We start from the raw sequence: 114269 nt of genomic DNA on the forward strand, positions 1-114269 counted from the left end.
ATCCGTACGGCTTCCGCCGCCTTGTTGGTCTGCAGGCCGCCGATGATATGCAGCCGCAGGTCGGGCCAGCGGGCGCGCAGGTCCGGAAATTTCGCGGCCGCTTCCTGCACGCGGTTTTCACCGAACAGGCGCTGCCCGGCCTCAAGGGCCGCGATGACGCTGGACTGCGGATGGAACTTGGAAACGGCGACCAGATCCACGCTGGAAGGGTCACGGCCAGCGGCGCGCGCGCTGGCCACGATACGGGTGCGGATGCCCGACAGGGCATCTGCTATGGATGCGGATGTTGACATGGCTCTAGGCTTGGCCTGAATACCTCCCCGGTCAAGTCCCCGGTCCGGCCGTCCATGCGCCACCGTTCTCAGGTCAGGATTACATGAAGTCTCCCTCGTCCCCCGCCTCCCGCCCCACTGGCCGCCGTCCTGCCTCGGGCCGCCCCGACCGGCGGGGGGGCAAGGTCGCCCCGGACCCGACGCGCGATATCGCCTTTGATATTGTCGAAGGCGTGATCGCCCACCGGCGCATGCTCGACACATCGCTGGAACATTCCGTTGCCGCCCGCACGGCGGAACCGCGCGACCGCGCCGCCGCCCACCGTCTGGCCGCGACCGTGCTGCGCCATATGGGCACGGCGAACGAAATTCTGGCCCCCTTCCTCAAGCGTGAACCGCCCGAACCGGTGCGCGTGGTCCTGCTGATAGGGGTAACGCAGCTCCTGTTCCTCGATACGCCGCCGCATGCTGCTGTCGCCACGTCCGTCGCCCTTGCGCGCAGGCGGGGACTGGTGCCTTTCGCCGGGCTGGTGAACGCGGTGCTGCGCCGCGTATCTGCCGGTGGGGCGGAAGCGCTTGAGGGACTGGACCAGCCACGGCTGGATGTGCCCGCATGGCTGTGGCAGTCGTGGGGCAGGATGGCGCGCCCCATTGCCAGCACGCTGGGTCATGAACCCCCGCTTGATCTGACCATCCGTCCCGGCAGCGAAGCGCCGCCGGGTGGCGAGGTCCTGCCCAATGGCAGCGTGCGGTTTCCGGCGGGCGCGGTGAAGGTTGCCGAACTGCCGGGCTTTGCCGAAGGGACATTCTGGGTGCAGGACATGGCGGCGACCCTGCCCGCGCGCCTGCTTGCCGCCAGACCGGGCGAACGGGTCGCCGATCTGTGCGCGGCCCCCGGCGGCAAGACCGCCCAGCTTGCCTGCGCCGGGGCGGAGGTCTTCGCCATCGAACGTGAGGGACGCCGCCTTGAGCGCCTGCGCGCGAATCTGGCCCGGCTGGGGCTGGATGGCGTGCATGTGGTCCACGCGGATGCGGCTGAATGGCGGCCCGATGCGCCGCTGGACGCCATTTTGCTGGATGCACCGTGTTCGGCGACCGGCACCATCCGCCGCCATCCCGATGCAATGTGGATCAAGCGCCCGCGCGACATCGCCACCATGACGCAGGGGCAGGACCGCCTGCTGGCCGCTGCCCGCGACATGCTGCGCCCCGGCGGGCGGCTGGTCTATGCCGTGTGCTCCCTCCAGCCCGAGGAAGGTGAACAGCGCGCCGCCGCGGCAGCCGCCATGGGGCTGGTTCCCGATCCCTTTACGGAGGAGGAACTGGCCTTCCTGCCGCAGGCCCGCACGCCCGAAGGCTGGCTGCGCACCCATCCGGGCATGCTGGGGGAACGCGGCGGGATGGACGGCTTCTTCGCCGCGCGCTTCCGCCGTGCCTGATGCGAGGGGGAGGGGCCTGCGATGAAAGCTTGGCGTCAGTCATGGGTTTCTGTTAAAAAACAGGCATGGCTGCTCTTAAAACTCCCCTCATCGCACCCAGCGTCCTGTCCGCTGATTTTTCCCGCATGGCGGACGAAGTCGCCGCTGTTGAAAAAGCGGGGGCGGACTGGCTGCATCTGGATGTAATGGACGGGCATTTCGTGCCGAACCTGTCCATGGGGCCGCAACTGATCAAGGCGCTGCGCCCCGGATCGAAGCTGCCTTTTGACGTGCATCTGATGATCGCGCCGGTCGATCCGTATATCGAAGCCTTCGCCAGGGCGGGCGCTGACCATATCCACCTGCATGTGGAAGCGGGGCCGCACACGCACCGCTCCCTCCAGCATGTGCGTGACCATGGGGTGAAGCCCGGCGTGGCCATCTGTCCCGCCACCCCGCCCGAAGCGGTGGGGGAAGTGCTGGATCTGGTGGACATGATCCTTGTGATGACGGTCAACCCGGGCTTCGGCGGCCAGAAATTCCTGACCAGCCAGCTACGCAAGATCGAAACCCTGCGCCGCATGGCCGATGCGACGGGCCGTGACATCCGCATCGGCGTGGATGGTGGCATCACGGCCCAGACCGCGCCGCTGGCGGTGGCAGCGGGCGCCGATGTGCTGATCGCGGGCACCTCGGTCTACGGGCAGGATGATTACGCCGCCGCGATAAAGGGCCTGCGTGGCGGAGCGCACAGCCCGGCGTGAGGACATGCCACGCGACGATGCTCCGCGGGGGTAGGTAGGCGATGACGTTGAAGCGTATGACGCGTGGCGCGCGCCTGTCGCTTGCGCGGCTGCCCCTGTTCGGTGGCGGCAGGAACCTGCCTGCGGCCCCTGTTCACAGCATGCGCGACCTGTGGCCGGGCGATCCGGTGGCGGGCGCACAGCTTACGCGCGGCAGCCTGACATGGGCGGGCTATACCCATCCCATCGGGCCGGGGCTGTGGGATTCACCACAGTTCGAACCTGCTTTCCGTGAGGGACTGCTGGGGTTCCGCTGGCTGCGCGACCTGCGCGCGGTGGGCACGGATGCCGCGCGGCTGAAGGCGCGCGCGCTGGTGGATGACTGGCTGCATCATCCCTCCCAGGATCCTGTTGCGCTGGAATGTGGCGTGATTGGCGCGCGGGTGGCGGCGTGGCTGGGGCATTATGATTTCTTTGCCGCTTCCGCCAGTGATTCCTTCCGTCAGCGGCTGATGGCCCGTCTGCTGGTGGAAGGGCGCACCATCGCAGCCATCATGCCGCCCGAACGGCATGGCTGGCAGTCCCTGACCGCCCTTAAGGGATTGCTGGCGGTTGCCGTGGCCATGCCTGAATATACCGGCTTCCTGACCCGCTACCGCCGCTATATCGATGCGGAGGTGGAAAGTCAGATCCTGCCTGATGGCTGGCATATCGAACGTAGTCCGGAAGTGCAGTTGCGCGCGCTGCGGGAACTGGCGGAAATGCGGGCCATGATGCAGGCCGCGCGCCATGCGCTGCCGCATTCCGTGGCCCTTGCGCTGGACCGGATGAGCCCGGTGCTGCGCGCCATGCGCCATGGGGACGGCGGGCTTGCCCTGTTCAATGGCAGCCATGAACGCACCAATGCACTGATTGAAATGGTGCTGTCACAGGCCACGCGGACGCGGGTCGTGGCTCACACCATGCCCGATGGCGGTTTCGTGCGCATGCAGGCGGCCCGTTCGCTGCTGCTGGTCGATGCCGGGATTCCTGCCCCGCCGGGTTACGACCACAATGCCCATGCGGGAACGCTGTCGTTCGAGTTTTCGTGCGCGCGCCAGCGTCTGATCGTCAATTGCGGGGGCGGCGTGCTGCCCGCGTGGAAGGATGCCCTGCGGCAGACGGCAGCCCATTCCGTTGTGGTGGTGGAGGACATGTCATCTTCCGAATTCGCGCCCGATGGCACGGTGGCGCGTAGGCCCCCGCATGTCGGCGTGGAACATGTGGTGGCGGAAGGCGCGCACTGGCTGGACCTGTCGCATGATGGCTATCATGCTTCCGCCGGGGCCACATATTACCGCAGGCTCTATCTCGGTGCGGATGGTGAGGTCCTGCGCGGGGAAGAAACGGTGGAAGGCGAGCGTGAAGTTGCCTTCGTGCTGCGGCTGCACCTGCATCCGTCCGTAACCGCCGTGGATGCGCGTGACGGTTCCATCCTGCTGGGCGCGGGGGAGCAGCACTGGCGCTTCCGTGCGGCGGGCGGCACGGTCGGGATTGAGGAAAGCGTGTATTGCGGCGGGCAGAACCCGCGCGCTTCCCTGCAACTGGTGGTGCGGGTCGATCCCGCCGCCAGGAAGGCGCGGGAGGAAGCGGAGGCCGAAGCAGAAGCCGATACCGCGTCCCCGGCACAGGATGATGATATGGATATGCCCGATGCCAGCAGGCCGGGCATGGTGCGGCAGGTGGTGCGCTGGGCGCTCCAGCGTGAAAAAATCCTGCTGCTGGCATGAAGATCCTTGAAGTCACGAATGTTGACTTCTCCCTGCGGCAGTTTCTCTTTCCCCTGATGGTGGCGCTGCGGCGCGAAGGGCATGACGTGGCTGGCGTGTGCGCCGACGGGCCGCTTGTAAACAGCGTGCGGGCACAGGGGCTGCGGGTGATGCCCGTGCCCATGTCCCGCACTTTCTCGCCTGTGGCGCAATGGCGGGCATGGCGGGCGCTGGTGCGGCTGATCCGGGCTGAAAAACCCGACATGGTGCATGCCCACATGCCCATCAGCGGCCTGCTGGCGCGTTTTGCCGCATGGTGGTGCGGTGTGCCGCGCGTGGCCTATACCGGTCATGGTTTCCTGTTCAACCAGCCCGGCCCATGGCCGCGCAGGGCGCTGGCGCTGGCGCTGGAATGGCTCGTCGGACGGGTGAGCGACATCTACATGACCGTATCGGAAGCGGATGCCCGGCAGGCCCGGCGGCTTGGTATCCACCCCGCTGCAACCGCCACGGGCAACGGGCGCGATCCGGCCCTGTTCCGCCCTGATCCCGACCGCCGTGCCATGCTGCGTCACCAGTTCGGTGTAAGGGAAGGGCAGGTTGTCATCCTCGCCGTTTCAAGGCTGGTGCGGGGGAAAGGATACCCGGAACTGCTGGCGGCCATGACGGATATGCCGGATAACACGGTACTGTGGATTGTGGGGGAACGCCTGCCCAGCGACAGGGGGCCGGATATGACACCCCTTCTGGCGCAGGCCCGGTCAAGGCTGGGTACGCGGCTTGTCTGTCTGGGGTATCGTGATGACGTGGCGGCCATCATGGCGGCGGCTGATATTTTTGTGCTGCCCAGCCATTTTGAAGGTCTGCCGATGAGCGTGATCGAGGCCATGCTGTGTGGTCTGCCGGTGGTGGCCAGCGATATTTCCGGCCCGCGTGAACTGGTGATCCCCGGTGAAACCGGTACGCTCGTGCCCTCGGCCAATGTGCCGCTTCTGGCCACGGCGCTGCGCCAGATGGTGGAAGACGGGGCAATACGCCAGCGCATGGGGCAGGCGGGCAGGGCGCGCGCCCTGACCCGTTATACCGAAGCGGCTGTCATGGCCCGCACGCTGGTCCTGCTGGGCGCGGCCTGAACCGCAGCCTTCGCCCCATAAAGAAGGCTTTGGTGAAGCTTTTTGCAAAAAGCTTCGGCAGATGCCGCCTTTTTGAAAGACGGCACCCAAACTTTTATCTAGCGCGCCGGGGCCTGCTGGCCGCCCTGACCGCCGCCCATGGCCTGAAGCAGGGCCTGCACTTCGGGCTGGTGGGTCTTGATCAGGGTGATGTTATGCGGGTTGAGCGGCGGCATGTCCTTGCTGTCCTGCGGCGGGTGCTGCAGTACGGCCTGCGTCATGCCGAAAGTGGTGATGTTCATGACGAACTCACGCGGGGACATGCGGTTGCGCTGCAGGATCGGCAGGAGCTGCGGCATGGACTGGGTACGCTGGATGGTTTCCTCCAGCGTCATGCTGGGGGTTTCCGGCGGATTGATATGGGCCAGCTTGATCTGCTGGATGACCGGCAGCATGCGCGCGAAAAAATCATCCGGCAGGCGATACTGCGCCACGGTCTGCACGTCGCGCTGGATGGCGGCCTGCTGTTCGGGGGTGAGTTCCTGCTGCTGTGTGGGTTGCTGGGCCATCGCCGGGCGCATGCCGCCGGGCATGTGGGCTACGGCAAGGGCGCACACGGTGGCCAGAAGCGCTTTGCGCACGAAGGAAGAGGTCATGGCTGGTTGCTCCATTCGCCCTGTCTCATCAGGGGTTCGCGGCTGCCATCGTGGTTGATGGCGTCGACATTGATTTTGCTGGACCCGATCATCCAGTCAATATGGATGAAACTGGTATTGGCGCCCTGCTGCGCCAGATGGGCTTCGGTCAGGCTGTCCGCATCGACCATGCATTTGGCATAGGACTGGCCCAGCGCGATATGGCTGGCCGCGTTCTCGTCAAACAGCGTATTGCGGAACAGGATGCCGCTTTGGGAAATGGGGGACGATGCGGGCACCAGCGCCACTTCACCCAGCCTGCGCGCGCCCTCATCGGTATCAAGGATGCGTTCCAGAACGGTCTGACCGCTGCTGGCACGGGCTTCGACAATGCGGCCTTCCTCAAAGCGGACGGCGATATTGTCAATCAGCGTGCCCTGATGGAACAGCGGCTTGGTCGCGCATACCGTCCCGCTGACCTTGCGGGCATGCGGGGTGGTGAACACTTCCTCGGTCGGGATGTTGGGATTGCACACGATTCCGTTCCCGGCGGGTTCGGCGCCGCCTGCCCAGGCGTGGCCATCCGCCAGCCCCACGGTCAGATCCGTGCCCGGTCCGGTGAAATGCAGGGCCGCGAAGCGCCGCTGGTTCAGCCACGTCGTGCGCCGGTTCAGGTAGGCGTTATGGGCCTTCCATTCGGCCACCGGGTCATCCACCGTTACGCGCGATGCCTGAAAGATCGCATCCCACAGGCGGCTGACCGCTTCATCCTGCGGCAGGTCGGGGAAGACCTGCGCTGCCCATGCGGGGGTGGCGAAGGCCACGATGTTCCAGTTGACGGCAAAGCGGGTGATCAGTTCCATGGCCGGGCGACCGGCGCGCGATGCCGCGCGTGACACGCGCGATACCCGTTCGGGGTCCTGATTGGCCAGAAGGACGGGATTGCCGCCCGTGATCGCCATGCGCGCCGCACCCTTGCGATAGGCATTGGCCATGCCTTCGTGCAGCCAGTCGGCTGCGGTATCCAGCGTATCATCGGCGGCGTAATGGAAACGGGCGAGCGTTGCCTCATCATCCGCATAGAACGGTGTCACCAGCGATGCACCCGCCCGGTAGGCATGTTCGGTAATCCGGCGCACCAGCGGCACGGCGTCAAGCGGGGCGGTGATGAGAAGCTGCTGCCCGTGCGCGATGTTCACGCCAGTGCGGACGGCGACCTCGGCCAGGCGGTCCAGAAGCTGTTCATGCCGGGGGGAGAAAGCCATGCGTCATCAAATCCTGTAAATGGCGGGCGATGCCTGCGGAATGCTGTCAGGATAGACGACACGCCCACCGCGCGTAAGATGGTATCCGCAAACCGGGCGGGAGTAAGGCATTAATGAAACGGGCGTTACCGGGTTCCCGCATGCTGTGTACTGTGGGGGATGCGCGTATGGCCCCGCAACGCGTGCTGTGTGCCGGGCGGGCGCTGGTGGTATGGATGGCGGGTGAACGTCCTGCCGTGCTGGATGACCGCTGCCCGCATGGCAATGCCCGCCTGTCCGCCGGTTATGTGCTGGATGGGCGCATTGTCTGCCCGGCCCATATGTGGGGCTTTGCGCCCGATGGCACCGCCCGTGCGCCGGGTGCCGACGTGGCGGCTCCCGTGGCGCAATCTTATGAATGCTGGATCAGCGGCGATCGGATATGGGTGTGTCTGCCCCATCCTGTGCCGCAGCATCCCGCCGCAGCCATTCCTGTATGACGGCCAGCAGATAGGCCTGCTGCCCGTCATCAAGCGGCTGGCCCGCCGGCATGGCGTGCCATTTGGCGACACATCCCCGGCAGCATGTGCCGGTCGCATGCTGGGCGATGAAGACCGGATGCCCGCGCCAGGGCGTCTGCCTGCCATCCTTGTCGGGATGGGCGGGGGCCAGACGGGTCGCAAGGAACCGGGCAGCATGCGTCATGACTTCCGGCAGGCCATGTCTGTCCAGATAGGCGCGTTCCCTTGCGCCCAGATGGAACCGGGCGCGAAAGCGCGAATAGGCCAGTCGTTCCCATAGGGCGGGCGATATGGCGGGCAGGTCCCGTGGCGGGGCGGCCTGTTCCGGTGCCACCGGATCTGGCGGCGCAGGCGCGAACAGGTCGGCCTGCCGCGTTGCTGCCGCATCCCTGCCTGTGCGCCTGCGGGGCATGGCCGTATTACCTCAGGCCGGGCGGACCAGAATGTGCCGCTTGCGCCCCGAGGAGAGCTTGATGGCGCCATCATGCAGGTCAGCAGCGGATACGGCCTGCGCCTCATCCGTCACCACCACATCATTCACGCGCGCGCCGCCACCACGGATCAGGCGGCGGGCTTCCCCGTTGCTGGCGGCGAAACCGGCTTCCACGAACAGGCGGAAGGCGGGCAGTCCTTCGGTCAGCAGGGCGGACGGTATGGTAACCGTGGGCAGGGCAGCGGTCGTGCTGCCTTCCTCAAACGTGCGGCGGGCGGCTTCGGCGGCTTCCTCGGCGGCGGCGCGGCCATGGCACAGGGCCGTGGCTTCGGTGGCGAGGATCTTCTTCGCCTCATTGATTTCGGCCCCGCCAAGGGCGGCAAGGCGGTCACATTCCTCGATCGGCAGGTCGGTGAACAGCTTGAGGAAGCGGCCAACATCCGCATCCTCCACATTGCGCCAGAACTGCCAGTAATCGAATACCGGCAGGCGGTGGGCCGAAAGCCAGACGGCACCCTGCGCCGTCTTGCCCATCTTGGCCCCGGAACTTGTGGTCAGCAGTGGCGTTGTCAGGCCGAAAACCTGTGCGCCATTCATCCTGCGGACAAGATCGATGCCCGACACAATGTTGCCCCACTGGTCCGATCCGCCCATCTGCAGCGTCACACCATGACGGCTGTTCAGTTCCTTGAAATCGTAGGACTGGAGAATGGAATAATTGAATTCCAGAAAGGTCAGGCCCTGTTCACGGTCAAGGCGCGAACGGACCGAGTCGAAGGACAGCATGCGGTTGACGGAAAAATGGATGCCCACATCGCGCAGCAGGTCGATGTAGGACAGCCGGTCCAGCCAGTCGGCATTATTGGTCAGCAGCGGTTCGTTCGGGCCGGTGCCAAGCGGCAGGAACTGGCGCAGGCAGCCTTCCACCCCACGCAGGTTGGTGGCGATGGTTTCCGCCGTCATGAGCTTGCGCGCTTCTTCCCGGAAGGAGGGATCGCCAATCCGCGCCGTGCCGCCACCGGCCAGCGCCACCGGGCGGTGGCCATGGCGGTGCAGCAGGCGCAGCATCATGATCTGGATAAGGCTGCCCACATGCAGGCTGTCCGCCGTGGGGTCGAAACCGATATAGCCCGCTACCGGACCGGCCTGCATGGCGGCGTCCAGCGCCTCCATGTCGGTGCACTGGAATATGAAGCCGCGTGCTTCGGCTTCCCGGAGGAATTCACTCTTGGGCATGATCTGTTCCGCGCTGAGATGTGCATCGCTGGCCGGGCCGCCCCGGCGCGGACCAGCCTCTAGCATGTTCGCCGCACTTCATGGAACAGCCCGCCCCACCGGGTGGGTGAATCAGTCGGCGGCCAGCGCCAGCGCCTTGCGGTTCATGACGGTGCTGACATGGTCTTCCACCGCGTCGGCCACCTGATCGGCATGGTTGGCGAAAACATGGTCCGCACCCTTGAAAATGCGGTAATCCACGGTCACGCCCTTCTGGGTGTTCAGCTTGTCCACCAGCTTGCGCACGGCGGGTTCGGGTACGAGTTCGTCGTTTTCCCCCGCGATCATGAGCCCGCCACAGGGACACGGGGCAAGGAAGCCGAAATCATAATGGTTGGCAGGTGGTGCCACGCTGATCCACCCCGTGATTTCCGGGCGGCGCATGAGAAGCTGCATGCCGACGAACGCCCCGAACGAATACCCCGCGATCCACAGTCCGCTGGCGTTCGGGTTGACCATCTGCATCCAGTCAAGGGCTGCTGCGGCGTCCGAAATCTCGCCGATGCCACCATCATAGCGGCCCTGTGAACGGCCAACCCCGCGTGAGTTGTAGCGCATGACGGAGAAGCCCATCTTCTCGAACGTGCGGTACATCGCGTAGGTGATGCGGTTATTCATGGTCCCGCCGTGCAGCGGATGGGGATGCAGCACCAGCGCAAGCGGCGCGTTGGGCGCGCTTGAATGGTGGTATCGACCTTCCAGACGGCCATCAGGGCCGGCAAACATGACCTCAGGCATAGGTATCCCGCATTTTCGTTTCCCGACGCATTTCAGGCATTGCATCGGGAAGGTTACTGTTACAGCCTGCTGACCGGCGATGCCCCGTCAGGTCGGCAGGCAGAGAATACGCTGTTACCCGTCATTCCCGCGCCGGGGGCGGGATGGTACCCGGTATTCATCCGGCTCTGACTGGGTGGAAACAGAAACTGCCCGGTCTGGAACTGTCAGCCCGGAAGTATACCAACCCACCCGATAATGGGCATTCCACCTACTGTATGAAAGTGCATCTTCGGCAGGCGTGCCCTGCGCGGGGGGCAGATATGGTGCAGGGTTTGTTGGTGTCCCGGCCCGCAGAATGGCTTTTATGCGCCGTCCGGGCGGGGTGTATCGTGCTGGTTCGCTCTCCTTGCCATGCCCGGCAGCCGGGCGGGCGACATTGAGGCAGCGGTATGAAAAGATGTGGCCATCCCCCATAACACGTTGCAATAAATATTATGTTGCGCTGCCTTATAGCGGTGTGGATTCACAAAATGCCAGATAAATCGTAATTCCTGTCGCAAAAGGACTTGGCGCAACCCATATGGCCGGACAGCATGAGTACCCCACGCGATAGCTTTACCTACCTTGACGCGAATGCGTCCGAGCCCATCCGGCCAGAGGCGCTGGCGGCCATGACGCAGGCGGCGCAGGTGGCGGGAAATCCGTCATCCGTGCATCGCGCGGGACGTGGTGCGCGGGCGGAACTCGAAACCGCGCGCGAGGGGCTGGCCGCCCTGTTTGGCGTGCAGGCGGAAAACTGCGTCCTGACATCGGGCGGGACGGAGGCGAACGTGCTGGCGGTTACCGGGCTGGGTGCCGGGCGGCGCGTGCTGGCGGGGGCGACGGAACATGATGCCGTGCGCGCGGCGGGCGTGGCCGGTGTCATTGCGGTGCGCCCGGACGGCGTGCTGGACATGACGGCGCTGGAACGGATGCTTGCCGCGGCGGATGATCCGGCGCTGGTCTGTGTCATGCTGGCCAATAATGAAACGGGCGTCATCAATCCGGTGCGTGAAATCGCTGCGCTGTGTCACGCCCATGGCGCGCTTGTGCATGTTGATGCGGTGCAGGCGGCGGGACGGATCGCATTCACGCTGGACGGGCTGGACGCGGACAGCATCGCGATTTCAGGCCATAAATTTGGCGGTCCCAAAGGCGCGGGCGCGCTGCTGCTGGCGGGCGACCGTTTCCGCAGCGTCCAGCCGCTGCTGGCGGGCGGGGGACAGGAACAGGGGCGGCGCGGCGGTACGCCGGGCCTGCCCGCCATTGCAGGCATGGCTGCCGCAGCCCGCATCGCCTGCGCGGGCATGGCGGCGCAGGCGGACCGGCACCGCATATGGCGTGACCGGATTGATGCCGCTGCCGTAGCCGCAGGGGCTACGATATGCGGGGCAGGCGCGCCGCGCCTTGCCAATACAGGCACGCTGCTGCTGCCCGGATGCAGCGCGCAGACCCAGATCATCGCGCTGGACATGGCGGGATATGGTGTCTCGGCCGGGTCCGCATGCTCGTCGGGCAAGGTGGCGCGATCGCATGTGCTTGAAGCCATGGGCTATGGAGAGGATGCAGGCTGCGCCATCCGTGTCTCCCTGCCATGGTCGATCACGCAGGCCGAAGTCGATGGTTTCATTGCCGCCTATACCGCCATGGCACTGCGGCTGGGCGCGCGGGCAGGGGGCAGGCCATGAACGCGCAGGACCTGATCTATCTGGATTATCAGGCCACGACACCGTGTGATCCGCGTGTGGTGGCTGAAATGCTGCCATGGTTTACCGACAGCTTCGCCAATCCCCACAGTCTGGATCACGTCGCCGGTCGCGCGGCCCATGATGCGGTGGAACAGGCGCGTGGCGAAGTGGCGCAACTGCTGGGTGCCGAAGCGCGTGAAATCGTGTTCACATCCGGCGCGACCGAAGCCAACAACCTCGCCATCAAGGGGGCTGTCCGTCACCTGCTGGAACGTGGCGATCCGCGCAGGCGCGTCATCACGGTGGCGACGGAACATAAATGCGTGCTGGAATCCGTGCGCGACCTTGCCCGCGAAGGGTGCGAGCCGGTGATCCTGCCCGTCAGGCCCGATGGCACGCTGAATCCCGAAGTGCTGGCCCGTGCGCTGGAAGTACCCACGCTGCTGGTCAGCATCATGGCGGCGAATAACGAAACCGGCGTGCTGCACGACCTCGCCGCCCTCGCGCCGCTGGTGCGCGGGGCGGGCGCGCTGCTGCACAGCGATCTGGCGCAGGCGGCGGGCAAGGTGGATGTTGACGTGCGGGCGTGGGATCTCGATCTGGCTTCCGTTTCCGCGCACAAGCTGTACGGGCCGAAAGGGGTGGGCGCGCTGTTCGTGCGCCGCAGGCCGCGCGTGCGGCTGGCCCCGCTGTTTTCTGGCGGGGGACAGGAGCGCGGGCTGCGTTCGGGCACGCTGCCCGCGCCACTGCTGGTCGGATTCGGCGCGGCCTGCCGCATCGCACGGGAAGAAGGCGCGCAGGAACGGGTCAGGATGGCCAGCCTGCGTGACCGGCTGCTGGCGGCGCTGCGGGCCGGGTGTGGGGACGTACATGTGCATGGCACCCTGTCCGGGCGGCTGGCGGGCAACCTGAACCTGCGCTTTTCAGGGGTGCGGGCGGTGGACCTGCTGGCGGCGGTGCCGGCACTGTGCCTGTCCACGGGTTCGGCCTGTTCCTCGGCGGAGGTGGTGCCGTCCTACGTGCTGACGGCGATGGATATGGACGCGGCACAGGCGGCGGAAGGCTTGCGTCTGGCCGTCGGACGCTATACCTCACCCGCCGATGTGGATCGCGCGGCGGAGATCCTGTGCCAAGCTGTGGCACGGTGCCGCGCGACAGGCAGTTCTTCGCCCCGGTAACGGGCGGATGATACAGGCAGGATGGAAAGATGGCGCATATAGTATTCATAGAGCGTGATGGCACCCGCCGCGAAGTCGCGGCCCCGCTGGGTCTGTCGGTACTGGAAATCGCCCATAAGAACGGGGTCGACCTTGAAGGCGCATGCGAAGGCTCGCTGGCCTGCGCGACCTGCCACGTGGTGGTGGACCCGGAATGGGCCACGAAGCTGACCCCGCCGACCGAGGACGAGGAAGACATGCTCGACCTTGCATTCGGTTTGGAAAAGACATCCCGTCTGGGCTGCCAGATCGTGATGACCGAAGCGCTTGATGGACTGGTCGTGCGCCTGCCGCGCACGTCCTGACGGCTGGACAGGCAGGCGCTGGCCCCGGATGGTCACGCCCTGTCGTAAACATGATGTTTGACCTGTGGTGCCCGGGGGCTGATAGTCCTGCGGGCATTGCTGGCATTTAGGGAAAGTGGAACCGAGCCATGCGCATTCTTGTGGCCATGTCTGGCGGGGTGGACAGTTCTGTCGTTGCCGCACGTCTGGTGGACGAGGGGCATGAAGTGATCGGCGCCACGCTCCAGCTTTACGATTCACGCGAAAGCAGCAAGAAGGGCGCGTGCTGTGCCGGACGCGACATTCACGATGCCCGTCGCGTGGCCGACAGGCTGGGTATCCCCCATTACGTGATTGATGCCGAACGCCGTTTCCATGACAGCGTGATCGGCACTTTCGCCGATGCCTATGCGGCGGGGGAAACCCCGGTTCCCTGCGTTGCGTGCAATCAGGGCGTCAAGTTTACCGATCTGCTGGGCATGGCGCGCGACCTTGGCGTGGATGCCATGGCCACCGGGCATTACGTCCGCCGCGTGGAAGGCCCCGACGGGGTTGAGATGCATCGCCCCGTGGACGCCGGGCGCGACCAGTCATGGTTCCTGTTCGCCACCACGCGCGACCAGCTTGATTTCCTGCGCTTTCCGCTGGGTGACATGCCCGACAAGGCCGCCGTGCGCGCGGAAGCTGAACGCTTCGGCCTTGCCGTCGCCGCCAAGCCAGACAGTCAGGACCTGTGTTTTGTTACCGATGGTTCCTATGCCGGGCTTGTTGAAAAACTGCGCCCGGACGTGACCGGGGCCGGTGAGATCGTTGACCAGAGCGGCCATGTGGTCGGCCAGCATGAAGGTGTGACCCGCTACACCGTGGGCCAGAGCAAGCGGCTGGGCAATGCGGCGATGCGCGAAGGCGAACGCCAGATGGTGGTGGGCATCCAGCCTGCGACGCGGCGTGTGGTGATCGGCCCGCGCGCGCAGGCCGTCGCCCGCACGCTCATGCTGCGTGACATGAACTGGCTGGTGACTCTGCCGGGGGCGGAAGGCATGCGGTGCGCGGTGCAGATCCGCGCGCGCGAAGCCGCACGCCCCGCCACCGTGTTTCAGGCCGAAGGCAATGGTGCGCGCGTGGAACTGGACGAAGGTGCGGTTCCCGCCCCCGGTCAGGCCTGCGTGATGTATGACGGCAGCAGGGTTCTGGGCGGTGGTTTCATCCGCCGTCACGAAAGCGAAGGAAAATTGGCATCATGAGCGATGGTATTCTGGTCATAGGCACACGCCGGTATTCGTCCTGGTCGCTGCGGGGCTGGCTTGCGGTGCGTCTGGCCGGGCTGGATGTGCGCGAACAGATGATCCCCCTGGCCGATAATGGGGAGACCGCCGCCATCCGCACCATCTCCCCCAACGGCAAGGTGCCGTATCTGGAGCACAAGGGCATCGCGGTGTGGGAAAGTCTTGCCATATGCGAATACTGCGCCGAACAGGCGCCGGGCCTGTGGCCTGACGATGCCCGTCAGCGTGCCTATGCCCGCAGTATCGCAGCCGAAATGCATGCCGGGTTCCGTGCCGTACGCGCCGCCATGCCGATGAATACCGGCCGCGACGGCACGCCGCTTGCCGCGGGCACCACGCAGGATATCGATGCCGATATTTCGCGCATCGACGCGATCTGGACCGAATCCCGGCTGGATTTTGGCAAGGACGGTCCCTTCCTGTTCGGCAGCACGATGGGCATGGCCGATGCCATGTTCGCGCCTATCGTCTCGCGTTTTCTGTCCTATGGCGTCAATCCGTCGCCGGAATCGCGGGCGTATATGGATGCCGTGCGCGCGCATCCGCTGGTTGATGAATGGTACCAGCTTGCGGCGCAGGAACCCAAGGAATGGCGGCAGCCGCGTTTTGAAGGCATTGCCTGATCCATATCGGGACATGATCCGGCCCGCCGCCATTGTCCTGCCCGCGCGGGAGGGATTCAGCGCGGGCGCGGTCGGGGCCATCGGGGGGCAGGTGGCGGCGCTGGCCGTGCCCGGCGATGTGGTTGTCGGCACGCCGCTAACCGCAGCCTCACTCCTGCCGCGGCATGATTACCGGCCTGTGCGGCCCGGGCTGTGGCCGCCGGGCGGGCGTAGTGTGCGCTACGCTGCCGCGGTAACGCGCGTGGTGCGCGATCTGGGAACGGACGTGATTGAAGTCCATAACCGCCCTGATATCGCCCGCTACATCGCCCGACATTGCCCCCGCCAAAGGGTGCTGCTTGTTTTGCATAACGATCCGCAGGGCATGCGCGGGGCTGATACGCCCGCCCTGCGTGCCGACCTGCTGCGCCGTATGACGGTGGCGTGTGTTTCGGACTGGTTGCGCGGGCGGTTTGTCGATGGCGTGCCAGCGCACCACGCGGCGCGGGTTCTCCTTTCCCCCAATGGCGCGGTATTGCCCGCGACGGTGCCCCCCATGGCGGAGCGCGCGCAATGCGTGCTGTTTGCCGGGCGTGTCGTGGCGGACAAGGGGGCGGACCTGTTTGTTGCCGCCTGCGCTGAATTGCGGCGCTCCCATCCGGGCTGGCGCTTTGACATGATCGGTGCCGACCGTTTCCGCGTGGATGCTCCCGCCACTCCGTTCCTGACTGACCTTGCGCCCCGCGCGGATGCGGCAGGTGTGGAAATGACGGGCTATCGACCCCATGCGGCGGTGCTGTCCGCCATGGAGCAGGCTGCCATAGTGGTCGTGCCCAGCCGCTGGCCCGAACCGTTTGGCCTCACCGCGCTGGAGGCCATGGCCGCAGGCGCCGCGCTGGTTGCAGCCCCCACCGGTGGCCTGCCGGAAGTGGTGGGGGATGGCGGTGTCCTGTGCGCACCCGATCCGCCCGCCGGCCTTGCGCGGGCGATCGCGTCCCTGATGGATGACCTGCCCGCCCGCCAGGCCCTTGCCGTGCGGGGGCGGGCGAGGGCTGCGCGGTTTAGCATCGAACGCGCCGTGGCCCTGCGTCAGGCGGCCCGCCTTGCCGCCCTGCATCATGGGGCTGGATGAAGGGTTTTTGGCTTTTATGCGCTGCCGGGTATGGGACACGCCGCCGCATGGCCCTATATCTGGACAGATCAAGCTACACGCCACCATGGCGCAGAATGAAAGACCGGAGGCCACATGTCCGATACCGTTCAGGCGTCGCCCGATGCCGCAGCCCAGAATGCCCTTGTGCCGGTTACGGTGCTGACGGGATTTCTGGGGGCGGGCAAGACGACGCTGCTCAATCATATCCTGACTGCCCAGCACGGTCGCAAATACGCCGTGGTGGTGAACGAGTTCGGTGAACTCGGCGTGGACAACGACCTCGTGGTCGATGCCGACGAGGAAGTGTTCGAGATGAACAACGGCTGCATCTGCTGCACCGTGCGTGGGGACCTGATCCGTATTCTCGGCAACCTCATGAAACGCCGCGCGAAGTTTGACGGCATCATTGTCGAGACCACCGGCCTTGCCGATCCCGCTCCCGTGGCCCAGACATTTTTCGTGGATGAGGACGTTCGCGGCAAGACCCGTCTGGACGCCGTGGTGACGGTGGTTGATGCCTACAACGTCATCCAGACGCTTGAGGAAAGCCCGGAGGCGGTGAACCAGATCGCCTTTGCCGATGTCATCATCCTCAACAAGACCGACCTTGTGGATGAAGTCGCGCTGGCGACCATCGAATCGCGTATCCGCTCGATCAACGCGGTCGCGCGCCTGCACCGCGCGCAGCGTGGCGATGTGCCCCTGTCCGATGTGCTGGATCAGGGTGGTTTCGACCTGCAGCGCGCGCTTGAACACGCCCCGCATTTCCTTGAGGATACCAGCCACTCCCATGAGGCGGACGTGACCTCCATGTCCTTCGAGGTGGAAGAACCGCTCGACGCCGCGCATTTTCAGGCATGGATCGGTGCGCTGCTGCAGGAAAAGGGCGCGGATATCCTGCGCGCCAAGGGCATCCTGAACTATGCGGGCGAAGACCGTCGCTTCGCCTTCCAGGCCGTGCACATGATGGCCGATGGCGATTTCATCGGCCCGTGGAAAGCAGGTGAGAAGCCTGTCTCCCGCCTTGTGTTCATCGGGCGTAACCTCAACCGTCCGCAGCTTCGTCGCGGTTTTGAAAGCTGCCGTGCGAAATGAGCGGGACCGTGAACGAAACAATGACGCCGTCCCTGCTGGAGCGGCGGGGGGCAACCCGACAGCTTGAAGGTCAGATCACCGGTTGCGCCATCGCGCGCGACAGCGGGCAGGTCGCCTTTGTTACCGGTGAAGGCGACATCATGGTCGCCAGCCGCCCGGACTGGGGCCGTTCGGATGCGTGGGATGTTACGACCGTTCATGACGGCGCGATCCTTGCCATCGCCCCCGATGCCGCCAGCACCGGCTTCCTGACCGGGGGGGACGACAACGCCCTGCGCCGTGTCGCCGCCGATGGCAGCGTGACCGATCTGGTCAAGGGGCGGCGGTGGATCGAACACATCACCACATGGTGCAACGACAAGGGTGGTGTGATCGCGTTCGCATCGGGCAGGCAAGTCGAACTGCGTGACGCCAGCGGGCAGACGACGCTGAAGGTGCTGGAGCATCCCTCCACCGTCAGCGGGATCGTGTTCGATGCGAAGGGCAAGCGGATCGCGGCCTCGCACTATAACGGCGCATCCATGTGGTTCGTGCAGGCGAAGGTGGACACCGTCCGTCCGCTGGAATGGAAGGGCAGTCATATCGGCATCGCCATCCACCCGGCGGGTGAGGCGCTGGTCACGTCCATGCAGGAATCGGAACTGCATGGATGGCGTCTGTCCGATGGGCATAACATGCGCATGAGCGGCTATCCGTCCAAGGTGCAGTCGATGGCCTTTACCCGTAATGGCAAGTGGCTGGTGACAAGCGGGGCGGATACCATCGTGATGTGGCCGTTCTTCGGTGGTGGCCCGATGGGCAAGCCCCCGACCGAGGCAGGCGGCATCCCCGGTGTCATGTGTACCCGCATCGCCTGCCATCCGGTGCATGACATCGTGGCGGCAGGCTTTGCCGATGGTTCGGTGCTGATGGCCGATACGGGCGCGCAGCGTATCCTGCCGGTCTGCCTTGCGGGTGGTGGCGCGGTGTCGGCGCTGGCCTTCAGCCCCGATGGCTGCGCGCTGGCTTTCGGCACGGAAGACGGACGGGCCGGCGTGGTGGACCTGTCCGCCAGATAGGCGGCGGTCACGGCAATGCCGGAAGGAACGGGACAGCGCATGCGCGTGCTTCATGTCATGGCGGCCCAGGGCAATGGCGGGGCGGAACTGTATTCCACCGATGTCATGCTCAGCCTGCAGGCCGCCGGACTGTCGCAGAAGGCGGTCCTGCATCCCCATGCGCCGCGCGTGGCGGAAATGCGGGCGGCGGGGATGGATGTGGAAACAGCGCCGCTGCGCTTTCCCCTCCGCCTCGGCGCGCGTCTGGCGCTGCGGCGGCTGATTGCGCGCATGCGGCCCGATATCATCCATTGCTGGCTGCGCCGCGCAGCGGAAATCGTGCCCACGGGCACAGGCATCCCGGTCATTGGCTGGTTTGGTAATTACAAGGACCTGCGTCCCTTCGCGCATTGCGACTGGTTCGTGGGCTGCACGGCGGACATGGCCCGCTCCATGCGTGAACGGGGGGCACCGGCTGACCGGGTAGCCTATATCCCCACTTTCCCCTCTGTCCGGCCCGAAGCGCCGGTATTGCGTCAGTTGCTGGATACGCCTGCGGATGCGCCGGTACTGCTGGTGCTGTCACGCCTGCATCCCGCCAAGGGGCTTGAAACCCTGCTGGATGCGCTTGCAGCCCTGCCGCGCTGCCATGTCTGGCTGGCGGGGGAAGGCAACCTGCGCGCTGCCCTTATGGCGCAGGCCGAAAGGCTGGGCATTGCCGGTCGGGTTCACTTCCTTGGCTGGCGGTCGGATCGGGGGGCCTTGCTGGCGGCAGCGGATATCTGCGTGCTGCCGTCACGCTATGAACCCTTTGGCACCGTTATCCTTGATGCCTGGTCGGCGGATATCCCGCTGGTGGCCTGTGCCGCCGATGGTCCGCGCGCGCATATACGCGACGGCGAAAATGGCATGCTGGTTCCTATTGATGATGTGGGGGCACTGGCCGGTGCCCTACGCCGCGTGCTGGATGACGCGGCACTGGCGGCCCGGATCGTGTCGGGTGGCCGCCGGGATTACGAGGCGCATTTCACCCCGCAGGCCGTCACCGCGCAGTGGCTGGCGCTGTATGACCGCGTGCTGTCAGCGGGGTGCCGGTAACGGCGGCACCGGCGGCGGTGGGCTTGCGACAGGTGGCTTGGGGGCCGACGCCATGCCATCAAGGAATGCTTCAGCCAGTGCGGAATAGAGCGCCTGCGAACAGATCATGCGCGAAACGCCATAGGCCAGAAAGGATGTGGCCAGCAGCGCCAGCGTGACCTGCTGGTTGTCGCACATTTCCATGACGATGACGGATGCGGTCAGCGGGGACTGCACAACGGCAGAAAAATAGGCCACCGTACCCAGCAGCACCACCGCCCCCGGCGTGGTGTGCGGCAGGAACTGCGCCACCCAGCCGCCAAATCCCGCCCCGATGGCCAGTGACGGCGCAAACAGGCCGCCCGGAATGCCGGAACAGTAGGATATGATGGTGGCGATGAATTTCAGGATGAAGAACGACGCGGGGTAGTGGGTCTTCCCCTCGATGATTTCATGCGCCTGAATATAGCCGGTGCCGTAGGTAATCCCGCCCGATGCGATGCCGATGATGGCCAGAACCAGACCACAGCTTGCGGCGAACGCCACCGGACGCCCCTTGGCGAAGCGACCCAGCCCCCCCGGCAGTCCGCGTGTCGCGCGGATCAGGATGGCGGAAAACACTCCACCCCCAATACCGCCCAGAATGCCGCAGGTCGGCACCGCGATCCAGCTTATGCCCACGGGCACGATCACGTCGGTATGGCCGAAATAGCTGTAATTGCCCACCAGTGCTATGGCGGTCACACCCGACAGGATGACACCCGTGAGCATCGTGCCGCTGGTGCGCTGTTCAAAGGAATGGCTCAGTTCCTCGATGGCGAAGACGATACCCGCCAGCGGGGTGTTGAACGCAGCGGACACGCCGGACGCGCCGCCCGCCAGAATCAGGCCACGGCGCATGCTGACAGTGGACAGGTTCAGCCACCGCCCGCAGGCATGCATGATCGCAGCCCCCACCTGCACGCTTGGCCCTTCACGCCCGATGGAAGCCCCCGCCAGCAGCCCCAGCGAGGTCAGCACGATCTTGCCCGCCGCCACCCGCAGCGCCAGCAGCCGATCGATGATGGCGAAGTTTTCCAGATGCAGGGTCGCAATCGTCTGCGGTATGCCGCTGCCCTGCGCGCCACGGAACCATGTGCGTGTCAGCCATGAGGACAGCGCCAGTCCACCCGGCGTCAGCACCAGCATGATCCACGGATTGATATGGATGATATGCGTGCGCAGCGTGGCCGCCGCGTCCGCCGCCATGGCGAAACCCACGGCCACGAATCCCACCACGACAGCCGCTGCCCAGCAGGCCAGCTTGCGTCGCCACTGTTCGGTGGTGATGCGGGCGGAACGGCGCAGGTGGCGCATGTGCCGCTTGCGTCTTTCGGTCAGGTCGGTGCGCATGAACGGCAATGCACTTTCAGTAACAGCACGGACGGATAAACCGGGTTGGGCAGGCCGGTTGCGGGTGCCGGACCAGTTTTAACGCAGGCCCGGTGGTTATTGCCAGTATTAGTGGCCCCATCATGGCGGGATGGAGACCCCATTCGGGCGGGAGGCTGCCCGTCAGGGCAGGACCAGCACCCCGCTATGCTTGGCCTTGCGTTCGGGTTCGACGTGAATGTTGATCAGCGCATCGCCCAGCCCTTCGCGCAGGCCATCTTCTATCCGGTCGCAGATATGGTGGGCGTTTTCCACGCTCATGGAACCCGGCACGACCAGATGGAATTCGATGAAGGTCATGGCGCCGACAATGCGCGCACGGATGTCGTGGGCTTCCAGCGCGCCAGCGGCGGTATGGGAAATGATGGAGCGGATTTCGCCCAGCGTTTCCGAATTCGGCGCTTCATCCATAAGGCCCGCGATGGAGGTGCGCATCATCTCCCACCCCGTGCGCAGCACATTCACCGCGATCAGTGCCGCCAGCAGCGGGTCCAGCCACAGCCAGCCGGTCAGCGGGATCAGGATGAAGCCCACGATCAGCACGCCGGATGTCGAAACATCCGACAGGACATGATGCCCGCTCGCCACAAGGGCGGGGGAGTGGTGGGCACGGCCCATGCGCAGCAGGAACAGCCCCCACACAAGGTTGAGCAGCCCCGCCCCGCCATTGAGCGAGATGCCCAGCAGGGAATCCTCCGGCCGGTGCATGTGCTGGAATCCGATCCATGCCTCATGCGCGATGGTCACGGCGGTAATGACGACCAGCACGCCTTCCGCCACGGCGGACAGGTATTCGGCCTTGTAATGACCATAGGTGTGGTTGTGATCGGGCGGCAGGCTGGCGACGCGCAGCGCCCATAGCCCGGCCACGGCGGACACCACGTTGATGATTGTCTCGATCGCATCGGAATACAGCGCGATACTGCCGGTGGTGCGCCATGCGGCGTATTTCATGCCCAGCGCGATAAGGCTGACGGCAACGCTGCACCATGCCGCGAGGATCTTGGTATCGGTATTGGCAAACATGCTGGCTGACATACCCCTGCGGTCAGACGGTGTGGGCGCTGGCAAGACTGCACTGGTCGGCATCGTTCAGGGTCTCGATCTGGAAGGTGGGATGCACGATGCCGAAGCGTTCATGCAGTTCGCGCGCGGCCCGGTTCAGCAGGCCGTCGGTCGCCTGACCGTTTTCGGTGGCGGCGCGCACAAGGTGGACGGTCAGCGCCGTCTCGGTGGTGCTGAGTGGCCAGATATGCAGGTCATGCAGGTCGCATACGCCGGGCAGCGTGCGCAGGTAGGTGTCCACCTGCGCGGGATCGATGCCACGCGGCACGCGGTCCAGCGCCATGTCCAGCGAATCGCGCAGCAGCGACCATGTGGCAAGGATGATGGACAGCGACACGACAAGACAGATGACCGGATCAGTCCGCAGCCAGCCGGTCAGCAGGATCAGCCCGCCCCCGGCCACGACCGCAAGCGACATGAGCGCGTCCGATGCCATGTGCATGAACGCGCCGCGCAGGTTGATGTCGTTTTTTCCGCCGCTTGCGAACAGCATCGCGGTCATCCCGTTTACGGCGATGCCGATTCCGGCCACCACCATCACCTCGACACCGGCGACCGGATGCGGATGGATCAGGCGCAGCACCGCTTCCCACATGATGCCGCCGGTCACGACCAGCAGCGCCACGGCATTGCCAAGGGCCGCAAGGATGGAGGACCGGCGCAGCCCGTAAGTGAAATTCGTGCTGGGAGAGCGGCGCGAAAGGATTTCCGCCACCCACGCGGCCCCCAGCGCCAGCACGTCGGACAGGTTGTGCCCCGCATCGGCCAGCAGCGACAGCGCATGGCTGCGCACGCCCCATATGGCTTCGCCCGCTACATAGGCAAGGTTGAGCGTAATCCCCAGCGCGAACGCCCGCCCATAGGACGCGGGCGTATGCACGTGATGGTGGCCAAAGCCCCCGCCATGGCCATGGTCGCACCGGTCATGACCATGATCTCCATGCTCCGCATGACCGGCGTGGCCAGCATGATCGGTATGGTCGTGGTCATGGGAATGGCTGTGTTCGCCATGGTTGTGCTGGCATTCGCCCATGGGGCCGCATCCATTTGTCAGGGAGAACCGGAACTGTCGCCGCCTTCTAGCAGAAGGTTGCGTCGCGTCACCAGCACTTAGCACATTTTGTACGGCCACCCGGCATGATATGGCACCCGTACGGCCCCAACCTGCCATGGAAACGTGACCCGATGATCAGACTGACCCAACTGCGCCTGCCGATCGACCATACACAGGCCGAGCTGAAACAGGCCGCGGCCGCGCGGATGGGCGTGGCGGAGGCGGATATCGGGCAGATCACCGTATTCCGTCGCGGGCATGACGCGCGCAGGCGCGGGCGGATCGTTCTGGTCTACACGCTGGACTGCGCCGTGCGTGACGAAGCCGCCGTTCTGGCCGCCCATGCCGATGCCCGTGACATCATGCCGACGCCGGATACGTCGTACCGTTTTGTCCTGAATGACGGGGCACAGCTTGCCGCCCGCCCCGGCTTCATGCGCCCTGTCGTGATCGGGGCGGGTCCATGCGGGCTTATGGCCGCACTGGTGCTGGCGCAGATGGGGCTGCGGCCACTGGTGCTTGAACGCGGCAAGGCGGTGCGTGAGCGCACGGTCGATACCTTCGCCCTGTGGCGCAAATCCATCCTGACCCCCGAAAGCAACGTGCAGTTTGGCGAAGGGGGGGCGGGCACGTTTTCCGATGGCAAGCTGTACAGTCAGGTCAGCGATCCCCGTCATTACGGGCGCAAGGTGCTGGACGCCTTCGTGCGGGCTGGCGCGCCGGAGGAAATCCTCCACCTTTCGCATCCGCATATCGGCACGTTCCGGCTGGTTTCGATGGTGGAGCATATCCGTGCGGAGATCGGCGCACTGGGCGGGGAATACCGGTTCGGCGCGCATGTCACTGATTTTATTACGGATGATGACGGCGCGGGCGGCCAGCGCCTGACCGCGCTGCGTCTGGCCGATGGGGAGGAGATAGCCGCAAACCACGTCGTGCTGGCCATCGGGCACAGCGCGCGCGACACGTTTACGGCCCTGCATGCGGCAGGGGTGGAGATGGTGGCCAAGCCGTTTTCCATAGGGGTGCGGATCGAACATCCGCAATCGGTCATCAATACCGCCCGTTACGGTCAGCCCGAAACGCCATCCCTGCTGGGAGCCGCCGATTACCGGCTGGTCCACCATGCAACGAACGGGCGGTCGGTCTATTCGTTCTGCATGTGCCCCGGTGGCACGGTCGTCGCCGCCACGTCGGAGGTAGGACAGGTGGTGACTAACGGCATGAGCCAGTATTCCCGCGCCGAACGCAACGCCAATGCGGGCATCGTGGTGGGTGTGACACCCGAACGCGATTATCCGGGCGGTCCGCTGGCGGGCATCGCCTTCCAGCGTGAATGGGAACGTAAGGCGTATGAGGCCGGTGGCGGGCGCTATTTCGCACCCGCGCAGACGGTGGGCGATTTTCTGGATGGCCGGGCATCCACCACGCTGGGTGACGTGGTCCCATCCTACAGGCCCGGCGTGACCCCGTGCGACCTGTCCGCCTGCCTGCCCGATTTCGCGGTTACGGCCATTCGGGAGGCGCTGCCCGCGTTCGAGCGCAAGCTGACCGGCTTTTCCATGCGTGACGCCGTCATGACGGGGGTGGAGACACGCACTTCCTCGCCGCTGCGCATTCCGCGCGGGGCGGATGGACAGGGCGTGAACCTGCGCGGGCTGTTCCCTGCTGGCGAAGGGGCCGGTTATGCGGGCGGCATCCTGTCCGCCGGGATCGATGGCATCCGCATTGCCGAAGCGGTTGCCCTGTCACTGGCCGGTCGTGCGCCGGAAGCGGGTGCGCAGCGTGGCATGACCCACGCGACCGAGGCGCAGTGACGCAACGCCCCATGGGTGAGACAGCGGACTGGGGCCCGCCAGCCCGCTATGCCGGGCTGCACGGTTTCCACCGTTACTGGGGCAAGAAACCGCTGGAGCCATTGCGCGGGCTGGTCGCGCTCCTCAGCCAGCCTGGAGATGTGGTGGCTGATCCGTTCATGGGAACAGGTGCGATCGCGGGGGATGTCGTGCGCGGCGGGCGGCGTTTCGTGGGGGGCGACCTTAACCCGCTGGCGGTACAGCTTGCCCGCTTCCAGCTCGATCCGGGCAGGAAAGGGCATATCCACGCGGCCCTTGACCATCTGGCGCGGGTGACGCGGCCGGAAATAGAACGGACCTACTGCGGCGGGGACGGGCGTATCGCCACCCACCTGCTGTGGAACGGCCCGGAGATCGAGGCGGTATGGCATCGCCCCGCAACCGGGCGCAGGCGGGCGTCGCGCGTGGCACAGGCCCCGGATTACGCCATGATGGCACGCTTCGCCGCCTATTATCCCCATGGCTGGCGGCGGCTGGCGCTGTTCGATAACGGGCGCATCAACGCCAGCGCGGCACTGGACTGGCCGGATCTGTTTACCGGGCGCGCGCTGCATAATATCGACCTGCTGCTGCACGCCATACGGCAGGTGGATGATGCGGCGGTGCGACGCGCGCTTGAACTGACCCTGAGTGCGGGCATCGGCCAGATGTCGCGCATGGTCTGCGCGCTGAAACGCGACGGGCGGGTCGATCCGGGTAGCTGGACCATGGGCTACTGGCGGCCTGCGCGGCATTTTGAATGCAATGTGTGGAACGGCTTCGCCCAGCGTGCCGGTCGCCTGCGCCGGGGACTGGTGGCAGGGGGGGATGCCCGTCCCGTTCCCATGACTGATCTGGGGCATGTCATGAATGGCGGTCCGGCGGCGGTGCTGGCCTGCATGGATGCGGGCGACCTGCTTGCGGCCTTGCCTGCCGGGGGCGTGCAACTGTTCCTGACCGACCCGCCGCATGGGGACCGTGTGCCCTATCTTGAACTGAGCGAGATGTGGAACGCCATGCTGGGGCTGGATGTGGCGATGGCGCGGGAAATCGTGGTGTCCAACGCGCGCGGACGGGACAAGAACACGGCGGTTTATGATCGTGCGCTGGGGGCCGTTCTGGCGGGGTGCGCCACGCGGGTCAGGTCGGGTGGCTTTGTGGTGACGGTGTTCAATTCCGCCCGCCGGGGTGACTGGAGTGGCCTTGGGGCACTCGACAGCCAGCCGGGCATGACGCTGCTGGGTGCCGTGCCGCTTGCCTATTCCGCGGGATCACTGGCGCAGGACATGCGCAGGGGCGCGCTACGGGGGGATTATGTGGTGGTCCATGCCCGCGCGCCGGTTGATGCGGACCGCCATGCGGCGTTACGCGCACTGCCCGGCTGGCGGTCTGATCTGGCGCAGCTTCAGGCCGCCGGATAGGGATTACAGGAAGGAAACCGGGTCGATATCCACGTCAATTCGCGCCCCGCGTTCCGGCCTTACGCGGGAAAGCCATTCACGTACGATCGGCTGCACTGCGATGTTGCGCCGCGCGCGCAGCAGCAGCCGGTGGCGATGGCGCCCCCGCAGGATGGCCAGTGGCGCGGGGGCGGGGCCAAGCACCTGCACGCCGTCAAGCTGCGGGGCGTTCTGGCCCAGCGCACGGGCGGTCATGTCGGCGGCGTCGGGCGTATCGGCGCTGACGATCAGGGCGGCCAGACGGCCATAGGGCGGCCAGAAGCCGGGGCGGCGCTGTTCGGCTTCCTGCTGCATGAAGCTTGCGAAATCGCCCGATACCAGCGCCTGCATGACCGGGTGGTCGGGCACGTAGCTCTGTAACAGCACGCGCCCCGGTGCTTCCGCGCGACCGGCGCGGCCCGCGACCTGATGCAGGAGCTGGACAGTGCGCTCGGATGCCCGCAGGTCGCCACCCCCGAGGCCAAGATCCGCATCGACGATGCCCACAAGGGTCAGATGGGCGAAATGCCAGCCCTTGGCCACGATCTGCGTGCCGATCACCAGATCGACCTCGCGCCGGGATATGCGCTCCACGGCGGCGGCGGTGGCGGCGGGACCGTTCAGCGTATCGCTGGCCATGACCAGTATCCGCGCATCGGGGAAGGTGGCGCGCGCTTCCTCCGTTATCCGCTCCACGCCGGGGCCGATGGGGGTCAGGCTGTCGGTATCGGCGCATTTGGGGCAGGTCTGCGGAATGGGTTCGTCATATCCGCAATGGTGGCAGGTCAGGATATGGCGCGCGCGATGTTCCACCAGCCATGCCGTGCAGTTGGGGCACTGCATGCGGTGGCCACAGGTACGGCACAGCGTAAGCGGTGCATACCCCCGGCGGTTGAGGAACAGCATCGCCTGTTCGCCCCGGCCGATGGCGTCATTGATCGCACCCGTCAGCACCGGTGACAGGAACAGCCCGCGTTCGGGCGGGTCGGCGCGCATGTCCAGCGTCTGCACTTCGGGCATGGTGGCGTTGCCATGCCGCGCGGTCAGGCGCAGGTGGCGGTAGCGACCGGCCCCGACATTGGCAAGGCTTTCAAGGCTGGGGGTTGCGGAGACCAGAATGACGGGTGCCCGGCTCATGCGCGCGCGCACCACCGCCATGTCGCGGGCATGATAGGTGACGCCGTCCTCCTGCTTGAAGGCGGTTTCGTGTTCCTCGTCCACGATGATCAGCCCGAGCTGGTCGAACGGCAGGAACAGCGCCGAGCGTGCCCCCACCACCACGCGGGCCGTGCCATCGGCCACCGCCCGCCATGTCAGGCGGCGCAGGCGCGACCCCAGTTCGGAATGCCATAATGCCGGTTCCGCGCCGAACCGGCGGCCAAAGCGTCCCGTCCACTGGGCCGACAGGGCGATTTCGGGCAGCAGCACCAGCGCCTGCCTGCCCGCGTCCAGACAGGCGGCAATGGCTTCCATGTAGATTTCGGTCTTGCCCGATCCCGTCACCCCTTCCAGCAGGGTGATGGAAAATGCGTCCTCAGTTACCCTGGCGCGCAGTTCGGCGGCGACCTGCGCCTGTTCACCGCCCAGTTGCGGGGGGCAGTGCGCGGGATCGGGTGTGGCGAAGGGTGGTGGCGGGGTGATTTCAACCGCGTTGAGCGCGCCTGCCTGCGCAAGTCCGCGTATGACCGCCGTACTGACCCCGGCCTGCCGGGCAAGATCTCCGGTGGAAAGGGGGGATGCGCTGGCCGCGTCCAGAACCTTCTGGCGCGGGGGCGTAAGCCGCAGGCCGGTCGGCAGCGGGCTGGCCGCAACCCAGCCGCTGGCGGGCCGGGGCGGGGCGGCCAGCGCGTTGGCCCGCAACGCCATGGCCAGAACCATGCCCGGCGGCGACAGGGTGTAGGCTGCAACCCAGTCCACGAACTGGCGTAACTGCGCGGGTAGCGGCGGCAGATCAAGGCGGGCTGCGACGGGCTTGAGGCGGCTGGCGGGCACTTCCTTTTGCGGGGGGGGCATGAATTCCGGCGGCAGGCTGGATGTCGCATCCCATATCACGCCGGTTTCCGTGCGGCGGCCCAGCGGCACGGTTACGATATCACCCGGCCGCGCCGTGGCCAGCGCGGGTGGCACAAGGTAGTCCAGCGGCCCAGCGAAAGGCAGCGTCAGCATGACCCGCACGCGCCCGTCGGCGGGGGGGGGAAGCAGGTCTGTCTGCATGGGATTGCGATGCGGCATGTGTTTTTCTACCGTCAGGCAGCGCCTGTGTCTTGTCTATCCGTCATGTGCGGGCAGTTCCATGCGGACAGTCATGCATGCGTATGGCTGGCATGGATGCCCGGCGCGGTATAAGGCGGGCAGGAACCGGATGAAAAGGGCTGGCGGCATGATGGCGACCGGGGCACGCGATGCCTTTCTGCAGTGGATGGAGACCGAACGCCGTGCCTCCTCCCTTACGCTTACGGCCTATCGTGGCGATCTGGACCGTTTCATTGCGTTCGTGACCGGACATATCGGGGCGGAGCCGGATATGGGGACGCTTGCTGGTCTGTCCCTTGCCGATCTGCGCGCCTGGCTTGCCCATGAACATGCTGCCGCCCTGAGTGGCAGGCGCGCCACCACGCAGGACCGTGCGGCCCGCACGCGCGCGCGGCGGGTCTCGGCGCTGCGGTCATTTTTCCGCTACCTTGCCCGGTATCACGGGGTGGACAATCCTGCTCCGGCCTTGCTGGCCACGCCGCGCACGCGCCGCCCGCTGCCGCGCCCGCTGGCCCGGACGCAGGCGCTCGACGTGCCGGAAGGCGTGTCCGACCTTGCCCATACCCCGATGGCGCAGATACGCGACGGCGCCCTGTTCATGCTGCTTTACGGGTGCGGGCTGCGTATTTCCGAAGCGCTGGGACTGGATATACGCGATCTGGATCAGGCACGCGCGCTGGGCGATGCCACGAAAGGTGATGGCGTGCTGCGCGTGCGCGGCAAGGGCGATCGGGAACGCATGGTTCCCGTCCTGCCCCGGGTAATGGAAGCACTGGAACACTGGCGGGGCGTGCATCCGCTGCCACACGTGGATGCGCCGCTGTTCGTGGGCGTGCGTGGTGGCCGACTTCAGGCCGGAATTGCCCAGCGCGCCATGCGCACATGGCGGCACATGGCGGGGCTGCCCGACCATGCAACGCCCCATGCCTTACGACATTCCTTTGCAACCCACCTTATGGAAGGCGGGGCCGACCTGCGCGTGATACAGGACCTGCTGGGCCATGCCAGCCTGTCCACGACCCAGCGCTATACCCTTGCCGATGAGGCCCGGCTTCTGGATGTCTGGACACGCGCCCATCCGCATGCCACCGATACTCCGCCCGATACTGCACGATGAACAGGATTGCCCATGCCAGAGCGGTTTGCCTACCCTCCGATCGATCCGTACGATCACGGCTGGCTTGATACGGGCGAGGGACACCGCGTCTACTGGGAACTGTGCGGCAATCCCGAAGGGATTCCCGTCGTGTTCCTGCATGGTGGTCCTGGTGGCGGGTGCTCGGCTTTCCAGCGGCGCATGTTCGATCCCCGGCGTTACCGTATCCTGCTGTTCGACCAGCGGGGCTGCGGGCGTTCGACGCCGCATGCGGCGCTGGAAAACAACACCACCTGGCATCTGGTTGCCGATATTGAACGCCTGCGTATCATGACCGGTGCGCAGGAATGGATGGTCTTTGGTGGTTCATGGGGGTCGTCGCTGGCGCTGGCCTACGCGCAGGCGCATCCGCAGCGTGTCAGCGCGCTGGTGCTGCGCGGCATCTTCACCCTGCGCCGGGCGGAACTGCTGTGGTACTATCAGGAAGGGGCATCATGGCTGTTTCCCGATCAGTGGGAACAGTTTGTGGCCCCCATTCCGGCGCAGGAACGCGGGGATATGATGGCCGCCTATAACCGTCGCCTGACGGGTTCGGACGAGAAGGCGCGGATGGAAGCTGCCATTGCGTGGAGCGTGTGGGAAGGGCGCACCATCACCTTGCGCCCTGCCGCGGAAAGTGCCGTGCAGCATGCCGATCCGCGTTACGCGCTGGCCTTCTCCCGCATCGAAAACCATTATTTCGTCAATGCCGGATGGCTGGATGAAGGCCAGTTGATCCGCGACGTTAACAGGATACGGCATATCCCCGCCGTGATCGTGCAGGGGCGGTATGACGTGGCGACCCCCATGCGCACGGCATGGGACCTGCACCGCGTATGGCCCGAGGCGGCATTCCATGTGATCGATACGGCAGGTCATGCCATGACCGAGCCCGGCATCCAGTCCGCCCTGCTCGATGCGACCGATGCCATGGCGGAACGGCTGGGCTAGTGGCGCGCGCGCGTTCGTGCCTGGCGGCCTGCCTGCTGGCCGCCATTGCCATGACCGGCATGGGGCAGGGCAGCAGCCGCGCACAGGATACCGCGCGGCTGTGCAATCATGAACGCGTAGCCCAGGTGCCCCTGCGTGATGATGGCGGCTACCTTTCCATCGTTGTCAGTATCGCGGGCCATGAACTGAGCGCGCTGGTCGATACCGGGTCCGACGGGGGCCTGCTTACGCCCGATATGGTGGGTTATCTGCGCCTGCGGCTTGATCCCGACCATGAAACCATCGTTCACGGTACGGGTGGTGTGGCGCAGGCGACCCCCAATGCCATGGTGCCGGACCTGCGGGTGGGGAATGTGGATTTCGGGCCGCGTTCCGTGCCGGTGGGCGAACTGCCGGGCAAGCCGATGATCCAGCCGCCCGTCGCGGGCCTGCTGGGGGGCGATATCCTGTCGCGTTTCGATCTGGACGTGAACGTGCCCGGCGGCACGCTGACCCTGTGGAATATCCAGCATGCCTCACTGGTATGCGCCCCGCCACCGGCATGGGACGGACCCTATGAAACCCTGCCACTGACCCGGCAGGACAACCGCTTCCTGCTGACGGTGGGGCTGGATGGCAGGCCGGTTACGGCATTGCTGGACAGTGGCGCGCGCTCGCGCATCGTCTCGCCCGAAGTGGCCCATCGTGCCGGTGTCAGCCAGTCCCGGCTGGAACGTGACCCCGGCGGTGTGACCGCAAGCGTGGACGGGCACAGGGATATCTACCACTGGCACCGTTTTGACAGTCTGCAGGTCGGCCATGAACTGGAACGCAATGTCACGCTGACCGTGGCTCCGCTGCGCGAACATCTGGAAATGCTGCTGGGATCGGACTGGTTCGCCACGCACCGCGTGTGGATTTCGTATGCCGTCAATCAGGCCTTTGTCCGTCCCGCGCCCGGGCGGCCGGAGCGACCGTAAGGTCGTCCCGGAAGCAGGTGGGCGCTCAGCCCTTCAGTTTGGCGTTGCAGGTGCTGTAATAGCCGCCGCCGCGCTGGATCCAGCGCAGTCCGCCATTGGCGTTGGCAGCCTTGTTGGCATTGTACTGGTCAAGGCAGGTGTGCATGCGGGCCTTGCCTGCCGATTCCTTGCTGTATTTGGGGGAAATGGCGTCGGGCATCGTCGCCGTGGTCGATGCGGCGGCGGTCGTGGCCGGAGCCGTGGCATGCGGGGCAGGCGTGGTCGCCACGGGTGCCGCAGCCGGTGCGCTTTCCGTTGCGGGGCGGGCAGCGGTTGTTGCTTCCGCCGTGTCGGTGTCACACTGCGCGGCCTTGAATGCCTTGTAGGACTGCCCGTTCAGGGTGCCGGCAGTGCGGGCGGCGGTAAATTTCTGGTGGCATGCCTTGGCGGTTTCACGCGCCTGTGCCGCACCGGTGGACAGGGTGAGCGCCAGCAGCGAAACGGTTGCAATCTTGAAACGGAATGATGTGGCCATGAGCTTGGTCAGTCCTGAAATAATATAGTGGAAATAAGGCGTCAGAGCGCGCTGTCACCCGTTTCGCGCGTGCGGATGCGGATTACGCCTTCAAGCGGGGAAATGAAAATCTTGCCATCCCCGATCTTGCCGGTATGGGCGGCTTCCAGAATGGTTTCCACCGCCTGATCGACCAGTTCGTCCGCAACGGCGACCTCGATCTTGATCTTGGGCAGGAAGCTTACGTGATATTCCGCCCCACGATAGATTTCCGTCTGCCCCTTCTGGCGGCCGAAGCCCTTGACTTCCGATACGGTCAGGCCCTGAATTCCCAGCGGGGTCAGGGCCTCACGCACATCGTCGAGCTTGAAAGGCTTGATGATGGCTGTGACAAGCTTCATCTCACCATGTCTCCATTTCTGCTGTCCGGCCGGGCTGACCGTGTGTGAAGGATAAGGTAACCACCCGTCCTATACCCCGATTGGATGATACATGTCATCCGCCTTCGTATGGCCGATATGGTAAGCGCGCTTGTGCGTTCCCCCGTGTGGGGAGTAAATCCGGTGGGCTTGCCCCGCCCGCAGGGTCCAGAACAGGAAACACGATGACCGCCACCATGACATCCAGCACCACGTCCGACGCCATTGCGGCCGATGTCTGCATCGTGGGGGCCGGGCCTGTCGGTGTCACGCTGGCCTGCCGTCTGGCGCAGGGCGGCATGCGGGTCGCCATCATCGACCGTGCCGAACTGCCGCCCATGGAACATCCCGCCTTTGACGGGCGCGCCTACGCCATCGCCGCCGGTTCGCGCCGCCTGCTGGAACAGGCGGGGGTATGGGCGCGCCTGCCCATGGATTCGTGCGACATCCGCGAAATCCGTGTCACGGACGGGCGGCCGGGTCAGCCGCCCTCGCGCCTGTTTCTGGAATTCGGGCGTGAAGATGCGGACCAGCCCTTCGGCGCGATGATCGAGGCCCGTGCCCTGCGTGTCGCCCTGAATGCGACATTATACGCAACGCCGGGCATACAGGTTTTCGCCCCCGATGAAGCGCGCGTCACCCGCACGGCGGAAGGGGCGGTAATCCGCACCACCAGCGGGCGCGTCATCAATGCCCGCCTTGTCATTGCGGCGGAGGGGCGTCGCAGCCCGCTGCGCGAACAGGCCCGTATTCCCGTCACCCGCCTGCCGTACAATCAGTGCGGTATCGTGTGCGCCGTGGCCCATGAACGCCCGCATGAAGGACGTGCGCTGGAGCATTTCCTGCCCGCCGGTCCCTTCGCGCAGCTTCCCATGGCCCCGACCGCCGAATATCCCAACCTGTCCGCGCTGGTCTGGACCGAAAGCGAGAAAGTGGCCTACCGGCAGGCCGAACTGCCACATGAAGCCTTCACCCATGAAATCCGCCGCCGCATGGGCGATGAGTGGCTGGGAGCCGTGACCCCGGTCGGGCGGCGGTGGGTGTACCCGCTTTCCGCCCAGTACGCGCAGCGTTATGTCGATACGCGGCTGGCGCTGGTGGGGGACGCGGCGCATGGCGTCCATCCCATCGCGGGGCAGGGGCTGAATCTGGGATTTCGCGATGTGATCGCACTGACGGAGGTTCTGGTGGGCGTGCATGGCCGTGGCGGCGATGTGGGCGCGCCGGAGGTGCTGCGCAGCTATCAGGCGCGCACGCGCCCGGCCAATATGCTCATGCTGGCGGCAACCGACGTGCTGGAGCGGCTTTTTGGCAATGACAATCCCGCGCTGCGTCTGGCCCGCGACGTGGGGCTTGCGGCGGTCAATCGCATCACCCCCCTGCGGCGCAGTTTTGCCCGGCACGCGATGGGGCTGTAAACAGGGCGCGCTCTTGCATGTTAACGCGGCCGTCAGGCCGGAACGGATATGTCATGTCAGAAAAGCAGTCTGCCGTCATTCCCGCAAACCCGCGCGTCAGCCGCGTATGGCCACCCACGCTGGGGCATGTTGATCCCGACGTGCTGTGGCAGGAAATCCTGAGCGGCGCCTGCGGCTGCTGCGACCCGCTGGTCAAGGGGCTGGTGGCGACGGGCATCCGCAACCATGCGTCCTTCCGTGGCGCGCTGGCCGCGCTGATCGGACGCAAGCTGGGCGATCGCTCCGTGGCGGATGATGCGCTGGCCGAACTGGTGACGGAAGTATTCGAAGCCGATCCGGACATCGTGCATGCGGCGGCGGCGGATCTGGTGGCCATACGCGAACGCGACCCGGCCACGGCGGATTACGTGACGCCTTTCCTGTTCTTCAAGGGTTATCATGCCGTGCAGAGCCACCGCGTGGCGCACTGGCTGTGGCACAACGACCGCAGTTATCTGGCGCTGCATCTGCAGAGCCGGTGTTCGGAACTGTTTGCGGTGGATATCCACCCCGCTGCCCGGCTGGGGCGGCGCATCCTGCTCGACCATGGCACGGGCATCGTGATCGGGGAAACTTCGGTTCTGGAAGATGATGTCTCCCTGCTGCAGGGCGTGACCCTTGGTGGCACGGGCAAGAATGTGGGCGACCGCCACCCCAAGGTGCGGCGCGGCGTGCTGATCGGGGCCGGGGCAAAGATTCTGGGCAATATCGAAATCGGGGAGGGGGCGAAGGTTGGCGCGGGGTCCATCGTGCTGGAATCCGTGCCGCCCTATACCACCGTGGTCGGAAATCCCGCGCGTATCGTGGGGACCCGGCATTCCGGCCTGCCCGCCTTCACCATGGACCAGATGCTGCCGCCGATTGATTATATTATCTGATGACCGAATTCGTTTTCAGGCCGCATGTCGCTGTTATTGGCGGCGGCCCGGCAGGACTGGCGGCTGCCGAAATACTGTCCGCCCGGGGATGTGCCGTAAGCGTGGTGGAGCAGATGCCCACCATGGGCCGCAAGCTGCTGATGGCGGGCCGTGGCGGGCTTAACCTGACCCATTCCGAAAATGCCGACCTGTTCGCTTCCCGCTATGGTGCCTCGCGGCCCATGATGGAAGCGGCCCTGTCCGCCTTTACGCCACAGGACATGGTGGCGTGGGCCGAAGGGCTGGGCCAGCCCTGTTTTGTCGGCAGTAGCGGGCGTGTATTTCCCCGCGGCATGAAGGCGTCGCCCCTGCTGCGGGCATGGCTTGCCCGACTGGCGGCAAAAGGTGTGCGGCTCCTGACCCGGCATCGGTGGGAAGGCTGGGACGCGGCCGGTCGGCTGAAGGTATCGGGTCCCGGCGGCGAAGTGACCTGGCGGGTGGATGCGACCGTGCTGGCGCTGGGTGGCGCAAGCTGGGCGCGGCTGGGTTCGGACGGTGCCTGGCGCGCGCGATTACAGGCGCTGGGGATTGATGTTACCCCCTTCGCCCCTGCCAATTGCGGGTTTGCCACCCGGTGGAGCGACGCCTTTCGCACGCGTTTTGCGGGCACCCCCCTGCGCGGCATCGGCATCGCGCTCGAAAACGGGGAAACGGTGCGTGGCGAGGCCGTCGTGACGGAAACCGGCATCGAAGGCGGTGCGGTATATGCGCTTTCGGCCGCCATCCGTGACCGTATTGCCCAAAGCGGCAGTGCCCGCGTCAGGCTAGACCTGCGTCCGGCGCTGGGCGTGGGCGAGATTGCAACCCGTCTTGCCCGCGTGCGGGCGCGCGAAAGCCTGTCCAACACATTGCGCAAGGCCCTGCGGCTGTCCCCGGTCGCCATGGCGCTTCTGTATGAGGATCGCAACGGGCCGCCGCCGCGCGATCCCACGTCGCTTGCCCTGCTGGTCAAGGGGGTGCCGGTTGAACTGAGTGCCGCCACGGCGCTGGACCGCGCCATTTCGGTGGCGGGTGGCATCGCGTGGTCGCAACTGGATTCACATTTCATGCTGCGGGCGTTGCCGGGCGTTTTCGCCGCCGGTGAAATGCTGGACTGGGAAGCGCCAACCGGCGGTTATCTGCTTCAGGGCTGCATGGCGACGGGCCGCATGGCGGGCGAAGGGGCATGGGAGTGGTTGCGTGACTCGCAACGCGGGCGGTATCCGTCACCGCCATGAGTGTTGCAATCACGATCGGGGACCGGCGCGGGGCCACCGCCGGAGATGCCCCGGTGACCATGGACCTTGCCGAACTGCTGTCCACACGCCTGCTGGTGCAGGGTAATTCCGGTTCGGGCAAGTCCCACCTGCTGCGCCGCCTGCTGGAACAGTCGGCGCGCATGGTGCAGCAGGCGATCATCGACCCGGAAGGCGATTTCGTCAGCATTGCCGAGCGGTACGGCCATCTGGTCATCGACGCCGCCGAACATACCGAAGCCGCCCTGCAGGCAGCGGGGGAGCGGATGCGCATGCACCGGGCCTCTGTCGTGCTGAATCTGGAGGGCGTGGACGCCGACGTGCAGATGCGCCGTGCAGCGGCCTTTCTGGGTGGGATGTTCGAAGTGCCGCGCGATTACTGGTACCCGGTGCTGGTCGTGGTGGACGAAGCCCAGCTTTTCGCCCCGGCGGCGGCGGGTGAGGTATCGGACGAAGCCCGCCGTGCCTCGCTCGGGGCCATGACCAACCTTATGTGCCGTGGGCGCAAGCGGGGACTGGCGGGCGTGATCGCAACCCAGCGTCTGGCCAAGCTGGCGAAGAACGTGGCGGCGGAAGCGTCGAATTTCCTCATGGGGCGCACGTTTCTCGATATCGACATGATGCGCGCGGCTGACCTGCTGGGGATGGAACGGCGGCAGGCGGAAAGTTTCCGCGATCTTGAACGCGGTTATTTCGTGGCCCTCGGCCCGGCGGTGTGCCGCAGGCCGCTGGCTGTCAGGATCGGCCCGGTCGAGACCGAAAGCCGCTCCGCCGGACCCAGTCTCATGCCATTCGAGCCTGTTGCGGCGGGCGATGAAATCCGCGAGCTGATCCTGACCCCGGTGCCCGAGCGTGAAATGCCGCAGCGGCCTGCGCGTAATTTCAGCCCGCCGCCGGATATCCTGACCCAGCTTGCCGCCCATGCCGAAACTGCGACGGTTGAAACGGAAGAGGACGCGGTAGCAGAAGCCCCGCCCGTGGACGTGGCAGCCCAGCGGCTGCGTTTTATCGAAATCCTGACCGACATACTGCGCGATGAGGATGCGGGCTTCCGCCCCGCCCATGTGCTGTATCAGGATTTTCTGGTCCGCTGCCGGATCGAGGGGATGGGGCGCGATGCGCTGGACATGCCCCGTTTCCGTCGCCTGCTGGCCGTGGCCAAGGCCGGGGTGGACAGCACCACGGCGGAAAGCGAGCAGTGGCGGGACGCCGAACAGATGGCGGCCGCCCTGCCCGATGATGTGCAGGGGATATTCCTGCTGATCGCCCGTGCGGCCCTTCATAACCAGCCCTGCCCGTCGGACAGCGTGATCGCCCGCACCTATGGCACCCATTCGCTTGGTCGCGCCCGGCGTCAGCTTGCCTATCTGGAGGAGCAGAACATGATCGTGCTGCGCCATGACGGGCTGGGCCGCCGCAGCGCCGCCATCATCGGTGCAGGCTGGCAGACCGCTCCGGCCATGCCGGACGGGAGCGAGGGTTAGGGGCCAGCACATATATTTTCGGGACGGGGGAGGTATGCCACCGAAGCCGAAAGTGCAGCGTGATTGCGAAGATGGCTGGCGTCAGGTTCGTCTGAACAGGCACCATCCCGGTTTCAGGGGCGGAGCTTCTGTCGCAGACAATAAAAAACCTGCCTTCTTGCGAAGGCAGGTTTTTTACTTTCAGCCTGCTGGCCGCGCTATCAGCGCTTCCACCAGCCGGTGCGGCGGCGTGGGGCGGGACTTTCGTCCACGTCCACCGGTGCGACCACCGGGGTTTCCGGTGTGGCTTCCGCAGCCGCCGCTTCCGTTGTCTTACGGGTGCGGCGGGCGCGGGTGGCCGTTGCAGTGGTGGTGGTCGCCTTGCGGGTCGTGGTCCGCTTTTTCGGCGCGGGCTTTGCCTCGGCTTCCGGTGTCGCCTTTTCCGCTACGGCTTCCCCTTCCGGTGCGGCTTCAGCCGGTTCCACCTTCTTGCGGCGCGTAGTGCGGCGCGGCTTGGGTGCCTCCTCCGCGGCAGGGGCCTCGGCTGCGGGTTCGGCTGCCGGGGTTGCGGCTTCGACCGGCTCGTCCGCCTTGGCCGTCTTGCGCGTGGTGGCGCGGCGACGGGTGGTTGCCGTGGTGCCGGTCGCGCGGCTTGCCGCCCGCTTGCGTGCGGGTTTGGCCGGGGCCGCTTCCTCGGCTGCCGGTTCTTCCGCCGGTGTGGCCTCGGCCTGCGCCGGTGCCGCTTCTTCCGGCGTCTCGGCTACCTTGCGGCGCGTTGTCGTGCGGCGCGTGGTGGTCGCGGCACGGCGGCGGCGCGGCTTGGGCGCTTCCTCCACCTGTTCGGCTTCCGCAGGGGCGGCTTCCGGCTCAGGCTGCGGTTCGGCTTCCGGTACGGCGGCTTCGGCAGCAGGGGCTGCTTCGGCTTCCACCGGTGTGGTGCCTTCCGCTGGCGTGCGGCTGCGGCGCGTGCGACGGCGGCGGCGCGGCTTGGTGGTTTCTTCCTCAGCAACCGGGGTTGCTTCGGCTTCCACGATCACCACCGGCTCGGCCTGCGGCAGGTCCACCACTTCTTCCACCACGGTTTCCACGGGGGCCGTGGTCTGCTCGATCACATCGAAGATGTCGATGATGGCATCGCCATACGGATCGGCCGGGGTGGGGCCACGATAGGCCGGGGTTGCGGCAGGCGTTTCCTGCGCGGGGACCGGTGCGGCTTCGGCTTCCACGCTCTGGGTCGCCTGTTCGGGCTGCGTGGTCGTGGCTGCGGCGCTGCCACCACGACGGCGACGGCGACGACGGCGGCGACGGTGGTCGGTGCCCGATGCGATATCCTCGTCCTCTTCCGTTGCGCGGGGGGCTTCCGGTGTCACTTCGGCCACGGGCGGTTCGGTCTGGATCTGGATTTCACGCACATGGCTGTTTTCGGCAGGGGCGTGTTCGATGGCGGCGGGCGCTTCGAAGCGGGCCGTCTGCTGGCTTACACGCTCGATCTTGCATTCCTGCGGCTGCAGGCTGGCATCGGGGGCGAAGGCGACATGCATCTTGTGCCGCATTTCGATTTCCGAAAGCCAGGTACGCTTGTTGTTGAGGATATAGAACGCGATTTCCGGCGCGACCTGAACCGAAATCTCGGCGGCCTTGCGCTGCATGCCTTCTTCCTCGATCGCGCGCAGCACGTGCAGTGCCGAGCTTTCGATCCCGCGCACGATGCCGGTGCCCTGACAGTGCGGGCAGGGCATGAACGCGGATTCGGCAATGGAGGGGCGCAGGCGCTGACGCGACATTTCCAGCAGGCCGAAATGCGAGATCTGGCCAACCTGAATGCGGGCGCGGTCGGTGCGCAGGGCGTCCTTCAGCTTGCGCTCGACCATGCCGTTATGCTTGCGGCTTTCCATGTCGATGAAGTCGATGACGATCAGCCCGGCCAGATCGCGCAGGCGAAGCTGGCGGGCGACTTCCTCGGCCGCTTCAAGGTTGGTGCGCAGGGCCGTTTCCTCGATATTGCGCTCACGCGTGGCGCGGCCCGAGTTCACGTCGATCGCCACCAGCGCTTCGGTCTGGTTGATGACCAGATAGCCACCGGACTTGAGCTGCACGGACGGCGACAGCATGGAATCCAGCAGTCCCTCCACCTTGTAGTGGGAGAACAGGCTCTGCTCGTGATCCTGCCACAGGCGGACCTTCTGCGCGTTCTGCGGCATGAGCATGCGCATGAACTCACGCGCGGACTTCCAGCCCGGCTCGCCATCGATCAGGATTTCGCCCACTTCGCGCGTATAGATGTCGCGGATCGCGCGCTTGATGAGGCTGGCTTCCTCATAGATCAGGGCAGGGGCCACAGATTCCAGCGTGTGCTGGCGGATATCGTCCCACAGGCGCAGCAGGTATTCGCAGTCGCGCATGACTTCGGCGCGCGGGCGCTGGGCGCCGGCGGTGCGTACGATCATGGCCATGCCACGGGGAATCTGCAGTTCGGTAATGATGTCACGCAGGCGGCGGCGGTCGGCCACCGACGTGATCTTGCGCGAAACCCCGCCGCCGCGCAGCGAGTTGGGCATCAGCACGCAGTAACGGCCCGCCAGCGAGACATAGGTGGTCAGCGCCGCGCCCTTGTTGCCGCGTTCTTCCTTAACCACCTGCACCAGCAGGACCTGACGGCGGCGGATGACTTCCTGAATCTTGTAGTTGCGCAGGAAGCGCGCGATGCGGCGCTGGGCCTGTGCCTCATCACCGGTGTCGTTCTCGCCGCCAACCGTCTCGGGTTCGTCGCCTTCGGCGTCGGTGGTGGTTTCGCCTTCTTCCGCCGTGGGGGCGGGCGCGTCTTCTTCCTCGTCATCGCGGGCGCGGCGTTCTTCTTCCGCGCGGCGTTCCTCTTCCTGCAGCGCGAGCAGCTTTTCGCGGTCGGCTACGGGGATCTGGTAATAATCGGGGTGAATTTCGCTAAAGGCGAGGAAACCGTGGCGGTTGCCGCCATAATCCACGAACGCGGCCTGAAGGCTGGGTTCCACGCGGATAACCTTGGCAAGATAGATGTTGCCCTTCAGCTGCTTTTTTGATGCAGCCTCGACATCGTAATCTTCAAGGTGGTTACCATCCATCACGACCACGCGGGTTTCTTCCGCGTGTGTCGTGTCGATCAGCATGCGTTTGCTCATAAATAGGCGCACTCCGGTATGTCACGTTCCGGCATCCGGGCTGCGCGCGCGATCCGTGGCGGCAGAGGGGAGCGGGGGAACGGACAGAAACATTAAAAATAATGGGACCGGATTCGGATCGGGCGCTCGCGCGTGGCAGGCGGACGGACAGCGCATGCCCATGGACCACTGGCGGCATGCTGCCGCCCGTGTTCGGGCATGGTGTCATCGTCGGTGCGGAAAAAGCCCGCGTGGTGTCCAATCCATCCTCGGTCATGATCTGGGGAGGGCGCTGCCCGGCCTGATTGCCGGGGTGGGGCCTTCCGTATCGACAGGTCTGTCATCCGGTTTCCTGTCGATCGGGAACACCGGCGCGGCTGCATCAGGTCGTGCGCCGCATAGGCCCCCACGCCGTGGCGTGGCCGGATGTAAGGCCGGTAAGCATCTGCCGCGCATGCATGAGGCATGCCGGATGGAGTCAATCATGCCTTGGGGCATCCAGCCGTTTCGGACATGCCCTGCGGCAGTTCGGACTTGGCGTGGTCCATCACGGCTGGGCAGCATGACGCAATGTTTCCCTTTCCGCAAGGGGGCTGCGCGTTTATCCCGCTGACGGACGGCCCGTATGATGATAATGGAAAGGGATTCGCCCGCAACCGTTTTGCCCGGAACCCCACGCATGACCACAGGCCGGCCCGATGGACAGGACGCGCAGCCGCGCAGGCCGCACGATGACGCCCCGGCGGCAAAGGGGGCCATCATCCAGCCGGGACGGCGCGCGGTGGTGGCCGGTCTGGGCGTTCTGGTGCCCTCCGTCGCCGTGGCGCGGGTGGCGGCCCCCGTGCCTGCGCATGTCCATGCGGCCGCCGCCGCGCACCATGCTACCCACCCCCTGCATGCCCCGGCCATTATTGGGAAAGCTGCCGCCCCGAAGCCGCTGGTGATGCTTGACCCCGGCCATGGCGGGAAGGACCCCGGCGCCATCGGCATTTCCGGCACGTATGAAAAACATGTGGCGGAGGCCGCCGCCAGTGAACTCCAGCGCCAGCTTGAGGCCAGCGGACGCTACCGCGTGGCCATGACCCGGGCCGATGACCGTTTCATCCCGTTGGAAGGGCGGGTGGATATTGCGCATACCCACAAGGCGGCGCTGTTCATTTCCATGCATGCCGACGCGCTGCATGACCCCGCCGTGCGCGGCGCCAGTGTCTACACCCTTGCCGCCAGGGCATCGGACCGGCAGACGGCCATGCTGGCCCAGACCGAAAACAGCGCCGACCGCTATGGCGGCCCGCAGGTGCATGCGACATCCCCCGAAGTGCAGGAAATCCTCGCCAGTCTGGTGACCGAGGAAACGCGCCACGGCGCGGCCCATATGGCCAGCAGCATCGTAACCGCCTTTCGTCCGCGTGTCGGGCTGTTGCAGCATCCTTCCCGCCATGCCTCCTTCGTGGTGCTGAAATCGGCCGATATCCCCTCCGTGCTGGTGGAGATGGGCTTCATGTCGAATCATATGGACGAAGCCGCCCTGCGTCAGGCCGCGCACCGCATGGTCGTGGCCAGCGCCATGGTGCAGGCGATCGACCGTTATTTCGCGACCGACAGCATGGTAACGCATGCCACGGGGTAGGCCGCACCACCACCACAGCCTGTGGCCAGACCTGTTTTTAGCGGTTGCAATCAGCCCGCCTGCCTGTATTGTGCGCGGCATGGTAACGATAGCGCACATCGCTGGGGCTGGATCGGGCGCACATGCGCACCTGTCCGCGCGCGCATGTGCCGGTGCCGGGCTTCTTCGTCTTCGACTTATCCGCCCCTGAGCGAGCAGGGCCGGCCCGTGCCGGTGCGCCCAGGGGATTGATCGGGCCGGTCATGCGGTCCGCGAACACGAATTGACAGAGGGGGCACGCAGCCGTGCCACCCGTCCCACATCCGGATATGTCCGAGGTATTACCATGAGCATCGATCATCCCTCCTTTGGCCGTATTGACGCCAGCCGCGTCATCATTTTCGACACCACCCTGCGTGATGGTGAGCAGTCGCCCGGCTTTTCCATGAATCTGGCTGAAAAGCTGCGCATGGCCGAAGCGCTGGAGGAACTGGGCGTGGACGTGATGGAGGCGGGCTTTCCCGTCGCATCGAAGGGGGATTTCGACAGCGTCCACCAGATCGCGCAGAAAGTGAAGAACACCGTCGTATGCGCACTGGCGCGCAGTGGCGGCAAGAACGACATCGCCAGCGCGGGCGAGGCGATCAGGCCCGCGAAGCGTGGGCGTATCCACAACTTCATCTCCACTTCGCCGCTGCACATGAAGTACAAGCTGCGCATGGAGCCCGAAACGGTTCTGGAAGTGATCGAAGCCGGTAACCGTGCGGCCCGCCAGTTCACCGATGACGTGGAATGGTCCGCCGAGGACGGTTCGCGCACCGATCCCGATTTCCTGTGCCGCTGTGTGGAAACCGCCATCCGCGCGGGTGCGACCACCATCAACATTCCCGATACCGTAGGCTATTCCACGCCCGAGGACATGGCCCGCATCTTCAACGACCTGCGTACCCGCGTGCCGGGGGCGGATAAGGTGATTTTCTCCACCCATAACCATAACGATCTGGGGCTGGCGGTCGCCAACACGATCGCGGCACTTGATGCGGGTGCGCGACAGGTGGAATGCACCATCAATGGCATTGGCGAGCGCGCGGGCAACGCGGCGCTGGAAGAAATCATCATGGTGCTGCGCACGCGCCACGACGTGCTGCCCTACACCACGGGCATCCACACCGAACGCCTGCTGCGCACATCGCGCATGCTGTCCACCATTACCGGTTTTGACGTACAGCCCAACAAGGCCATTGTCGGCCGCAACGCCTTCGCGCATGAAAGCGGCATCCATCAGGACGGCATCCTGAAAAATGCCGCCACTTATGAAATCATGACGCCCGAAAGCGTGGGCTGGACCCGCTCGTCACTGGTTCTGGGCAAGCATTCGGGCCGTGCGGCTTTCCGCGACAAGCTCAGGGCGATGGGGTACGACAATCTGGAAGAAGCCCAGTTCAACGAGGCGTTCAGCCGCTTCAAGGATCTGGCCGACCGCAAGAAGGTCATCTATGACGAGGATCTGGTCGCACTGGTTGACGATGAAGTGCGCGACCATGCCCGCATCCGCTTCGTGGCGCTGGATGTAACCGCCGGATCACGCCGTCCCGCCACCGCTGATCTGGTGCTGGAAGTCGATGGCAGGCGTGAGGAAGGCCATGCGGAAGGACAGGGGCCGGTCGATGCCGCCTTCAACGCCATCCGCGCCATCGTTGCCCATGATGCGACCCTGCAACTGTATTCCGTCGGTGCCGTGACCGAGGGCAGCGACGCGCAGGCCCGTACCTCGGTCCGTCTGGAAGAAGGCGGCAAGCTGGTTGACGGTCAGGGCGCGGATGCGGACACGCTGGTTTCCGCCGTGCGGGCCTATGTCCATGCGCTGAACAAGCTGCTGGTCAAGCGCGACCGGGCGGAACCCGCTGCGCTGGATGCCTGATCCCGCGTTCCTTGTAGCATGACCCGTTCATGCATGCAGCGCCCCGGCACGGTATTGCGTGCCGGGGCGTTGTCATTTTCGCGGGATCAGTAGCCGCCATATCCGTCAGGATAGGCGCCCTGCGGATAGCCCGGCTGGCTGTAGCCGTCCGGCTGCTGGGAATAGCCGCCCTGCTGTCCGTAGTAACTGCTGCCCTGCTGGCCGTAATAGCCCTGCTGCTGCGCGGGATAGCTGGGCTGGGCATAGCCCTGTGGGGCTGCGTAACCTGCGGGCGCGGCGCCCGCGGGGGGCGGGCAGCTCTGTGGCGGGTAGCCGGGCGGGAGCACGCGCCCGTCGGGGCAGATGGTGGAAGGCGGGGCATTGCGCGGGCGTCGCGACGGGGTCGTGGCCGCCCCGATGGCCGCACCGCCACCCGCACCGGCCAGTGCGCCGATCGCAGCGCCCGTTCCGCCGCCCGCCAGGCCACCGATCAGCGCCCCGCCACCCGCGCCGATCAGCCCGCCGCCAATAGCGCGTTCGCCGGGGTCGCGGGTGTTCTCGCACGCCCCCAGTCCAAGGCACAGCCCGGCGGCAAGCAGCAATGCCGGGCGAAAGGTGGTTGAGGGAGATGAAGTCTTCATATGGGTCTTTCCCGGTAGCGCGGACGGGGTGGCACGATGACACCCCTGCCGCGTTCATGATACAAGATGGTGCGGCCATGATGGTCTGACCATGACGAAAGCGGGACATTTTGTAATAATCGCTTCGGGCATGAAGATTTTAACAAATTAAAATCGTCTGGCCCCTTGCCCCTGCCTGTCCGCGTCGGTAATCCCTCGAACTTATCCAGACGGTTTTCGACGTAACGCAGGCATGTCATGATGACATGGGTTGCCAGTCGGGATGTGGGACAGTCCTGTCTGGTTTTGATGTTGGGGGTTCTGGATGTTTGCTCGTGTACTGGGTCTGCTTTCCGCTGACATGGCGATCGACCTCGGCACGGCGAATACGCTGGTTTACGTCAAGGGGCGCGGGATCGTCCTGAATGAACCTTCGGTCGTCGCGCTGGCGGAAGTACGGGGCAAGAAACAGGTCCTTGCGGTGGGTGAGGAAGCCAAGCAGATGGTTGGCCGCACCCCCGGCAACATCACGGCCATCCGCCCGCTGCGTGATGGCGTGATCGCTGATTTTGAAGTTGCGGAAGAAATGATCAAGCATTTCATCCGCAAGGTTCACAATCGCCGCATGTTCGCAAGCCCGCTTATCATCGTATGCGTGCCCTCCGGCTCCACCGCCGTTGAACGCCGTGCGATTCAGGAAAGTGCGGAAAGTGCGGGCGCGCGCAAGGTCTTCCTGATCGAGGAACCGATGGCGGCGGCGATCGGCGCGGGCCTGCCGGTGACCGAGCCTTCGGGCAGCATGATTGTCGATATCGGCGGCGGCACGACGGAAGTGGCCGTGATCTCGCTGGGCGGGATCGTGTATGCCCGCTCCGTGCGCGTGGGCGGCGACAAGATGGATGAGGCGATCATTTCCTACATCCGTCGCAACCATAACCTGCTGATTGGCGAAAGCTCGGCCGAACAGATCAAGATCAACCTCGGTTCCGCCATGCCGCCTGATGATCCCGACGATCCGGGGCCGTGGCGGGAGGTCAAGGGCCGTGACCTGATCAACGGCGTCCCGCGCGAAGTCGTTGTCTCGCAGGGGCAGATCGCCGAAAGCCTTGCCGAACCGGTCAGCCAGATCCTTGATGCGGTGACCACGGCGCTGGAAAACACGCCGCCGGAACTCGCGGCCGACATCGTGGACAAGGGGATTGTCCTGACCGGTGGTGGCGCGCTGCTTTACCGTCTGGATGAAGTCCTGCGGCGCGAGACCGGCCTGCCGGTTACGGTGGCGGAGGATGCGCTGTCCTGCGTGGCGATGGGGACGGGGCGCGCGCTTGAGGAAATGAAGCGCCTGCGCAATGTACTGACAAGCATGTACTGACGAACGGGACAGGCGGGCCGCCCGGAACAGGCAGGGGCGGCACGCTGATGGAGGAGACGCAGGACGATGCAGGTCCGGCGATCAGGCAGTATTGGACAACCCGGCAGGCTGGACGTATCTGTCCCGCGTGAAGGGATGGCGTGATGCCTGTTTCCATCCAGTTCCGTCAGGCGCTTGGCAAGCTGGTCCTGCCTGCGCTGATCCTTGTGGCCTTCGGGGTGATCCTGCTGGGCAAGGCGGATCGCACGCTTGTCGAAAAACTGCGCATGCAGACGGCCGACCTGCTGGCCCCAGCCTACCGGATGGTGGAATGGCCGCAGGAAAAGCTGCGCTGGCTTTCGGGCAACCTGCAGGACATCCGTAATCTGGAGGCGGAAAATATCCGCCTGCGCGCCGAAAACACGTCCCTGCGGCACTGGTACGACGTGGCGGCGGCCCTGGCGGACGAAAACGCAACGCTGAAGGCCAACCTGCACTGGATTCCCGATAACGCACCCACTTTCGTCAGTGGTCGGGTGGTGCGTGACACCAGCGGGCTTTATGCGCGCGCCGTCCTGCTTGCGATCAATCCCGATACGTCCGTCCACAAGGGGGGCATCGCCCTTGATGGCGCGGGACTGGTCGGGCGTGTGACCGAAGTGGGCAGGCGTTCGGCCCGCGTGCTGCTGATTACCGATTCGTCCAGCCGCCTGCCCGTAACGCTGGAAGCCAGTCATGCGGCGGCCATCATGGCGGGTGACAATTCCCCCATGCCGCGCATCATCTTCTACCCGCAGGACAACCTGCCCGTTGAAGGCGAGCGTGTCGTCACCAACGGGGAAATCGAAAGCCTGCCCGCCGGCCTGCCGGTGGGGCATGTGCATTACCTGCGTCCCGGCATGCCGGTGGTGGTGCCGGCGGCGGCGCTGGACCATATCGATATCGTGCGTATCTTTGATTATGAGGACAGCGTCGCCCCGCCAGACGCCCCCGGTCGCGTGCCGCTGCCGCCTGTCGGGCGGACGATGGTGCTGCCCTCTCAGTTCCAGATCAATCAGGACAAGGGGCTGCATGGATGAAAACCTTCTCGCCCCCGCCCATCCGTCCGGGCATCCATCCCCGGGCGGGGCTGGGTAACCGGATCGATCATGGCATGCGCAACAGCGTGCCGTGTCTGGTGGTGTTTTTCGTGACACTGGTGCTGTCGGCGCCACTGAACCTGCCCGGGCAGGTGGAACTGATGCCCGCCATCATCATGGCGATGGTGTTTCTGTGGTCGGTCTTTGCGCCGGCCCTCATGCCGTCCGTGGCGGTGTTCGTGCTGGGAATATGGGCGGACATCCTCAGCTTCGGTCCGGCGGGTGTCATGCTGCTCATGATGCTGATCGTACATGGCGTTGCGCTGTCGGGACGGTACACGCTGGCACGGGTCAATTTTTTTGTTCTGTGGCTTGTGTTTGCCATGGTGATGGTAGGGGTTACGGCGCTACAATGGGTGCTGTGTTCCGCGCTGGCATTGCATGTTGTGGAGTTTCTGCCTTTTGTTTTCGAGACAGTTCTGTCCGTTGGCAGTTTTCCTGTCCTGTATGCAGGATTCGCGTGGACCTACCGTTTTGTCATCAATAACGCGGACCACTCCTGAAGCGGGTGGAATGGCCTCTCCGTGCCGGATGAGTGAATGACGTTTCGTAAAAAGAAGTCTGGCAACCGGCTGATGTCGCGTCCCGACGAAGGCAAGAACCCTTCGCGGGGTGTGTTCACCCGCCGCGCCCTGCTGCTTATGGCGGCACAGGGGGCCGTGCTGGGCGCGTTGGGGGAACGTCTGTACGGGCTTCAGGTTCGTGACGGCAGCCATTACGCCAGGCTTGCGGAAAACAACCGCCTGAGCAAACGCTTCTTCGCGCCGCCGCGCGGGCGCATTACGGACCGTTTCGGCATTTCGGTCGCGGCCAACCGCATCAACTGGCGCGCGCTTCTGCTGGCGGAAGAAACCAGCGATATTCCCGGCACGCTGGAACGCTTTGCCCAGATCGTGCCGCTGGAACAGCGCGACACCACCCGCATCGAACATGAACTGCGTCACAAGCGGCGGTTCATCCCGATCATGCTGCGCGATTTCCTGTCATGGGATGATATGGCGCGGCTGGAGCTCAACATGCCGTCGCTGCCCGGCGTGCTGATCGATGTCGGGACCACGCGCGTCTACCCCTTCGGGCCGCTCATGGCGCATGTGGTCGGTTACGTGGCGCCACCGGCAGAAAAGGACGTGGTGCATGATGCCGAACTGGCGCTGCCCGGCATGCGGGTGGGGCGTTCGGGCATCGAACAGACACAGGACACGAACCTGCGCGGGCAGGTCGGGTCCGTGGAAATGGAAGTCAACGCGGTAGGCCGCGTGATGGCCGAACTGGACCGCGATGAAGGACAGGCGGGCGACGAGATCGCGCTGACCATCGACAGCGGCCTCCAGCAGCAGGTGCTCGGTCGCATCGGGGAACAGTCGGCCAGCGCGGTGGTGATGGACTGCCGCAATGGCGAAGTGCTGGCCATGGTCAGCAACCCGTCCTTCGATCCCTCCCTGTTCGATAGTGGCGTCAGTCAGGCGCAGTGGATCGAATGGACCAATAACAGCCAGACGCCCCTTATCAACAAGGCCGTGTCGGGACTGTATCCGCCCGGTTCCACCTTCAAGCCTGCCGTGGCCATGGCGGCGCTGCGCGCGGGCACGCTGTCGCCCAGTGACCGGATCAGTTGTCCCGGCTATATCGATGTGGGCGGCACGCGCTTTCACTGCTGGTCGCGTTGGGGGCACGGGTCGATCAACCTGCGTCAGGGGCTGAAATATTCCTGCGACGTGTTCTTCTACGAAGTCGCGCGGCGCACCGGCATGGATGCCATCGCCGCGACAGCCGAACTGTTCGGTCTGGGCACAAAACTGCCTGAAATCGAACTGCCGCATGTGCGGCAGGGACTGATCCCCACCCCGGCATGGCGGCGCGCGCATGGCCGGCACTGGAACGGGGGGGATACGATCGTCAGCGGCATCGGACAGGGATTTGTGCAGGTGACGCCGCTGCAACTGGCCACCTACGCATCGCGCATCGCCACGGGGCGCAATGTCCAGCCGCATCTCATCCGCTCGGTGGCCGGGCATATGGCCGACCTGACCGACCTTGGCCACGCGCCGGGCATGAGCATGCCGGATCATTTCTTTGCGGACATCCGCGCGGGCATGTTCGCCGTGGTGAACGAGGAAGGGGGAACCGCCCCCAAGGCGCGGCTGGATATTCCCGGCGTACAGATGGCGGGCAAGACCGGATCGGCGCAGGTGCGGCGCGTGTCGCGTGCGCTGCGTGAAAGCGGGCATTTCAATTCCGCCAACCTGCCATGGGAATACCGGCCCCATGCGCTGTTCATCTGCTTTGCGCCCTATGACGCGCCGCGCTATGCCACGGCGGTGGTGATCGAACACGGCAATGCGGGCGCGGATGTGGCCGCCCCCCTTGCGCGTGATATCATGACCGATGTCCTGCGCCGCGATCCGGTCAATCACCGTGAGCCGCCGGGGCAGGAAGTGGCGCAGGCGGAAGTGGACTAGACCACCCGCCCGCAGGCCCCGTATGGGGCTATGGCCGCGTCCGTGCCTGTTGTGGAGAATGGAATGAAATTCCAGAAGCGCCTGCTGCGCGCCGAGCCCAATTTCCAGATCCTGACCAAGCTGTGGCAGATCAACTGGCTGTATGTGCTGCTGATCTGCGCGCTGGCGGTGGTGGGGTACGGGGCGCTGTATTCGGCGGGTGGCGGCACGTCGCGCCCGTTTGCCGGGCCGCAATCCATCCGGTTCTGTTTCGGGCTGGTCATGATGCTGTGTATGGCGCTGATGAGTCCCGCCATTCTGGTACGCATGGCATGGCCCATCTACATCTTTTCGCTGGTCCTGCTGGTGGCGGTGCTGCGGATGGGCCATGTGGGCAAGGGGGCCGAGCGATGGCTGATGCTGGGTGGCATGCAGGTCCAGCCATCGGAACTGGCCAAGATCGCGCTGGTGCTGATGCTGGCGACATGGTTCCACAAAATCAGCTATCGCAGGATGGGCAATCCGCTACGGCTCATTCCCCCGGCACTCATGGTGCTGGTGCCGGTCGCCCTTGTGCTGAAGGAACCCAATCTTGGCACCGCCGTCATTATCGGCACCGTTGGGGCCAGCATGTTTTTCGGCGCGGGCATGCGGCTGTGGCAGATCGCCCTTGTGGTGCTGCCCGTGCCGTTTCTGGCCAGGATTGCATACAGCCACCTGCATGATTACCAGAAGGCCCGGGTCACCACCTTCCTGCATCCCGAAAGCGATCCGCTGGGGGCAGGCTATAATATCATCCAGTCCAAGATTGCGCTGGGTTCAGGCGGGATGTGGGGGCAGGGCTATCTTCAGGGCACGCAGGGGCAACTTAACTTCCTGCCTGAAAAGCAGACAGACTTCATCTTCACCATGATTGCGGAGGAGTGGGGCTTTGTCGGTGGCATCGCCATAATCGGCATGCTGCTGCTGCTGATTTTTGGCGGCATGCTGATCGCCATGCGCAGCCGCAACCAGTTCGGGCGGCTGCTGGGGCTGGGCATTTCCATGAACTTCTTCCTGTACTGTGCGGTCAACCTGTCCATGGTGATGGGGGCGATCCCGGTGGGGGGCGTGCCGCTGCCGCTGATTTCCTATGGGGGGTCGGCCATGCTCATGGTGATGTTCGGGTTCGGGCTGCTTATGTCCGCATGGGTCCATCGGAACGCCACGTTCGGGGAAACCACGGGGGAAGACAGCTGATGGCGGGCATCCTGCCCCCAACGCCCGCCGTCAGCCGTTCCTACCGGCTCAGCACCTATCATGTGCCGGGCCTGCCGGTGATCCGTATCGGGCGCAGGCCGCAGTGGCGGCGTTGCGTGGTGCCGCAGGGGGATATCGTGCTGCTGAGCGCGTGCAATCCCGGCGGCAGGTTGCGTCCCGATGGCTGGAATCACCGGATGATGCAGGCGCTGTCGCAGCATCTGCGTGGGGTGAAGCATGAACTGGGGGAAGGGCGTCTGGGCCGCTGGTCCGAACCGCTTTATGCGGTGCGCGTGCCCTTGGCGCGGGGGCTGCGTCTGGCGCGCCTGTTCCGGCAGAATGCGGTGGTCGTGCTGAATGGTGACCGACCGGCGCGACTGGTCTATCTGGCCTGACACCGCTCGGGGCGTCAGGCCAGAGCCGGGTCAGCCTTCGATCTGGCTGAAATCGGCGATCAGCACCGTCATCCGGCGCAGTTCCGACAGCAGGCGCAGGCGGTTGGCGCGCACGGCGGGATCGTTGTCGTTGACCGTCACCACCTCGAAAAACCGGTCGAGGGCCGGGCGCAGCGCCGCCACGTCGCGCATGGCGTCGGCATAGCGTTCCTGCGCGATGGCCTGTTCCACGGCGGGAATGGTCTTTTCCAGTTCCCCGGCCAGTTCCCGCTCTTCAGGCTGGGTGTAGAGCGCGGGGTTGGGCGCGCCCTCATGCGGGCCGTCCTTGCGGTCCTCGATGCGCAGGATGTTGGCCGCGCGCTTGGTGGCGGCCAGCATGTTGCGCCCGTCCTCGGTGGCCAGCATGTCGGCAATGGCGCTGGCGCGGGCCAGCAGGCGCACGATGTCGGTATCGGTATTGCCAACCGACACGGCGGCAAGGATGTCGTGCCGCGCGCCTTCGCCACGCAACTGCACCCGCAGGCGGTCGGCCACGAATTCCGGCAGAACATCCAGATCGGGCGCAAGGCGCAGTTCCTCGGGCAGGCCCTGTGCTGCTTCCCAGAAGACGCGCGCCAGATCAAGCCGCAGCCCGTTTTCGCGGATGATGCGGATAACCCCCAGCGCCGCCCGACGCAGGGCATACGGATCGCCCGACCCGCCGGGCTTTTCACCCACGGCGAAGAAGGCCACCAGCATGTCGATCTTGTCCGCCAGCGCGACCGCGACTGAAACCGGCGCGGTCGGCACGTCATCGTGTGGGCCGCGTGGCATGTAATGTGCGCCGATGGCATCGGCCACCGCATCGTCTTCCCGGTCATGGCGGGCGTAATAGGCCCCCATGATGCCCTGCAGTTCCGGGAATTCGCCCACCATGCCGGTGGTCAGGTCCGCCTTGCACAGCAGGGCCGCGCGTCTGGCCTGCGTTTCATCCGCGCCGGTCATCCCGGCCAGTATGCCCGCCAGACGTTCGATGCGCTGCACGCGCGCACCCTGACTGCCCAGTGCGGCATGGAACACGATCCGGTCCAGCGCGGGTACGCGCTCAGCCAGACGGGTGGCGCGGTCCAGATCCCAGAAATGACGGGCATCGGCAAAACGGGCGCGCAGCACGCGCTCATTGCCCGCAATGGTCAGGCTGCCGCCATCGCTGGGCAGCAGGTTGGCGACAAAGGCAAAACGTGGTGCCGCCGATCCATCCGAATTGCGCAGCGCGAAGTAACGCTGGTTCACCCGCATGGACACCTGCATGACTTCGGGCGGCAGGCTCATGAATTCGTCGTCAATCCGGCCAAGGAAGGGGACCGGCCATTCCGTCAGGCCCGCGACCTCGTCAATCAGGCCGGGATCGGCGGCGACATTCAGACCTTCCTCACCGGCAAGACGGGCGACGCCTTCGGCAACAAGGGTGCGGCGCGCGGCGGCGTCCGGTTCCACCTGTCGCGTGCGCAGGCCGTCCAGCCAGTCTTTCGTGCTGCTGACGGCAAATGCCCCCGGCGCGGTGAAGCGGTGGCCTTCCGTCAGGTTGCCCGAACGCAGGCCATGGCCGTTATCCTCGCCTTCCGCCAGCGTGAAATCGACGACCTCACCATCAAGGATACAGACGATCCTGCGCAGCGGGCGCACCCATGTAAAGGCGCTGCCAACGCCCCAGCGCATGGATTTGGGCCACGGGAAACGCCGCAGCAGGCTGGGCAGGACATCCGCGATCTGCTGGCCGGCGGCCACGGGCGCGATGGTGCGGCGCAGGACCCAGAAGCCGTTTTCCAGCGCCAGCGCATCACGTTCCACGCCATGTTTGCGCATGAAACCGGCCAGCGCCTTCTCGGGTGCGCTTTCACGCGGGCCGCGTTCTTCAACCGTCGCACCCGGCACGGTGGCGTCCACCGTAACGGACAGGGCGATGCGGCGCGGACCGGCAAAGGTCGTGGCGTCGCGCGGGTTCAGCGGGGCCAGCGCCTCGCACACAAGGCGTTCGAGGTCGCTTGCCCCGCGCGCCTGCATGCGGGCGGGAATTTCCTCGGAGAAGAGTTCGATAAGAAGTTCGGGCATGATGGTCTTATTCCTCGCCCGCCAGCCACGCTTCGCAGCAGCGTTTCGCCAGCGCGCGTACGCGGCCGATATAGGATGCGCGTTCGCTGACGCTAATCACGCCGCGCGCATCGAGCAGGTTGAACAGGTGACTGGCCTTCAGGCACTGGTCATAGGCGGGCTGCGCCAGACCGGCCTTTGCAAGGGCCGTGGATTCGTTTTCGGCATCGATGAAGTGGCGGTGCAGCATTTCCACATCCGCCAGTTCGAAATTATGGCGGGAGTAATCCTGTTCCGCGCGCAGGAACACGTCGCCATATTTCAGCCCCTGCCCGTTGAAATCGAGGTCATAGACATTCTCGATACCCTGCACGTACATCGCAAGGCGTTCCAGACCATAGGTCAGTTCGGTCGAAGGCATGACGGTGGGAATGCCGCCGACCTGCTGGAAATAGGTGAACTGCGTCACCTCCATCCCGTCGCACCAGACTTCCCAGCCCAGACCCCATGCGCCGATGGTCGGGTTTTCCCAGTCATCCTCGACAAAGCGGATGTCGTGTTCCAGCGGATCGATCCCGATGGCGCGGTAGCTGTCCAGCAGCAGTTTCTGGCTTTCCTCCGGCGTGGGCTTGAGGAGGACCTGATACTGGTAATAGTGCTGCAGGCGATTCGGGTTTTCGCCATACCGCCCGTCGGACGGGCGGCGGCAGGGCTGGACATAGGCGGCCTTCCACGGGCGCGATCCCAGCGCGCGCAGCGTGGTATGCGGCGACAGCGTACCCGCCCCCACTTCCGTATCGTAGGGCTGGAGAATGGCGCAGCCCTGATCGGACCAGAACTGGTGCAGTTTCAGGATAAGCCCCTGGAACGACAGCGGGCGCGGGGATGTGGGTGATCGGGGCACGGGGGCCGGGTCCATGAACAAGATGCTCCGGTAAACGGGGACAGGGTATGCACCATCTGGCGCAAAATCGCGCGCCAGCATACCGTTATGCCGCCGCGACCGAAAGGCGGGGCATGGCATAAGGCCAAACCTGTCATGATCTGGCGGTATTTGGCCTTGCGCATCGCCATTGCACGGACCACATCTGCGGGGATACGCTTTTCCCAGCCCAAGGCAGGACAGACAGGATGAACGACCAGGAACGTGATCTGATCACACAGTTTTTCGCGCGGGTGGGGGGGGCTGCATCGGGCAGCGTGCCGCAGACGACCTCCCAGCTTCCGCCGATTGACCCGCAGGCCAATCAGTATATCGGGCAGATGTTCCAGAAATATCCTGAAGCCGGTTATCGCGTCACCCAGATGGCGGTGGTGCAGGAAGCCGCCCTGGCTGAAGCGCAGAACCGGATTCGCCAGCTTCAGTGGCAGCTTCAGCAGGCGCAGCAGCAGCTCCAGCAGCAGCAGGCCGCCCCCCAGCAGCCCAGCGGCGGTGGCGGATTCTTCAGTGGCATGTTCGGTGGTGGCCAGCGTGCGCAGGCAGCGCCCCCTCCGGGGTGGGGTGGTGGTGCCGCTCCCACATCACCGCCGCCGCAGCCGGTCTATCCGCAGGGCATGCAGCCGGGCATGTTCCCCGCCCGCGGCTCGGGCTTTCTGGGTTCGGCCCTGACCACCGCCGCGGGTGTGGCGGGCGGTATGATGGTGGGTAACGCGCTGACGGACCTGTTCAGCGGCCATCATGACGCGGGTGGCTTCGCAGGCGGCATGTCCCAGCCGGGCGAGACCATCATCAACAACAATTACGGTGATGGCGCGGGCGGCGGCGATCCGTTCGCAGGTGGTGGCACCGCTGCCGATTCCGGGTTCGACGCAGGCGGCGATGCGTCCGGCGGGTTTGATGACGGCGGTGGCTTCGATGCGGGTGACGATAACAGCTTCTGATCCGCTGGCGACTGAAACAGGGAAGGGGGCATCCGTTATGGATGCCCTTTTTCATTTCGGGGGGAGGGGCGATGACCCAGCGGGAATTTCCCCTTGATCTTCCCCAATCCGCCGGATCAGGGCCCGAACCACTGGATGATGGCGCGTTGATCCTGCGTGGCCATGCGTCATCCCATGCGGCGGACATGATTGCGCAGATCCGGCGGATGGCCCGTCAGTCTCCGTTCCGGCGGATGACGACTCCGGGCGGGGGCAGCATGTCCGTCGCCATGACCTGTTGCGGGTTACGGGGCTGGTGCAGTGATGCGCATGGCTACCGGTATGAGGAACGCGATCCCCTGACGGGCCAGCCATGGCCCGCCATGCCGGAGGGGTGGCGGCAGATGGCGGTCGCGGCTGCCGCAATGGCGGGATATGAGAGTTTTGCGCCCGATTCGTGCCTGATTAACGGTTATCGGGTTGGCGCACGCATGGGCCTGCATCAGGATCGTGACGAACGCGCAGACGCACCGGTCGTGTCCCTGTCCTTCGGCCTGCCCGCCATCTTCCTGTGGGGTGGGCTGCTGCGTACGGACCCGTTACGGCGCATTCCTCTGCTGCACGGGGATGTGGTCGTATGGGGCGGGACGACACGGCTGGCATTTCATGGCATCGCGCCATTGCGTGAGGGGGACCATCCCCTGACCGGGCCGTGCCGGTATAACCTGACCTTCCGCCGTACGGCATAGCGGGAGTGGTGGTCAGCGGCCCATTACGGACCGCCGAGCGTTGTGGATCAGGCCGTAAGGGCAGCGGCTTCGCGTGCCCGCTGGGTAATGGCGGCCACATCCGGTGTTCCGGCAGGAACCAGCCACGATCCGCCCACGCACAGAACCGAAGGCAGGCCCAGCCATTCCGAAGCCGTATCCTGACGGATGCCGCCGGTGGGGCAGAAGCGTGCGCGGCCAAAGGGAGCGGAAAGCGCCTTGAGCGCCGGAATGCCGCCCGCTGCCGTAGCGGGGAAAAACTTGAAATGCGTCAGCCCGAGGTCGAGGCCGCGCATGATGTCGCTGGCATTGGCCGTGCCGGGCAGCAGCGGCACATCGGCAGCGGTGGCCGCCCTGGCGACGTCCGTGGTCAGGCCGGGGCTTACGATGAAGCGCGCGCCCGCATCGACCGAACTTTTCAGGTCATCGCCGTTCAGCACGGTTCCGGCACCGACAACGGCCCCTTCAACCTTCGCCATTTCCGCAATCACTTCCAGCGCGCATTCGGTGCGCAGGGTGACTTCCAGCGCGCGCAGGCCCCCTGCAACCAGTGCTTCCGCCACGGGGCGGGCATGGGCGGGATCATGAATGACCAGTACCGGAATAACCGGCGCGATGGTCATGATGTCTTCAATCTGGGCCATGGGCTGGCTCCCTTTCATAACTGTTTGCGGCGCCTGGCCGCCTTACGCGTTCTCTTGTGCGGCCATACGGTCCATGGAGGCAAGGATGGCTGATGCCCCGCGTTCGGGGCTGTCCACGCCGCCGCGCATGAGCGCGAACAGTTCCCGCCCGGTGCCGAACTGTGGTGCGGGCGGACGGGCCGGGGTGCGGTCGGTCCACTGTGCTGCGTCCACCATGGCCTCGATCCGGCCCGTATGGGCGCACACACGCACCATGTCCCCATCGCGCAGCAGGGAAAGCGGGCCGCCGACATAGGCTTCCGGGCCGATATGGATGGCGGCGGGCACCTTGCCGCTGGCGCCCGACATGCGGCCGTCGGTGACAAGGGCCACCTTGTGTCCCCGATCCTGCAGCACGGCCAGCGTGGGGGTGAGTTTGTGCAGTTCGGGCATGCCGTTGGCGGCCGGTCCCTGAAAGCGCACGACCACCACCACGTCACGATCCAGTTTTCCATCGCGGAAGGCGCGCAGCACGTCCTCCTGATCGTCGAACACTGCCGCCGGGGCTTCGATTGTCCAGCGTTCGGAGGCGACGGCGCTGGTCTTGTAGATGCCCCGCCCCAGATTGCCTTCCATTACCTTCATGCCGCCATCGGCGCGGAAGGGATTGGCCGGCGCGCGCAGGATGCTTTCATCGGTGGACGGGCCTGCCTCTTCCCATACCAGCGCATCGTCACGCATGACCGGGCGGTTGCGATAGGCGGCAAAGCCACCACGCGCTACGGTCAGGATATCGGGATGCAGCAGCCCCGCATCCAGCAGGGAGCCAATCAGGCTGGGCATGCCACCCACGGCGTGGAAGGCGTTCACGTCTTCCGACCCGTTGGGATACACGCGCGTCAGTTGCGGCACGACGGAGGAAAGCCGGTCCAGATCGCTCCAGTCGATCACGATGCCCGCCGCGCGCGCAATGGCGGGCAGGTGGATGGCAAGATTGGTGGACCCGCCCGTCGCCAGCAGGCCCACGGCTGCGTTGACGATGGCGCGTTCATCCACGCACAGGCCCAGCGGACGGTAGTCATCGCCCCGTGCGCCAATCTCGCTCAGGCGGTGGATGGCGGCACGGGTCAGTTCCTGGCGCAGCTTCGTGTTAGGCGGGACGAAGGAGGAGCCGGGCAGGTGCAGCCCCATCACTTCCATCAGCATCTGGTTCGTATTCGCCGTGCCGTAGAACGTGCAGGTGCCTGCAGCGTGGTAGGACTCGGATTCCGCATCCATCAGCCGGTCCTTGCCCACCTTGCCTTCGGCGTAAAGCTGGCGGATGCGCTGCTTTTCGCTGTTGGGCAGGCCCGATGGCATGGGGCCGGAGGGGATCAGCAGCGCAGGCAGGTGGCCAAAGCGCAGCGCGCCGATCAGCAGGCCGGGCACGATCTTGTCGCAGATGCCCAGCATGGCCACGCCTTCGTACATGCCATGGCTCAGCCCGACGGCGGTGGACAGGGCGATGACATCGCGGCTGAACAGCGAGATTTCCATGCCCGGCTGCCCCTGTGTCACGCCATCGCACATGGCGGGCGTGCCACCGGCCACCTGTGCCGTCCCGCCGACTTCACGCGCGTACAGCTTGATCTGGTCCGGGTAGCGGCCATAGGGCTGATGGGCGGACAGCATGTCGTTATAGGACGTGATGATGCCCACGTTCATGCCGCGCGCTGCGCGCAGGCCCTGCTTGTCCCCCTCCGACGCCGCGATGGCGTGGGCCAGGTTGCCGCAGGCCAGACGGGGGCGGCTGATGCCGTTTTCACCTTCGCGCGCGATCAGGTCCAGATAGGCGCGGCGACTGCCAGCCGAACGTGTGATGACCCGTTCGGTCACGGCGGTCAGGACGGGATGCAGACTCATGGAATCTCACAGACTTTTCTAGACCCGACCTATGGAAGGGGGCCGGTTCGCAGTCATCGCACGGGCGATGAAGGCGGGTTTGAAAGCGGTCGGAATGTGCGAATGTCGTATGACCGCAAGGCTTGTGGACATCTATTTGAAAAAACACCCATAGATCAAGACATAAAATTATAAAAATAATCACAAAATTATAACTAAATTATGAAAGCGAATGATTTTCGATCAAGAAACGAACAGCCATCACCTGTCAGCGGCTACAGGGGCATGCGCGGGATGGTTCTTCCTTTTCCCTGAAAGGTGGGGCGTGGCCTGTAAAAACACCATATTTCATTCCCCTAACAGGAATTCAGGTCACAGGTTCCCGCCCCTGCTGGCGAACACGTCCATCTATTTGGCGCCTGCCTGACAATACCCTTCCGCCGGGGATCATTAAGCGGGATTTCCGGCCTGATCGGGCAGGGATGGCGGTACGGTGTTCGGTTTTTGTGGGCGTTTCAGCCAGAAGACTGCCATCGCGCGAACACGGCAGGGCATGCGCGTGCCTGTTGATGCGCGTATCGCGGTTCGCAGGAGGATTTAGCGAACATTTCCCGGTCGAAGGTTCTGTCCGTTACCGCACCATGACCGTTAAGCCCTGGCGGGACTGTGCAACAGATTCAGGGGCCGTTCAGAAACGCGGCCAACCCTTCAGGGGAGTATTTTATGGGGGGAACAGGGGATGGTGAGCCGGGTGGGATTCGAACCCACGACCATTCGATTAAAAGTCGAATGCTCTACCGACTGAGCTACCGGCTCACATCGCCTGTATGAAGGGGCTAAAGCACAGGAAAAACCCGTGATCCGCCGCCTTGCGCAGGTCTCTAAACATCCTCGGCGGGGGTGTCAACCTGTGCGTGGGGCCGCAGGTCGCCGGGATGGAAAAACCGGCCGGTACCATGGGCCGCAAACGGCTGTCTGGCTCCGACCGGAAACAGGCCGCCGGACAGGTGCGCAGGTGGCGCACGCTGTCCGGCGGGATGGATCAATCAGGCTTCGGCGTCGGCGGGACGCATCTTGATGATGCGGTCAGGGTCCTGAACCATGCCGCTCTGGCCCGCGCCACGCTTGATCTGGTCGATGTGGTCCATGCCTTCGATCACCTGGCCCACGATGGTGTACTGGCCGTCAAGGTGGGGAGAGGGCTCGAACATGATGAAAAACTGGCTGTTCGCGCTGTCCGGGTTCATGGTGCGGGCCATGCCCACCGTGCCACGCTCGAACTTGGCCGCGCGGGTGAATTCCGCCTTCAGGTCGGGCAGCTTGCTGCCGGACGTGCCGGTGCCCGTCGGGTCGCCGCCCTGCGCCATGAAGCCCTGGATCACGCGGTGGAAGGGCGTGTTGTCATAAAACCCTTCGGCTGCCAGCGTGCGGATACGCTCGGCCGCCAGTGGTGCAATGTCGGGACGCAGGCGGATCACCACCCGTCCTGTCTTGAGGTCGACGTTGATCAGGTCGGATTTGTTTTCTGTAGCAGACATCATGATCCGTTTCGTGATTGGGGTGTGAAGGAACCGGCAGCGCGGGACGCGACCGCCAGCCTGTCAGCCGCGCAGGCGTTTTAGGATGTGCCCGCGGGTAAAAGGTGGGACAAAACCGGAAATATCCCCATCCAGCCGGGCTATTTCCTTTACCAGCCGGGAAGAAATGTACTGGTGCCCTTCCCGCGCCATAAGGAACAGGGTGTCAATGTCGGGCGCCAGATGCTGGTTCATACCAAACATCTGGTTCTCGTATTCGAAATCTGCAACCGCCCGCAGTCCGCGAATGATTGCATGCGCCCCATGCGTACGCGCCGCATGCACCGCAAGTCCCGTAAAACCGATGACCGTGATCGGGTTCGCCCGCCCTTCATTCAGGGGGGCGATATCGGTCCGCAGGCATAGCAGCCGTTCCTCCAGCGGGAGAAGGGGCTGCTTGTCCCGGTTTTCGGCCACGCCGATCACCAGCCGGTCCATCACGCCCGCTGCCCGTTCGATGATATCCATATGCCCGCTGGTCACGGGATCGAACGTGCCCGGATAGAAGCCGGTACGGGATGGGGCGGGTTCAGTCATCCTGCCCTGCATCGGTGGCGGGGGTATCGGCTTCCGTATCAGCGATTTCGGCTTCTTCCCCGTCGTCATCTTCATCCATGACGGGGAACACGCTGGTCACTTCCTCGGTGTCGTTCAGGCGGAACAGGGTTACGCCGCTGGCCTGACGCGACATGATGCGCACCTGCCCGATCGGCAGGCGGATCAGGCGGCCCGCATCGGTTACCAGCATGACATCCGTACCTTCCAGCACCGGCAGTGTCGCCACGACCGCATTGCCGCGCTTGTTGGCGGAGAAGGTCATGTTGTTGATACCCTGTCCACCACGCCCGCTGACGCGGTAGTCATAAGCCGACGAACGGCGGCCGAAACCCGCATTGCTGACGATCAGCAGCACTTCTTCCGCCGCTTCCAGCTCCGCGAACCGTTCGGGGGACAGTGGCAGGTCGTCTGCCACGATTTCGGCATCGTCCGTTACGACGGTTTCTTCCGCTTCCTCGCCTTCCTGCGCTGCTTCGGCGCGGCGGCGGGCATTGGCCATGCGCAGATAGGCGGCGCGTTCCTCTACCGTGGCCTCGACGTGGTTGAGCACGCACAGGCTGTTCACGCTGTCGCCTTCAGCCAGTTTGATGCCCCGCACGCCCGAACTGCCGCGCCCGGCAAAGACACGCAGCGTGTCGTCCGTGATCTGGAAGCGGATGCAGCGCGCGTTGCGGGTGCCAAGGAACACATCCTGCCCTTCGCGGCACGTGGCGACGCCGATCAGGCGGTCCTCGTCATCCAGCTTCATCGCGATCAGGCCGGATGAACGGATGTTGCGGAAATCGCTCAGCCGGTTACGGCGCACGCTGCCCGATGCCGTGGCGAAGACAAGGTGCAGGTTTTCCCACAGATCCTCATCCTGCGGCAGCGGCAGGACGGCGGTGATCGTGTCGCTGCCAAGATCGGGCAGCAGGTTGACCAGCGCGCGCCCCTTCGCGGTGGGGCTGGCTTCGGGCAGACGCCAGACCTTTTCGCGGTATGCCTTCCCGCCCGAGGAGAAGAACAGAACCCACTGATGCGTATGCGCGTTGAACGAACGCACGATGATGTCGTCGCCCCGGCGTCCCGCCGCCGTGCGGCCACGGCCGCCACGGTTCTGGGCGCGGAATACGTCCAGCGGCGTGCGCTTGATGAAGCCTTCGCGGGTGATGGTGACAACCATCTGTCCCGGCTCGATCAGGCTTTCATCGGTCTGGTCGCCCGCGTAATCGGCAATGTCGGTGGCGCGCGGGGTAGCCAGTTCGGCGCGGATGGTGGCCAGTTCGGTACGCATGACCTCCATGCGGCGCGGCCGGCTGGCGATGATTTCCAGCAGGCTGTTGATGCGCACCGCCACTTCGGACAGTTCCTGCTGGATCTTGTCGCGTTCCAGCCCGGTCAGGCGCTGCAGGCGCAGTTCAAGGATGCCGCGAGCCTGTGCTTCCGTCAGGTGGACCCGACCATCGACGATGACATTGCCTTCGTCATGGATCAGTTGCAGCAGGGGCGCCACATCGGCGGCATCCCATGCCTGCGCCATCAGCGCGGCACGCGCGGCCCCCGTATCGGGCGCTGCGCGGATCAGGGCGATGACCGCGTCGATATTGGCAACCGCGATGACCAGACCGACCAGCAGGTGGGCCCGGTCACGCGCCTTGTTCAGGTCAAAGCGCGCGCGGCGCAGGATCACGTCCTCGCGGAAGCGGATGAACGCTTCCAGCACGTCCTTGAGCCCCATGAGACGCGGCTGCCCGCCATCCAGCGCCAGCATGTTCACGCCAAACGAGGTCTGTAGCTGCGTGAAGCGGTAAAGCTGGTTCAGCACCACTTCCGGCGTCGCCTCGCGCTTGGTCTCGATGACGATGCGCATGCCTGAACGGTCGCTTTCGTCCCGAATGTCGGAAATGCCTTCGACCTGCTTGGTGCGCACCAGATCGGCAATGCGTTCCTGCAACGTGGCCTTGTTCACCTGATAGGGGATCTCGGTCACGATGATGGCCTTGCGGTCCTTGCGGATTTCCTCGATCTCGGCCTTGGCGCGGATGATGACCGAACCGCGTCCCGTCTCGAACGCGCTGCGGATGCCCGCACGGCCCAGAATGGTGCCGCCCGTGGGGAAATCAGGTCCCGGCACGTATTCCAGCAGGTCATCGAGCGTCATGTCCGGGCGCTCGATCAGCGCTAGGGTCGCGTCGATTATCTCGCCGGGGTTGTGCGGGGGAATGTTGGTCGCCATGCCCACGGCGATGCCGGATGCGCCATTGATCAGCAGGTTGGGGAAGGCGGCGGGCAGGATCTGGGGTTCCTGCTCGCTTTCATCGTAGTTGGGCTGGAAATCGACGGTATCGCGGTCGATGTCGTCCAGCAGGAAGGAAGCCGCCTTGGCCAGACGGGCTTCGGTATAACGCATGGCGGCGGGGGAATCGCCATCGACCGACCCGAAATTGCCCTGCCCGTCGATCAGCTTCACCCGCATCGACCACGACTGCGCCATGCGCACCATGGCGTCATAGATGGAGGAGTCGCCATGCGGATGGTATTTACCCATCACGTCACCGACCGCACGGGCCGATTTGCGATAGGGCTTGTCGTGGGTGAACCCGCTTTCGCGCATGGAATACAGGATGCGGCGATGAACCGGCTTCAGCCCGTCACGCACGTCCGGCAGGGCGCGGCTGACAATGACGGACATGGCGTAAGCCAGGTAGGAGGAGCGCATTTCCTCCTCGATCGTGACCGGCAGCATGTCGGACGGGGGCAGGGGATCGTCGGGTATCTCGGTCAAGGCAGTTCCGTCATGTCAGGGTTATCCCACCCCGGGCGACCATAACGGCGCAGGGGCGGGACGGTAGGCAGGAATGGCGCGTTGGGGCCGCCATCAGGTCCATGCGTACCATAGCACGGTCAGCGGCCCGGCGCGAAGCGCCAGCGGGGTTCAGAACGGGATTTCATCATCCAGATCGCTGCCGCCGGCCGGGGCGTCCCAGCCGCCGCCGCTGCCGCCACTACCGCCGCCACTGGCGGGGCGGTCGTTGCGCTGCGGCTGCTGGCGGGCCGGGGCGCTGTAGCCACCGCCGCCGCCGCTGCCACCACCGTAGCCGCCACCATAACCGCCGCCTGCGTCGTCACCGCCGCTGTCGCCACCGCGATTGCTGTCCAGCAGCACCAGATCGCCACGGAAGCGGTCGACCACCACTTCGGTCGTGTAGCGGTCCTGACCGCTCTGGTCGGTCCATTTGCGTGTCTGGAGCGAGCCTTCCAGATAGACCTTGCGGCCCTTGCGCAGGAAACGCTCGGCCACGTCGGCGATCCGGTCGTTGAAAATGACAACCCGGTGCCATTCCGTCCGCTCGCGCCGTTCGCCCGATGCGCGGTCATTCCATGTATCGCTTGTCGCCAGTGTCAGCGAGACGATTTTCGCCCCGCTCTGGCTGTTCCGTACTTCCGGGTCCTTGCCCAGATTGCCCACGAGAATGACCTTGTTGACGCTGCCCGCCATATGCTGTCCTGCTGCAGTTCGAGTATGGGACCGGCAGCGGCTGAACCGCTGCCGACTGCCGCCACAGGCAGCCCGATGGCGGCCGTGGCGGCTATATGCGGCGATCTTACCGGATCGTCCCTTAAAATGCGAGTGTGAGGACGATACCGCGATCAACGCCGGCATGAGGCGCGGCAGCAGGCATGTAACGGGCGCTGTCGTGGCCGGTCAGTCACGGCCCTTGTCGTGATGGACCGGCAGGCCCAGATTAGATGTGGGTCCGCAATGGTGGCCGGTATCCGCTTTCCCGCACGGGAGCGGAACAGGGAGAGTTCATGAGCGTTTCTTCGCGTCCGGAACAGGTTCCGGCGGCACAGCATGTCAGCCAGCAGTCCATTCGCGTGCGTGGGGCGCGTGCGCATAATCTCAAGAACGTCGATGTGGATGTCCCGCGCGATGCGCTGACGGTCATGACCGGCCTGTCGGGTTCAGGCAAGTCGTCACTGGCGTTCGACACCATCTACGCCGAAGGCCAGCGCCGGTACGTGGAAAGTCTGTCCGCCTACGCGCGCCAGTTCCTTGAACTGATGGGAAAGCCGGATGTCGATTCGATAGAAGGGCTGTCGCCCGCCATTTCCATCGAACAGAAAACCACATCCAAAAACCCCCGTTCCACCGTTGGCACGGTGACGGAAGTGCATGATTACATGCGTCTTCTGTGGGCGCGCGCGGGCGTGCCCTATTCGCCCGCTACCGGCCTGCCGATCGAGGCGCAGACGATCAGCCAGATGGTTGACCGCGTGATGGCCATGCCCGAGGGCACGCGCCTCATGCTGCTGGCCCCGGTGCTGCGCGACCGCAAGGGTGAGTGTAAAAAGGAACTGGCCGAACTCCAGCGCAAGGGCTTCACCCGCGCCAAGGTGGACGGCACGCTCCATACAATTGACGAAGTGCCGGAACTCAACCGCCGCCTGCGCCATACGGTCGAGGCCGTGGTGGACCGCATCGTGGTCAAGGAAGGCATCGAAAGCCGTCTGGCCGACAGTTTCGAGACAGCGCTCGGCCTGTCCGATGGTCTGGTCTATGCGGAAGAGGTGGTGAAGAACGCACCGGAAGGCGAGGAAGCCCCGCGCACCGTCTTTTCCTCACGCTTCGCCTGCCCGGTCAGCGGCTTTACGCTGGAGGAGGTCGAACCCCGCCTGTTCTCCTTCAACGCGCCGCAGGGTGCGTGTCCGGCCTGTGACGGGATTGGTCAGGAAACATTTTTCGATCCGCGCCTGATCGTGCCGGACGATTCGCTCTCGCTCGCTGCAGGGGCGATCGCCCCGTGGCGCAACAGCCAGAGCCCGTATTACACCCAGACGCTGGCCGCCATCGCGAAGCATTATGGCGTATCGATGGATACGCCGTGGGAAGACCTGCCCGAAAACGTGCGCGATGTGATTCTTGAGGGGGGAAAAGACCCGATCGAGTTCACATACCGCGATGACCGCCGCAGCTACAGCCTGACCAAGCCGTTCGAGGGCGTGGTCAAGAACCTGCGCCGCCGCATGGCGGAAACCGACAGCGTATGGGTGCGCGAGGAACTGTCGCGCTACCAGTCCGAAAAGCCATGCCATGTGTGCGATGGCGCGCGGCTGCGGCCCGAGGCCCTGTCGGTCAAGGTGGCGGGGCTGAACATCGCGCAGGCATCCGACATGCCCATCCGCAAGGCGCTGGACTGGTTTGGCACGGTGGAGGAAACCCTGACACCCCAGCGCGCCGAGATCGCGCGACGCATATTGCGTGAAATCCTCGATCGCCTGCGCTTTCTGGATGACGTGGGACTGGATTACCTGACGCTTTCGCGCGGTTCGGCCACCCTGTCGGGGGGCGAAAGCCAGCGTATCCGGCTGGCCAGCCAGATCGGTTCCGGCCTGACCGGCGTGCTGTACGTGCTGGATGAACCCTCCATCGGGTTGCACCAGCGCGATAACGAACGCCTGCTGGGGACGCTGGACCGGCTCAAGAAGCTGGGCAATACCCTGATCGTGGTCGAGCATGACGAGGATGCCATCCGCGCCGCGGACTGGCTGATCGACATGGGGCCGGGTGCGGGCATCAATGGCGGCAATATCGTCGCCGCAGGCACCCCGGCGGAGGTCGCGGCAAATCCCGCCAGCCTGACGGGCGCTTACCTGTCGGGGCGCAAATGTATCCCTGTCCCCGCGAAACGCAGGAAAATCGATCCCAGACGGGAGCTGGTGCTGCGCGGGGCCACGGGCAACAACCTGAAGGATGTTACGGCCAGATTCCCGCTGGGCACCTTTACCTGTGTTACCGGGGTTTCGGGTGGCGGCAAGTCCACGCTGGTGATCGACACGCTGTACAAGGCCCTGTCGCGCAGGCTTATGGGATCGGGGCAGAACCCGGCACCCTATACGGCCATCGATGGGCTGGATCAGCTCGACAAGATCATCGACATCGACCAGTCCCCCATCGGGCGCACGCCGCGTTCCAACCCGGCCACCTATACCGACCTGTTCGGCCCCATCCGTGACTGGTTTGCCGAACTGCCCGAAAGCAAGGCGCGCGGCTACAAGCCGGGGCGCTTCTCCTTCAATGTGAAGGGCGGTCGGTGCGAGGCATGCCAGGGGGACGGGGTGCTCAAGATCGAGATGCACTTCCTGCCCGATGTGTTCGTCACCTGCGATACCTGCAAGGGCGCGCGTTACAACCGCGAGACGCTGGACGTGAAGTTCCGGGGCAAGTCCATTGCCGATGTGCTGGCCATGTCGGTGGATGAGGCGCTGCCCTACTTCTCCGCCGTGCCGCGCATCCGCGACCGGCTGGCCATATTGCAGAAGGTGGGGCTGGGCTACGTCGCCCTTGGCCAGCAGGCGACCACGCTGTCAGGTGGCGAGGCGCAGCGCGTGAAACTGTCCAAGGAACTGGCGCGCAGGGCTACGGGGCGCACGCTCTATATCCTTGATGAGCCAACCACCGGACTACATACCGAAGACGTGCGCAAGCTGCTCGAAGTGCTGCATGCGCTGGTGGAGCAGGGCAATACCGTGGTGGTGATCGAGCATAACCTCGAAGTCATCAAGACGGCGGACTGGGTGATCGACATGGGGCCGGAGGGTGGTGATGGCGGTGGCCAGATCGTCGCCTGTGGCACGCCCGAGCAGGTCGCGGCCTGCACCGAAAGCCATACGGGGCGATTCCTCAAGCCCCTGCTGGACAGGCAGCCGCTGGTGCCGCCTGCGCCCGCGCCGGCGGCGGGGCGAAAGGGGCGCGGCAAAAAAGCCACAGTGGCGGCGGAGCCGAAAGTAGTGAAAAAGCAGGAAAAACCGGCAAAAACCCGTCGCAAAAGCGTAAAATAGGCGCGCCGCCACCGGTTCTGGATGGTGGGGCCTGAAAAAAACTGGCGTGATGATGCGGAAAATACTTGCATCGTACCGTCGGCAGGCCCTATCAGCGCCTCTCTTGGCCCAAGGGGGCAATAATGCCCAACAGGCTATCTACTGGTTTTGGGGTACGTGATGAACGCACTTGCTCAACTGGGGATGGTCTCGGAACACCCGAGCGATAACCAGATCTCTTCAGCGCCGTTTTCGTCCGAGGACGACCGGAAGGACTATTTCGTCGAAAAAGACGGAATGAAATTTGCGGGAACGCATCTCCTCGTCGATCTTTGGGATGCCCGGAATCTTGATGATCCGGAACAGATCGACCGTACCCTGTGCGAAGCCGCAGTGACGGCCGGGGCCACCATCCTGCACAGCCATTTCCATCATTTCACGCCCAATGGCGGCGTGTCGGGTGTGGTCGTGCTGGCTGAAAGCCATATCTCGATCCACACATGGCCCGAGCGGAATTTTGCCGCCGTGGATATTTTCATGTGTGGCGCGTGCGATCCGCACCTTGCGATTCCGGTCATGCAGCGCCTGTTTCAGGCCGGCCGGATCGAAGTGGACGAACAGCGTCGCGGGCGCGTGCAGCTCTAGCCTGCCTTCGCCGGGCTGGTGATGACCAGACCGGCATGCCCTCCTTAAATAACGAAGTGTCGGGCCGGATTGATTTCCGGCCCGTGCTTTTTCATGTGCATTGATTAGACGGAAGGGGAACCGCAATGTCCCGTGAGTGGATCAGCGAAGGCCTGTACGAGGGCTGGCGGCAGGAACTGCGTGTGGACCGGATGCTGGCGCGTACCAAAAGCGCGTTTCAGGATATCGCCGTGTTCGAGAATGTCGATCTTGGCCGGGTCCTGATGCTTGATGGCGTGGTCCAGATCACCGAACGGGACGAATTCGTCTATCAGGAAATGCTGACCCATGTGCCGCTGCTGGAGCATGGCGATGCGAAGCGCGTGCTGATCATCGGCGCGGGCGATGGCGGTGTGCTGCGGCGCGTGCTGGAACACGGCACGGTGGAAAAGGCGGTGATGGTCGAGATCGATGGCGAGGTCATCGAACTGTCCAAGAAATTCCTGCCCTCCATCGCCGGTGACGCATGGAACGACCCGCGCGCTGACGTGATCGTGGGCGACGGCATTGAATACGTGTCCAATGCCGCCGATGGTTCGTTCGATGTCATCATCGTGGACAGCACCGACCCGATCGGTGTGGGTGAAGTGCTGTTTACCGATTCGTTCTACCGGCACTGCGCGCGTATTCTCAGCGCCAACGGCATTATCGTGAACCAGTGTGGCGTGCCGTTCATGCAGGCGGACGAACTGCGTGACACCAGTGCGCGCCGTGCGCAGTTTTTCGCGCATGTTTCGGCCTATGTCGCCGCCGTGCCGACCTATGTCGGCGGATTCATGACGCTGGGTGTGGCCGCCAAGGGTGGCGTGCCGGGCCGCAACAGCGTTGAGGTGATCCGCGAGCGCGCGCAGCGCGCGGGCATTGGCGAAGGCTGCCGGTACTGGACGCCGGAAATCCATGGCGCGTCCTTTGTCCTGCCGCCCTATATCGCAAAGAACCTGCCGCGCTGACAGGCGCTACGGTCTGCGGGTATGAAAAAAGCCGGGGAACAGCAGTTCCCCGGCCTTTTTGCCGTCTGGACCGCAGGCAGGATCAGGCCTTGGGCGCGTAGCGGGCCGTCTTGCGCACGCTGATTTCCTTTACCCCCAGTTCCTTTACCCCATCGGCAAAGACCTTGAAGTGCGGCGTGGCGAGATGCGTGTCGAATGCGGCTTCATCGTCATACACTTCCACCAGGATGATGGTCTGCGGATCGTCGATCGGGCTTACGGCCTCGAAGCGCTGGCAGCCTTTTTCATCCGCGACCGAGCGTTCGCTGTCATAGGCGCAGAGTTCGAGAAAACGCGCCCGGTTTTCGGCAGATACGCGAAATTCGGCCACGATGGTCAGCGGGGCGGTGGTCATGGCTGGATGATCCTTATTTCTGTTCCGGGCGCACGGGGCAACGACCTGTCACACTGAGCGCCTTTCATGGATTGACTTGGCATATCCGGTCATGTCAAGTCAGGCCTGTCGACACGGGAGAGACTGGCCCAGCGCCAGCGCCGAAGGAGCAACCGCCCCGGAAACTCTCAGGCCAAAGGACCGGTCGGCCAAGACTTCTGGAAAGAGGCGTCCGGCAACGGGCGCCCGCCGACGGGATAGCGATCTCAGGCACATGCGACAGAAGGGGCACTTGGAACCCATCCGGGTTCGACAGGAGTGCCGCATGTCCAGAACGCTACCTGCCTATTTTTCCGTCTGTTCTCCGTTTCCCATTTCCTGTTCCGCTGGCGCGTACCGTGCCACTGCACCCGCATGCCCTGCGTGCGCGAACGCATGCGCGCACGCGGACCTGCACAAGGCCCAGCCCGCATGAACCAGCCCCTGCTGCGCACCCCGCTTTACGACCTTCACCTTGAACTTGGCGCCCGTATGGTGCCGTTCGCGGGTTATGACATGCCCGTGCAGTATCCTGCGGGCGTCATGGCCGAACACCTGCATACGCGCGCCAGCGCGGGGCTGTTTGACGTGTCCCATATGGGGCAGGTGCGCGTCCGTGCCCGTTCGGGACAGGTGGCCGACGCCGCCCGCGCGCTTGAGGCGCTTGTCCCCGCCGATATCGTCGCCCTGAAGCCGGGCCGCCAGCGTTACGCCCTGTTCACCACGGAAGATGGCGGCATCAGCGATGATCTGATGGTGGCCAATATGGGCGACTGGCTGCTGCTGGTGGTCAATGCGGCGTGCAAGGATGCGGATTTCGCCCATGTAAATGCCGCACTGGCTGATAGCTGCACGGTGGAAATGCTGTCTGACCGCGCGCTGATCGCGGTGCAGGGACCGGCGGCGGAAGCAGCCGTGGCCAGCCTGAACCCGAAAGCGGCGGCGATGCGCTTCATGGACGTGGCCGGGCTTGATCTGGCCGGTGTGCCCTGCATCGTTTCGCGCTCGGGTTACACGGGTGAGGACGGTTATGAAATCGGCATGGATAATGCTGCCGCATCCACCGTTGCCCGCGCCCTGCTGGCGCAGCCGGGCGTTGCCCCCGCCGGTCTGGGCGCGCGTGACAGCCTGCGGCTTGAGGCCGGTCTGTGCCTGTATGGTTCCGATATCGACCTGACCACAACGCCCGTCGAAGGCGCGCTGGAATGGTCCATCCAGAAAAGCCGCAAGCCCGGTGGCGCCCGTGCAGGCGGCTATCCCGGTGCCCGGATCGTGGCGGACCAGCTTGCGGATGGCGCGACACGCCGCCGGGTGGGCCTGCGGGCGGAAGGGCGCGCGCCGGTGCGTGGTGGTGCCGAACTGTTTGCCGATGAAGCAGGCCAGATCCCGGCAGGGCGCGTGACCTCCGGCGCATTCGGGCCCAGCGCGGGCGGTCCCGTCGCCATGGGCTATGTGCCCACCCATCTCGCAACCCCCGGCACGCGGCTGTTCGCTGGCGTGCGCGGGCGGTTCCTGCCGGTTCAGGTGGCGGCGCTGCCTTTCGTCGCACCGACATTCCGCCGCTGAACCCTGCGCGGATTTTTCACAGACCATCGTAATTTATGGAGCACGGACATGACCGTCTATTACACAAAAGAACATGAATGGCTGCGGGTCGAAGGCGATGTCGCGGTTGTCGGCATCACCGCCCATGCGGCCAATGAACTGGGCGAGCTGGTCTTTGCCGAGGCACGCGACCCCGGTACCACGGTGGAGCAGGGCGACAGCGTGGCCGTGGTGGAATCGGTCAAGGCGGCATCGGACATCTACGCGCCGGTAACGGGCGATGTGCTGGCGTTCAACGACGCGCTGGGCGATGACGCGGCTCTGGTTAACCGTGACCCGGAAGGCGAAGGCTGGATCGTGCGCATGACCGTGGCCGATGCCTCGCAGCTTGAGGGGCTGATGGACCACGCGACCTATACCGCGCTGGTTGGCTGATTTTCCACTTTCCTACCCTTACGGAGTATGCTGGCCGTGACGTCTTCCTCCTGCGGTTCTTCTTCCCTGTGGCACGATCTGGGTGATGATGCCGGTGCGTTCTGCGCCCGCCATGTCGGGCCGGATGCACATGACGTGGCGGGCATGCTGCGTGTGGTGGGAGCCGACACGCTTGATGCCCTTATGGCGCAGACCGTGCCGGGCAGCATCCGCCTTGATGGTGCGATGGGCCTTGGCGCGGGCGTGCCCGAGCATGTGGCGCTGGCGCGCCTGCGCGCGATCGCGGGTGAAAACCGCGTCCTGACATCACTGATCGGGCAGGGATATTACGATACGATCCTGCCCGGCGTGATCCAGCGCAACGTGCTGGAAAACCCGGCATGGTACACGGCCTATACTCCGTACCAGCCTGAAATCAGCCAGGGGCGGCTTGAAGCGCTGCTCAATTTCCAGACCCTCGTCATGGAACTGACCGGGCTGGATGTGGCCAATGCGTCCCTGCTGGATGAGGGAACGGCCGCGGCCGAAGCCATGGCCATGGCCCGCCGTGTGGCGAAAAACAAAGCCACGGCCTTTTTTGTCGATTCCGACTGCCATCCGCAGACCATTGCGGTCCTGCGCACCCGTGCCGAGCCGATGGGCTGGGAACTGGTGGTGGGCGATCCGGCAACCGATCTGGACCCGCAGGCAGTATTCGGCGCGCTGTTCCAGTATCCCGGCACGTCGGGCGCGCTGCGTGATCCGCGTGCATGGATTGAGGGGCTGCATGCGGCTGGCGCGATTGCCAGCATGTGCGCGGACCCGATGGCGCTTCTGCTGGTGGAAAGCCCCGGTGCGCTGGGGGCCGACATCGCCGTGGGGTCCATGCAGCGTTATGGCATGCCGATGGGGGCTGGCGGTCCGCATGCGGCCTATATGGCGGTGCGCGATGCGTTCCGGCGCAACATTCCAGGGCGTATTGTGGGCGTGTCCATCGATTCGCGCGGGGAACCGGCATACCGTCTGGCGTTGCAGACGCGTGAGCAGCATATCCGCCGGGAAAAGGCGACATCCAATATCTGCACCGCGCAGGCGCTGCCCGCCATCGTATCGTCCATGTACGCGCTGTATCATGGACCGCAGGGGCTGAAGGCGATTGCCGGACGCATCCACCGCCTGACAGCCATCCTTGCGGCAGGGCTGCGGGCGCTGGGTGGCACGGTGGTCACGCAGGCGTTCTTTGATACGCTGACACTGCAAACCGGCGCGCAGACGGATGCGATCATGGCGCGCGCGCTGGATGCGGGCATGAACCTGCGTCGTGTTGATGATGCGCATATCGGCATAAGCCTTGACGAGACATCGACCCCCGATACCGTGCGCGCCATCTGGGCCAGTGTCGGTGGGGAAGGGGTATCGGTTTCTGAAATCGAATCCGGCCTTGGCGATATCGCCCCCTCCATCCCGGCGGAGCTTGCGCGCAGGGGCGACCTGCTGACGCAGCCGATCTTTTCCGCCTGCCGGTCCGAAACCGACATGCTGCGCTATCTGCGCCGTCTGGCCGATCGGGACCTTGCGCTGGACCGTTCCATGATCCCGCTGGGGTCATGCACGATGAAGCTGAACGCCACGGCGGAAATGCTGCCGATCACATGGCCGGAATTCTGCAACATCCATCCCTTCGCGCCCGCTGACCAGATGCGCGGCTATGCCCGCCTGTTCACGGACCTGCAGCGCATGCTGTGCCAGATCAGCGGGTATGACGCCGTCTCCCTCCAGCCCAATTCCGGCGCGCAGGGCGAATTCGCGGGGCTTATGGCCATTCGGGGCTATCATCGCGCGCGGGGGGATATGGGGCGTGACGTATGCCTGATCCCGGCTTCCGCCCATGGCACGAACCCCGCTTCCGCGCAGATGGCGGGCATGCGGGTCGTGGTGGTGGCGTGTGATGCGCAGGGCAATGTTGATATCGATGATCTGAAAGCCCGGATCGCGAAACATGCCGACCAGCTTGCCGCCATCATGATCACCTATCCTTCCACCCATGGCGTGTTTGAGGAAAACGTGCGCGAGATCTGCGATCTGGTGCATGCCGCAGGCGGCCAGGTCTATGTGGATGGCGCGAACCTGAATGCGCAGGTGGGGCTGGCGCAGCCGGGGCGCTACGGTGGCGATGTCAGCCATTTCAACCTGCACAAGACTTTCTGCATTCCCCATGGCGGCGGTGGTCCCGGCATGGGGCCGATCGGGGTGGGGGCGCATCTGGCACCCTACCTGCCCGGTGTGCCGCAGCAGGGCGGGGCGAATGCGATCTCGTCCGCGCCGTTCGGTTCGGCGGACGTGCTGCCCATTTCGTGGATGTACATGGTCATGATGGGCGATGCGGGGCTGAAGCGGGCTACCGAGGTCGCGATCCTGAACTCCAACTACATCGCGGCCCGCCTGTCCGGGCATTATCCGGTGCTGTATCAGGGTGCGAACGGGCGTGTGGCGCATGAATGCATCATCGACCTGCGTCCCATCAAGGACGAGACCGGGGTAACGGTGGACGATATCGCCAAGCGCCTGATCGACCATGGCTTCCATGCGCCGACGGTCAGCTTTCCGGTTGCGGGCACGTTCATGATCGAACCGACCGAATCCGAAAGCCGGGCCGAACTGGACCGTTTCTGTGATGCGATGATCGCCATCCGCGCGGAAATCAACGCGGTGGAGAAGGGGGATCTGACGGTGGAGCAGAGCCCCCTGCGGCATGCCCCGCATACGGTGCGTGATCTGACCGATCCCGACTGGACGCGGGCATATGACCGCGCCGCCGCCTGCCTGCCCGGCGCGGTTGTGGCCGCCAGCAAATACTGGTCGCCCGTCAACCGGCTGGATAATGCATATGGGGACCGCAACCTTGTCTGTTCATGCCCCGACATCAGCACCTATGCCAGCTAGGAACTGATTGCGTCCCTCCGGTTCGTGTATATATCTGCAAGGATATAACAACACGACCGGAGCGGGGACCACCATGAACTGGGGCAGATGGAGTGTAGCCATGGGGGCGCTGGCATGGGGCCTGATGACCGGCGCCGCCGCCCCTGTAGCCGCCAGCGCGCGCGACATTACCGACATGGCGGGCACGCCCTCATCCGTGCCGGATCATCCCGCCCGCATTGCCGATCTATGGTTCGCCCATAATGAACTGGTGCTGATGCTGGGTGGCGCGCCCCAGATCGTCATGACCGTTGACCGCCCGCAGGCAAGGCCATGGATGTACCAGGTCTTTCCCGTTCTGTATCAGGCCCATGCGGTCAACGGCCCGCAGGTCAATGCCGAAACCCTGCTGCGTGACAGGGTGGACCTTGTATTCGTGCCCGAAGCCTCCGCCACCATCGCGGCCTTTCGCGCGGTGGGGGTGCCGGTCCTTGTCTCATCCTTCCATGACAGCGACGGACTGCTGCGTGTCGTGGATATGACCGCCACCGCGCTGGGCACGGATACCGCCCGCGCCACGGCGGCGGCCTACCGTGCCATGATGCACGATACGGTGGACAGTATCCGCACCCGGCTTGCGGACCTGCCCGCTACGGCGCGTCCGCGCGTCGTGCATATCCAGTCGCTGCATCCGCTTCGGGTGGATGGGACGGACAGTATCGTGGATGAATGGATTACCCTTGCCGGTGGCGTGAACGCGGCGACGGGGATCAGCGGGAACATGAAACCGGTTTCTGCCGAACAGGTGGCGGCATGGAATCCCGATGTCATAATTCTTGGCCCCGATAGTGGCACGCTGGACCAGAATGCCGATGGTGGCGTGTGGCAGCGCATGACCGCCGTCCGGGCCGGACGGGTTTACCAGAATCCATCGGGCGTTTTCCCATGGGACCGTTACGGCAGCGAACTGCCGCTACAGATCCGCTGGGCGGCCAGAACCCTTCACCCTGACCGTTTCGCGGATGTGGACATGGTGGCCGTAACACGTGATTTCTACCGCACCTATTTCCATTACGACCTGAATGCGGGGGATGCCGCGCGCATTCTCGCAGCGCGGCCCCCGCAGGCAACCCCGGACAGGAGCCGGTGATCCTGCGCATGCGTGCGTCGGTGGTCGGATGCCTGTGTTTTGCGGGATTGATCGTGGTGGCGATGGTATCGGCCTGCGTGGGGCGTTTTCCGCTGCATGCGGGGCAGGTGCTGCACGCGATGCTTGCGGTGGCAGGCGTGAATCCCGGCCCGCCGCCACCGGATGCGGATATGGTGCATACCATCCTGTTCGGCGCGCGCCTGCCCCGTATCGGGGGGGCGATCTGTGTGGGCGCGGCACTGTCGGTGGCGGGGGCGGCGTATCAGGCCGTGTTCCGTAACCCGCTGGTCTCCCCGGTCTGCTGGGCGTGCTGGCGGGGGCCGGAACCGGTGCCGCACTGGGGATCGTATGGGGGGGCGGGGCCTGCGGGTGTGGCGGGCCTGTCCTTTGTAGGGGGGGCTGGCGGCCGTGGCGTTCGGGGGTGGGGGGGTTGCGCATATGTTCGATGCGGCTTCCATGCTGATGCTGGTCTTTGGCGGGCTGATCAGTTCGGCGCTGTTCACCGCACTGCTGTCATTGCTCAAATACGTGGCGGACCCGCAGAACCAGTTGCCCGATATCGTATTCTGGCTGCTGGGCAGTCTGACGCAGGTGACGCCGCGCGCGCTGTCCGTGCTGGTGCTGCCGGTGCTGGCGGGGACCATGCTGCTGTCGGCCTGCGGGCGGATGCTGGACGGGCTGGCCATGGGGGACGAGGAGGCCCGTACCCTTGGCATTCCCGTCATGGCGCTGCGTTACGGGGTGATCGGCGGGGCTACGGTGCTGGCGGCGCTGACGGTGTCGGTCGCGGGCATGATCGGCTGGGTGGGGCTGGTGGTGCCGCATGTGGCGCGGCTGCTGGTGGGGCCGTGCAATATGCGCGTACTGCCGGTCAGTGCGTGTATCGGGGCGATCTTCCTGCTGGTATGCGATGATCTGGCGCGCAGCCTGTCGGCGGAGGAAATACCAGTGGGCCTGATTGCCGATCTGCTGGGGGTTGTGGTGTTCGTATCGGTCCTGCCGCTGCTGCGGCGTGGATGGCGGGCATGAAGATTGATACGTCTGTGCTGCGTCTGGATCATGTGAGGTTCCGCCATGGCAGGCGTACGGTGCTGCATGATCTGTCCTTTGCAATCCATGCGGGTGAACTGACCGCGCTGCTGGGGCCGAACGGTGCCGGCAAGACCACGCTGCTACGCCTGATGCTGGGCCTTGCGCAGCCCGACACGGGGCAGGTCTGGCTGGACGGGCGGCCCATGGCCGACTGGTCACGGCGCGAGGTCGCGCGGCGCATCGCCTATGTGCCGCAGGGGCATGTGCCGCTTTTTCCCTATACCGTGCGTGATGTTGTCGGCATGGGGCGGCTGGCGGAAACACCGTTTGCCCCATCGCTGCGGGCAACAGATTGCAGTGCGGTCGAACATGCCATGGCGGAACTGGCCATAACCCGGCTGGCCGGACGGCCCTATACCGATCTGTCAGGCGGGGAACGGCAGGCCGTGCTGCTGGCGCGCGCGCTGGCGCAGGGGGCGCGGACCCTTATTCTGGATGAACCGGAAACCGGGCTGGACCATGGGCAGAAACAGCGCCTGTACGCCCTGCTGCGCAGGCTGGCGGAACAGGGCCATGCCGTCGTGGCGACAACACATGACCCGTTTCAGGCGGCACGGGTATTTGACCGCGCTGTACTGCTGCGCGATGGCCGGATTATGGGCGATGGCCCGGCAGAAACGGTATTATGCGCCGACATGGTGGACAGGCTTTACGCGCCCCACGGCCATACGGCGATTTAATCCCTGATTCTGCTTTTGGGAAAGCGTCCCTTACCGGCTGGACGGGTTCATATCCACCCGCACGGCCTTGCCCGTGCGGTCGTAATACAGCACGGCGTTACCGCGTTTTTCGGCATAGCCGTCCGGTTCGCCGGATTTGGTCCAGAACAGCAGGCGGTTCAGGTCCGGCTGTTCCTTGATAACGTCGCCCTTGGGAATATAGCGGTACTGTCCGTAATCCATATGCAGGCGCGGCAGCGGCGGGCGTTTGGAAAGCTGGTGCATGGTTGACTGGCGCTGCGAGGCCTCGCCGGGGTCTTCGTTACCGGCATCGGCATGGCCGGCATCAGCCCGCGCCACACCTGGTACCATAGCGGCGCAAAGCCACGCGGACAGCATCACGTGACGTAACCTGACTGACATAAGCGCCGACCTCTCCATCATTCCCAATCGCGGCCCACCATCCTCCTTTTCCCTGCGGGGCGCAATATCCGGTGCGCGGGCCGGGATTACTGGAAGGGAAGGTAACGGAAATCGAAGAAGATCTCGCTCAGGCTCGTGGCGGGCGCGCCCCCCATGCCCGCCCATGTATTGACGCGGGAATAGGCAAGCTGGGTCCCTGCCTGCACGGTGCCATACTGGCCATGGATGAAGCGATACCACGCACCGATGGTGAACTCCTCCACCGAGCGGATGTTGGCGGTACAGTCGGTCGAGCCTTCGGTCCAGCAGCCCATGTTGGACGACATGGGGTTGCCATAACCATAAGCCTGTCCGCCTTCATCAAAATAGCTGCGGCCCGAACGCTGCATGCCGAAATACCCGTAAACATCAATCAGCTTGTTCGGGTGCGCGATAACGCCAGCCGTGGTCTGGGCGCTCGACAGCAGGGCGGGCGCGCCATTGGGCTGCAATGTGGCGTCCGGCAGCAGAACGGAGCCATAACGGCCGATACCCCGGCCCGCCAGCCCCGTCAGCCGCACTTCCAGCCGGTGCGGGATGACCGGCAGGATCATCGATCCACCCGCGCCCCACGCAATGGCGGTATGGTTCTCGCCCACGCCATTGATGACGGAGCGGTCATGCGGGAAGTGGACGACGCCCTCGACTTCGTAATGGCCCCATTTCGGGTCCCATGCCAGCTTGCCGATCACGTCGGGCGCGATTTCGTTGGAGTAGTTGGTGGTCGCGCTGCTCAGCCCCACGCCATTGGAGCCGATCTTGGCGTAGCCACCGTTGGCAAGGGTGTATTCCCCGTTGTCATCCGCGGCGGAAAATCCGGTCGTATCGTAGATCGTCGCCGGGTTTTCGATCGAGATGCCCGCCCACAGGCGATGCTGCATGAAATCCTTGACCGCCCGCACCTGCCACTGCCGCGACCATGTCTGCCCCGCGAGAATGGAGGATTCGATCGTTTCGGGCAGGCTTTCCTGTCGGGGGACGATGCCCACGCGGTCTGGCGTCAGCATGGTCCATGCCTGACCGATCAGGAAGTGCATGTTGGCGCGTGAATCGTCCAGCGTCAGGTAAGCCTGCCGCAGGCGTGGCACGTAGGAATTGCTTTCATACGGATTGGTGGTTTCGGCGCTGGCGCCAAAATCCGTTTCCACGAAGCCCGCCACCGTCAGGTGCGGGTTAAGCTGTCCCCGCGCCATGAGCGAGAAGCGCGAATACCGCGCATCGCCGTTGAAATTGGTGGTGTGGTAATTCGAACTGTTGCGGAAGGGAATGGCATTCCAGTAGTTGAAGATGCCTGATGAAACCTGCCGGTTTTCCACCAGCGCCGCAGCATCGAAGAAACCGCCGAGGATGATGGAAACCGGACCGAGGTGGAACACCTTGCTACCCAGCGCGCCTGCGGACTGCGCGCCCACCGTTTCGCGGTTGTGGGGGCCGACATTGTTGTTGGCCATGTGGGCGATCAGGTCTTCCTCGCGGTGGGCCACGACGGATTCATATGTCGGCTTGTCATCAAGTATCGGCATCGGGTCGGAATGCCCGCCGATATAGGGGCGACCGACCGGCTCGCCCCCGTTGGCATGGGCTGCCGCGCCGCGCCCTTCAACCGGTGTCCAGCCGCCGTGGACATGGCCACCCGACGCCGTTACCTGTAGCGGATGCGTGCCGCTGCCCCCCGACGTGCCGCCCAGATGGGCGCGATGCTGGGCGATCTGCTGGCGCATGGCCATGAGTTCGTTCTGGAGCGACATCTGCTGCTGCTGCAGATGCTCCATCTGGCGTTCCATGATATCCAGCGATTCGGGGTCTTCATCACCCCATGCCAGCGGAATGGGCCCCAGTGCTGAACACAGCATCAGCATGCCGGCAAAACGGCCATGCCGGTTCGTAGAAAAAAACGGAATCCGCATTTAGTGTCAGGAGGCCCCCAAACAGGTGTTCTTCTATTTTATGTCAAAACATTTCCCATTCCATAGGTAAATGATAATTTCTTTTAATATACACGGATTTTATCGTCTGTGCTGTTTTGGTCACCCTGCACGCGGCAGTCTGCTACGGCATTATTTACGTAATGTTACACAACGTCAGGACGCCGCGCGGTCATGGCGTGGACGGCGTCGTGCCAGAACATGTCCTCGGGCGCGGGGGTGACGTTGCCATTGTCCACCGGGCCGAATCCGGCGCGCTGGAGCAGGACGGTCAGCATGCGGCGGCGGTCCCCTTCATCCAGCGCCTGCCACAGGGCGGTTGCCTTCTGCGGAATCAGACGCGTACCGAAGGTAATGACGATCAGGCCACCGGGTTGCAGCACGCGCGCGGCTTCACGAAAGACCTGTACCGGCTGGCGCAGGTAAGGGACCACATCGCACAGCAGGACGGCGTCCATGCTTTCATCGGCCAGGGGCAGGTCGGGGGTTTCGTTGATGTCGCTGACCACGCGGTCGGTCAGCCGTGAATTGCTGTCCAGCGCCTGCGCGTTGACGCCGATGCCGATCACGCTGTCGAATTCCATGTCCGTGGGCAGGTGGCTGTCGGGACCGGCCATAAGGTCAAGGATGTTGCCATCTTCGGGCAGAAGGGTGCGGTACAGCGCCGTGATGGCCGTCTGCGCGCCCGCGTCCAGCATGGGGCCGGCGGGGCGGCGGGAATAGAAGACCGTGTCGGACTCAGCCGATGCAGCGGTAAAGGATTGCGGGTGGAACCCGTGCAGGTCGTTCATGAATATGCCAGACAGTATGGAAGCAACAATGCCCTATGCGGTGGCCGGGCGTATCATGCCCCGCGCCGCATGGAACAGGAGAAAAGCATAATGGCCCGTATGATCCATTCCATGATCCGCGTGCGTGATGAAGCCGCGAGCGTGCGTTTCTATGACACGGCCTTTGGCCTGAAGGTAGCCGACCGGCTTGTTTTCGACAGCTTTACCCTTATCTACCTGTCCAACGCCGAACAGACATTCGAGCTGGAACTGACCGTAAACCATGACCGGACCACGCCGTACGACCCTGGCGACGGTTATGGCCATCTGGCCGTGTCGGTGGCGGATGTGGATGCGGAACATGCCCGGCTGGCGGCGGCTGGCCTGTCACCGCTTGCGGTAAAGGACATGTCGTGCGGCGCACGGTTTGTGGGGCGGTTCTTCTTCATTACCGATCCCGATGGCTACCGGATCGAAGTGTTGCAGCGCGGCGCGCCGGGGCGTTTTCTCTGATCGGGCTTGCAAGCGCGCGCCCGTGGTGCCATCCCGCTCGCCAACGGGGGCGGGTGGGCGCTATACAGGACGGATGATGACCGGTTTTCTCAAGATGCACGGGCTGGGTAATGATTTCGTGGTGGTGGATGAACGCGCCCACCGCCATGACCTGACACCCGCCCGGATTGCCGCCCTGTGCGATCGCCATCAGGGCATAGGGTGCGACCAGTTCGTGACATTGCGCCCCGCCTGCGCGGAAGGGGCGGATGTGTTCGTGCGCTTCTTCAACGCCGATGGATCGGAATCCGGGGCGTGCGGCAATGCGTCGCGTTGCGTGGCCGACCTGCTGGCGCGCGAGACGGGACAGGAGCATGTCGGCCTGCAGACCCGCGCGGGCGTGCTGCATGCAACGGTCGTGCGGCCCGGTCTGGTTACGGTTGATATGGGTGCGCCCGCGATGGGCTGGACTGATGTGCCGCTGGCGGAAGAACGCGATACGCTGCACCTGCCCATCGCGGGGGACCCTGCCGCGGTTTCCATGGGTAATCCGCATGCGACGTTCTTCCTGCCCGCCCCGGACAGCGTGGACCCGTCGGTGGCCGGGCCGGGACTGGAACATCATGCCCTGTTTCCCGAACGCGCCAATATCGGTTTCGCCCATGTCACGTCACGCGATGCGATGCGCCTGCGGGTATGGGAACGTGGCAGCGGACTGACGCTGGCCTGCGGTTCGGGCGCGTGCGCCGCCGTGGTCAACGCCGTGCGGCGCGGTCTGGTGGAGCGTACCTGCACCGTTACGATGGATGGCGGGGAACTGTGCATCACATGGCGTGAAAGCGACGGCCATGTGCTGATGACAGGCCCCGCCACGACCAGTTTCCAAGGCACGTTCAGCCCGGAAGATTATCCCCGATGAAGAAGCCGGACATCCTGACCTTCGGCTGCCGCCTCAACACCTATGAGAGCGAGGTGATGCGCGCGCACGCCGCCGGGCTGGATAATGTGGTGATCGTCAACACCTGCGCGGTCACGGGCGAGGCCGAGCGTCAGGCCCGGCAGGCCGTGCGCCGCGCCCACCGCGAGCGGCCCGATGCGCGCATCGTGGTCACCGGCTGCGCCGCCCAGATCGATCCGGACCGCTGGGCCGCACTGCCCGGCGTGACGCGCGTGCTGGGCAACCGCGAAAAGCTGGATGCCGCAAGCTGGAGCGAACTGGCGCTGGGGCAGGGCAATGCCGTGTCCGACATCATGGCCGCACGCGAAACGGCCCCCCATCTCGTGACCGAATTCGCGGGCCGCACCCGCGCGTTTGTGGAGGTGCAGCAGGGCTGTGACCACCGCTGCACCTTCTGCATCATCCCCTTCGGTCGCGGGCCGTCACGCTCCGTTCCCGTTGGCGTGGTGGTGGAACAGGTGCGCACGCTGGTACAGGCCGGTTATCGGGAAGTGGTGCTGACGGGTGTGGACATCACATCCTGGGGTGGGGATCTGCCGGGGCGGCCGATGCTGGGGCAGTTGTGCCGCAGGCTGCTGGCGCTGGTGCCCGAACTGGAACGGCTGCGGCTGTCATCGGTCGATCCGGTCGAGATTGACGAGGATATCTGGAAGCTTCTGGAAAACGAGCCGCGTTTCATGCCCTATCTGCATCTTTCGCTGCAGGCGGGGTGTGACATCATCCTCAAGCGCATGAAGCGCCGCCATCTTACGGCGGATGTGGCCGCAGTCGTGGCGCGCGCGCGGCAGTTGCGGCCCGATATTGGCATCGGGGCGGACATCATCGCCGGTTTCCCGACCGAAGATGAGGACCTGTTTGGCCAGACACTCGATTTTGTGCGCGATAACGCGCTGCCTTACCTGCATGTCTTCCCCTATAGTGAGCGACCGGGCACGCCGGCGGCCCGCATGCCCGCCATAGCGGTAAGCGAACGCAAGGCGCGCGCGGCCCGCCTGCGTGATGCGGGGGCGCAGGCCGCCCATGATTTTCATACCCGCCTGATCGGGCGCACGCTGCGCGTTCTGATGGAAACGGATACGGCTGGACATTCCGAGGAATTTGCCCCGGTAAGGCTGGCGGATGGCGCCGTATCCGCAGCCGGGCGGATCGAGACGGTGCGCCCGGTGGCGGTTGACGATAACGGACTGGTTGCGGAAATTCTCTGATATGGCTCTTGGCTTCTTTTCACGTCTCAAGGCGGGGCTGTCGCGCTCCACACAGAAACTCAGCGGTGGCATCGCCTCCGTATTCACCCGGCGCAAGCTTGACGATCAGGCGCTGGAGGAACTTGAGGACCTGCTGATTTCCGCCGATCTTGGTCCCAGCGTCGCGGAAAAGGTGATTGAGTCCTTCCGCCGCTCCAAATTCGGCAAGGAAGTGACGGATGAGGAAGTGCGCGAGGCGCTGGCCGATGAGATCGCCCAGATCCTGCAACCCGTAGCCATCCCGTTTGAACCCGATCCCGAACGCAAGCCGCATGTTGTGCTGGTGGTGGGCGTGAACGGTACGGGCAAGACCACCACCATCGGCAAGATGGCCCGCTTCTATGGCGAGCAGGGCAAGAAGGTGATGATGGTCGCGGGCGATACCTTCCGCGCCGCCGCGGTCGAGCAGTTGCAGGTATGGGGTGAACGCACGGGTGCGCCCGTCATTGCGGGCAAGCCCAATGCCGATGCGGCGGGACTGGCGTTCGAGGCCCTCAAGCGCGCCACGGCGGAAAAGGCCGATCTGCTTCTGGTCGATACCGCCGGGCGCCTGCACAATAAAAGCGCGCTGATGGAGGAACTGGCCAAGATCATCCGCGTCATGCGCAAGTTTGACGAAACGGCGCCCCATTCCGTGCTGCTGGTGCTGGATGCCACCACCGGTCAGAACGCGGTGGAGCAGGTGCGGGTGTTCAAGGAACTGGTCAATGTGACCGGGCTGGTCGTGACCAAGCTTGATGGTTCGGCCCGTGGCGGCATTGTGGTGGCGCTGGCTGATGCATTCGGCCTGCCGGTCCATCTGGTCGGGGTGGGGGAACAGGCGGAGGACCTGCGTCCCTTCTCGGCGGAGGCTTTCGCCCACGGGCTGGTCGGTGACTCCATCAAGGTGATCGAGCGTGAGGATGCCCCGGCGGAGGGGGCCGAAAATACGTCATCCCCCACGCCTGAAGATCACGGCGCGCAGCCGGGCTGACCCTTCCGTCCGCATCCTGTCGCCGCAGGGGCGGGTGCAAAGCCTTCAGGCGCGCAGGAAGGCAGGGGATTTTGCTTTATTTAACCCGGTGCGCGGTCCGTGCCCGCTGACAGGAAAAAGCAGTGACCATATCGCAGTCCCTTCTATCATTCGCGCTGGCGGCCGTCATTCTGGTCATAACGCCGGGTCTGGACACGGCGCTTGTCCTGCGCACGGCAACGGGGGCAGGACGGGATCGGGCGATTGAAGCCGCGCTGGGCATTACCTGTGGCTGTCTGGCATGGGGACTGGCCGCCGCCACGGGGCTGGGCGCGCTGTTGCAGGCATCACGTTTCGCCTTTGACGTAATCCGCGTTGTCGGTGCGGTTTACCTGTTATGGGCGGGGGTGAAAATGCTTCTGCGCCCGCGCGGTGAAGTGCTTGCGCCCGCAGGGGAACAGGACGCCGTCCCCCATCGGGGATATTTTCTGAAGGGGCTGTTCCAGAACCTTCTCAACCCGAAGATCGGCGTATTCTATATCTCCTTCCTGCCACAGTTCGTGCCGGGCAATGTGCAGGTCGGTCCCTATCTTTTCATGCTGTCGGGGTTGCAGTCGGTGCTGAGTTTTACGTGGCTCATTTCCGTGGCCTTCATGGGGCATTCGCTTGCCCGCCTGCTGCGGCGGGAGGCGGCGGCCCGGTTCATGGACCGTCTCACAGGCTGCGTGTTTATCGGCTTCGGTCTCCGGCTGGGCTTTTCCAGAAGCTGAAAACAGAAAAGGGACCACCTTGCGATGGTCCCTTTTTTATTGAAACGCTGGCGCGAGATCAGATCGGCAGCGCACGCTCGAAAATGTTTTCCAGCGCCATGATACCGGGCAGCGTCTTGCCTTCCAGCCATTCAAGGAAGGCCCCGCCTGCGCTGGAGATGTAGGAGATATGCCCCTCCACCCCCGCATGACGCAGGGCGGAGACCGTATCGCCACCCCCGGCCACGCTTTTCAGAACGCCCGCATCGGTCAGTCTGGCCACTTCACGCGCAACCGCGTTGGTCGCGGCATCGAAGGGCGTGATCTCGAACGCGCCCAGTGGGCCGTTCCAGACCAGCGTCTTCAGCGTCGCGATTTTCGTGCAGATCAGCTTCACCGTCTCCGGCCCCACGTCCAGCATCATCGCGTCGGCAGGGATGGCGCTGACCGGCACGATCCGGGTGGGAACATCGGCCTGAAAGTCGGTTGCGGTCACCGCATCGACCGGCAGGACGATCTCGCATCCCCTGTCATGGGCCTTGGCCATGATCGCGCGCGCGGTGTCGTGCATGTCCGCTTCCTGCAGCGAACGCCCCACATCAACGCCCTGCGCGGCCAGGAACGTATTGGCCATTGCACCACCGATAATCAGCATGTCCACCTTTTCAAGCAGGTTGCCGATCAGGTCTAGCTTGGTAGAGATCTTGGCACCACCCACGATTGCGCCAACGGGGCGCTCGGGGTTTTCCAGCGCGATGTTCAGCGCGTTGAGTTCCGTCTCCATAAGCCGTCCGGCGAAGGAGGGCAGAAGCCGGGCCACCCCTTCGGTCGAGGCATGGGCGCGGTGTGCCGCGGAAAACGCATCGTTGACGTAACAGTCCGCCAGTGCGGCGAAGGCCTTGGCCAGTTCGGGGTCGTTCTGTTCCTCACCCGGATAGAAGCGGGTGTTTTCCAGAACCACCACATCGCCGTTCTGCATGCTGTCCACCGCCTTTTGCGCGGCGGGGCCGATGCAGTCATCGACGAACGTGACCGGACGGCCCAGCGCATCGCCCAGCGCATCGGCAATCGGACCGAGCGACAGGGCGGGAACGCGCTGGCCCCTGGGGCGGTCGAAGTGACTGACGACAATCACCTTCGCACCCTTCTGCGCCAGTTCCTGTATGGTGGGCAGCAGGCGCAGGATGCGCGTGGCGTCGGTGATCTGCCTGTCCCGCACGGGAACATTCAGGTCAGCGCGCAGGAGCACCTTCTTGCCGGCGGCATCAAGGTGATCGAGCGTCTTGAAGGCGATGGTGGCCATTACAATGCTCCGAATACGGCAGCCGTATCGGCCATGCGGTTGGAGAAGCCCCACTCGTTGTCATACCAGCTGCAGATGCGCACAAGCCTGCCGCCATCGATCACGGCCGTCTGGGTCGCGTCAAAGGTGGACGAGGCGGGGGAGTGGTTGAAATCCGTGCTGACCAGCGGCGCGGTGTTATAGGCTAGGATGCCCTTCAGCGGCCCGGATTCGGACGCCTTGCGCAGGGCTTCGTTCACTTCCTCGACCGAGGCCGGGGCCTTTGTCGGCACGAAGTCGAGCGAGACGAGCGAGACGTTGGGCGTGGGAACGCGGATGGCGGTGCCATCAAGCTTGCCCTTCAGGTGCGGCAGGACCAGACCCACCGCGCGCGCGGCGCCGGTGGAGGTCGGGATCATGTTCAGCGCCGCGCCGCGTGCGCGGCGCAGGTCCTTGTGCAGGGTATCAACCGTGCGCTGGTCGCCGGTGTAGGAATGAATGGTGACCATGTAGCCGCATTCGATGCCGAACGTATCGTCCAGCACCTTCGCCACGGGGGCAAGGCAGTTGGTGGTGCATGATGCGTTGGAGATAACCGTCATGTCCGGTGTCAGGACATCCTGGTTCACGCCATAAACGATGGTCGCATCCACGCCCGAAGCAGGGGCGGAGACGATCACCTTGCGCGCGCCGGCGGTAATGAGCTGCGCGGCCTTTTCCTTGTCGGTGAAGCGGCCGGTGCATTCCAGCGCCACGTCCACCCCCTGGAAGGGAACCCGGATGGGGTCGGCCTCGGCCGAGACGGTGATCGGGGCATAGGTGCGGCCATTGGCGGTGATGAGGATCTTGTCGCCCTCCACCTTCACATCGGCAGGGAAGCGGCCGTGCACGCTGTCATAGGACAGCAGGTGTGCGTTGTCTGCCACGCTGCCCAGGTCATTGATGGCGACAGGCACCACATCGGTGCGGCCGCTTTCAATAATGCCGCGCAGCACGAGGCGACCGATGCGACCGAAACCGTTTATTGCGACTTTGACAGCCATTTTCTTATTTTCTCCGTAAAGGTCAGACATTTCACACACAGGCATCGACCGATGCCATTCCGGGCGGGGCCGCGCCGTTTCCTCCCGCGGTCTGCATCGTGGCTTCGGACAGGCGGCGCACCAGCCGCATGGCGTCGCGGCAGATCCGTTCGGGCGTGATGTCCGCCGCGCTGTCCGGCCGGTCGGGGGCAGGGGTGGCCCCGAACCCGTCAATACCGACGAACAGCCCGTCGGGGCCAAGCCATCGTTCCCATCCAAAACCCGAAGCGGCCTCTATCCCGATCCGGGGTGCTGTCCCCAGCACCGCATTACGATACGTCATTTTTTGGGCGGCGAACAGTTCCCAGCACGGAAGCGACACCACGGCTGCCTCCATCCCCGCCTCCTTCAGCAGTCTGCGCGCCTTCAGCGCCAGGATCACCTCATGCCCGGTGGCGACCAGCGTGACCTGACGGGCATGTTCGGCTTCGGCCACAACATAACCCCCACGGGCGCACAGATTGGTCAGTCCATAGTGTTCACGTTCATGTGCGGAGCATGAAATGGCGGATTCCAGTGTCAGCAGGCTCGGCCCGTTCGTGCGGCGCAGGGCCAGTTCCATGCATTCCATGGTCTCCCGGTGATCGGCGGGGCGGAAGACCATCATGTTGGGCATGGCGCGCAGGCTGGCAAGCTGTTCCACGGGCTGCCAGCCGCCCGCGCTTTCGCCCCGGTGCAGGTCGTCATCGGTCAGCAGGTAGATGACCTGCTGGTCCGTCATTGCGGCGTAGCGCAGGGCAGGGCGCATGCGGTCCACGGCGATGATGGTCGAAGCCCCGCAGGCCAGCAGCCCGCCATGCATGGCGATGCCATTGAGCAGTGCCGCCATCCCATTGACCTGCGTGCCGCATGACTGGTCCGCTTCGGCCCCGGCGCGGCGGACGGACAGATCGGCCATGATGCCCTGCCGTGAACGCAGACAGGTCAGTTCGGGCAGCAGTTCATGCAGTGTCTCCAGCCCGCGCCGGGCGGCAACGGGTGGTGCGGGGCGGCCTGTTCCGCTTCCGTCACGCCATGAACGCTGCCAGTCCTGCTGCCAGAAGGCGGGGCGCTGGTTGTGCGCCATGCGTTCGAATTCGGTTTTCTGCCGGTCCTTGAGCAGCCTGCGCAGCCATGACCGCCGTGCGCTTGCCCCCCGTCGCGCCGCCCCTGCCCACAGGCCGGGATCATCAATGACGGCGGGGGAGGACGCGGGTTCAGGTGTGGCGACGCATGCGATCAGGCAGGGTTTATGGGTACGCTGCGATGATGCGATGGCGGCTGCGATCTGTTCGGCGTTGCAGGCATCCACCTTGCGCACCGACCACCCCGATGCGCTGTAGCGCGGCAGGATGGCCTCCACCTGCGGACGTTCGCTTTCCCACAGCCCGACCACCAGCGTCACCCGGTCAAGACCAAGCTGCCCCGCCAGTGCGGCACTTTCCAGCGCTACGCCGGTGGACAGTTCCGTCCAGCAGCCAACGGCCCATACCCGATGATTGACGACCGACCGGCCAAAACGTGCCGCCAGCTTCTGTTCGGCCAGCGCCATGCCGATGGCGGCACCCAGCCCTTGCCCGTTGGGGCCGCAGGCCTGCCGTTCACTGGCCCGTGCGTTCGGGTCGGTCGGGCGGGGCGCCTGTCCCGACAGTTCGGCCATGATGCCGGGCAGCACGCGGTAAGGCGGGGATGAAACGATGAAGCGGTCCCGGTCCGGCCATTCGGGGCTGGCGGGATCGAAACGCAGGAAGCGACTCCATAACACGGCGCAGAAACCGGCCATGACCCGCGCCTGCGGGGCGTAGCGGGGGTCGGTTTCGTGAATGGTGACCGCATGGCGGATGGCCGTCGCCAGCCGGTCGGGCATGCCGGTGGCAGCAGCCAGGTCGGTGGGCAGGGATGCGGTGGCGTGGTCTTTTGGCATTCGGCGTCGTCCATATGTGCGGCATGGGCGGTGGGGGCGCGCCTGCAATGACTACCGTTGCGCGCGCGCGGCGGCAACATTGCCGCGTTGTTCCACTATGCCCGGCGGGGGGGATACTGTATCGGTAAGGGGCCATGACCCGTCCGTTCCGCCGCCCTGCCTGCCGTGCCATCCTGCTCGCCGTCCTGTGCGTGCCGGTGATGGGCGGATGCACGCTGGTCAGCCAGAAAACGTTCGACCGTCATGCCGGGGACCCGCCCAGACTGCCCCAGACGCCGCCGCCACCCGTACCCGGTCCAGACAGCCCGGCGCTGGTCACGATCACGGCGGGCACGCCCGATACGCAGTGGAAGCCCATTGTCAGGGCTGCGGTGATGGATGCGCTGTCACGCAAGCCCAATGCCCTGTTTACGGTCGTGGTCGATGTGCCCGCCAATGCCGCGGGCGCTCCGCCGGACATGCGGCAGGGGGCGGTCGCCGACGGGCAGCCCGTGCTGCAGGCGGTCATGGATGCGGGTGCTGGCAGCGCGCAGACGGAACTGGACGCGCGCAGCGTCTCCCCCACAGGCGCAACCCAGATCTGCATTTACGTGCAGTAGTCCAATGCGGTTTTGCAATTCCTGCTTCCGTCATGCCATAAAGGCAGCCCTGACGCCGGTTAACCGCCGCCGATAGCGCGCCCTGCGCAAGGGAATGGAACCACCGGATATGGCCATCCGGATGGCGACCGAAATGAATGAAGGCCCCGCAGGCGTATCCGGGGTGTACATGGAGAAAAACAGCAGTGTCCAGTAATCATGTGGATGGGCATCCGTTCTTCCGGTTCTGCCGGACGGCGCTGGAGGACATCCGCGCACAGGGTCGATACCGGCAGTTCACGCCACTGGCGCGTCAGGCCGAACGCTATCCCCTGTATGACCAGCCGGAAACCGTAGCCACCCCGTCAACCCCGGCCTGCGCGCGGGACCGGGAAGTGGTGGTCTGGTCTTCCAACGATTATCTGGGCATGGGGGTCGAGCCGGTGGTGGTCGAAGCTGCCATCCAGGCCATCCATGAACATGGCGCCGGTGCCGGTGGCACGCGCAACATCGCGGGCACCAGTCCGCTGCATACCGCGATCGAAGCTGAACTGGCCGACCTGCATGGCAAGGAAGCCGGGCTTCTGTTCGTGTCCGGTTACGTCTCCAATCAGGCCACGCTCCAGACCATCCTGAGCAGCATGCCCGGCTGGATATGTTTTTCGGACCGGCTGAACCATGCCTCCATGATCGCGGGCATCAAGGGCGCGCGCGGGTCCAGCACCGTCATTTTCGAACATAACGATCTGGCAGACCTTGAGGCCAAGCTGGCGGCGGCCCCGAAGGACGCGCCCAAGCTGATCGCGTTCGAGAGCGTGTATTCCATGGATGGCGACATCTCCGACATCGCCGGGACATGCGCGCTGGCCCGTAAATACGGGGCCATGACCTATCTGGACGAAGTGCATGCCGTGGGCCTGTATGGCGAACAGGGCGGTGGCGTGTCACAGCGTGATGGCGTGGCCGATCAGGTCGATATTATCGAAGGCACGCTGGCCAAGGGTTTTGGCGTGCATGGCGGCTACATCACCGCGACCAGCAATATCGTGGAATACCTGCGGCTTTCGGCTTCGGGCTTCATCTTCACCACATCCCTGCCGCCTGCCGTGGTGGCGGCGGCGCTGGCCAGCGTGAAGCAGGTGCGCAAGGATGGCTGGCGGCGTGAACGCATGTTCGAGCGCGTGAACACCTTCCGCGACAAGCTGCGCAAGGCGGGCATTCCCTTTACCATGACGCCCAGCCATATCGTGCCGATCCCCGTATGTGACGCGCAGCGTTGCCGCGAACTGAGCGACCGGCTGCTGAGCGATTACAATATCTACGCAACCCCCATCAATTATCCCACCGTGCCGCGCGGGACCGAACGCCTGCGCCTGACGCCGGGGCCGTTCCACACGGATGCGATGATGGACGAGATGGTTACCGCCCTGAGCCATCTGCTGCGGCTTAATGACCTGACGGAACAGCCCGTACCGGCCATGGCCTGAACGGCGCTGCGCTTCACCTGACAGGGTGAAGCGCAGTGACCGGGGTTCGTATCGGCAGTGTCCGGCTTAACGGTTCTGCGCGATCGCTTTTTTCAGGTCGTCATAATCAACAGCGCCGGGAATGATCTGGCGGGCGTTGAAAACAAAGGTCGGCGTGCCATCCAGACCGATGGCCCGCGCCAGATCCATGTTCGCCTGCAATATGGCCGTCACCTTGGGACCGTTCATGTCGGTGGCCAGCGTTGTGGCGTTCAGACCGGACTGTGTGGCCAGCGTGCGCATGCGCTCGACCGTGGGGGCTGTGGAATCGCTCATGATCGCGCGCTGCATGCGGAAATAGGCATCCTGCCCGCCCTGGATGAAGGCTGCCACCAGCGCCTGCGACGTAATCAGGCTACCCTGTCCCAGCACGGGAATGACCTTTTCGATAATGCGCAGGTCGTGGTCCTCATGTGTGAGGCGATCGAGATCGGGCAGGACCTTGCGGCAGTAAGGGCAGCGCGGATCGTAGAATTCGACAACGGTGGTACGGGCCGTGGCCGTGCCCAGTATGGCGTCGCTGGCATTGAGGGTAAGCAGGTCGCTGCGATGGCTTTCCAGCGCGCTGCGGGCAGCATTCTGCTGTGCGGCGTTGGCGCTGCTGCGCAGGGCGGCGATGGCGTCCGACAGGATGGTGGGGTCGTTCTTCAGCGCATCGCGCATGATTCCGACAATTTCCTGCCGCTGGGCCGGGGTGAAGCTGGTGGTGTCAGCCGCCACGGCGCGCGGTGCATCGGCAGGCATGGCCATGGCCATTGCCCCGGCGGCCAGCACGGCGTGCAGCAGGCGTGGACGGGGCAGGCGTGGGGAAATGGAAGTCACGGGTTTGCTCCGTTGTCATGTCGGGATAGGGTGTCTGTAGAGGATCGGGCACAGGAAAGGAATGGCCATGCGGACGCAAGGGGGGCATCGCTGTTGCCGATGGCCCGTAAGGCCGCTAAGTCGTGAATACCTGCCACGATCACGCGGTCGCGTGCGCGTGGTTCACCGATAAAGCCGACCTGCCCCATGGAGAAGCGTGCGTGCCTGAGCATTCGATAACACCTTTTGCCCGTCGATCCATGCGTGCGGCATTGTCGGCTGTTCTGGCCATTTCCGTCACGGGCTGTTCCCTTCAGCGCTACTCGCCGGTCAAGCTGGTCTCCCATATGTTTGGCCCGTCGCCGGGGGCGCTGATCGGAACGGTTTCCGCTGATGAGCCGGAGGCAACGCTGGTCGGGCGTGATATCCTCCAGCGCGGTGGCAATGCGGCGGATGCGGCAACGGCCATGGGCATGGCGCTGGCTGTCACCCTGCCTTCGCGTGCGTCGCTGGGGTCGGGCGGGGCGTGTCTGGCCTACCGGCCGGGCGATCAGAACGGTGGCCGCGCCTTCATGTTCATGCCTGTCGCGGGCACGGTGGCTGCGCCCAACATGCCGCTTGCGGATCGTCCCGCCGCCGTGCCGATGCTGGCACGCGGGCTTTACCTCATGCACCTGCAATATGGTTCGGCTGCGTTTTCTGAACTGCTGCCCAACGCGATTACGCTGGCATCGAACGGGATCAATGTCAGCCGCCAGCTTGCCAGTGACCTTGCCGCGGTGCAGGTGCCGCTGCTGGCTGATCCTGGTGTGCGGGCGGTGTTCAGCCGTTCGGATGGCAAGGCGCTGGCGGAAGGTGATGCGCTGGTGCAGACGCATCTGTCCGGTGCGCTGGACCAGATTCGCGCCATGGGCGTGGGCGATCTGTATAATGGCGCGCTGGGCCAGTCCTTTGTCGCGGGCAGTCAGGCCGCGGGTGGCGGGTTGCAGATATCCGACCTGCGGCAGTCGGTTCCTTCCGAACGGCTGCCACTGGTTGTCAGCCGTGGCGAAACCCAGATCGCCTTCCTGCCCCCGCCTGCTGATGGCGGGCTGGGCAGTGCGGTGGCCTATAGTGCTACTTCCACGTCCGATGCGATGCAGCGCGCACAGGCCAGCGTGGCCGCATGGCGCGCGCAGAACGGCAACCATGCGGGCGGCACCGGCGATGACCTGACCGCCCGCGCGCAGGCTTTCGTCAATGGCGGTGGCGGTTCGGGCGGTGGGCTGCCAGCCCTTCCGGCATCCACCTCGTTCACGGTGGTCGATCATGCAGGCATGGCGGTTGCGTGCAGCCTGAGCATGAACAACCTGTTTGGTACCGGGCGCATGGCGGGCAATACCGGCATCGTGCTGGGTGCGTCCCCCGCGCGCCTGCCGCAGCCGCTGATAACGGCTGCGATCGCCAGTCAGGGCCGTGCTTTCCGTGCCGTTGCCGCCGGGTCGGGCCAGAATGACGCCGCCGCCGCCGTGGGGATCGAGATGCACCAGATCATGGCGGGCCAGACGCCGGAGGTGCGTCCGGCCACAACGCAGGGCCGCGTCAATGCCATTTCCTGTCCGCAGGGCCTGCCGGGGGATGCGGCGACCTGCACCGCCGCGACCGACCCGCGCGGGGCTGGTCTGGCCATGGGGCCGCGCTAGGTCCTTACAGGTGGCGCGCGCCCCGGGTTTTATCGGGGGATGTCATGACGGGGCATTGTAAATGGTCCTGTTTTGTTCCATATTGACCTGCATGATGTATCGCCTGTCCCGTACAGGCGTTGCAGGGCAGGGTGCCCGTTCTCGGTTTCATCACCTTCATTAAGCACCAGGGTAGGCAGGCTATGGCACAGGCTCCGGGTATAGATAAAAGCAAGGCCCTGGAAGGGGCGTTGAGCCAGATCGAGCGCGCGTTCGGCAAGGGATCGATCATGCGCATGGGCGAACGGCCCAGCGAACAGGTGGATGTGATTTCCACCGGCTCGCTCGGGCTGGATATCGCGCTGGGCATTGGCGGCCTGCCGCGTGGCCGCATTGTCGAGATTTATGGCCCGGAAAGTTCGGGCAAGACCACGCTTGCGCTGCATGCCATTGCAGAGGCCCAGCGCAAGGGCGGCACCTGCGCCTTCATCGACGCCGAGCACGCGCTCGATCCCGGCTATGCGCGCAAGCTGGGCGTGGACGTGGACAACCTGCTGATCAGCCAGCCCGATGCGGGTGAGCAGGCGCTGGAAATCGCGGATACGCTGGTCCGTTCCGGCGCGGTTGACGTGCTGGTGGTGGACAGTGTGGCAGCCCTTGTGCCGCGCGCGGAACTTGAGGGCGACATGGGCGACAGCCATGTCGGCCTGCATGCCCGGCTTATGAGCCAGGCGCTGCGCAAGCTGACGGGGTCCGTCTCCCGCTCCAACACCATGATGATCTTCCTGAACCAGATCCGGTTGAAGATCGGCGTGATGTTCGGCAGTCCCGAGACGACGACGGGCGGCAACGCGCTGAAATTCTACGCTTCCGTGCGTATGGATATCCGCCGCATCGGCTCGATCAAGGACAAGGACGAGGTCACGGGCAACCAGACGCGCGTCAAGGTGGTCAAGAACAAGATGGCCCCGCCCTTCCGTCAGGTCGAATTCGACATCATGTATGGCGAAGGGATCAGCAAGGTTGGTGAACTGATCGACCTTGGGGTCAAGGCCGGCATCGTGGAAAAATCCGGTGCGTGGTTCTCCTGCGACAGCCAGCGCATCGGTCAGGGGCGCGAGAACGCGAAGCAGTTCCTGCGTGACCACCCCGAAATGGCGGCGGATATTGAACGCCGGGTGCGTGAACAGGCCGGTGTCGTGGCGGAAGCCATGCTGGTTGACCCCGGTGAGGAAGCCGCCGGGGACTGATCGCCCTTGGCCTGTGCCGTCATGGCGGGCTATCGTTCCACCCCCCGGTCTGCGTATCGGCCCGGGGGAGGGGAAATGAAGCGGGGATAAGGGCTGCCGGGATGAAACCGCGTCTTGCGATGATCGGATTGCTGGCCTGTCTTGCGTCCTGTAGCGCGGGACATGATGACAATAACGATCCGGCCGATGTGGATGAATCACCGCCACCCCTTGGCGGGGGGCATCATGTCGCCAGTGCGCGCGATGCGCTGCGTCCCCTGTCCAAGCGTCTGGCCCGCGTGCCCGATGATGATGACAGCCAGACCGAAGCCTATCATACCCCGCCTGATTCGGCTGCGATGCAGATGATCTCCTCCGGCTATGACGCCAATCAGGCGGGCGATGACGATGCGGCCGACAGTGATGACGGCAAGCATTTTGTCGTGCCGGACACGCAGGTCAGCTACGGGCGGCAGGGAAAATCCTCCAACTAGGTCACCAGTACTATCCGGATATCATTGACGTTGGTCAGCGTCGGGCCGGTCATGACCAGATCCCCGGTCTGCTGGAAAAGGCTGTAGCTGTCATGCGCGCGCAGGTAGGCGCGCGGGTCGCAGCCGAGCTTGCGGGCACGGGGCAGGGTATCGGGTGCGATGGTTGCGCCTGCCGCGTCCTCGGTGCCATCAATACCGTCACTATCGGCTGCAATGGCCCATATTCCTGCCTGTCCCTGCAGGGCGGTGGCCATGGCCAGCAGGAATTCCGTATTGCGGCCGCCCCGTCCCGGCGCAGGCCCCGCCGGGTTGATCGTAACCGTGGTCTCCCCGCCCGACAGGATTACGGCGGGGCCCGCCACCGGCAGGCCATGCAACCGGGCGCAGAGCGCAATCCCGGCCATGAATGTTCCCGCATCGCGGCTTTCGCCTTCCAGCGCATCCCCCAGTATCAGCGGTGCAAGACCGCATTCCCGCGCGGTTTCCGCTGCGGCTTCAAGCGCCATGAGCGGCGTTGAAATCAATGTATAACTGCATCCCGGCGCAGGTGCGCGTGCAGGGGTTGCCTGTGCCAGCACCGTCCGCACCGCCTGGGGGACGGGAATACCGTAATGGGCGAGGATGGACAGCGCGTCATCCGGTGTGGTGGGGTCCGCGACCGTAGGGCCGCTTGCGATGGTCAGCGGGTCATCCCCCGGCACGTCGCTTATGGCCAGTGTCACCACCCGCGCGGGGGCGGCGGCTGCGGCAAGGCCCCCACCCTTGATGACGGACAGGTGGCGGCGGACCACGTTCATGTCGTTTATGCTCGCCCCGGAATGCAGCAGGGCGCGGTTGATCGCGCGAATGTCATCCAGCGTAACCCCGGCCCGTGGCAGTTCCATCAGGGCCGATCCCCCGCCGGAAATCAGCGCGATGACCAGATCATCCTGCCCCAGCCCGCTTACGGCATCCAGCATGGCGCGGGCTGCCGCCTCGCTGCGGCTGTCGGGCACCGGGTGGGCGGCTTCCAGCACGCGGATGCGGCGCGTGGACGTGGTATGCCCGTCGCGCGTGACCACGCAGCCGGTCAGGTCCACATCCGGCCATGCCTGCTCCAGTGCCGCCGCCATGGATGCCGCCGCCTTGCCCGCGCCGACCACCACGCATTTCCCTTCTGGCCGGGGTGGCAGGTAACGGGCCAGCACCATATCGGGCATGGCGCTGTGGATGGCGGCATCAAGAATGCGGCGCAGGACGGCGCGCGCGCGTTCGTCGGTCCAGCCGGGAGCCTGAACGGATTGCGTCATTGCGGAAAACGGATGTGTGGTCGTGTCGTTCATTACGGTATCCGGATCATGCGGTACGGTCCGCCACGGGGTTCCGTGGGCCGCTGGTTTACGGTTCGGTAGCGCGAAAATGGCCAGTGGCGCGTGCTGCCGCCGTGTCTGTTTCATATCATTCAGGGTGGGGGTAAGGGGTGTGTCACAATTGTCACGTCTATGTCAGGATGCCGGAAATGGCGGGCTGGCCGGGGAAGCACACGCTAAATTGGGCCACCGCTGTCTGGATTGGCGCGAACGATGATGATACGCGGCAGATGGCCTGCGCACACCGGCAGGCGCCACAGCAGAAAGGACAAGGGCATGGAGAACTGTGTGCTGGACGCGGGTCCTGTCATCTCCACGCAGCCTTCCCATGGCGCGGTGCAGCCTTACATGATCTTTCCCCGCCCCGAATGGGCGGCGTTGCGCGCGAATGTGCCCCAGTCGCTGGGGGAGGGGGATATCGCGTCCCTGCGCGGGCGTAACGAGCCGGTCTCGCTGGAAGACATAAGCGAGATCTACCTGCCGCTTTCGCGCCTGCTCAACCTGCATGTCATGGCCACCCGCAGCCTGAACCATATGGTCAAGAGCGCCTTCATGGGCGCACCACTGGTCACGATGCCCTTCGTGATCGGCATTGCGGGCAGCGTGGGCGTGGGCAAGAGCACCTTTGCCCGACTGCTGCAGGCCGTGCTGTCGCGCTGGCCCGATCACCCCAATGTCGCGCTGGTCACGACCGATGGCTTCCTGCATTCCACACGGGTGCTGAAACAGCGCGACCTCATGCACCGCAAGGGCTTTCCCGAAAGTTATGACTTGCGGCAGATGATTTCCTTCCTCGCGGCGCTGAAAGCGGGGGAGCGGAACCTGAAGGTGCCTGTCTATTCGCATGAGGCCTACGACATCGTGCCAGACCGGTATCAGGTGATCGACCAGCCCGATATCCTGATATTCGAAGGGCTGAACGTGTTGCAGACAGTGTCCGAACAGCCGTTCATGGCATCGGACTTCTTCGATTTCTCGATTTATCTCGATGCGGAAACCGATGTGATCGAGGACTGGTACGTCCAGCGTTTTCTGCTGCTGCAGCAGACGGCGTTCCGCAAGCCGACATCCTATTTCCATCACTGCGCCGATCTTTCCCGCCCGGAGGCCGAGCGCATGGCGCGCGATATCTGGCACCGCATCAACCTGCCCAACCTGCGGCAGAACATCCTGCCCACGCGCGAACGCGCCCGCGTGGTCATGCATAAAAGCCCCAGCCACGCGGTCGATACCGTGTGGATGCGCCAGATCTGACCCTGCGGGCCGCGCGCCAGTAAAAAAGGCCGCCCGGATTGCGCCGGGCGGCCTGATTACGTGACCTGTGATGGATCAGGCGTTCAGGTAGATGGTTTTGGTGGTGACATAGGCTTCAAGCCCGTACTGGCCGTCCTCGCCACCAATGCCGCTGTCGCCATAGCCGTGGTGGAAGCCCTGTGCCGCTTCGCCGCCTTCGCGGTTGACGTAGACTTCACCGAAGTTGAGTTCACGCGTCATGCGCATGATGTTCTTCAGGCTCTGCGTAAACAGGTAGGCGGACAGACCGTAACGTGACCTGTTGGCCTGCGTCAGCGCATCATCGAAGTCACGCACCCGGATCAGCGACAGGACAGGGCCGAACACCTCGTTCTGTGCAATGTCCATTTCTGCCGTTACTTCGGTCAGCAGGGTGGGGGCATAGAAATTGCCCTTGTCATACGTGCCGCCCGTCAGGCGCGTGCCACCGGCTTCCAGCTTCGCCCCCTGTTTGACGGCGTTCTGGACCATGCCATCGACCTTTTCCATCTCGGCGGCGCTGATCTTCGGTCCCATATCGGTCTTTTCATCCAGCGGGTCGCCAGTCCGCAGCGCCTTGATCCGCGTGCGCAGGCGCTCGAGGAACTTGTCATACACCGCCGTATGCACATAGGTGCGTTCATTGGCCGTGCAGACCTGACCGCAGTTCATGAAGCGCGCGGCCACCGCCGCATCCACCGCCGCGTCCAGATCGGCATCCTCCATCACGATGAAGGGGGCCTTGCCGCCCAGTTCCAGCCGGACTTCCTTCAGCCCTTCGGACGCCGCCGCCATGATCTTGCGGCCAGCAGGCGTGCTGCCGGTCATGGTAATGAGCTTGGTGATGGGGTTGGTGACCAGCGCATTGCCCACGGTCGCGCCGCCACCGGTCACGACGTTGAATATGCCCTTGGGGAAGCCTGCCTCAACCGTCAGTTCCGCGAGCGCCAGCGTGGCAAGCGGAGTGAGTTCGTGCGGCTTGATGACGAAGGTGTTGCCAGCAGCAAGGGCCGGTCCCAGCTTGCGTGCGGTCAGTGCCAGCGGGAAATTCCATGCCGAGATGCCAGCCACTACGCCGTGGGGGATCTTGTCGATCAGGATTTTCTCGCCGGGGCGGCTGCCGGGAATGATGTTGCCTTCCAGCCTGCGCACGTTTTCGGCGGCGAAGCGGATGAGCTGGATGGCGAAGTTGACCTCGATCCGGGCTTCCTTCAGCGGTTTGCCATTTTCACTGGTGATGATGCGCGCCAGCTTTTCGGTATCGCGCTTTATCAGTTCAATCAGGCGGTACAGGTAATCGGCGCGGTCCGTCGCGACCTGACGGCTCCATGCGGGAAAGGCTTCCTGTGCCGTGCGCAGGGCGCGCCCGACGTCATTTTCGCTGGCGATGGCTACCGTGGCGAGTATTTCGCCCGTGGCGGGGTTGCGGATGGTGTCACGATCAGATGTTTCAGCTCTGGTCCATTCACCACCGATGAACAGGTCACGGGTTTTCGGCTCAGCCATTATGGGGTCTCCGTTTGAAATGGGAAAAGGCCACCGCAGGACGATGAACGCGCCAAGACCTCCCGTCCCGCCCATGCGGGCGGACAGGATTGCATAAAGGGCAGGCGCAGTGCGCGGTGGCTGAAAAGCAGGAAATCAGGACAGGAAGGGATGTCCTTCGTGGGCAACCAGCAGGTCGTGCATATCGGTTGCGTGTTCTTCTTCTTCCGCAAGGATCTTTTCGAGCATGATGCGCGTTGTGGGGTCATGGTCGGCAAAGTAGCGGATCAGTTCACGGTAATGCTCGATCACCAAGCGTTCGGCCACAAGGTTCTGGCGCACCATCTCGATCAGATTGCCGCCCTTACCGTATTCACTTGCCGAACGCGTGGCCAGCCCTTCGGGCGCAAGGTTGGGTATACCGCCAAGCTGGTCTATGCGCTGCGCTGCCCACATCATATGGGCGCGTTCCTCTTTCGCATGGGTTGCGAATTCGCCCGCGACGCTTTCACTGTTGATGCCCGCGACGGAAATGGAATGCATCGTATAGCGCAGGACACACACAAGTTCGGTTGCGACAACCGTCTGCAACAGTTCGATCGCGGTCTTGACGTCGCCCTGGTAGGCGGGGGTCAGCGCACCTTTTTCGATCGCCTGCTTCGCGCGTGCGCGCAATGTCTGCACATCGGTCAGGAAGGTGTTTTCTGCGACGTCGGCCATGGTCGTCTCCTTATTGCTCCCCGTCTTGTGATGGGAAGCGGCATGTTACGAACCTGTGCCGGGATAACGGGTCTGGGGGGCGGGGGGTTCCCTGCCGGGGCGGCTTTCCATGACAAAGCAGCCATGAATCCCGCCAAATGCAGCAAAAAATGGTTTTTCGCTTTTTCAGGCGTTGCCATTCACGCATAGATCATTATTGATCCGTATTAATAAGACCTATTTGCATTAAGGATGATTCAACGGCATGGTAGCATTCACCGCAGGCCAGTCTGAAAAGCTTCCACGCCGCGCCTTGAGCGAGGAAGCCTATGACCACGTGCGTCGTGGGCTGATCCGCAGCCGCTATCGTTCGGGTGAACGTCTGGTCCTGCGTCCCCTGGCTGCCGAACTGGGGCTTAGCCCTACTCCGGTGCGCGAAGCGCTGCTGCGTCTGGTATCCGAACATGCGCTGGAACTGAATGACCGCAATACGGCGGTGGTGCCCGCCATGACCCAGCGCAGCTTTGCCGAAATCCATGACCTGCGTTCCGATCTGGAAATGCGTCTGGCTGCCGCCGCAGCCCAGCGCGCGACCGATCACGGGATCGAGGCGCTGGTCATCCTGCAGCGCCAGTTCATGGATGCGTCGCGTGCGCGCGACGACGGGGGTATGGCCGCCTTCAATGCGGATTTCCATACAACGGTGGCCACTCTGGCCGAACTGCCGCTTACGGCCACGATCCTGCGGAACCTGTGGATGCGTATCGGTCCGATCTATGCGCTGTCACGCCCCATGATCCATCTGGAACATGAAGGCCGTCCCCATCCGCATGAAGACCTGATCGCAGCCCTGCGCCAGCGTGACGTGGCGGCGGCACAGGCGGCGGTCGCGCGGGATTTCGAACATGCCCGCCGCTGGATCGAACCCCGCCTTTCCTGAACAGTCTCTGTCATGGACAGGGCCGCATGCGGCCCTGTCCATATGCCGTTGCCTTTACGGACGGTCCGATGACTTGAGCTGCGGCACTTCGATGTCAATTTCCAGCATCGAGACGGAGTTGCCACGGTCCAGCTTGACCTGCACCTTGTCCTGATCGACGGGGATATGCTTCTTGATCACCTGCAGGATTTCCGCATGCAGCTTGGAAAGCAGGTCGGATTCCGTGCCGTCGCCCGTGCGTTCATGGGCCAGCAGGATCTGGAGTCTGTCACGCGCTACGGGGGCGGAAGTCTTGTTACCGCGACCGAAGAAGGAACTGAACAGGCTCATCAGCCTCTCCCTTTGAACAGGCGTGCGAACAGCCCCTTGCGTTCGGTCGGCACGGTCACTTCCAGTTTTTCACCTTCCAGCCTGCGCGCGGCTTCCGCATAGGCACGCGCCGGCGGGCTGTCGGGGCTGCTGATGGTTACAGGCGCACCAAGGTTGGAGGCCCGCAGCACTTCCTCGCTTTCGGGAATGATGCCCAGCAGCGGTATGGACAGGATTTCCAGCACGTCCTCGATCCGCAGCATTTCGCCGCGTGCGGCGCGCGCCGGGTCGTAACGGGTCAGCAGCAGGTATTTCTCGATCTTGCCACCAGCTTTCGCCCGTTCTGTCGTGCTGTCCAGCATGCCGATGATCCGGTCACTGTCACGCACGGAGGAGACTTCGGGATTGGTCACCACAACGGCGTAATCGGCATGGTACATGGCAAGCTGGGCGCCACGTTCAATGCCCGCCGGGCTGTCACAGATCACCCAGTCGAACTTTTCGCGCAGTTCCTGCATCACCTTGGCCACGCCTTCGGCGGTCAGGGCGTCCTTGTCGCGTGTCTGGGACGCGGGCAGGATGGACAGGGTCTCGATCCGCTTGTCGCGGATCAGCGCCTGCGAAAGCTTGGCGTCACCCTGGATCACGTTGATCAGGTCGAACACGACCCGGCGCTCGGCCCCCATGACAAGGTCGAGATTGCGCAGGCCGACGTCAAAATCGACAACAACGACATTCTGCCCGGTCTGTGCCAGTGCTGCGCCCAGTGCCGCGGTTGACGTTGTCTTTCCGACGCCGCCCTTGCCGGATGTGACAACCAGCACTTTTGCCATTGGGGTAGTTCCTTGTCCGCTCTTGGGGGGTGTTTTCTTGTTCATGACCTGATGGATACGGTTGTATGGGTTGGCGCGCGCATGGCGCAATGGGAAATCAGTGCGATGTCGTCAGGTTTTGCGGCCTGCGAATGTCGGCGGGACCAGTGGCTGCACAACAAGTGTGTCATTACTGAGAATGATCTGCGCGGGTTGCTGGACGTAGCGCGGATCTATTTCTTCGGCGGTAATGTAATAACCGTCAATAGCCGCCAGTTCGGCCTGCATCGAATGGGCGAAGATGCGCGCGTCCGGCTGCCCGTTCATGCCCGCAATGGCCCGGCCGCGCAGCGGGCCGTAAACATGGATCGATCCCCCTGCCGTCACTTCCGCGCCGGAAGCGACGGACCCCACGATGATGATGTCCCCGTCGGGGTTCATGATCGTCTGTCCCGAGCGGATCGGCTGTTCAAGGATCATGGATGAACCGCGCGGCGCCTCGGGGGCGGTGGCCGTGGCCGTATCCTCGGGGATTTCCACGGCGCCGGAAGCCCGTCCCCCCATGAAGCCCGCGGGCCAGTCCCACTGCGCGCAGGCGGGCCATGACGGATCGCCGCCTTCTATGCCGATGATGCGGATGCCACGTTCACGCAGCGCGGGATAGAGACCGGCCAGCCCTTCGGTCCCGGCATCCAGCAGGGACAGGTCCAGTATGACCGGCTTGCCCGCGAAGAACGTGCTGGACCGCGCGATCTGCGCATCCAGCCCGAGCAGCCAGTCCGCCAGCGCGGGTTCGGGCGAAAGCACCAAGGCAAGGAACGACCGCCCGCGTGCGCGGATTTTCGGTGGGGGACGCAGTTCGTCTGGCAACGTGATCCTGTCCTGTATGGTAAATGGGCGTGTCTGTTTTCAGCTATCGTGCCATGGGCCAACTGTCGAGGGGTGGATGCTGTTTCACCGCCCCTGCGCGCGTGCTTTTTCTTTCATGCGTACTCGGGGCTTGGCGAAGGGCGGCCCGATGCAATAAAGCGGAAGCATGCGCATCCTGTACCACCTTCCCCTTTCGCCGTATTCCCGCAAGGTTCGCCTCGTGCTGGGGGAAAAGCGGCTGCCGTTCGAACTCAAGATCGAGCGCATCTGGGAACAGCGTCCCGAATACCTTGACCGCAACCCTGCCGGCACGGTCCCCATGCTACAGGAAGAAAACGGCCTGTGCATTCCGGATTCGTGGGTGATCTGCGAATATCTGGAAGAAGCCTATCCCGACACCCCCCTTCTGGGCCGCACGCTGGCCGAACGGGTGGAAGTGCGCAGGCTGGTGGTGTGGTTTGACGAGAAATTCGGTCGCGAGGTATCGCGCAACCTGCTTAATGAAAAGGTGATGAAGCGCATTTCGGGACGCGGCAATCCCGATGGCGCGGCGCTGCGGGCGGGATACGCCAATATCCGCACCCACCTGTCCTATATCGACTGGCTGGCCGAAACGCGGCAGTGGCTGGCAGGGAACATGCTGTCGATGGCGGATTTCGCGGCGGCGGCGCATCTGTCCTGTCTCGACTTCCTTGATGACGTGGACTGGGCGCGGGCACCGGCGGCAAAGGACTGGTACGCCCGGATCAAGAGCCGCCCATGCTTCCGCTCCCTGCTGCAGGACCGCATCACCGGCATCAATCCGCCCGCCCATTACGCGGATCTGGACTTCTAGCGCCGTGAAGGCACAGACCGCGGGCTGCGACGCCATCGTGCTGGGCGCAGGGGCCGCGGGCCTTATGGCGGCGGCCACGGCGGGGCAGGCGGGCAGGCGGGTCATGGTGGTGGACCATGCGCCGCATGCGGGCCGCAAGATCCTGATTTCGGGCGGCGGGCGGTGCAATTTCACCAATATGGATATGGGTGCCAGCCAGTTCCTGTCCGGCAATCCGCATTTTGCGAAGTCGGCGCTGGCGCGGTACACCGCCGCCGATTTCCTGGCCCTGGTGCAGCGCCATCGCATCCCGTGGCATGAAAAGGCGGCGGGCCAGCTATTCTGCGACCGTTCTGCGCGTGACATCGTGGACATGCTGCTGCGTGAATGTGCCGCGGCACAGGTGGACATGCGCCTGTCGCACCGGATCATCGACGTGGCGCGCGATGGTGGCGGGGAATACCGGGTTGAAACGGATCAGGGGGTTTTCCGCGCCCGTAACCTGATCGTGGCGACAGGGGGACTGTCCATTCCCAAGCTGGGGGCCACGGGGCTGGCGCATGACCTCGCGCGCCGTTTCGGCCTGCGTGTCGTGGCTCCGGCCCCCGCGCTGGTGCCGCTGACCTTTGGCGCGCAGGACCGGGAATGGATGGAGCCGCTGGCCGGACTGTCCGTCAACGTGGGCATCGCATGCCGCAGCGGGACGGGGCGGCATGCGCGGGAGGTCATTTTCCGCGACGGCATGGTCTTTACCCATCGTGGCCTGTCCGGTCCCGCCATATTGCAGGCGTCATCCTACTGGCAGCCGGGACAGGCGCTGGACATCGACCTGCTGCCGGGCGTGGATGCGGGCCGCCGCGTGCTGGACATCAAGCGCGACCGCCCGCGCGCTGGCGGGCTGGCCATGCTGTCCATGCTGCTGCCGCAGCGGCTGGCGCAGGTTTTCGCGCAGGCTCACCTGCCTGAAGGACAGCTTGCAGGCATGCCCGATGCCGTCCTGACCGCCGTGGCGCACCAGCTTGGCGCATGGCGGCTCAACCCCCATGGCACGGAAGGCTACGTCAAGGCGGAGGTTACGCGCGGCGGCGTGGATACCGACGGCCTGTCTTCGCGCGATATGGAAGCGCGGGACGTGCCGGGGCTGTTCATGGTGGGGGAAGCCGTGGACGTGACCGGGTGGCTGGGCGGCTATAATTTCCAGTGGGCATGGTCCAGCGGCCATGCGGCGGGGCAGGCCGTGGCGGAACGTAGCGGCTGATGCTGTTTGCCTCGCAGTCCTTCCTTGTGGTGTTCCTGCCGCTGGTGCTTGGACTGTATTACGCCGTATCGGGCAGCCGGGCCGCGCGGCAGGGCGTGGTGATTGCGGCGTCGCTTGTATTCTACGGGTTATGGGACTGGCGGTTCGTACCCTTCCTGCTGGGCATGGTCGGGTTCAACCAGATGGTGGCCATGGCGTGGGGGTGCTGGCGCAGGCGGGAATGGCTGTGGCTGGGCATTGCGGGCAACCTGCTGGTGCTGGGCGGTTTCAAATATGCTGACTGGCTGGCGGGCTGTCTGGTCTCCCTTACGGGGGGGATTCATACGCCGTGGCCGGTGGTGCTGCCGCTTGGACTTTCTTTTTTTGTGTTCCAGAAAATCTCCTATCTGGTGGATCTGGGGCGCGGGCAGGCGCGGGTTTACCGGCTGGCGGATTTCATGGAATTCGTGACCTTCTTCCCGCAGCTCGTGGCGGGGCCGATCGTGCGGCATAACGAACTGATCTGGCAGTTCGACGCCAGCCCGCGTGGCGCCATGATGTGGGAGAATATCGGCCGGGGCAGCCTGCTGCTGCTGGTCGGTCTGGGCAAGAAGGTCGGGCTGGCCGATACGCTGGGCAGCATGTGTACGCCGGTATTTGATGCAGCCCATATGGGACATGCGCCGGATATGGCGGCGGCATGGCTCGCGGCCGTTGCCTACATGCTTCAGATCTATTTCGATTTTTCCGGTTATTCCGACATGGCCATCGGCATGGCGCTGATGATGGGGATACGTCTGCCCTTCAACTTTAACGCGCCATACCGGGCGGTGTCGGTGCGCGATTTCTGGCGGCGATGGCATATGACGCTGTCGCGTTTCCTGCGCGATTACATCTACATCCCGCTGGGCGGCAACCGCTGCGCGCCGCTGCGTCAGGTGGCCAATGTGATGGTCACGATGGGCCTTGCCGGTCTGTGGCACGGGGCGGGCTGGACCTTTGTGCTATGGGGGCTGCTGCATGGTGCTGCGCTGGCGGTGGCGCATGTATGGACGCGGACGGCGGGCCATGCCCCGATGGGGTGGGCGGGTGCTGACGCTGGCTTTCGTGCTGCTGACATGGGTGGTGTTCCGTGCCGCCGACCTGCCCACGGCGGGCCGGATGCTGGCGGGGATCGGCGGGGCGCAGGGGATCGGTGCGGCCAGTGTCCGGCATCCCGTGGTTCTGGGGCTGGCGCTGCTGGTGGCGCTGGTGGGGCCATCATCGCAGGAAGCCGTGCTTGAGCGCATGCACCCGGCACCCTGGCTGGCGGTGGCGGGGGGCGTGGCCTTCGTGCTGCTGCTGTTCCTGATGGGGGGCAGACCACCCGAACCCTTCATCTATTTCCAGTTCTGATACGGTGCGCGGTACTGTTGGGGCTGGTATTATGATGCCGCACTTCCCAATTTGAACGGATGGTCCCGCAGGGGCCGCGACAGGACGGTACAGGCAGGAGCATATGGCAGGCAGGCGTGACAGTATGGATGAAGGCCCGGCGGATCTGTTCGGCGGACTGCCGTCTGGCCAGGGGGACCGCGATCCGGTCGCCTTTCCGCCCGCTGCCACGGCACAGCCCGCGCGCACCCAGCCACTGGCCGACAGGCTGCGCCCGGCCACGCTGGATGACGTGGTGGGGCAGGATCACCTGCTGGGGCCAAAGGGCAGCCTGCGGCAGATGCTGGCGCGCGGATCGCTGGCCAGCCTGATCCTGTGGGGTGGGCCGGGTGTGGGCAAGACCACCATCGCCCGCCTGCTGGCCAATGCGGCGGGGCTGCGCTTTGTCCAGCTTTCAGCCGTCTTTTCCGGTGTGGCCGATCTCAAGCGCGCGTTCGAGGAAGCCCGGCGCATCAGTGCGCAGGGCGGCGGCACCCTTCTGTTCGTGGATGAAATCCATCGCTTCAACCGCGCGCAGCAGGACGGGTTCCTGCCGGTGGTGGAAGATGGCACCGTGGTGCTGGTGGGGGCGACGACGGAAAACCCGTCCTTCGCGCTCAACAGCGCGCTGCTTTCACGCTGTCAGGTGCTGGTGCTGCACCGGCTGGACGATGCGGCGATGGAACAGCTCCTGCACCGCGCCGAAGCCGCGACCGGCACGCCGCTGCCCCTGACACCTGAAGCGCGCGCCACCCTGCGCGCCATGGCTGATGGGGATGGGCGCTACCTTCTGAACATGGTCGAACAGCTTTTCGCCCTGCCGCCACAGGCTGTCCCGCTGGACCCGGCGGCGCTGTCAGACCTGCTGGCGCGGCGTGCCGCGCTGTATGACAAGGACCGTGAAGAACATTACAACCTGATTTCCGCGCTGCATAAATCCATGCGGGGATCGGACCCCGACGCGGCGCTGTACTGGTTCGCCCGCATGCTGGAAGGTGGCGAGGACCCGCGCTATATCGCCCGTCGTCTGACCCGCTTCGCCGCGGAAGATGTGGGCATGGCCGACCCCCATGCCCTGCCGCTGGCGGTGGCGGCGTGGGAAACGTTCGAACGCCTTGGCTCGCCCGAAGGGGAACTGGCGCTTGCGCAGCTTGTGGTGCATCTGGCCACCGCGCCGAAATCCAACGCGGTCTACAAGGGCTACAACATGGCCCGCCGCGCCGCCCGCGCCACGGGCAGCCTGATGCCACCGGCGCATATCCTGAACGCGCCGACCACGCTCATGAAGGATATCGGCTACGGCAAGGGCTATGAATACGACCATGATGCGGAAGGGGGCATATCGGGGCAGAATTACTTCCCCGATGGCATGCGCCGCCCGAAATTGTACCAGCCGACGGACCGTGGATATGAACGTGAAGTGGCGCGACGACTGGACAGTTGGAACAGAGTGCGCGAAAGCCGTCGATCATGAGTGTCGTTTCCCTTACCGTCAGCGATGACGAAGCCGATATCCGTCTGGACCGCTGGTTCCGCCGGCATTACCCACACCTGACGCAGGGCGCGTTGCAGAAGCTATGCCGCACGGGGCAGGTGCGCGTGGATGGCAAGCGCGCCACCGCCGCCACCCGTCTGGTGCCGGGGCAGGCGGTACGCGTGCCGCCCATACCCAACGCAAACCGTCCGCCGCCACTGGCGGTAAAGCCACTGGATGAGCGGCAGGTGCGTGAGATCAACAAGATGGTGATCTACCGCGACGAGCATGTGATCGTGCTCAACAAGCCTGCGGGCATTGCCGTGCAGGGCGGGCCGGGCATCACCCATCATATCGACGCGCTGCTTGACGGCCTGCGTGACAGCCCCGACGATCCGCGCCCGCGGCTGGTTCACCGTATCGACCGTGACACGTCCGGCCTGCTTCTGGTCGCCCGCACGCCCGGCGTTGCCGCCAAGCTGGCGGCTGCCTTCCGTGGGCGCGACGTGCATAAGGTCTACTGGGCCGTGGTTGTCGGGCGGCCCAGCCCGGCGACGGGCATCATCGACCAGCCGCTGACCAAGCTGGGCGCGGGTGCGGGCGCGATCAGCGTGGTGGCCGAACGCGGCGACGCGGATGCCGTCCATGCCCTGAGCGAATATGAAGTGCTGGATGCGGCCGCGCGCAAGATGTCGTGGCTGGCGCTCTCGCCCCTGACCGGTCGCACCCATCAGTTGCGCGTGCATTGCGAAGCGCTGGGCAACCCCATACTGGGCGACCCGAAATACGGCGGTGACATAGCGCATGTCGCGGGCTTCGCCGATCGGCTACACCTGCATGCACGTCGGCTGGAACTGCCGCATCCGGCAGGCGGCAGGCTGGTGGTGGAGGCGGAGCTTTCCCCCCACATGCGCGAAACATTCAGGCAGATCGGGTTTGTCGCACCTGCCGCGGCGCCCTGCCGGCGCATCTGACGCGCCGGGGAACGTACAGGACAGGAAGCGATATGGCACAGAACGCAAAGGCACGGCGGATATTGCTGGGTTCCGCCGCAGCGGTAGTGGTGGTGGCCGGTGGGGCCGGGTTCATGGTCCACTCCATGCTGGACCCCGAGGCTCTGCGGACGAAAGCCATCGCCGCGATAGAGAAACAGACAGGTCGGCAGGTGCGCATGGGCGTGCCGGACCTGCATCTTTTGCCCAGCCTGTCGCTGTCCGTGCGTGATGTCGGCCTGTCCGACATGGCCGGTGGTGCTTATGCGGACATGGTCACGGCGGACAGGCTGGAAGCCACGGTGGGGCTTATGGCGCTGCTGCATCATGAAATCCGGCTTGATGACGTGAAGCTGGACCATCCGGTGGTCCATCTGGAACGCACGGCACAGGGGCAGGCCAACTGGCGCCTGTCCCCCGCTGGTCCGCAGGTCACTGCCACCGCCCAGCCCGCAACGACGCAGGCCGCATCTGACTGGAAGGTGCAGATCGGCAGTATCCGGGTCGCCAACGCCGATCTGGACTGGGATGACCAGATGACGGGCAGCAAGGGCAAGGTCGTGCTGGACCATGCCAACCTGTCCGGTGTCAGTGGTGAAAAACCGCAGATCGACATCGCGGGCCATAATGATGGCGGCGGCTTCACGCTGACGGGCTATACCGGCCCGATCAACCTGACATCCACCGCGCGTTCCGGCTGGCCGGTCGCGTTGAACGCCGCCTTCACTTCGGGCGGGCAGCCGGTGGGGCAGGTGGCCCTGTCGGGCAGTGTGGCCGACCCGGATCACATGAAGGACTACAACCTGGCACTTGATGGCAGCATCGCCAGCCTGAAGGCGATCGAGGCCGTGGTGCCCGGCCTGAACCTGCCTGATGTGCGGCGTCTCTCGCTCAGGGCGAAGGTGGTGGACGGCAGTGCGGCGGACAAGGAAGGCAGCACGCCGCTGCTCGACAGCCTGCATCTGGATACCGGGGCTGTGGATGCAGGGCCGTATGTGACAGGGCTGACGCTGCAGGGCCTGTCCATCGATGCGCCGGGTCCAAAGGATACCGTCACCATCCGCACGCAGGGACAGTGGGAAGGGCAGGGGCTGAAACTGTCCGGCACGCTGGGTTCGCTCCAGCAGGTCGAGGCCGCTGTCCTGTCCCACCTGTCGGACCCGCTGCCGCTTTCGCTTGATGTATCGGGCGATCCGGGTTCGATGCGGATTGCGGGCACGCTGGGCGGATCGCGCGCGGTGGTGAATGTTACGGCTTCCGCCGGGCATCTTGCATTGCCGCATGGGGCGGGGATCGACCACCTTGAAGCCTCCACCCATCTGGTGAGCGAGGACAACGGCGCGCATTTCCAGCTATCCGATATCGCGGTCAAGAGCACGCAGGTCTCCCTTCAGGGGGCGCTGGACCTGTCGGTCCATGGCGGCCATGATGGCGTGCCGCTGCTGGCGGGCACGCTGGATGCAAGCTGGCTGAATGCGGATGCCCTGATGGCGCAGGGCGCGAAGGCCGATGCGACCGGCGTAACCGCCCCGGCGCAGGAAACGGCTGCTGGCGATACGCTGCCCTTTGCCGAACTGCGCAAGCAGGATGTGGACCTGCGGCTGAGTGTCGGCCAGATGGAATTTGAGGGCGACGACTACCACAACGCCCTGACGCATGTGGTCCTGCGTAACGGGCGGCTGACCATTGACCCGATACAGGCGCAGGGCACGGGACGCAGCATATCGGGCCAGCTTACGGTTGATGCATCAGGCAGCGTGCCCACCATATCCGGCACGATCGGCACGCTGGTGCTGCCTGCCACATGGGTGGAAAGCAGGGCGGGCCTGTCCAACATGGTGCAGGGCGCGTTGCAGGTGGTCGGAACGGGGCGTGCGCAGGGCAATACCCGCACCGAACTGCGCAACAGCATGACGGGCCATATGGGCGTGTCGATGGTCAATGGCACGGTCAGCGGCAGCGCGCTGGGCGCGATGCTGGGTGACACCGCGCGGGGGGCGCTGGGGTCTGGCCCGATCGCGCTGCGCTGTTTTGGCGTGCATATGGATATGGCGGATGGACGCGCCAATATCGATACAATCGGCGTGCAGACCAACGCGCTGACTGTCACCGGCCACGGCACGGTGGGGATGGTCACGCAGGATCTGGACCTGCATCTCGTGCCGCAGGTGCTTATTGGCGGGACGGGTGCCAGCCTGCCGCTGCGTGTTGGCGGCACCCTGTCCGCGCCGCGTCCGAAGATGGATGCGGGTTCGGACGGACGCTACGCCATCGGTCTGCTGCTGGGTGGATCGGGCAAGAATACCGCCATTGCCGATCCCTGCCCCGCGACGCTGAAGGCCGCACGCGAAGGACAGCCCGGTCCCCAGCCCACCACGGCGGCCCCCAGGGCTGCGGATGCGTCCACGTCAGGCGGGGCGGCGGCGATTCTGGGCAATTCCAAGGGTGCGCCCAATCTCAAGAAAGCCGCTGGCCTGCTGAAAGGTCTGGGTATCCTGAAATGATGAAAGACGGCGTACGCGTACCCAGCGCGCAGAAAGCGGGCAGTCGCAAACGGTTCTGGACGGATGCGGCCGTGCGCCCAACTGCGGATGGCCTGTTCGGGGTTGAACTTGACGGCCGGCCCATCCGTCTGCCCGGCGGGGCGGTGCTCTGTGTTGCCTCCGTCGCGCTGGCTGAAGCCATTGCGGCGGAATGGGCGCAGGCGGGCGGGGAGAAAGGGGGCATGTTCGCCCCCGATGACCTGCCCATGACCCGCATAACCGGCAGCATGATCGAACGCGTGGCTCCCGATCCGGCGGCGCAGGTGGCGGCGTTATTGCAGTATGTGGATGGCGAGCTGCTGTGTTACCGCGCGGATTATCCCGCCCAGCTCTGCACCCGCCAGAAGGCGGAATGGGACCCGCAGCTTGCATGGCTGCGCGCACGGCATGGCATCGATATGGCGGTCACGCAGGGCATCATGCCGCTGGTGCAGCCGCAGGGCGTGCAGGCGGCGTGGCAGGAACTGCTGGACAGGCTGGATAATGCGACGCTGGCCGCCCTTGGCGTCATGGTGCCCGCCATGAAAAGCATTGTGCTGGGCTATGCGGTGGCGACGGGCGCGCTGTCAGCCGCGCGCGCCGCTGATATTGCCAGCGTGGATGAACTGACCCAGATGGCGATATGGGGGCGCGATGAAAAACAGGTCGAGACCCTGCGCCTGCTGACGGCGGAGGTGGAGGACGCGGCCCGCTTCCTGCGCCTGTGCCATACGGGGTAAGAACCCCGCGGAAGTAAAAACGGCCCGGTCTGAACCGGGCCGTTTTTATATGGAAATCAGGGCACCAGAACGGTGGCGCTGGCCTGACAGGCTATGCCTTCCTCTCGCCCGGTAAAGCCAAGGCGTTCGGACGTGGTGGCCTTGACCGAAATCCGGTCGATATCAACCTTCAGCAGTTCGGCCAGACGCGCGCGCATCGCTTCCGAATGCGGGCCGATCTTGGGGCGTTCACAGATCAGGGTCACATCGGCATTGACCAGCATGCCGCCGCGCTGGCGGATGCGTTCGCCCGCATGGATCAGGAAGCGCGCGCTGTCCGCATCCTTCCACTCGTTCTGGCTGGGGGGGAAGTGGCGGCCGATATCCCCTTCGGCCAGCGCACCGTAAATCGCATCGCACAGGGCATGGATGCCCACATCCGCATCGGAATGCCCGGCAAGGCCGCGCGTGTGGGGCACGGTGATGCCACACATGATCAGGGGACGGTTTTCGGCAAAGGCGTGTACGTCATAGCCGATCCCGGTGCGCGGCAGCAGGGTCGGGCCGATCAGGCGTTCCAAGCGCACCAGATCCTCCTTGTAGGTCAGTTTGATATTGTCTTCCGAACCGGGAACGATGGCGACGGAGTGCCCGGCCTTTTCCAGCAGGGCGGCATCGTCGGTCGCGTCCGCAGCCTCGGCGGAGCGATGCAGGTCGCGCAGCAGCCCGAAGCGGAAGCCCTGCGGCGTCTGGGCGCGGAACAGGTCGGTGCGGGGCACGGTATCGGTAATGATGCCGTCCCTGGCGCGTTTGATGGTATCGGCTACCGGCACGGCGGGAATGGCCCCGGCATGCTGCGACAGGGCCGCGATCACGCCCTGCGTCACGCTGTCGGGCACGTAGGGGCGCGCACCGTCATGGATCAGCACCAGATCGGGGCGCTCGCCTTCGGGAAGGCGGTCAAGCGCCTCAAGTCCCGCGCTGACGCTGGCCTGACGTGTATCGCCGCCGGATACGACCGGCAGGACCGTGCAGCCTTCGGGTGCGAATCCCTCAAGCGCTGCGCCCAGCAGGGCGGGATCGCCCACGGGCTGGATCATCCCGACATGAGGGGCAAGGGCATCCGCCGCATGGCGGATGACGGGCCGTCCGCCCAGCGTGACATACTGCTTGGCGACGGGGGCCGCGGTCTGGGCGCTGTACCGGCTACCCTGGCCTGCGGCAAGAAGAATGGCTGCAACACGCATGATGCGGAGCAATGCGGCCATGTCGCCCGCGCGTCAAGCATCGCGGGGGAATAAATGACTGCGGTTGTGGATGGTCATGCTGCTGGCCTGCGTCCGCTCGGGTATGGGCATCATTGCGCGGCGGCTGGCTGACTGTCCGTTGCGGCTGATCTATGACCCGCAGGGAAGGTGCATTCCGATTGGCTTCCTGCCGCCGGTTTCCCGCCAGATGCGCGGCCTGCGCCATCGCGGGGAAATGTTGCTTCAATGCACCGAAGCCGATTGCGTGGGGCGGCGTGAGGGGGTATTCTGCCTAAATCATAAGCATTATTGATGGATTGTGGCTGCCACACCCATTGCGCCGTCATGAACACGGCCGGGTGCAGAGGCAGGGAAGCGGGGTTCATGTCGTCTCAACTGCTGTCGCCTATTGATCTGGGGGGTGGGGTCATCCTGCAGGCGCCCGTCATTCTGGCGCCCATGGCCGGGGTGACCGACCTGCCGTTCCGCAGGCTGGCGCGCAGGCTCGGGGC

Annotated in this window: 100 protein-coding genes, 1 tRNA gene, 1 pseudogene and 1 riboswitch (2 of these 103 running past the window's edge); of the genes and pseudogenes, 64 read left to right on the forward strand and 38 right to left on the reverse strand. The window is 64.8% G+C overall.

Annotated elements, in window-relative coordinates:
- Positions 1-293, reverse strand: partial view of a YggS family pyridoxal phosphate-dependent enzyme gene (locus tag KSAC_RS11750; protein ID WP_132305525.1) — the start only. 394 nt of this gene lie to the left of the window's left edge; 293 of the gene's 687 nt are visible here — the first part of the coding sequence; the start codon lies at positions 291-293; its stop codon lies beyond the left edge, outside the window.
- A gap of 83 nt (positions 294-376) precedes the next feature.
- Between KSAC_RS11750 and KSAC_RS11755 the strand changes: the two genes are divergently transcribed.
- The 4 genes from KSAC_RS11755 (at position 377) to KSAC_RS11770 (ending at position 5314) form a co-directional block, all read left to right on the forward strand.
- Positions 377-1711, forward strand: a complete 1335-nt coding sequence (locus tag KSAC_RS11755; RefSeq protein ID WP_102324752.1) for an RsmB/NOP family class I SAM-dependent RNA methyltransferase — start codon at positions 377-379, stop codon at positions 1709-1711.
- A 65-nt stretch (positions 1712-1776) separates the two neighbouring features.
- Positions 1777-2454 carry a ribulose-phosphate 3-epimerase gene (gene rpe, locus KSAC_RS11760; protein ID WP_102324751.1) on the forward strand — a complete coding sequence of 226 codons (678 nt, stop codon included), beginning with the start codon at positions 1777-1779 and terminating at the stop codon, positions 2452-2454.
- Positions 2455-2495: 41 nt separating this feature from the next.
- Positions 2496-4202 carry a heparinase II/III family protein gene (locus KSAC_RS11765; protein WP_132305527.1) on the forward strand — a complete coding sequence of 569 codons (1707 nt, stop codon included), beginning with the start codon at positions 2496-2498 and terminating at the stop codon, positions 4200-4202.
- The gene (locus KSAC_RS11770; RefSeq protein WP_132305529.1) at positions 4199-5314 is read left to right on the forward strand and encodes a glycosyltransferase family 4 protein; all 1116 of its coding nucleotides are present in this window, start codon (positions 4199-4201) and stop codon (positions 5312-5314) included. Before KSAC_RS11765 ends, KSAC_RS11770 begins: the two co-directional genes overlap by 4 nt.
- A 98-nt stretch (positions 5315-5412) precedes the next feature.
- Here the strand turns inward: KSAC_RS11770 and KSAC_RS11775 are convergent, their stop codons facing one another.
- Together KSAC_RS11775 and KSAC_RS11780 are read right to left on the reverse strand one after the other, a co-directional pair.
- Complete coding sequence (locus KSAC_RS11775) at positions 5413-5949, reverse strand: hypothetical protein (RefSeq protein WP_102324748.1); 537 nt, start codon at positions 5947-5949, stop codon at positions 5413-5415.
- Positions 5946-7193: an aminopeptidase gene (locus KSAC_RS11780; protein WP_132305531.1), complete on the reverse strand. Its 1248-nt coding sequence runs from the start codon at positions 7191-7193 to the stop codon at positions 5946-5948. Before KSAC_RS11780 ends, KSAC_RS11775 begins: the two co-directional genes overlap by 4 nt.
- Before the next feature lie 113 nt (positions 7194-7306).
- Between KSAC_RS11780 and KSAC_RS11785 the strand changes: the two genes are divergently transcribed.
- Positions 7307-7672 carry a Rieske (2Fe-2S) protein gene (locus tag KSAC_RS11785; protein ID WP_132305533.1) on the forward strand — a complete coding sequence of 122 codons (366 nt, stop codon included), beginning with the start codon at positions 7307-7309 and terminating at the stop codon, positions 7670-7672.
- Here KSAC_RS11785 and KSAC_RS11790 read toward each other — a convergent pair.
- The 3 genes from KSAC_RS11790 to KSAC_RS11800 form a co-directional block, all read right to left on the reverse strand.
- Positions 7599-8105: a DUF4186 domain-containing protein gene (locus KSAC_RS11790; protein WP_132305535.1), complete on the reverse strand. Its 507-nt coding sequence runs from the start codon at positions 8103-8105 to the stop codon at positions 7599-7601. The two genes, KSAC_RS11785 and KSAC_RS11790, sit on opposite strands and share 74 nt — an antisense overlap.
- 12 nt (positions 8106-8117) lie before the next feature.
- Positions 8118-9362, reverse strand: a complete 1245-nt coding sequence (gene tyrS, locus KSAC_RS11795) for a tyrosine--tRNA ligase (RefSeq protein WP_132306261.1) — start codon at positions 9360-9362, stop codon at positions 8118-8120.
- A 111-nt stretch (positions 9363-9473) separates the two neighbouring features.
- Positions 9474-10139, reverse strand: a complete 666-nt coding sequence (locus KSAC_RS11800) for an alpha/beta hydrolase (RefSeq protein ID WP_102324744.1) — start codon at positions 10137-10139, stop codon at positions 9474-9476.
- A gap of 575 nt (positions 10140-10714) precedes the next feature.
- Here KSAC_RS11800 and KSAC_RS11805 point away from each other — a divergent pair.
- From KSAC_RS11805 to KSAC_RS11845, 9 genes are all read left to right on the forward strand, one after another.
- Entirely contained in the window at positions 10715-11848 is a 1134-nt protein-coding gene (locus KSAC_RS11805) for a cysteine desulfurase family protein (protein ID WP_132305537.1), read from the forward strand.
- A complete protein-coding gene (locus KSAC_RS11810; RefSeq protein ID WP_132305539.1) occupies positions 11845-13026 on the forward strand; it encodes a cysteine desulfurase family protein in 1182 nt (393 codons plus the stop codon). Before KSAC_RS11805 ends, KSAC_RS11810 begins: the two co-directional genes overlap by 4 nt.
- Positions 13027-13055: 29 nt before the next feature.
- Complete coding sequence (locus KSAC_RS11815) at positions 13056-13370, forward strand: ferredoxin family 2Fe-2S iron-sulfur cluster binding protein (protein ID WP_102324741.1); 315 nt, start codon at positions 13056-13058, stop codon at positions 13368-13370.
- A gap of 128 nt (positions 13371-13498) precedes the next feature.
- Positions 13499-14593 (forward strand): tRNA 2-thiouridine(34) synthase MnmA, encoded by a 1095-nt coding sequence (mnmA, locus tag KSAC_RS11820; RefSeq protein WP_132305541.1) that lies wholly within the window; start codon positions 13499-13501, stop codon positions 14591-14593.
- Complete coding sequence (locus tag KSAC_RS11825; protein WP_102324739.1) at positions 14590-15258, forward strand: glutathione S-transferase family protein; 669 nt, start codon at positions 14590-14592, stop codon at positions 15256-15258. Before mnmA ends, KSAC_RS11825 begins: the two co-directional genes overlap by 4 nt.
- A 13-nt stretch (positions 15259-15271) precedes the next feature.
- The gene (locus tag KSAC_RS11830) at positions 15272-16369 is read left to right on the forward strand and encodes a glycosyltransferase family 4 protein (RefSeq protein ID WP_132305543.1); all 1098 of its coding nucleotides are present in this window, start codon (positions 15272-15274) and stop codon (positions 16367-16369) included.
- Between the two features lie 114 nt (positions 16370-16483).
- Positions 16484-17485, forward strand: coding sequence for a CobW family GTP-binding protein (locus KSAC_RS11835; protein ID WP_102324737.1), 1002 nt, complete (start codon positions 16484-16486; stop codon positions 17483-17485).
- A complete protein-coding gene (locus KSAC_RS11840; protein WP_102324736.1) occupies positions 17482-18543 on the forward strand; it encodes a WD40 repeat domain-containing protein in 1062 nt (353 codons plus the stop codon). The genes KSAC_RS11835 and KSAC_RS11840 overlap by 4 nt, the downstream gene beginning before the upstream one ends.
- 39 nt (positions 18544-18582) lie before the next feature.
- Complete coding sequence (locus KSAC_RS11845) at positions 18583-19620, forward strand: glycosyltransferase (RefSeq protein ID WP_132305545.1); 1038 nt, start codon at positions 18583-18585, stop codon at positions 19618-19620.
- Here the strand turns inward: KSAC_RS11845 and KSAC_RS11850 are convergent.
- From KSAC_RS11850 to KSAC_RS11860, 3 genes are all read right to left on the reverse strand, one after another.
- Positions 19603-20955 (reverse strand): chloride channel protein, encoded by a 1353-nt coding sequence (locus KSAC_RS11850; protein ID WP_110546991.1) that lies wholly within the window; start codon positions 20953-20955, stop codon positions 19603-19605. The genes KSAC_RS11845 and KSAC_RS11850 overlap by 18 nt on opposite strands.
- Before the next feature lie 198 nt (positions 20956-21153).
- Positions 21154-22056: a cation diffusion facilitator family transporter gene (locus KSAC_RS11855; RefSeq protein WP_102324857.1), complete on the reverse strand. Its 903-nt coding sequence runs from the start codon at positions 22054-22056 to the stop codon at positions 21154-21156.
- Between the two features lie 22 nt (positions 22057-22078).
- A complete protein-coding gene (locus KSAC_RS11860; protein WP_102324734.1) occupies positions 22079-23128 on the reverse strand; it encodes a cation diffusion facilitator family transporter in 1050 nt (349 codons plus the stop codon).
- A gap of 152 nt (positions 23129-23280) precedes the next feature.
- On the opposite strand from KSAC_RS11860, the gene KSAC_RS11865 reads away from it, so the two are divergent.
- Positions 23281-24966 (forward strand): NAD(P)/FAD-dependent oxidoreductase, encoded by a 1686-nt coding sequence (locus tag KSAC_RS11865; protein WP_132305546.1) that lies wholly within the window; start codon positions 23281-23283, stop codon positions 24964-24966.
- An 11-nt stretch (positions 24967-24977) separates the two neighbouring features.
- A complete protein-coding gene (locus KSAC_RS11870; protein WP_132305548.1) occupies positions 24978-26405 on the forward strand; it encodes a DNA methyltransferase in 1428 nt (475 codons plus the stop codon).
- Positions 26406-26408: 3 nt separating this feature from the next.
- Here the strand turns inward: KSAC_RS11870 and KSAC_RS11875 are convergent, their stop codons facing one another.
- Entirely contained in the window at positions 26409-28655 is a 2247-nt protein-coding gene (locus KSAC_RS11875) for a primosomal protein N' (protein ID WP_132305550.1), read from the reverse strand.
- 148 nt (positions 28656-28803) lie between these two features.
- Here KSAC_RS11875 and KSAC_RS11880 point away from each other — a divergent pair, with 148 nt between their 5' ends.
- The 3 genes from KSAC_RS11880 to KSAC_RS11890 are packed head-to-tail and all read left to right on the forward strand — an operon-like array spanning position 28804 to position 31721.
- Positions 28804-29793 carry a tyrosine recombinase XerC gene (locus tag KSAC_RS11880; protein ID WP_165927349.1) on the forward strand — a complete coding sequence of 330 codons (990 nt, stop codon included), beginning with the start codon at positions 28804-28806 and terminating at the stop codon, positions 29791-29793.
- Between the two features lie 12 nt (positions 29794-29805).
- Positions 29806-30762 carry a prolyl aminopeptidase gene (gene pip / locus KSAC_RS11885; protein WP_132305552.1) on the forward strand — a complete coding sequence of 319 codons (957 nt, stop codon included), beginning with the start codon at positions 29806-29808 and terminating at the stop codon, positions 30760-30762.
- 50 nt (positions 30763-30812) lie between these two features.
- Entirely contained in the window at positions 30813-31721 is a 909-nt protein-coding gene (locus KSAC_RS11890; RefSeq protein ID WP_110546988.1) for an aspartyl protease family protein, read from the forward strand.
- Between the two features lie 25 nt (positions 31722-31746).
- On the opposite strand, the gene KSAC_RS11895 is transcribed toward KSAC_RS11890, so the two are convergent.
- Together KSAC_RS11895 and KSAC_RS11900 are read right to left on the reverse strand one after the other, a co-directional pair.
- Positions 31747-32235, reverse strand: coding sequence for a hypothetical protein (locus KSAC_RS11895; RefSeq protein WP_110546949.1), 489 nt, complete (start codon positions 32233-32235; stop codon positions 31747-31749).
- A 41-nt stretch (positions 32236-32276) separates the two neighbouring features.
- Positions 32277-32615 (reverse strand): P-II family nitrogen regulator, encoded by a 339-nt coding sequence (locus KSAC_RS11900; protein WP_102324728.1) that lies wholly within the window; start codon positions 32613-32615, stop codon positions 32277-32279.
- A 203-nt stretch (positions 32616-32818) separates the two neighbouring features.
- Between KSAC_RS11900 and KSAC_RS11905 the strand changes: the two genes are divergently transcribed.
- Genes KSAC_RS11905 through KSAC_RS11920 form a run of 4 tightly spaced genes read left to right on the forward strand, consistent with a single transcriptional unit; the run spans position 32819 to position 37726 of the window.
- The gene (locus KSAC_RS11905; protein WP_132305554.1) at positions 32819-34051 is read left to right on the forward strand and encodes a UbiH/UbiF/VisC/COQ6 family ubiquinone biosynthesis hydroxylase; all 1233 of its coding nucleotides are present in this window, start codon (positions 32819-32821) and stop codon (positions 34049-34051) included.
- Positions 34052-34104: 53 nt separating this feature from the next.
- Positions 34105-34968: a serine O-acetyltransferase gene (gene cysE / locus KSAC_RS11910; RefSeq protein ID WP_102324726.1), complete on the forward strand. Its 864-nt coding sequence runs from the start codon at positions 34105-34107 to the stop codon at positions 34966-34968.
- Positions 34968-36224: a TIGR03862 family flavoprotein gene (locus KSAC_RS11915; protein ID WP_132305556.1), complete on the forward strand. Its 1257-nt coding sequence runs from the start codon at positions 34968-34970 to the stop codon at positions 36222-36224. The genes cysE and KSAC_RS11915 overlap by 1 nt, the downstream gene beginning before the upstream one ends.
- A complete protein-coding gene (locus KSAC_RS11920) occupies positions 36221-37726 on the forward strand; it encodes an ATP-binding protein (RefSeq protein ID WP_132305558.1) in 1506 nt (501 codons plus the stop codon). The genes KSAC_RS11915 and KSAC_RS11920 overlap by 4 nt, the downstream gene beginning before the upstream one ends.
- A 200-nt stretch (positions 37727-37926) precedes the next feature.
- Here the strand turns inward: KSAC_RS11920 and KSAC_RS11925 are convergent, their stop codons facing one another.
- Positions 37927-40860, reverse strand: coding sequence for an Rne/Rng family ribonuclease (locus tag KSAC_RS11925; RefSeq protein ID WP_132305560.1), 2934 nt, complete (start codon positions 40858-40860; stop codon positions 37927-37929).
- Positions 40861-40961: 101 nt separating this feature from the next.
- Between KSAC_RS11925 and KSAC_RS17335 the strand changes: the two genes are divergently transcribed.
- From KSAC_RS17335 to KSAC_RS11945, 3 genes are all read left to right on the forward strand, one after another.
- On the forward strand, positions 40962-41144 hold the full coding sequence (locus KSAC_RS17335; protein WP_162900392.1) for a hypothetical protein: 183 nt from the start codon (positions 40962-40964) through the stop codon (positions 41142-41144).
- Between the two features lie 374 nt (positions 41145-41518).
- Positions 41519-42469, forward strand: coding sequence for an N-acetylmuramoyl-L-alanine amidase family protein (locus tag KSAC_RS11940; protein WP_110546945.1), 951 nt, complete (start codon positions 41519-41521; stop codon positions 42467-42469).
- Between the two features lie 325 nt (positions 42470-42794).
- Positions 42795-44369: a 2-isopropylmalate synthase gene (locus KSAC_RS11945; protein WP_102324719.1), complete on the forward strand. Its 1575-nt coding sequence runs from the start codon at positions 42795-42797 to the stop codon at positions 44367-44369.
- 86 nt (positions 44370-44455) lie between these two features.
- Here KSAC_RS11945 and KSAC_RS11950 read toward each other — a convergent pair whose 3' ends face one another.
- Entirely contained in the window at positions 44456-44989 is a 534-nt protein-coding gene (locus KSAC_RS11950) for a hypothetical protein (RefSeq protein ID WP_102324718.1), read from the reverse strand.
- Positions 44990-45293: 304 nt separating this feature from the next.
- Between KSAC_RS11950 and KSAC_RS11955 the strand changes: the two genes are divergently transcribed.
- The 6 genes from KSAC_RS11955 to KSAC_RS11980 all read left to right on the forward strand — a co-directional run bounded on the left by KSAC_RS11955 (position 45294) and on the right by KSAC_RS11980 (position 51530).
- Positions 45294-46340 (forward strand): rod shape-determining protein, encoded by a 1047-nt coding sequence (locus KSAC_RS11955; RefSeq protein WP_102324717.1) that lies wholly within the window; start codon positions 45294-45296, stop codon positions 46338-46340.
- Positions 46341-46483: 143 nt separating this feature from the next.
- Complete coding sequence (gene mreC, locus KSAC_RS11960; RefSeq protein ID WP_102324716.1) at positions 46484-47398, forward strand: rod shape-determining protein MreC; 915 nt, start codon at positions 46484-46486, stop codon at positions 47396-47398.
- A complete protein-coding gene (locus tag KSAC_RS11965) occupies positions 47395-47961 on the forward strand; it encodes a rod shape-determining protein (protein WP_102324715.1) in 567 nt (188 codons plus the stop codon). Before mreC ends, KSAC_RS11965 begins: the two co-directional genes overlap by 4 nt.
- A gap of 36 nt (positions 47962-47997) precedes the next feature.
- Entirely contained in the window at positions 47998-49917 is a 1920-nt protein-coding gene (mrdA, locus tag KSAC_RS11970) for a penicillin-binding protein 2 (protein WP_102324714.1), read from the forward strand.
- 63 nt (positions 49918-49980) lie between these two features.
- Positions 49981-51135: a rod shape-determining protein RodA gene (rodA, locus tag KSAC_RS11975; RefSeq protein WP_132305562.1), complete on the forward strand. Its 1155-nt coding sequence runs from the start codon at positions 49981-49983 to the stop codon at positions 51133-51135.
- Positions 51135-51530: a DUF3293 domain-containing protein gene (locus KSAC_RS11980; RefSeq protein ID WP_132305564.1), complete on the forward strand. Its 396-nt coding sequence runs from the start codon at positions 51135-51137 to the stop codon at positions 51528-51530. The genes rodA and KSAC_RS11980 overlap by 1 nt, the downstream gene beginning before the upstream one ends.
- A gap of 30 nt (positions 51531-51560) precedes the next feature.
- Here the strand turns inward: KSAC_RS11980 and glyS are convergent, their stop codons facing one another.
- Both glyS and KSAC_RS11990 read right to left on the reverse strand, forming a co-directional pair.
- The gene (glyS, locus tag KSAC_RS11985; RefSeq protein ID WP_132305566.1) at positions 51561-53621 is read right to left on the reverse strand and encodes a glycine--tRNA ligase subunit beta; all 2061 of its coding nucleotides are present in this window, start codon (positions 53619-53621) and stop codon (positions 51561-51563) included.
- Positions 53622-53628: 7 nt separating this feature from the next.
- Positions 53629-54519, reverse strand: coding sequence for a glycine--tRNA ligase subunit alpha (locus KSAC_RS11990; RefSeq protein ID WP_102324853.1), 891 nt, complete (start codon positions 54517-54519; stop codon positions 53629-53631).
- A gap of 212 nt (positions 54520-54731) precedes the next feature.
- Between KSAC_RS11990 and KSAC_RS11995 the strand changes: the two genes are divergently transcribed.
- Entirely contained in the window at positions 54732-55481 is a 750-nt protein-coding gene (locus tag KSAC_RS11995; protein WP_110546940.1) for a DUF2076 domain-containing protein, read from the forward strand.
- Positions 55482-55552: 71 nt separating this feature from the next.
- The gene (gene alkB / locus KSAC_RS12000; protein ID WP_132305568.1) at positions 55553-56209 is read left to right on the forward strand and encodes a DNA oxidative demethylase AlkB; all 657 of its coding nucleotides are present in this window, start codon (positions 55553-55555) and stop codon (positions 56207-56209) included.
- Between the two features lie 47 nt (positions 56210-56256).
- Here the strand turns inward: alkB and eda are convergent, their stop codons facing one another.
- The 7 genes from eda to ssb all read right to left on the reverse strand — a co-directional run bounded on the left by eda (position 56257) and on the right by ssb (position 64344).
- Positions 56257-56871: a bifunctional 4-hydroxy-2-oxoglutarate aldolase/2-dehydro-3-deoxy-phosphogluconate aldolase gene (eda, locus tag KSAC_RS12005; RefSeq protein WP_102324709.1), complete on the reverse strand. Its 615-nt coding sequence runs from the start codon at positions 56869-56871 to the stop codon at positions 56257-56259.
- A gap of 42 nt (positions 56872-56913) precedes the next feature.
- Positions 56914-58752, reverse strand: coding sequence for a phosphogluconate dehydratase (gene edd / locus KSAC_RS12010; RefSeq protein ID WP_118962497.1), 1839 nt, complete (start codon positions 58750-58752; stop codon positions 56914-56916).
- A gap of 719 nt (positions 58753-59471) precedes the next feature.
- Positions 59472-59547 (reverse strand) — tRNA-Lys (locus tag KSAC_RS12015).
- Positions 59548-59777: 230 nt separating this feature from the next.
- A complete protein-coding gene (locus KSAC_RS12020) occupies positions 59778-60269 on the reverse strand; it encodes a peptidylprolyl isomerase (RefSeq protein WP_102324852.1) in 492 nt (163 codons plus the stop codon).
- A gap of 63 nt (positions 60270-60332) precedes the next feature.
- Positions 60333-60845: a pantetheine-phosphate adenylyltransferase gene (gene coaD, locus KSAC_RS12025; protein WP_102324851.1), complete on the reverse strand. Its 513-nt coding sequence runs from the start codon at positions 60843-60845 to the stop codon at positions 60333-60335.
- Positions 60838-63630, reverse strand: a complete 2793-nt coding sequence (gene gyrA, locus KSAC_RS12030) for a DNA gyrase subunit A (protein WP_102324707.1) — start codon at positions 63628-63630, stop codon at positions 60838-60840. Before gyrA ends, coaD begins: the two co-directional genes overlap by 8 nt.
- 150 nt (positions 63631-63780) lie before the next feature.
- Positions 63781-64344, reverse strand: a complete 564-nt coding sequence (gene ssb / locus KSAC_RS12035; protein WP_132305570.1) for a single-stranded DNA-binding protein — start codon at positions 64342-64344, stop codon at positions 63781-63783.
- 314 nt (positions 64345-64658) lie between these two features.
- On the opposite strand from ssb, the gene uvrA reads away from it, so the two are divergent.
- The 3 genes from uvrA (at position 64659) to speE (ending at position 69301) form a co-directional block, all read left to right on the forward strand.
- Positions 64659-67688 (forward strand): excinuclease ABC subunit UvrA, encoded by a 3030-nt coding sequence (gene uvrA, locus KSAC_RS12040; RefSeq protein WP_132305572.1) that lies wholly within the window; start codon positions 64659-64661, stop codon positions 67686-67688.
- 159 nt (positions 67689-67847) lie between these two features.
- Positions 67848-68312, forward strand: a complete 465-nt coding sequence (gene speD, locus KSAC_RS12045; RefSeq protein ID WP_025437442.1) for an adenosylmethionine decarboxylase — start codon at positions 67848-67850, stop codon at positions 68310-68312.
- Between the two features lie 125 nt (positions 68313-68437).
- Positions 68438-69301, forward strand: coding sequence for a polyamine aminopropyltransferase (gene speE / locus KSAC_RS12050; protein ID WP_102324705.1), 864 nt, complete (start codon positions 68438-68440; stop codon positions 69299-69301).
- Positions 69302-69383: 82 nt separating this feature from the next.
- Here speE and KSAC_RS12055 read toward each other — a convergent pair whose 3' ends face one another.
- Positions 69384-69695: a putative quinol monooxygenase gene (locus KSAC_RS12055; RefSeq protein ID WP_132305575.1), complete on the reverse strand. Its 312-nt coding sequence runs from the start codon at positions 69693-69695 to the stop codon at positions 69384-69386.
- A 103-nt stretch (positions 69696-69798) separates the two neighbouring features.
- A riboswitch (glycine riboswitch) is annotated at positions 69799-69888 on the forward strand.
- A gap of 257 nt (positions 69889-70145) precedes the next feature.
- Between KSAC_RS12055 and gcvT the strand changes: the two genes are divergently transcribed.
- The 6 genes and pseudogenes from gcvT (at position 70146) to KSAC_RS12085 (ending at position 77516) form a co-directional block, all read left to right on the forward strand.
- Entirely contained in the window at positions 70146-71279 is a 1134-nt protein-coding gene (gene gcvT, locus KSAC_RS12060; RefSeq protein ID WP_102324703.1) for a glycine cleavage system aminomethyltransferase GcvT, read from the forward strand.
- A gap of 48 nt (positions 71280-71327) precedes the next feature.
- Positions 71328-71693 (forward strand): glycine cleavage system protein GcvH, encoded by a 366-nt coding sequence (gene gcvH, locus KSAC_RS12065; protein ID WP_102324702.1) that lies wholly within the window; start codon positions 71328-71330, stop codon positions 71691-71693.
- A gap of 27 nt (positions 71694-71720) precedes the next feature.
- Positions 71721-74615 (forward strand): aminomethyl-transferring glycine dehydrogenase, encoded by a 2895-nt coding sequence (gcvP, locus tag KSAC_RS12070; RefSeq protein WP_132305577.1) that lies wholly within the window; start codon positions 71721-71723, stop codon positions 74613-74615.
- A 73-nt stretch (positions 74616-74688) separates the two neighbouring features.
- Entirely contained in the window at positions 74689-75744 is a 1056-nt protein-coding gene (locus KSAC_RS12075; protein ID WP_132305579.1) for an ABC transporter substrate-binding protein, read from the forward strand.
- Positions 75745-75752: 8 nt separating this feature from the next.
- Positions 75753-76773: pseudogene (locus KSAC_RS17845) on the forward strand (FecCD family ABC transporter permease).
- The gene (locus KSAC_RS12085) at positions 76770-77516 is read left to right on the forward strand and encodes an ABC transporter ATP-binding protein (protein ID WP_132305581.1); all 747 of its coding nucleotides are present in this window, start codon (positions 76770-76772) and stop codon (positions 77514-77516) included. Before KSAC_RS17845 ends, KSAC_RS12085 begins: the two are co-directional and overlap by 4 nt.
- A 30-nt stretch (positions 77517-77546) precedes the next feature.
- On the opposite strand, the gene KSAC_RS12090 is transcribed toward KSAC_RS12085, so the two are convergent.
- The 3 genes from KSAC_RS12090 to KSAC_RS12100 all read right to left on the reverse strand — a co-directional run bounded on the left by KSAC_RS12090 (position 77547) and on the right by KSAC_RS12100 (position 80673).
- Positions 77547-77867: a hypothetical protein gene (locus tag KSAC_RS12090; RefSeq protein WP_110546983.1), complete on the reverse strand. Its 321-nt coding sequence runs from the start codon at positions 77865-77867 to the stop codon at positions 77547-77549.
- A gap of 137 nt (positions 77868-78004) precedes the next feature.
- The gene (locus tag KSAC_RS12095) at positions 78005-79864 is read right to left on the reverse strand and encodes a hypothetical protein (protein WP_132305583.1); all 1860 of its coding nucleotides are present in this window, start codon (positions 79862-79864) and stop codon (positions 78005-78007) included.
- Positions 79865-80028: 164 nt separating this feature from the next.
- On the reverse strand, positions 80029-80673 hold the full coding sequence (locus KSAC_RS12100) for a class I SAM-dependent methyltransferase (protein ID WP_132305585.1): 645 nt from the start codon (positions 80671-80673) through the stop codon (positions 80029-80031).
- A 90-nt stretch (positions 80674-80763) separates the two neighbouring features.
- Between KSAC_RS12100 and KSAC_RS12105 the strand changes: the two genes are divergently transcribed.
- The 5 genes from KSAC_RS12105 to KSAC_RS12125 all read left to right on the forward strand — a co-directional run bounded on the left by KSAC_RS12105 (position 80764) and on the right by KSAC_RS12125 (position 85068).
- Entirely contained in the window at positions 80764-81165 is a 402-nt protein-coding gene (locus tag KSAC_RS12105; RefSeq protein ID WP_132305587.1) for a VOC family protein, read from the forward strand.
- Positions 81166-81238: 73 nt separating this feature from the next.
- On the forward strand, positions 81239-82063 hold the full coding sequence (gene dapF / locus KSAC_RS12110; RefSeq protein WP_132305589.1) for a diaminopimelate epimerase: 825 nt from the start codon (positions 81239-81241) through the stop codon (positions 82061-82063).
- Positions 82060-83307 (forward strand): tRNA (N(6)-L-threonylcarbamoyladenosine(37)-C(2))-methylthiotransferase MtaB, encoded by a 1248-nt coding sequence (gene mtaB / locus KSAC_RS12115; protein WP_110546930.1) that lies wholly within the window; start codon positions 82060-82062, stop codon positions 83305-83307. Before dapF ends, mtaB begins: the two co-directional genes overlap by 4 nt.
- Position 83308: 1 nt before the next feature.
- Positions 83309-84319 carry a signal recognition particle-docking protein FtsY gene (ftsY, locus tag KSAC_RS12120; protein ID WP_102324694.1) on the forward strand — a complete coding sequence of 337 codons (1011 nt, stop codon included), beginning with the start codon at positions 83309-83311 and terminating at the stop codon, positions 84317-84319.
- 122 nt (positions 84320-84441) lie between these two features.
- A complete protein-coding gene (locus KSAC_RS12125) occupies positions 84442-85068 on the forward strand; it encodes a LysE family translocator (protein WP_132305591.1) in 627 nt (208 codons plus the stop codon).
- A gap of 58 nt (positions 85069-85126) precedes the next feature.
- Here the strand turns inward: KSAC_RS12125 and KSAC_RS12130 are convergent, their stop codons facing one another.
- From KSAC_RS12130 to KSAC_RS12140, 3 genes are read right to left on the reverse strand one after another with little or no spacing between them, the layout of a single operon-like run.
- Complete coding sequence (locus tag KSAC_RS12130; RefSeq protein WP_132305593.1) at positions 85127-86350, reverse strand: phosphoglycerate kinase; 1224 nt, start codon at positions 86348-86350, stop codon at positions 85127-85129.
- Positions 86350-87372 (reverse strand): type I glyceraldehyde-3-phosphate dehydrogenase, encoded by a 1023-nt coding sequence (gene gap / locus KSAC_RS12135; RefSeq protein WP_102324691.1) that lies wholly within the window; start codon positions 87370-87372, stop codon positions 86350-86352. Before gap ends, KSAC_RS12130 begins: the two co-directional genes overlap by 1 nt.
- Before the next feature lie 31 nt (positions 87373-87403).
- Positions 87404-89314 carry a transketolase-like TK C-terminal-containing protein gene (locus KSAC_RS12140; RefSeq protein ID WP_132305595.1) on the reverse strand — a complete coding sequence of 637 codons (1911 nt, stop codon included), beginning with the start codon at positions 89312-89314 and terminating at the stop codon, positions 87404-87406.
- A gap of 134 nt (positions 89315-89448) precedes the next feature.
- Here KSAC_RS12140 and KSAC_RS12145 point away from each other — a divergent pair, with 134 nt between their 5' ends.
- Positions 89449-89913 carry a hypothetical protein gene (locus tag KSAC_RS12145; RefSeq protein WP_132305597.1) on the forward strand — a complete coding sequence of 155 codons (465 nt, stop codon included), beginning with the start codon at positions 89449-89451 and terminating at the stop codon, positions 89911-89913.
- Between the two features lie 200 nt (positions 89914-90113).
- Positions 90114-91379: a 5-aminolevulinate synthase gene (gene hemA, locus KSAC_RS12150; RefSeq protein ID WP_102324846.1), complete on the forward strand. Its 1266-nt coding sequence runs from the start codon at positions 90114-90116 to the stop codon at positions 91377-91379.
- Positions 91380-91445: 66 nt separating this feature from the next.
- Here the strand turns inward: hemA and KSAC_RS12155 are convergent, their stop codons facing one another.
- Positions 91446-92240, reverse strand: coding sequence for a DsbA family protein (locus KSAC_RS12155; protein ID WP_132305599.1), 795 nt, complete (start codon positions 92238-92240; stop codon positions 91446-91448).
- A 239-nt stretch (positions 92241-92479) separates the two neighbouring features.
- Between KSAC_RS12155 and KSAC_RS12160 the strand changes: the two genes are divergently transcribed.
- The 3 genes from KSAC_RS12160 to KSAC_RS12170 all read left to right on the forward strand — a co-directional run bounded on the left by KSAC_RS12160 (position 92480) and on the right by KSAC_RS12170 (position 95603).
- Positions 92480-93901 (forward strand): gamma-glutamyltransferase, encoded by a 1422-nt coding sequence (locus tag KSAC_RS12160; RefSeq protein ID WP_110546924.1) that lies wholly within the window; start codon positions 92480-92482, stop codon positions 93899-93901.
- A gap of 182 nt (positions 93902-94083) precedes the next feature.
- Positions 94084-95130, forward strand: a complete 1047-nt coding sequence (gene recA, locus KSAC_RS12165; RefSeq protein ID WP_110546981.1) for a recombinase RecA — start codon at positions 94084-94086, stop codon at positions 95128-95130.
- 101 nt (positions 95131-95231) lie between these two features.
- The gene (locus tag KSAC_RS12170; RefSeq protein ID WP_243705218.1) at positions 95232-95603 is read left to right on the forward strand and encodes a hypothetical protein; all 372 of its coding nucleotides are present in this window, start codon (positions 95232-95234) and stop codon (positions 95601-95603) included.
- On the opposite strand, the gene KSAC_RS12175 is transcribed toward KSAC_RS12170, so the two are convergent.
- A complete protein-coding gene (locus tag KSAC_RS12175; protein WP_132305601.1) occupies positions 95600-96925 on the reverse strand; it encodes a glycerate kinase type-2 family protein in 1326 nt (441 codons plus the stop codon). The genes KSAC_RS12170 and KSAC_RS12175 overlap by 4 nt on opposite strands.
- Positions 96926-97228: 303 nt before the next feature.
- Between KSAC_RS12175 and coaA the strand changes: the two genes are divergently transcribed.
- Positions 97229-98206, forward strand: a complete 978-nt coding sequence (coaA, locus tag KSAC_RS12180) for a type I pantothenate kinase (RefSeq protein ID WP_102324685.1) — start codon at positions 97229-97231, stop codon at positions 98204-98206.
- A 75-nt stretch (positions 98207-98281) separates the two neighbouring features.
- Here the strand turns inward: coaA and aldA are convergent, their stop codons facing one another.
- Together aldA and KSAC_RS12190 are read right to left on the reverse strand one after the other, a co-directional pair.
- Positions 98282-99730, reverse strand: a complete 1449-nt coding sequence (aldA, locus tag KSAC_RS12185) for an aldehyde dehydrogenase (RefSeq protein ID WP_132305603.1) — start codon at positions 99728-99730, stop codon at positions 98282-98284.
- 135 nt (positions 99731-99865) lie between these two features.
- Positions 99866-100429, reverse strand: coding sequence for a ferritin-like domain-containing protein (locus KSAC_RS12190; RefSeq protein WP_102324683.1), 564 nt, complete (start codon positions 100427-100429; stop codon positions 99866-99868).
- A gap of 244 nt (positions 100430-100673) precedes the next feature.
- Between KSAC_RS12190 and KSAC_RS12195 the strand changes: the two genes are divergently transcribed.
- Entirely contained in the window at positions 100674-101348 is a 675-nt protein-coding gene (locus KSAC_RS12195) for a GntR family transcriptional regulator (RefSeq protein ID WP_102324682.1), read from the forward strand.
- 54 nt (positions 101349-101402) lie between these two features.
- Here KSAC_RS12195 and minE read toward each other — a convergent pair whose 3' ends face one another.
- From minE to minC, 3 genes are all read right to left on the reverse strand, one after another.
- Positions 101403-101678, reverse strand: coding sequence for a cell division topological specificity factor MinE (gene minE, locus KSAC_RS12200; protein ID WP_110546920.1), 276 nt, complete (start codon positions 101676-101678; stop codon positions 101403-101405).
- On the reverse strand, positions 101678-102490 hold the full coding sequence (gene minD / locus KSAC_RS12205) for a septum site-determining protein MinD (RefSeq protein ID WP_102324680.1): 813 nt from the start codon (positions 102488-102490) through the stop codon (positions 101678-101680). The genes minE and minD overlap by 1 nt, the downstream gene beginning before the upstream one ends.
- 111 nt (positions 102491-102601) lie before the next feature.
- Positions 102602-103339: a septum site-determining protein MinC gene (gene minC, locus KSAC_RS12210; RefSeq protein ID WP_102324679.1), complete on the reverse strand. Its 738-nt coding sequence runs from the start codon at positions 103337-103339 to the stop codon at positions 102602-102604.
- 166 nt (positions 103340-103505) lie between these two features.
- Here minC and fzlA point away from each other — a divergent pair, with 166 nt between their 5' ends.
- The 7 genes from fzlA (at position 103506) to KSAC_RS12245 (ending at position 112531) form a co-directional block, all read left to right on the forward strand.
- Positions 103506-104174 (forward strand): FtsZ-binding protein FzlA, encoded by a 669-nt coding sequence (fzlA, locus tag KSAC_RS12215; protein ID WP_102324678.1) that lies wholly within the window; start codon positions 103506-103508, stop codon positions 104172-104174.
- Between the two features lie 4 nt (positions 104175-104178).
- Positions 104179-105411 (forward strand): BaiN/RdsA family NAD(P)/FAD-dependent oxidoreductase, encoded by a 1233-nt coding sequence (locus KSAC_RS12220; RefSeq protein WP_132305605.1) that lies wholly within the window; start codon positions 104179-104181, stop codon positions 105409-105411.
- The gene (locus KSAC_RS12225) at positions 105411-106673 is read left to right on the forward strand and encodes an MBOAT family O-acyltransferase (RefSeq protein ID WP_243705219.1); all 1263 of its coding nucleotides are present in this window, start codon (positions 105411-105413) and stop codon (positions 106671-106673) included. Before KSAC_RS12220 ends, KSAC_RS12225 begins: the two co-directional genes overlap by 1 nt.
- A 215-nt stretch (positions 106674-106888) precedes the next feature.
- Positions 106889-108277, forward strand: coding sequence for a replication-associated recombination protein A (locus tag KSAC_RS12230; protein WP_132305607.1), 1389 nt, complete (start codon positions 106889-106891; stop codon positions 108275-108277).
- Complete coding sequence (locus KSAC_RS12235) at positions 108274-109251, forward strand: RluA family pseudouridine synthase (protein WP_110546917.1); 978 nt, start codon at positions 108274-108276, stop codon at positions 109249-109251. The genes KSAC_RS12230 and KSAC_RS12235 overlap by 4 nt, the downstream gene beginning before the upstream one ends.
- 32 nt (positions 109252-109283) lie before the next feature.
- Positions 109284-111773 (forward strand): AsmA family protein, encoded by a 2490-nt coding sequence (locus tag KSAC_RS12240; protein ID WP_132305609.1) that lies wholly within the window; start codon positions 109284-109286, stop codon positions 111771-111773.
- Positions 111770-112531, forward strand: a complete 762-nt coding sequence (locus KSAC_RS12245; RefSeq protein ID WP_132305611.1) for an ATP12 family chaperone protein — start codon at positions 111770-111772, stop codon at positions 112529-112531. Before KSAC_RS12240 ends, KSAC_RS12245 begins: the two co-directional genes overlap by 4 nt.
- Before the next feature lie 56 nt (positions 112532-112587).
- Here KSAC_RS12245 and ispF read toward each other — a convergent pair whose 3' ends face one another.
- Positions 112588-113757 (reverse strand): 2-C-methyl-D-erythritol 2,4-cyclodiphosphate synthase, encoded by a 1170-nt coding sequence (gene ispF / locus KSAC_RS12250; protein ID WP_102324843.1) that lies wholly within the window; start codon positions 113755-113757, stop codon positions 112588-112590.
- A gap of 70 nt (positions 113758-113827) precedes the next feature.
- Between ispF and KSAC_RS12255 the strand changes: the two genes are divergently transcribed.
- Both KSAC_RS12255 and dusB read left to right on the forward strand, forming a co-directional pair.
- A complete protein-coding gene (locus KSAC_RS12255) occupies positions 113828-114070 on the forward strand; it encodes a hypothetical protein (protein ID WP_132305613.1) in 243 nt (80 codons plus the stop codon).
- Between the two features lie 71 nt (positions 114071-114141).
- Positions 114142-114269: the beginning of a tRNA dihydrouridine synthase DusB gene (gene dusB / locus KSAC_RS12260; protein ID WP_207918690.1), read on the forward strand. 934 nt of this gene lie beyond the right edge of the window; the window shows 128 of its 1062 coding nt (coding positions 1-128); it begins with the start codon at positions 114142-114144; its stop codon lies beyond the right edge, outside the window.

The sequence above is a fragment of the Komagataeibacter saccharivorans genome (assembly GCF_004348195.1).
Taxonomy (GTDB): domain Bacteria; phylum Pseudomonadota; class Alphaproteobacteria; order Acetobacterales; family Acetobacteraceae; genus Komagataeibacter; species Komagataeibacter saccharivorans.

What these genes read in the sequence shown, in the direction of transcription:
- edd (WP_118962497.1), bottom strand. Translation starts at nt 58,752, where the DNA reads ATGAGTCTGCATCCCGTCCTGACCGCCGTGACCGAACGGGTCATCACA.
- ssb (WP_132305570.1), bottom strand. Translation starts at nt 64,344, where the DNA reads ATGGCGGGCAGCGTCAACAAGGTCATTCTCGTGGGCAATCTGGGCAAG.
- KSAC_RS11860 (WP_102324734.1), bottom strand. Translation starts at nt 23,128, where the DNA reads ATGGGCGAATGCCAGCACAACCATGGCGAACACAGCCATTCCCATGAC.
- minD (WP_102324680.1), bottom strand. Translation starts at nt 102,490, where the DNA reads ATGGCAAAAGTGCTGGTTGTCACATCCGGCAAGGGCGGCGTCGGAAAG.
- speD (WP_025437442.1), top strand. Translation starts at nt 67,848, where the DNA reads ATGAACGCACTTGCTCAACTGGGGATGGTCTCGGAACACCCGAGCGAT.
- KSAC_RS12235 (WP_110546917.1), top strand. Translation starts at nt 108,274, where the DNA reads ATGAGTGTCGTTTCCCTTACCGTCAGCGATGACGAAGCCGATATCCGT.
- gcvT (WP_102324703.1), top strand. Translation starts at nt 70,146, where the DNA reads ATGAACCAGCCCCTGCTGCGCACCCCGCTTTACGACCTTCACCTTGAA.
- KSAC_RS11850 (WP_110546991.1), bottom strand. Translation starts at nt 20,955, where the DNA reads ATGCGCCACCTGCGCCGTTCCGCCCGCATCACCACCGAACAGTGGCGA.
- coaA (WP_102324685.1), top strand. Translation starts at nt 97,229, where the DNA reads ATGGAGAACTGTGTGCTGGACGCGGGTCCTGTCATCTCCACGCAGCCT.
- KSAC_RS11830 (WP_132305543.1), top strand. Translation starts at nt 15,272, where the DNA reads ATGATCCGGCCCGCCGCCATTGTCCTGCCCGCGCGGGAGGGATTCAGC.
- coaD (WP_102324851.1), bottom strand. Translation starts at nt 60,845, where the DNA reads ATGACTGAACCCGCCCCATCCCGTACCGGCTTCTATCCGGGCACGTTC.
- KSAC_RS12170 (WP_243705218.1), top strand. Translation starts at nt 95,232, where the DNA reads ATGAAACCGCGTCTTGCGATGATCGGATTGCTGGCCTGTCTTGCGTCC.
- aldA (WP_132305603.1), bottom strand. Translation starts at nt 99,730, where the DNA reads ATGGCTGAGCCGAAAACCCGTGACCTGTTCATCGGTGGTGAATGGACC.
- KSAC_RS11815 (WP_102324741.1), top strand. Translation starts at nt 13,056, where the DNA reads ATGGCGCATATAGTATTCATAGAGCGTGATGGCACCCGCCGCGAAGTC.
- KSAC_RS11925 (WP_132305560.1), bottom strand. Translation starts at nt 40,860, where the DNA reads ATGAGCAAACGCATGCTGATCGACACGACACACGCGGAAGAAACCCGC.
- glyS (WP_132305566.1), bottom strand. Translation starts at nt 53,621, where the DNA reads ATGCCCGAACTTCTTATCGAACTCTTCTCCGAGGAAATTCCCGCCCGC.
- KSAC_RS12245 (WP_132305611.1), top strand. Translation starts at nt 111,770, where the DNA reads ATGATGAAAGACGGCGTACGCGTACCCAGCGCGCAGAAAGCGGGCAGT.
- KSAC_RS12230 (WP_132305607.1), top strand. Translation starts at nt 106,889, where the DNA reads ATGGCAGGCAGGCGTGACAGTATGGATGAAGGCCCGGCGGATCTGTTC.
- recA (WP_110546981.1), top strand. Translation starts at nt 94,084, where the DNA reads ATGGCACAGGCTCCGGGTATAGATAAAAGCAAGGCCCTGGAAGGGGCG.
- KSAC_RS12085 (WP_132305581.1), top strand. Translation starts at nt 76,770, where the DNA reads ATGAAGATTGATACGTCTGTGCTGCGTCTGGATCATGTGAGGTTCCGC.
- KSAC_RS11790 (WP_132305535.1), bottom strand. Translation starts at nt 8,105, where the DNA reads ATGCCCCGCAGGCGCACAGGCAGGGATGCGGCAGCAACGCGGCAGGCC.
- KSAC_RS12195 (WP_102324682.1), top strand. Translation starts at nt 100,674, where the DNA reads ATGGTAGCATTCACCGCAGGCCAGTCTGAAAAGCTTCCACGCCGCGCC.
- KSAC_RS12240 (WP_132305609.1), top strand. Translation starts at nt 109,284, where the DNA reads ATGGCACAGAACGCAAAGGCACGGCGGATATTGCTGGGTTCCGCCGCA.
- KSAC_RS12130 (WP_132305593.1), bottom strand. Translation starts at nt 86,350, where the DNA reads ATGGCCACCATCGCCTTCAAGACGCTCGATCACCTTGATGCCGCCGGC.
- tyrS (WP_132306261.1), bottom strand. Translation starts at nt 9,362, where the DNA reads ATGCCCAAGAGTGAATTCCTCCGGGAAGCCGAAGCACGCGGCTTCATA.
- KSAC_RS12095 (WP_132305583.1), bottom strand. Translation starts at nt 79,864, where the DNA reads ATGCGGATTCCGTTTTTTTCTACGAACCGGCATGGCCGTTTTGCCGGC.
- KSAC_RS11845 (WP_132305545.1), top strand. Translation starts at nt 18,583, where the DNA reads ATGCGCGTGCTTCATGTCATGGCGGCCCAGGGCAATGGCGGGGCGGAA.
- minE (WP_110546920.1), bottom strand. Translation starts at nt 101,678, where the DNA reads ATGAGCCTGTTCAGTTCCTTCTTCGGTCGCGGTAACAAGACTTCCGCC.
- KSAC_RS11825 (WP_102324739.1), top strand. Translation starts at nt 14,590, where the DNA reads ATGAGCGATGGTATTCTGGTCATAGGCACACGCCGGTATTCGTCCTGG.
- fzlA (WP_102324678.1), top strand. Translation starts at nt 103,506, where the DNA reads ATGCGCATCCTGTACCACCTTCCCCTTTCGCCGTATTCCCGCAAGGTT.
- KSAC_RS11785 (WP_132305533.1), top strand. Translation starts at nt 7,307, where the DNA reads ATGAAACGGGCGTTACCGGGTTCCCGCATGCTGTGTACTGTGGGGGAT.
- KSAC_RS11920 (WP_132305558.1), top strand. Translation starts at nt 36,221, where the DNA reads ATGAGTGTTGCAATCACGATCGGGGACCGGCGCGGGGCCACCGCCGGA.
- mrdA (WP_102324714.1), top strand. Translation starts at nt 47,998, where the DNA reads ATGACGTTTCGTAAAAAGAAGTCTGGCAACCGGCTGATGTCGCGTCCC.
- KSAC_RS12075 (WP_132305579.1), top strand. Translation starts at nt 74,689, where the DNA reads ATGAACTGGGGCAGATGGAGTGTAGCCATGGGGGCGCTGGCATGGGGC.
- KSAC_RS11800 (WP_102324744.1), bottom strand. Translation starts at nt 10,139, where the DNA reads ATGCCTGAGGTCATGTTTGCCGGCCCTGATGGCCGTCTGGAAGGTCGA.
- KSAC_RS11945 (WP_102324719.1), top strand. Translation starts at nt 42,795, where the DNA reads ATGAGCATCGATCATCCCTCCTTTGGCCGTATTGACGCCAGCCGCGTC.
- KSAC_RS11995 (WP_110546940.1), top strand. Translation starts at nt 54,732, where the DNA reads ATGAACGACCAGGAACGTGATCTGATCACACAGTTTTTCGCGCGGGTG.
- dapF (WP_132305589.1), top strand. Translation starts at nt 81,239, where the DNA reads ATGATGACCGGTTTTCTCAAGATGCACGGGCTGGGTAATGATTTCGTG.
- KSAC_RS12255 (WP_132305613.1), top strand. Translation starts at nt 113,828, where the DNA reads ATGGTCATGCTGCTGGCCTGCGTCCGCTCGGGTATGGGCATCATTGCG.
- KSAC_RS11980 (WP_132305564.1), top strand. Translation starts at nt 51,135, where the DNA reads ATGGCGGGCATCCTGCCCCCAACGCCCGCCGTCAGCCGTTCCTACCGG.
- KSAC_RS11940 (WP_110546945.1), top strand. Translation starts at nt 41,519, where the DNA reads ATGACCACAGGCCGGCCCGATGGACAGGACGCGCAGCCGCGCAGGCCG.
- speE (WP_102324705.1), top strand. Translation starts at nt 68,438, where the DNA reads ATGTCCCGTGAGTGGATCAGCGAAGGCCTGTACGAGGGCTGGCGGCAG.
- gcvH (WP_102324702.1), top strand. Translation starts at nt 71,328, where the DNA reads ATGACCGTCTATTACACAAAAGAACATGAATGGCTGCGGGTCGAAGGC.
- KSAC_RS12225 (WP_243705219.1), top strand. Translation starts at nt 105,411, where the DNA reads ATGCTGTTTGCCTCGCAGTCCTTCCTTGTGGTGTTCCTGCCGCTGGTG.
- KSAC_RS11870 (WP_132305548.1), top strand. Translation starts at nt 24,978, where the DNA reads ATGGGTGAGACAGCGGACTGGGGCCCGCCAGCCCGCTATGCCGGGCTG.
- mtaB (WP_110546930.1), top strand. Translation starts at nt 82,060, where the DNA reads ATGAAGAAGCCGGACATCCTGACCTTCGGCTGCCGCCTCAACACCTAT.
- KSAC_RS17335 (WP_162900392.1), top strand. Translation starts at nt 40,962, where the DNA reads ATGGGACCGGATTCGGATCGGGCGCTCGCGCGTGGCAGGCGGACGGAC.
- KSAC_RS11900 (WP_102324728.1), bottom strand. Translation starts at nt 32,615, where the DNA reads ATGAAGCTTGTCACAGCCATCATCAAGCCTTTCAAGCTCGACGATGTG.
- KSAC_RS12055 (WP_132305575.1), bottom strand. Translation starts at nt 69,695, where the DNA reads ATGACCACCGCCCCGCTGACCATCGTGGCCGAATTTCGCGTATCTGCC.
- KSAC_RS11905 (WP_132305554.1), top strand. Translation starts at nt 32,819, where the DNA reads ATGACCGCCACCATGACATCCAGCACCACGTCCGACGCCATTGCGGCC.
- eda (WP_102324709.1), bottom strand. Translation starts at nt 56,871, where the DNA reads ATGGCCCAGATTGAAGACATCATGACCATCGCGCCGGTTATTCCGGTA.
- alkB (WP_132305568.1), top strand. Translation starts at nt 55,553, where the DNA reads ATGACCCAGCGGGAATTTCCCCTTGATCTTCCCCAATCCGCCGGATCA.
- KSAC_RS11950 (WP_102324718.1), bottom strand. Translation starts at nt 44,989, where the DNA reads ATGAAGACTTCATCTCCCTCAACCACCTTTCGCCCGGCATTGCTGCTT.
- KSAC_RS11840 (WP_102324736.1), top strand. Translation starts at nt 17,482, where the DNA reads ATGAGCGGGACCGTGAACGAAACAATGACGCCGTCCCTGCTGGAGCGG.
- KSAC_RS11770 (WP_132305529.1), top strand. Translation starts at nt 4,199, where the DNA reads ATGAAGATCCTTGAAGTCACGAATGTTGACTTCTCCCTGCGGCAGTTT.
- KSAC_RS11865 (WP_132305546.1), top strand. Translation starts at nt 23,281, where the DNA reads ATGATCAGACTGACCCAACTGCGCCTGCCGATCGACCATACACAGGCC.
- KSAC_RS11965 (WP_102324715.1), top strand. Translation starts at nt 47,395, where the DNA reads ATGAAAACCTTCTCGCCCCCGCCCATCCGTCCGGGCATCCATCCCCGG.
- KSAC_RS11765 (WP_132305527.1), top strand. Translation starts at nt 2,496, where the DNA reads ATGACGTTGAAGCGTATGACGCGTGGCGCGCGCCTGTCGCTTGCGCGG.
- cysE (WP_102324726.1), top strand. Translation starts at nt 34,105, where the DNA reads ATGTCAGAAAAGCAGTCTGCCGTCATTCCCGCAAACCCGCGCGTCAGC.
- KSAC_RS11990 (WP_102324853.1), bottom strand. Translation starts at nt 54,519, where the DNA reads ATGGACCCGGCCCCCGTGCCCCGATCACCCACATCCCCGCGCCCGCTG.
- KSAC_RS11780 (WP_132305531.1), bottom strand. Translation starts at nt 7,193, where the DNA reads ATGGCTTTCTCCCCCCGGCATGAACAGCTTCTGGACCGCCTGGCCGAG.
- KSAC_RS12090 (WP_110546983.1), bottom strand. Translation starts at nt 77,867, where the DNA reads ATGGTACCAGGTGTGGCGCGGGCTGATGCCGGCCATGCCGATGCCGGT.
- KSAC_RS11855 (WP_102324857.1), bottom strand. Translation starts at nt 22,056, where the DNA reads ATGTTTGCCAATACCGATACCAAGATCCTCGCGGCATGGTGCAGCGTT.
- KSAC_RS11775 (WP_102324748.1), bottom strand. Translation starts at nt 5,949, where the DNA reads ATGACCTCTTCCTTCGTGCGCAAAGCGCTTCTGGCCACCGTGTGCGCC.
- rodA (WP_132305562.1), top strand. Translation starts at nt 49,981, where the DNA reads ATGAAATTCCAGAAGCGCCTGCTGCGCGCCGAGCCCAATTTCCAGATC.
- KSAC_RS12175 (WP_132305601.1), bottom strand. Translation starts at nt 96,925, where the DNA reads ATGAACGACACGACCACACATCCGTTTTCCGCAATGACGCAATCCGTT.
- KSAC_RS12140 (WP_132305595.1), bottom strand. Translation starts at nt 89,314, where the DNA reads ATGCCAAAAGACCACGCCACCGCATCCCTGCCCACCGACCTGGCTGCT.
- mnmA (WP_132305541.1), top strand. Translation starts at nt 13,499, where the DNA reads ATGCGCATTCTTGTGGCCATGTCTGGCGGGGTGGACAGTTCTGTCGTT.
- gcvP (WP_132305577.1), top strand. Translation starts at nt 71,721, where the DNA reads ATGCTGGCCGTGACGTCTTCCTCCTGCGGTTCTTCTTCCCTGTGGCAC.
- gap (WP_102324691.1), bottom strand. Translation starts at nt 87,372, where the DNA reads ATGGCTGTCAAAGTCGCAATAAACGGTTTCGGTCGCATCGGTCGCCTC.
- KSAC_RS11755 (WP_102324752.1), top strand. Translation starts at nt 377, where the DNA reads ATGAAGTCTCCCTCGTCCCCCGCCTCCCGCCCCACTGGCCGCCGTCCT.
- KSAC_RS11915 (WP_132305556.1), top strand. Translation starts at nt 34,968, where the DNA reads ATGACCGAATTCGTTTTCAGGCCGCATGTCGCTGTTATTGGCGGCGGC.
- KSAC_RS11810 (WP_132305539.1), top strand. Translation starts at nt 11,845, where the DNA reads ATGAACGCGCAGGACCTGATCTATCTGGATTATCAGGCCACGACACCG.
- KSAC_RS12020 (WP_102324852.1), bottom strand. Translation starts at nt 60,269, where the DNA reads ATGTCTGCTACAGAAAACAAATCCGACCTGATCAACGTCGACCTCAAG.
- KSAC_RS12105 (WP_132305587.1), top strand. Translation starts at nt 80,764, where the DNA reads ATGGCCCGTATGATCCATTCCATGATCCGCGTGCGTGATGAAGCCGCG.
- KSAC_RS12190 (WP_102324683.1), bottom strand. Translation starts at nt 100,429, where the DNA reads ATGGCCGACGTCGCAGAAAACACCTTCCTGACCGATGTGCAGACATTG.
- ispF (WP_102324843.1), bottom strand. Translation starts at nt 113,757, where the DNA reads ATGCGTGTTGCAGCCATTCTTCTTGCCGCAGGCCAGGGTAGCCGGTAC.
- mreC (WP_102324716.1), top strand. Translation starts at nt 46,484, where the DNA reads ATGCCTGTTTCCATCCAGTTCCGTCAGGCGCTTGGCAAGCTGGTCCTG.
- uvrA (WP_132305572.1), top strand. Translation starts at nt 64,659, where the DNA reads ATGAGCGTTTCTTCGCGTCCGGAACAGGTTCCGGCGGCACAGCATGTC.
- KSAC_RS11880 (WP_165927349.1), top strand. Translation starts at nt 28,804, where the DNA reads ATGATGGCGACCGGGGCACGCGATGCCTTTCTGCAGTGGATGGAGACC.
- KSAC_RS11805 (WP_132305537.1), top strand. Translation starts at nt 10,715, where the DNA reads ATGAGTACCCCACGCGATAGCTTTACCTACCTTGACGCGAATGCGTCC.
- KSAC_RS11890 (WP_110546988.1), top strand. Translation starts at nt 30,813, where the DNA reads ATGACCGGCATGGGGCAGGGCAGCAGCCGCGCACAGGATACCGCGCGG.
- KSAC_RS12145 (WP_132305597.1), top strand. Translation starts at nt 89,449, where the DNA reads ATGACCCGTCCGTTCCGCCGCCCTGCCTGCCGTGCCATCCTGCTCGCC.
- KSAC_RS12100 (WP_132305585.1), bottom strand. Translation starts at nt 80,673, where the DNA reads ATGAACGACCTGCACGGGTTCCACCCGCAATCCTTTACCGCTGCATCG.
- KSAC_RS12160 (WP_110546924.1), top strand. Translation starts at nt 92,480, where the DNA reads ATGCGTGCGGCATTGTCGGCTGTTCTGGCCATTTCCGTCACGGGCTGT.
- pip (WP_132305552.1), top strand. Translation starts at nt 29,806, where the DNA reads ATGCCAGAGCGGTTTGCCTACCCTCCGATCGATCCGTACGATCACGGC.
- KSAC_RS11835 (WP_102324737.1), top strand. Translation starts at nt 16,484, where the DNA reads ATGTCCGATACCGTTCAGGCGTCGCCCGATGCCGCAGCCCAGAATGCC.
- KSAC_RS11895 (WP_110546949.1), bottom strand. Translation starts at nt 32,235, where the DNA reads ATGGCCACATCATTCCGTTTCAAGATTGCAACCGTTTCGCTGCTGGCG.
- KSAC_RS11955 (WP_102324717.1), top strand. Translation starts at nt 45,294, where the DNA reads ATGTTTGCTCGTGTACTGGGTCTGCTTTCCGCTGACATGGCGATCGAC.
- ftsY (WP_102324694.1), top strand. Translation starts at nt 83,309, where the DNA reads ATGGCTCTTGGCTTCTTTTCACGTCTCAAGGCGGGGCTGTCGCGCTCC.
- KSAC_RS11875 (WP_132305550.1), bottom strand. Translation starts at nt 28,655, where the DNA reads ATGCCGCATCGCAATCCCATGCAGACAGACCTGCTTCCCCCCCCCGCC.
- rpe (WP_102324751.1), top strand. Translation starts at nt 1,777, where the DNA reads ATGGCTGCTCTTAAAACTCCCCTCATCGCACCCAGCGTCCTGTCCGCT.